Source organism: Pseudomonas sp. TYF_14 (assembly GCF_043105275.1).
GTDB lineage: Bacteria > Pseudomonadota > Gammaproteobacteria > Pseudomonadales > Pseudomonadaceae > Aquipseudomonas > Aquipseudomonas alloputida.
Genome location: NZ_JBICLK010000032.1, coordinates 170,407 through 280,789, shown reverse-complemented (window position 1 = coordinate 280,789; position 110,383 = coordinate 170,407). Strand labels below are relative to the sequence as shown.

The following is a 110,383-nucleotide window of genomic DNA, read 5'->3' as shown; positions in this document are numbered from 1 at the left end:
GTCGACACCCTCGACCGCCTGGCTGTGGACTATGTGCTTGACGGCGACGTACGCCTGCGCAAGGTCCAGGCCGAACTGGCCGCGGCCGAGCAGGCCCACGACGGCACCGCCCTGGCGCGCCTGCACAGTGAGCTGGAAAGCGCCGACGGCTATACCGCCGACGCCCGTGCGCGCAAGTTGCTGGCTGGGCTGGGCTTCACCAACGAACAGATGGACCGCCGTGTCGGCGATTTCTCTGGTGGCTGGCGGATGCGCCTGAACCTGGCCCAGGCACTGATGTGCCCGTCCGACCTGTTGCTGCTCGACGAGCCCACCAACCACCTCGACCTCGACGCGATCCTGTGGCTGGAAGACTGGCTCAAGGGCTACCCCGGCACGTTGTTGCTGATCTCCCACGACCGTGACTTCCTCGATGCCGTGGTCGACCATGTGCTGCACGTCGAGCAGCGCAAGCTCAACTTGTACAAAGGCGGCTACACCGCCTTTGAGCGCACCCGTGCCGAGCGCCTGGCGCAGCAGCAGCAGGCCTACGAGAAGCAGCAGGCGCAGCGCGCGCACATGGAGAAGTACATTGCCCGCTTCAAGGCGCAAGCCACCAAGGCCCGCCAGGCGCAAAGCCGGATCAAGGCCCTGGAGCGCATGGAAGAGCTGTCGGCAGCGCATGTCGATTCACCGTTCGACTTTGTCTTCCGTGAATCGCAGAAAATTTCCAGCCCGTTGCTGAGCCTTTCCGAAGGTCGCCTCGGTTATGGCGACAAGGCCATCCTCGACAAGGTCAAGCTGCAGCTGACCCCGGGTGCTCGTATTGGTCTGCTCGGGCCCAACGGCGCCGGCAAGTCGACCCTGATCAAGAACCTTGCAGGTGAGCTGGAGCCGTTGTCGGGCCGCCTGGTTCGTGGCGAGAACCTGGCGGTAGGCTACTTTGCCCAGCACCAGCTGGACTCGCTGGACGACAAGGCCAGCCCCCTGCTGCACTTGCAGCGCATCGCCCCTACCGAGCGTGAGCAGACGCTGCGCGACTTCCTTGGCGGCTTCGACTTCCATGGTGCCCGCTGCGACGAGCCGGTGGTTAACTTCTCCGGTGGCGAAAAGGCCCGCCTGGCACTCGCGCTGATTGCCTGGGAGCGGCCAAACCTGCTGCTGCTCGACGAACCGACCAACCACCTCGATCTGGAAATGCGTCTGGCGCTGACCATGGCCTTGCAGGAGTTTGCCGGTGCAGTGGTGGTGGTGTCCCACGACCGTCATTTGCTCAAGAGCACCACGGACGACTTCCTGCTGGTGGCCGACGGCAAGGTCGACACCTTCGACGGTGACCTGGAGGACTACAGCCGCTGGCTGGTCGAGTACCGCCAGCGCAGTGCGCCGGCCAGTACTGCACCGGCCAACCCGGACAAGACCGACAAGAAAGCCCAGCGCCAGGCTGCCGCAGCCTTGCGTCAGCAGTTGGCACCGCACAAGAAGGCTGCCGACAAGCTGGAAACCGAGCTCAACCAGGTGCACGCGCAATTGGCCGAGATCGAGACCGCGCTGGGTGATGGTGGCCTTTACGATGCGGCGCGCAAGGACGAGTTGCGCGACCTGCTGGCGCGGCAGACCAAGCTCAAGCAACGCGAAGGCGAGCTGGAAGAGGCCTGGATGGAAGCGCTGGAAACCCTTGAAAGCATGCAGGCCGAACTCGAGGCGTTGTCCTGATGGAGGAACTGCGTTCGCTGCTGCCAGGGCAATGGATGGACACCTTCTGGCTGGGTTTGCAGATCCTCTTGATCCTGGCAGCGGCGTTCATCCTGCAACGTATCGTCGCCCGCGGGCTGAGCCGCCTGGGCCAGCGTTACCCGTTACCGCCGGAGCTGCTGGTGCCCGTGCGCGGCGGCCTGCGCTGGCTGATCATGGGCAGCGCGCTGCTGTTCGTGCTGGAGCGCATGGGTGTTTCGGCAACCGTGTTGTGGACAGCACTTTCCGGCTTCGTAGCGGTAGCGGCGGTGGCCTTCTTCGCCATGTGGAGCGTGCTGTCCAACCTGTTGTGCGCGGTTTTGATCTTCACGGTCGGGCCGTTTCGCATCGGCGATGTGGTCGAGCTGGTCGACACCCTCGACAAGCCAGGCGTGAAAGGCCGGGTGATCGCTATCAACCTGCTGTTCACCACCCTGCTGGAAGTGCCCGAAGCGGGCGGGGCGCTGGTGCAGGTGCCCAATAGTCAGTTCTTCCAGAAGTCCGTGCGGCGCTGGCGCGGGGCCGAGGTACAGGCCCTGCACAAAGAAACAGCTGCCGAAGCGGACTGAGCCTGCACTGGCCACACAAATCCATCAGAAATCACTGGTTATTTTTTCGCCAAGACCTTAGCTTAACGTTTTGCAACAAATGTTCGAGCGAGGTGTGTGATGTCGATGGAAGTATGGTTAGGCTTTTTTGCCGCCTGCTGGGTGATCAGCCTTTCACCCGGTGCCGGGGCAATTGCCTCGATGTCCAGCGGCCTGCAATACGGCTTCTGGCGTGGTTACTGGAACGCCCTGGGCCTGCAGCTGGGCCTGATCATGCAGATCGCCATCATCGCCGCCGGCGTCGGTGCCGTCCTGGCTGCCTCGGCCACGGCGTTCCAGGTCATCAAGTGGTTTGGCGTCGGCTACCTTGTGTACCTGGCCTACAAGCAGTGGCGTGCCCTGCCGATGGACATGAGCGATGAATCAGGCGTGCGCCCGATCGGCAAGCCGCTGAGCCTGGTGTTCCGTGGTTTCCTGGTCAACATCAGCAACCCCAAGGCGCTGGTGTTCATGCTGGCGGTGCTGCCGCAGTTCCTCAATCCCCATGCGCCGCTGCTGCCGCAATATGTGGCGATCACCGTGACCATGGTCACGGTCGACCTGCTGGTGATGGCGGGATACACCGGGTTGGCTTCGCATGTGTTGCGCATGCTGCGCACGCCCAAACAGCAGAAGCGTTTGAACCGCACCTTTGCCGGGTTGTTCATTGGTGCAGCCACCTTCCTGGCGACCTTGCGCCGCGCGCCGGTCTGACAGACCGCATACAGGCCATTCGCGGGCAAACCCGCGATTGGCCCATCACTATTTCTGCTTGTCCACCAACCCCTTCAGCAGATCTATCGGCAGCGGGAAGACGATGGTCGAGCTCTTGTCCCCGGCAATCGTCCCCAGTGTCTGCATATAGCGCAACTGCATCGCCCCCGGTTCCTTGCTCAGCATTTGCGCGGCTTGCATCAGTTTCTCCGACGCCTGCAGTTCACCCTCGGCATGAATCACCTTGGCCCGACGTTCGCGCTCGGCCTCGGCCTGGCGGGCGATGGCGCGTACCATCGACTCGTTCAGGTCAACGTGCTTGATCTCGACGTTGGCCACCTTGATGCCCCAGGCATCCGTCTGCGCATCCAGTACCTGGCGGATGTCCAGGTTCAGTTGCTCGCGTTCTGCCAGCAGCTCATCCAGTTCGTGCTTGCCCAGCACCGCACGCAGGGTCGTCTGGGCCAGCTGGCTGGTCGCCACCAGAAAATCCTCGACCTGAATGATCGCTTTCTGCGGGTCGAGCACGCGAAAGTACAACACTGCGTTGACCTTGACCGAAACGTTGTCGCGGGTGATCACATCCTGCGGCGGTACATCCAGTACCACCGTACGCAGGTCGACCCGTACCATTTGCTGGATCACCGGGATCAACAGGATCAGCCCTGGCCCTTTGACCTGCCAGAAGCGCCCCAGCTGGAACACCACGCCCCGCTCGTATTCGCGCAGGATGCGAAACGCCGACAGCACCAGCATGGCCAGCACGATCAGCACAGCGCCGAAACCGACTTGCATGAACATGGTCATTCTCCTTGCGTCGCTGGGGCGGCGGCGCTCACTTCCAGCATCACGCCATGGCGCGCGGTCACCCGTACGTTCTGGCCAGTTTGCAGCGGCGTTGCGCACCGCGCTTGCCATGGCTCGCCCTGAGCCAGCACGACACCACAGAAGGGGTCGCTTGCCATCACCTGGGTGACGGTGACCAGGCTGCCGACCAGGCCGGCGTCGCCACTGACCAGCGCCCGTTGCCGGGCCTTGAGAGCCATGCCCAGCACGCCACCGATCAGGAGTGCCGAGAGCAGCGCCAAGGTGCCGATCAAGGCCAGGGGGATGCCGAAACCGGGGGCGTCGGTGTCGATCAGAATCAACGCGCCGACCACAAAGGCAACGATGCCGCCGAAGCCGACCACGCCGAAACTGGGCAAGAAGGCTTCGGCGATCATGAAGGTGATGCCAAGCAGGATCAGCGCCACCCCGGCAAAACTCACCGGCAACAGCTGCAGCGCATACAGCGCCAGCAGCAGGCAGATACCACCGACCACACCGCCCACCGCAGAACCTGGGTTCATGAATTCGAACAACAGGCCGTAAACGCCGATCATGATCAGGATCAGCGCTACGCTGGGGTTGGTGATGACCGCCAGAAACCGTGTGCGCCAGTCCGGCAGATGCTCGACCATGCTGGCGCCTGCGGTCTGCAACTGCCGTGGTTGGCCGGCCACCTGAAGCGTTTTGCCGTCGAGCTTGCGCAGCAGGTCAGGCAGGTCATCGGCCACCTGATCGATCACGTTCAGGCGCAAGGCCTCGCTGGCGGACAGGCTGACCGCCTCGCGCACTGCCTTCTCCGCCCAGTCGGCGTTGCGGCCGCGCATCTGCGCCAGGCCACGGATGTAGGCGGCGGCGTCGTTGACCTGTTTGCGTGCGAGGGTTTCATCGTCGCCGCTTTTGGCTTTGTCGTCACTGGGCGTGCCAGGCGCACCGCCGATCCGCACCGGCGTGGCAGCTCCCAGATTGGTTCCGGGCGCCATCGCCGCGACATGGCTGGCGTAGAGAATATAGGTGCCGGCGCTGGCGGCGCGGGCTCCGCTGGGGGCAACGTAGCTGGCGACCGGTACAGGGCTGGCGAGAATTGCCTTGATCATCTGGCGCATGGCGCTGTCCAGCCCGCCCGGGGTATCCATGCGGATAACCACCAGTTGCGCGCCTTGCGCCTGGGCCTGGCTGAGGCTGCGCACCAGGTAGTCGGCGCTGGCCGGGCCGATGGCGTCGTCGATGTTCAGCACCCACACCGCGCCGGGCGCTGCCTGGCCACCTGGCGTGATGCCAAGCAACAACAGCAGCAATAGCCAGCGCCAGCAGCGGGCGATCACCTGTCGTCACCTCATTTGCGCGTATTTCACAAGTTTAGCCCCGACCACCCGTACCCGGCCTAAAATTGAAAATTGGGGGGCGAAACCGGAGGTGCATCATGCGTATGGCAAAGACCCTGCAGGCCAGCCTGGACAAGGCCAACTGCGACTACGACATCATTCCCCACCCACATTCGGCCACCAGCCTGGAGTCGGCCCGTATGGCCGGCGTGCCCGCCGAACGGGTCGCCAAGGCGGTGATGGTCGATGACCGTCACGGCAACTACATCATGGCCGTGCTACCGGCCAACCGGCATCTGGACATGGACAAGGTGCGCATGTCCGGGGCCTGGCATCTGACCCGTGAAAGCGGTCTGCCGAGCCTGTTCAATGACTGCGAACGCGGTGCTGTGCCGGCCCTTGGCGATGCTTACCAGATAAAAATGCTGCTCGACCCGAGTCTTACCCGCCAAGGCGATGTCTACCTGGAGGCGGGTGACCACGATCACCTGATTCACATGAGCATGGAGCAGTACATGAAACTGGTGCCGCACGCCGAAGTGCGCGAGCTGTGCTGATGTTTTCAAACCAATGCCAGGCGGGCGTCGTGGACGGCTTGCCTGGCGCTCAGGAGGAACCATGGAAGCGCCGATCCATCCCTTTGCCGAACTGTTCAAGCAGCTGGGCTTACCCGACGATCCCACGAGTATCGATCAGTTCATCACCAGCCATTCCCCGCTGAAGAACGAAATCAAGCTGGTGGATGCGCCGTTCTGGAACGACTCTCAGCGGGCATTTCTCAAGGACAGCATCATTGAAGATTCCGATTGGGCCGTGCCCTTCGATCAACTCAACGAAGCGTTGCGCCGCCCCCGAAAATAAAGCGCCGAGCGGCACCTGACGAGTGATCGGCCGTTGCTATGCTCAGGAAAACAATAAGGGGATAGCGCGATGAAAGATCCCTACGCACCAGGTTTCTGGTGTTCCGTGACGATCCTGGGCACCCTGACGGCCAGTTACTTCTATGGCATCAGACAGACGCAACAGATGAACCAGGCCGTGCATTTCCTGTACGCCGCTGCCGCAGTCACTGTAGCGGTTGCACTGGTGGCGCTGACATGGATCGCCTGGCAGCAGCTGCGCCTGAACAAGCGCGAAGTGGTGCAGGGGCGAACGTTGCTGACCATCTGGAATACCAAGGTTGCGCTACGCCGCGTCGAGACGGTTTTCGACCGTTATTTCTGGGGCAGCTATTGGCATTCGGGGCGCACCTTCGAAGAGGTCATGGGCGAGCTCAGGGGCACTCCGCTGGAGCAGAGCCTGGATGCGCTGAAGCGCCAGTGCCGGGTGCTCGACCGCGAAATCCATGACCGCCATCACCACTGGCTGGCCAACGCTCGCGACCTGTCCAGCGTGGCCCAGGCGATGGCCCGCGAACGCTACCAGCTGGACCTCGGCGAGCCCACGCACAGCGGCCACGGCAATACGGCAGTGCTCAACCGTGACCTGGAAGTGCTGGTGTACACCTGGTCGGCGCGCTTGCGTAGCTTCGACCATCAGCTGGACGAGCTGGAGCGCGCCTACCATTGAGGCGCTTCATTCGCCGCGGATGTACTGCTCCATTTGCTTGATCAGGCTGGCCTGTTCGTCAATGGTTTCCTTGACCAGGTCGCCGATCGACAGCAGGCCGAGCAATCTGCCGTTGTCGACCACCGGCAGGTGACGCAGGTGCCGGTCGGTCATCAGGTTCATGCAGAAATCGAGCTTTTGCTTGGGCTCCACGGTGACCACCGGTGCGCTCATGATTTCGCGTACCGGCGTGGCGGCAGAAGAGCGGCCCTTGAGGACCAGCTTGCGCGCATAGTCCCGTTCACTGACGATACCCACCACCTGGCCACCCTCGACCACGGGCAGCGCACCGATGTTTTTCTCCGCCAGCAGCTTCAGGGCGTCGAGCACCGAGTCATCCGGGCCGATGGTGTACACGGTCTGGTGCTGGGACTTGGTCTTGAGGATTTGTTCGACGGTCTTCATACGGGCCTCTGCGGGGGAAAAAAGCACTGTCTCGGAGTAACTAAAGCATCCGGTACGGCGCTCTGCACGGCAATGCAGGAAACGGCATGGAGGCGATTGAAAAACGTCATGGCTGTTCGCTTGTAGCGGCCTTTTCGCGGCTAAAACCGCGAAGAGGCCGGTACTGCGCATCAAAGCTTCGGCATCTGCCCGATCCGCGCCACCATTTCGCTCACCACCTGCAAGTCCAGCATGAACTGCTCCACGGTCTTGAACTCGTTGTCGTTGTGCCCGGTGTACTTCACCTCCGGCATGGCCAGGCCAAATTGCACACCGTTGGGAAGATCGTGCACCGAAGTCGCGCCGGCCGAGGTACCGAACTCATGCTTCATACCCAGGTTCTCGGTGGCCACGGCGAGCAGGGCCTTGACCCATTCGCCTTCAGGGTTGCGGTACATCGGCTCGTCCAGGCTGAAGTCGAAGGCCACCGAGGTGTTGCTTTGCCGGGTCCATTTGCCCAGTTTGTCGGCCAGTTCGTCCTTGATCGTGGCGATCGGCTTCCCCTTGGGAATGCGCAGATTCACCGCCAGTTTCAAGCCTTTGTCATCCACCCCGACAAAAGTCAGCGAGGTGGTCAGCGGGCCCATGAACGGGTCCTTGAAGGCCACGCCGAGCTTGTTGCCCAGGTAGTCCAGGCCCCAGTTTTCGGCGGCGTAGCGGGCCGCGTCGGTAAAGTGATTGTGCTTGAGCGACACCTGCTGGCCGAGGCCATTGATGAAGTCGAGCATACGCGCCACCGGGTTGATACCGGATTCCGGCTCCGAAGAGTGTGCGGAAACACCGGTCACGGTGAGCAAGACTTGCTTGCCGTCGGCCTTGGCGTCGATGCTGAAGTCGCTTCCATGCTGCTTCACATATCTGGCACCGGCTTGCTGCAGGTGCTTGACCAGCTGTGCCGGGTTGTCAGAAATCAGGGTCGCAACCGAAGTTGTCGGGATCTGGTTGGTGGCCAGGCCACCGGTCAGGTTGACGATCTCGGCACCCTTGCCGCTGGCCGGGCGCTTGGTGAAGCTGGCCATGACCGTGCCGTAGCCTTTCTCGGCAATCACTACCGGGTAGCCGCCGTCGAGGGCCAGGTTGTAATCGGGCGTAGGGTTGCGCTCAAAGTAGTAGGGGATGGCATCACCGCTGGTTTCTTCGGTGGTGTCGATCAGCAGCTTGAACTGCCGGGCGAGCGGCAGGTTTTCGTCCTTGGCCACTTTCAGCGCGTACATCGCCACCACGATGCCGTTCTTGTCGTCCTCGGTGCCGCGGCCGTACATGCGGTCACCCACCAGGGTGACCTTGAACGGGTCCAGGCGCGTACCGTCGGCCAGCTTCCAGTTGTCCGGGTTGACCGGCACGACGTCAGCGTGGGCATGGATGCCGATCACTTCCTTCCCGCTGCCCAGCGAGATCTCGTACACCCGGTTGTCGATGTTGCGGAAGGCCAGGCCGAAGCGGTCGGCCAAGGCCTTGATCTTGTCGGCGATCTTGAGGAATTCAGGGTTTTCGTACTGCGGCGTACCCTCGACATTGAAGGTGGGGATGGCTACCAGTTCACGCAGGGTTTCGGTTGCGGCTTTGCCATACTTGATGCGGGTATACAGGCCGAGCAGGCGGTTGATCTCGTCTTGTTGCCCGGCGGCCAATGGCTTGTCGGCCAGGTAGGCGTCGACGGTTGCCTCAAGGTTGTCGGCCTTGCCCTGGTCGCTGTCTTTGAGCTTGCGGAGGAATTGCCTGAAGTCGCTTGGGTCGCTGCCGTCGAAGGCTTTGACGATAGCTGCGGACTGCTGCTGGGAGAGGTTGGCCTGGGCAGGCTGGGTGAACAGGCCGATGCTGGCCAGCAACAGGGTGGTGGCGGTGAGTTTTTTCAACTGCATGGTTGTGCGCATTCCTTCGCCAATCATTGTTATGGGTTACCCGTTCGGGAAACGGGAAGACGCCCACGCTAACACCAATGACCCGTGGTACGGGAGTACCAGAAAGGTGACATGTCGCACAAACGAAAAAGCCCCGGGCTCTGGCCCAGGGCTTTATTGATATGGCGCACTCGGCGGGATTCGAACCCACGACCCCTGCCTTCGGAGGGCAGTACTCTATCCAGCTGAGCTACGAGTGCAACGCGCACGCATGATACCCATCTGTGTCGTTGACGTCCATCGCCTTGATCTGTGGCCTTTTTCCTCTTTTTGCACAGGCGGCTTTTGCGGGCCACCGGCCGCGCAAATTTATCTATCCATATGCGATATCAATATTTCCCCCACCCTTCTTATGCCGTCTATCCTCTGGTCACAACTTGTTATAACGAGTCATCGATCAGCGAAGAGACCCCATGGCCGAACTGCTCCCCCTGTCCCCGGTACCGCTCTATACCCAGCTCAAGGAACTGCTACGCGAGCGCATCCTCGACGGTACTTATCCATCACATAGCCGCATGCCCTCGGAAAGCGAACTGGGCAAGGCCTTCGACGTCAGCCGCATCACCGTGCGCCAGGCGCTGGGCGACCTGCAAAAGGAAGGGCTGATCTTCAAGATCCACGGCAAAGGCACGTTCGTTGCCAAGCCCAAGGCGTTCCAGAACGTCAGTACCTTGCAGGGCTTGGGCGAGTCGATGACGCAGATGGGTTACGAAGTGATCAACCGCCTGCGCAGCTTTCGCCATGTGCCGGCCAACGCATTGGTTGCCGCCCGGCTGCAGGTCGAGGAGGGTAGCTTGGTCACCGAGATCCGCCGGGTGCGCCTGATCAACCGCGAGCCGGTGTCGCTGGAACTGACGTGGCTGCCCAAGGCCGTCGGCGAAAAACTGGAGAAGGCCGATCTGGTCACCCGCGACATCTTCCTGCTGTTGGAAAACGACTGCGGCATCGCTCTTGGCCACGCCGACCTGGCCATCGATGCGGTATTGGCCGACAGCGACCTGACCCAGGCCCTGGATGTTGAAGAAGGCTCGCCGATCATGCGCATCGAGCGCCTGACCCATGCTGCCGACGGCACGCCGCTGGACTTCGAACACCTTTACTACCGCGGCGATGCCTTCCAGTACCGCCTGCGCATTGATCGTCAGAAAGGGGGCAAGGCATGAGCATCCAGACCCAGGACTACGACATCATCATCATCGGTGGCGGTACGGCCGGGCCGATGGCGGCGATCAAGGCCAAGGAGCAGGACAAAAGCCTGCGCGTGCTGCTGCTGGACAAGGCCAATGTCAAGCGCAGCGGTGCCATTAGTATGGGCATGGACGGCTTGAACAACTCCATCATCCCCGGCCACGCCACCCCCGAGCAGTACACCAAGGAAATCACCGTGGCCAATGACGGCATCGTCAACCAGGCCACCGTGCATGCCTACGCAACCCACAGCTTTGAAACCATCGAGCAACTCGACCGCTGGGGCGTGAAGTTCGAGAAGGACGAGACCGGCGACTACGCGGTGAAGAAGGTTCACCACATGGGCGCGTACGTGCTGCCCATGCCCGAAGGCCACGACATCAAGAAGGTGTTGTACCGCCAGCTCAAGCGTGCCCGGGTGGAGATCAGCAACCGTCTGGTCTGCACCCGTGTGCTGCTCGATGGCGAAGGCGCCGCCGCGGGTGTGCTGGGCTTTGACTGCCGCAGCGGCGAGTTTCGGGTGGCGCGGGCCAAGGCGGTGATCCTTGCCTGCGGCGCCGCCGGGCGCCTGGGCCTGCCGTCTTCGGGCTATTTGATGGGCACCTACGAGAACCCGACGAACGCCGGTGATGGCTACGCCATGGCCTACCACGCAGGCGCCGAGCTGGCCAACCTCGAGTGCTTCCAGATCAACCCGCTGATCAAGGACTACAACGGCCCGGCCTGTGCCTACGTCACCGGCCCGCTGGGTGGGTACACCGCCAACAGCAAAGGCGAGCGCTTCATCGAGTGCGACTACTGGAGCGGCCAGATGATGTGGGAGTTCCACCAGGAGCTCGAAGGCGGCAATGGCCCGGTGTTCCTCAAACTGGACCACTTGGCCGAAGAGACCATCCAGAACATCGAAGAGATCCTGCACAGCAACGAGCGCCCCAGTCGTGGTCAGTTTCACGCCGGGCGTGGCACCGACTACCGCCAACACATGGTCGAGATGCATATCTCCGAGATCGGTTTCTGCTCCGGTCATTCGGCGTCGGGCGTGTGGGTCAATGAAAAGGCCGAGACCAGCGTCAAAGGGCTGTATGCCGCAGGCGACATGGCTGCGGTGCCGCACAACTACATGCTCGGCGCCTTTACCTATGGCTGGTTTGCCGGAGTGAACGCCGCCCATTACGTGGCCGGGCGCGAACTCGCCGAGGTCGATGCCGAGCAGGTCGAACGCGAACGGGCGCGGGTGTTTGCCCCGCTGCAGCGTGAGCATGGCCTGCCGCCAGCCCAGGTCGAGTACAAGCTCAGGCGCATGGTCAACGACTACCTGCAGCCGCCGAAGGTGACCAAGAAGATGGAAATCGGCCTGGCGCGCTTTGCCGAGATCGAGCGTGATCTGGAGCAGATGAAGGCCAACAACCCTCATGAGCTGATGCGTGCGATGGAAGTGTCGGTGATTCGCGATTGCGCCGAGATGGCGGCGCGGTCCTCGCTGTTCCGCGAGGAAAGCCGCTGGGGCCTGTACCACCACCGGGTGGACTTCCCTGAGCGCAACGATGGCGAGTGGTTCTGCCATTGCCACCTGAAAAAAGGCGAGAACGGTGAAATGACCAGCTTCAAGAAGGCTGTCGAACCCTACCTGATCGCCCTGGACGCCGATGAGCAGACCGCCTATGACCGGCTGCGAGTGAAGGCTGATGCAGCGTGAATGGGGCCATCAGCCTCTGCAAAAAACAGAACGAGGGCCACCGGCCCCAAGGACTCCGTGAAATGGCCTACCAGCCGCAAGAAATCTTCTTCCGCAGCAGCGCCCCGGTCACCATCGACGTAGACAAATGCATCGCCGAAAAAGGCTGCACCGTGTGCGTCGAGGTCTGCCCCATGGACCTGCTGGCGATCAACCCGGCTACGCAAAAGGCCTACATGGCTTTCGACGAATGCTGGTACTGCATGCCATGCGAGAAGGACTGCCCCACCGGTGCGGTGAAGGTCGACATTCCGTACCTGCTGCGCTGATTCGTCCCGCCATCCGGCGAACCACCGGACGCCCTCCTGCTGTGCCCCTCGTTTCCCACCACCCAAGCCGGGCGGCGGAGACGAAGCCAACTCTTATAACGATTCGAGGGGAAACACCCATGCGCCTTGTTGCAACCGTGGCCGGCCTCGCGCTGGCGCTCACTGGCCTGAACGCCAGCGCCGAAACCATACGCATCGCCATCGGCACCCAGGACACCACCATCAACTGCGCCACCGGTGGCCTGCTGATCCGTGAGCTGGGCCTGCTGGACAAGTACCTGCCGCACGACGGCAAGTACAAGGACGCCACCTACCAGGTCGAGTGGAAGAACTTCACCAGCGGTGCGCCGCTGACCAACGAAATGGTCGCCGGCAAGCTCGACTTCGGCGCCATGGCCGACTTCCCAGGGTCATTCAACGGCGTTGCCCATCTGGATGCCGGCAAGCGCAGCCTGTTCATCAGTGTGCTGTCGGGCAGCGTGCATGGCAGCGGCAACGGCATCGTCGTGCCCGCCGCCTCCAGCGTGCAGTCGCTGGCGGAGCTCAAGGGCAAGACCATTTCCGTGCCGTTCGCCTCCACTGCCCACGGCATGCTGTTGCGCGCCGTCGCCGCGCAGGGCTGGGACCCGCAGAAGGATGTGCGGATCATCGCCCAGGCGCCGGAAATCGCCGGCTCCGCCCTGCGCAGCAACCGCATCGAAGCCCACGCCGACTTCGTGCCGTTCGCCGAGTTATTCCCCAACCGTGGCTTCGCCCGCAAGATCTACGATGGCGCCCAGGCCAACGCACCGACCTTCCATGGTGCCTTGGTCGATGCCGACTACGCGAAGAAGTACCCGGAAGTGGTCACCGCCTACCTGCGCGCCAGCCTTGAAGCCGACCGCCTGATCGCTGCGCAGCCTGAGAAGTACAGCGAGTTGATCGAGAAGGTCACGGGTATCGAAGCCGAGGTCAATTACCTGTTCCACGGCCCGCTTGGCCTGCAGACCCGCGACCTGACCTGGAAGCCTGAATACCGCCAGGCAGTGGCTACATCCATCGATACGCTCAAGCTGCTGAAAAAGACCGACCGTGGCCTGGACACCGGCAAGTTCATCGACGACCAGTACATCCGTGCCGCCTTCAAAGAGGCAGGCCTTGACTACGACAAGGCGCTGAAAGACTACGACGTACTGCCACTCAAGGCCGATGACGCGCTGACCGGCCAACCGATCACCGACTTCAGCCGCCTGGCGCAGATCTGGGTGCGCGGTGAAGACAAGGTCCGCCACTACACTTCGCCGGAGGCCGCCCTTGGTGCCTTGGCCCAGCTGGAGCAGGAGGGCAAGGACATCCGCGCCATCTACGCCCAGGCCGCCGACAGTGGCATCAAATTGCTCGCCAACCAGGCCTGGTTCGTGCGCAACGGTAAAGGCGAACTGGCGGCATTCCTGCTCAAGGACCAGGCCGAGCAGTATGCCAAGGCCCATGGTGGCGAGGCGCTGGACTTCGTCAGCGCCAACCAGAAGCTGGTCGCCCAGCGCTGACCGGGAGGCACCGACATGACCCGCAACCTCAAGCGCTGGCCGGTGCGCCTGGCGTCGCTGCTGGCCTGCCTGCTGTTCTGGCAAGTGGCGGCAAACGTGAAAATGGACCTTGGTCTGCTGACGTTCACCTATGTCCCCACACCCAAGGCGGTGCTGGACGCTGCCTGGCAGTTGCTGACCTCCAGCACCCTGCTGGCGCACCTGGGCAGCAGCCTGGCGCGGGTATTTGCCGGTTATGCCACTGCGGCACTGGTTGGCGTGGCCCTGGGGTTGCTGATCGGCCGCTCGAAATGGGCTGAAGATACCCTGCTGCCGCCGCTGGAAGTGCTGCGGCCGATTCCGGCTGTGGCGTGGATCCCGCTGGCGATCCTGATGTTCCCGTCGTCGGAACTGTCGATGGTGTTCATCACCTTCACCGGCGCGTTGTTCCCCATCCTGCTCAACACCGTGCATGGCGTCGAGGCCGTCGACCCGCGCTTGGTGGCATCGGCGCGCAGCCTCGGTGCCGGGCGCTGGGCGATCCTGCGCGAGGTGGTATTGCCTGGAGCGTTGCCGAGCATCGTCACGGGCCTTGCCATCGGCATGGGTACGTCCTGGTTCTGCCTGGTCACTGCCGAGATGATTTCCGGGCAGTTCGGCATCGGCTACTACACCTGGGAGTCCTACACCTTGCAAAACTACCCGGACATCGTCGTCGGCATGCTGCTGATCGGCGTGCTGGGCATGGGCAGCAGCGCCCTGGTCAAGCGCCTGGGGGCGCTGGCCACGCCGTGGTACCGCACGCGGAGGGCCAGTTGATGAACCGTTATCAACAGGCGCCGGGGCGTATCGATGGTCGCGGCCTGTCGATTCGCCTGGGGCACGGCAGCGAAGCGTTCGAGGCGGTGCAGCGGCTGGACTTTGCCGTGGAGCCGGGCGAGTTCGTCTGCATCCTCGGCCCCTCCGGTTGTGGCAAGTCGACGTTGCTCGGCGCCCTGGCCGGCCACCTGGTGCCCAGCAGCGGCCAGCTGAACGTGGACGGCCAGCCCGTTGACGGGCCGTCACCGCAGCGTGGCATGGTGTTCCAGCACCACACCTTGCTGCCCTGGCGTAGCGTGCTCGACAACGTGGCCTTCGGCCTGAAGATGCAGGGCCTGGAGCGCACCGAACGTCACCGGCAGGCTCGCGAAATGCTGCAACTGGTGGGGCTGGCCGACTTTGCAGGGCGCTGGCCCAACCAGCTGTCCGGCGGTATGCAGCAGCGGGCCGAAATTGCCAGGGTGCTGATCAACCGCCCACGGCTCTTGCTGATGGACGAACCTTTCGGCGCGCTGGATGCGCAAACCCGCGCCCGTATGCAGGAGCTGTTGCTCGATATCTGGGCCAGTATCCGCACCACCGTGCTGTTCGTCACCCACGATATCGACGAAGCGCTGTTCCTCGCCGACCGCATCCTGGTGATGAGCCCGCGCCCCGGTCGCTTCATCGAAGACCTGCGCCTGGACTTTGCGCGCCCACGCCGCGCCAGCCTGCTGACCAGCCCTGAATTCACTCACCTTAAGCGTCACTGCCTGGCGTTGCTGCGCCACGAGGAAGGCCGCGAACTGCCGCGTCTGACTCCGCTGGGCCTGCCGGACTCTGACCACCCACCGCTACGGATCGCGCTATGACTGACCGAACGACCGACAACCCCGACATTCTTGCCCTGTTACCTCGCCTTGATGCCAGCGACGCTGGCGTGCGCCGCATCGCCCTGATCGAGCTGGCCGACCTGGAAGACCCGGATGGCTTGCCTTGGCTCACCGATGCCCTGCTGGCGGACGCCGCCGCCGAGGTGCGTGCCGAGGCCGCGCGCCTGCTTGAGGCCTGGGAAGAACCCGAAGTTGTGCAAGCCCTGTGCGCTGCGCTGGCCGATGCCGCCGAGCCTGTACGCCTGGCCGCTGCACAGAGCCTCAGCGAACTTAAAAGCCTTGAAGCCGGCCAGCTGATCCTGCCATGGGTCAAGCACGCCGATGCCTTCGTCCGCGCCAGTGCCCTACGTGCCTTGCGCGAGCTGCGCCTGGAGGATGCTGCCGACCCTGCGCTGCTGGCGCTGGCCGATGACGCCGCCGCCGTACGGCGTGAGGCAGTGGGCATTCTTGGCTGGCTCAAGCACCAGCCGGCGTTGCTGGCGCTGGCAGCGCTCGCCGAGACCGAGCCAGACACAGAGGTGCGCCGCGCGGCCATCGGCGCATTGGGCCTTGCCCGGGACAGCTCGGTGTTGCCTGCGTTGGTGGCGGCACTGACTGACCAGGCTTGGCAAGTGCGCGAGGAAGCCGCCACCACATTAGGCAAAGTTGGTCAGGACCAAGCAGGCCCGGCGCTGGTGGATGCCCTTGCCGATGACTTCTGGCAGGTACGCCTGCGGGCAGCGCGCTCACTGGGTCGGCTGCGCTATGCCGCTGCACTGGACGCGCTTGGCGGCTTGCTTGGCCATGGCATCGCCAACCTGCGCAAGGAGGCGGCGCTGGCGCTGGGCGAGCTGGGCCAGGCGCGTGCTTTGTCGGTGCTGCAGGCCGCCGAGGCCGACAGCGACCCCGAGGTGCGCAAGGCTGTGCGGATTGCCTTGGCGCAACTGCGCGGGGCTGCCTGATGAACGCCCCGCAAGCCATTCGCAACTTGCGCGGGCCAGGGCAACTGCTGCTGCAATGGGAAGACGGCGAGCACAGCCTCAGCCATACCCGTTTGCGGGGGGCTTGCCCTTGCTCACAATGCCGTGCGGCGCGCCTGTCCGGAGGGATCAGCCTGGTGCGCGACGATGTGCGCGTGGTGCAAATCGAGTCGCAAGGGTATGGCGTACAACTGGTGTTCAGCGATGGGCATGAGCGCGGGATCTACCCTTGGGCTTACTTGCGTGACCTGGTCAGCAAGTGAAGCTGATCCCTTCAGTTGCCGGAAGGGGTGCAGAAGCAGGACGACCGCCTAGCCAACGAACTGGCCGAGGGTAACCTGCTCTTTGGCGACACCCCGAGTGTGGGTACAGGGCGCAACTGGGCAACGTGCCACCGATTACGATGCCGATGACAACAGCATCATCGTTTCAGCACGGCATCAGGGCGTGCTGAGCTGATCGACCTCGCCAAGGCGTTCTGATTCATCCCCTCCGGGAGGGCCGTCGGTCCCCCCTTCACATTTCTTTCAGTTCATTCGTCTAACCTGTACTGGCCCTATCGCTGGCAAGCCAGCTCCCACAACACAAAAAAGTGAAATTTCCGCCAGGGTGTTCAACCTTTTGTTCTTTTTTTCGAACAGCCTATTGTCCAACACCCCAGCAGCCGCTTAGCATTCGTTTGAGATTTCAAACGCTCGATGCCCTGCCTTGGGCGCTTTTCAACAATCAACAATTCGGGAAGCCGACATGCAGCTCAAAGACGCTCAGTTGTTCCGCCAGCAAGCCTATATCAATGGTGAGTGGCTGGATGCGGACAACGGCCAGACCATCAAGGTGACCAACCCGGCCACCGGCGAAGTCATCGGTACCGTGCCGAAGATGGGTACCGCGGAAACCCGCCGCGCCATCGAAGCCGCCGACAAGGCCCTGCCGGCCTGGCGTGCCCTGACTGCGAAAGAGCGCTCGGCCAAGCTGCGTCGCTGGTTCGAACTGATGATCGAGAACCAGGACGACCTGGCTCGCCTGATGACCACCGAACAGGGCAAGCCGCTGGCCGAAGCCAAGGGCGAAATCGCCTACGCTGCCTCGTTCATCGAGTGGTTCGCCGAAGAAGCCAAGCGCATCTACGGTGACACCATCCCGGGCCACCAGCCAGACAAGCGCCTGATTGTCATCAAGCAGCCAATCGGCGTTACCGCGGCCATCACTCCGTGGAACTTCCCGGCCGCCATGATCACCCGTAAAGCCGGCCCGGCCCTGGCCGCTGGCTGCACCATGGTCCTCAAGCCGGCTTCGCAAACCCCATACTCCGCTCTGGCCCTGGTCGAGCTGGCCCACCGTGCCGGCATCCCGGCTGGCGTGCTGAGTGTGGTTACCGGCAGCGCCGGCGAAGTTGGCGGCGAACTGACCGGCAACTCCCTGGTACGCAAGCTGTCCTTCACCGGCTCGACCGAAATCGGTCGCCAGCTGATGGAAGAATGCGCCAAGGACATCAAGAAGGTTTCCCTGGAGCTGGGTGGCAACGCCCCGTTCATCGTGTTCGACGACGCCGACCTGGACAAGGCGGTCGAGGGCGCGATCATCTCCAAGTACCGTAACAACGGCCAGACCTGCGTCTGCGCCAACCGTATCTACGTGCAGGACGGCGTCTACGACGCGTTCGCCGAGAAGCTGGCCGCTGCAGTTGCCAAGCTGAAGATCGGTAACGGCCTGGAAGAAGGCACCACCACTGGCCCGCTGATCGATGGCAAGGCTGTCGCCAAGGTCCAGGAACACATCGAGGACGCCGTCAGCAAAGGCGCCAAAGTGCTGTCCGGTGGCAAGCTGATCGAAGGCAACTTCTTCGAGCCGACCATCCTGGTTGACGTACCGAAGACCGCTGCTGTCGCCAAGGAAGAGACGTTCGGCCCACTGGCGCCGCTGTTCCGCTTCAAAGACGAAGCCGAAGTCATCGCCATGTCCAACGACACCGAGTTCGGCCTGGCCTCGTACTTCTACGCCCGTGACATGAGCCGTGTGTTCCGTGTCGCCGAAGCCCTGGAATACGGCATGGTGGGTATCAACACCGGCCTGATCTCCAACGAAGTGGCGCCGTTCGGTGGTATCAAGGCTTCGGGCCTGGGCCGCGAAGGTTCCAAGTACGGTATCGAGGACTACCTCGAAATCAAATACCTGTGCATCAGCGTCTGATAGCACGGTAAAGGCTTTACCTCTGCCAGCGGGGCGCGAGAGCGACGTCTCGCTGGCCTTTTTTACATTGCAGTACCTGGTGGCCAGGGCGTTCACGACAGTCGATCAACGAATACTGTTCGCGAGCACTCCCAGCCGCCCCCGAATAAAAGCGCCATTCCTGTCGGCGCAATGAGGGCATTATGAGCAAAACCAACGAATCCTTGATGCAACGTCGTGTAGCTGCCGTCCCACGTGGCGTCGGCCAGATCCACCCGATCTTCGTCGACACCGCGAAGAACTCGACCGTGATCGACGTTGAAGGCCGCGAACTGATCGACTTCGCCGGCGGCATCGCAGTACTGAACACCGGCCACCTGCACCCGAAAGTAGTTGCAGCCGTGCAAGAGCAGCTGACCAAGGTCAGCCACACCTGCTTCCAGGTGCTGGCTTACGAGCCCTATGTAGAGCTGTGCGAAAAGATCAACAAGCTGGTCCCAGGCGACTTCGACAAGAAGACCCTGCTGGTCACCACCGGCTCCGAAGCCGTTGAAAACGCCGTCAAGATCGCCCGTGCTGCCACTGGCCGCGCTGGCGTCATCGCCTTCACCGGCGGTTATCACGGCCGTACCATGATGACCCTGGGCCTGACCGGCAAGGTCGTGCCGTACTCCGCTGGCATGGGCCTGATGCCAGGCGGCATCTTCCGCGCCCTGTTCCCGAGCGAACTGCACGGTATCAGCGTTGACGACGCCATCGCCTCGGTCGAGCGCATCTTCAAGAACGACGCCGAGCCGCGCGACATCGCCGCAATCATCCTCGAGCCAGTACAAGGCGAAGGCGGCTTCCTGCCAGCGCCGAAAGAGCTGATGAAGCGCCTGCGCGCCCTGTGCGACCAGCACGGCATCCTGCTGATCGCCGACGAAGTACAAACTGGCGCTGGCCGTACCGGCACCTTCTTCGCCATGGAACAGATGGGCGTTGCGCCTGACCTGACCACCTTCGCCAAATCCATCGCTGGCGGCTTCCCGCTGGCCGGTGTGTGCGGCAAGGCCGAATACATGGACGCCATCGCGCCTGGCGGCCTGGGCGGTACCTACGCCGGTTCGCCGATCGCTTGCGCCGCGGCCCTGGCCGTGATCGAAGTGTTCGAAGAAGAAAAACTGCTGGACCGCAGCAAGGCTGTGGGTGAGCGCCTGACCGCCGGCCTGCGCGAAATCCAGAAGAAGTACCCGATCATCGGCGACGTCCGTGGTCTGGGCTCGATGATTGCCGTCGAAGTCTTCGAGAAGGGCACTCACACCCCGAACGCTGCTGCTGTTGGCCAGGTTGTCGCCAAGGCTCGTGAAAAGGGTCTGATCCTGCTGTCTTGCGGCACCTACGGCAACGTCCTGCGTATCCTGGTTCCGCTGACCGCCGAAGACGCGCTGCTGGACAAAGGCCTGGCCATCATCGAAGAGTGCTTCGCTGAAATCGCCTGATGTGACGCGCTTCAGAAAAAACCCGCCTAGGCGGGTTTTTTTTATGCCCAGATAAGCCGTGTGGCGCTATGGTTATCGGAGGACTGGCTTTGGAAGCTGCGACGGACTGTGTGTCAGGTTATTCAGGAGTAGTTGGCGATGAGCGCTGCAGCCCCCACCCCACCAAGCGTACTGATTGTCGAAGGCGATCCTTGGGTACGGGACATGCTCAGCGAGATGCTGCTCAGCGTGCGCTGTGACGCCCGCCTGCAGGTATGCGCGGACGGCTCGCAGGCGCTCAGTGCCTTGTCCAGCAAGCCTGACCTGATCATCGCCGCCCGTGAGCTGGCCGGTGTCGACGGCCTCGACCTGCTGCGCAAGGTGCGCGCCAAAGGGCCAGGGGTGCCGTTCATTCTCATGAGTAACCGCAATGACAGCGCCAGTGTGCGCGAAGCGCTGCCCCTGCACCCCACGGCGTACCTGAGCAAGCCGCTGAACCTGGATAACCTGCGCAAGCGCCTGCAAGAGTTGCTGCTGGCCGTTGGCGAGGAGATCGCCTGCCCGGTACCGGCGTTGCAGGCGGGGGCCACCCTGTCAGCCTACCTTGAGCAGCGTCGCGCTACCGCCGATGGTGGGCCGCTGCTGGCCGATGTGCAGGTTGCGATCAATCGAGCGCTGAACCCCCAGGGCCTGAACCTCAGGGTGCTCGAAGAGGAAGTGCGTAACGATCCGCAAGTTACGGCGGTGCTGATCGCTGCCGCCAATAGTGCGGCATTGCACCGTGAAGCCCCGGTGCAGACGTTGCTGCAGGCCCTGAACAAGCTTGGCAGTACCCAAAGCATGAACCTGATCCTGGGCATGACCCTCAAGCGCAGCGCACGCCTCAGTGACCCACTGTTGGCAGAGCACGCAGCCCGTTACTGGGACCTGTCACTGCACACTGCCGAATATGGCCGCACCTTGGCGCGCATGCTCGAACTGGACGAGGGACGATGTTATTGCGCAGGCTTGCTGCATTGCCTGGGCGACCTGGCGGTGTTGCGCTGCCTGCAAGAGTGGCGTTTGGCCGGGGGGGATCTGGACGAGCGCAATGTGCAGCAATCGCTGGAAGAGTTTGGTGCGGCGTTCGGCTCGGCGCTGCGTACTCGCTGGCGTTTGCCGTTGGCACTGCGCGAGTTGATCGCTGCGATCTACCAGTTGGGCGGTGGCGTTTACTCGCGGGAGATCCTGGCCATGAACCTGGCTGGGCAGTTGTCGCGGTTGCCGGCTGAGCAGGGGCTGGAGAAGGTGGCCAGCGGCAAGACGGCGCGGCTGCTCAAGCTTGGCCTGCCGGAGCTGAGGCGGTTGCGCAAGGTGGAGAATCCGGAAGTAAAGCCGCAGGAAGAACCGCCGGTGGCTGGGGCCGAGGTTTCCAACTGAGATTCGGGGGCCGCATTGCGGTCCTTCGCGGGCTTGCCCGCTCCCACAGGCCCTCGAATACCGGCCAAAGCCAGTGCCCGTGCCGCCTGATCAGCCGCGGACTATCTGGTTCTTGCCCTGCCGCTTGGCCTGGTACATTGCCGCATCGGCCCGCGCATACAGGCTGTCCAGCGCCACATCCTCATCGGTCAGCCCGGTCAACCCCTGGCTCACCGTCACCCCGTACGTCTGCTGGCCATGGCTGAAGCTCAAGTGCTGTATCTGCCGTTGCAAGCGCTCGGCAATCTGCTCCGCGATTTGGGCGGTACAGCCGGGAAACACCGCCGCAAATTCTTCGCCGCCAATTCGTCCGAACAGGTCGCCCCGGCGTAGCACGGCCTTGCCGCTGTCGGCGATGTGTTGCAGCACCTGGTCGCCTTCCTGGTGGCCATAGCTGTCATTGATGCGTTTGAAGTCGTCGATATCCAGCAGCAGGAAAGCCAGCGGTGTACCGTCCTCGCGTGCACTGTCGAAGGCTTGCTGAGCACATTCGAAAAAGTGCCTGCGGTTACTGCTCTGGGTCAGCACGTCGGTGGTGGCCAGGCGCTGCAGTTCGCCTTCAAGCTGCTTCTTCTCGGTGATGTCTTCGGCGATACCGACAATGATTACCCGGTCGCCATCGTGCTGCTGGTTGATGTAGCACTTGTCGCTCAGCCAGCGCAGTTGCCCGTCGGCATTGAGGATGCGGTACTCGCGGTCTTCCACCGCGCCCTTGAGCAGTACCTGGGCCAGGCTACGTTCGGCGAACTCGAGGTCGTCGGGGTAGATGCTGTCACGCCATTCGTTGTAGTCAGCCAGCACCAGGCTGACCGGGCGGCCGAAGATGCGCTCGTAGGCTGGGCTCACGTACAGCACCTGACGGGTTTCCCAGTCGAAGGCCCAAAGCACTGCGTTGACGCTGTCGAGCAACGAGCTGAACAGCTGATCACGCTCACTCAGGCGGGCAACCTCACCTTGGGCGTGGAGCAACGCCAGTAAAGTCTGGGCAGCTTCGGGAGGAGGGGTGCCGGGGAAAATCGTTGGAATGTTCTTGGCCATGTGCACGGAGCAGGTCTCAACGTGAAAGCGTGCGGCCAACATCCGGCCCGCCACGCAGGCGATATTCCGGATTCGAGTGGAGAGGCGGGGACGAAGTTCCGAACGGCACGCCCCATTGCGGGGCGTGCCGATCAACGGCGGTCAGGCGCCGGTCGGGCGCAGCGAGTAAGTCTTGAGTTGTGCTGCGAAGTCGCGCAGTGCCTGGATGCCGCTGGTTTCGGCCTCGTGTACCCAGTCTTTCATGGCTGCCAGCATGTCGTGGCCGTTGGCACTGGTGCGCGCCCAGATCTGCTGCAGGGCCAGGCGCTTTTCGTAGATGGTTTTCAGTGCCTGGCTGTGTGCGAGCATGGACTCGATGCGCACGTGGTGGCGGTCTTCCAGCAGGCTGGTTTCGCGCGAGAGCAGCCGTTTGGCACGGCGGAAGCGGTGACGCACCGAGGCGTCGACACGGGCCAGTTCCTGTTTCACCAGCGGGCCGATCACCAGCTTGCGGTACTGGGCCATGATCTGGAAGCGGTTGTTGAGGATGGCCATGGCGGTGTCCATGTCCAGGCTGGCCTTGCCGGCCACCCGGTGGGCGATGGGCGCCACGCGCTGCACCTTGGCCAGACGCAGCAGGCAGAACAAGCGGATCCACGCCCAGCCCATGTCGAACTCCCAGCGTTTGACCGAGAGCTTGGCCGAGTTGGGGTAGGTGTGGTGGTTGTTGTGCAGTTCTTCACCGCCGATGACGATGCCCCAGGGCACCAGGTTGGTGGCGGCGTCGCGGCATTCGAAGTTGCGATAGCCCAGGGCATGGCCCAGGCCGTTGACCACCCCAGCGGCCCAGAACGGAATCCACATCATCTGCACCGCCCATATGGTGATGCCTATGGTGCCAAACAGCAGCAGGTCGATTACCGCCATCAGTGCGATACCGCCCAGTTTGTAACGCGAGTACAGGTTGCGCTCGATCCAGTCATCCGGGCAATTCTTGCCATAGATGCGCAGGGTTTCGGGGTTGCGCGCCTCTTCACGGTACAGCTCGGCACCTTTGCGCAGCACTGTGCCCAGGCCCTTGTACACCGGGCTGTGCGGGTCGTCGGGGGTTTCGCACTTGGCGTGGTGCTTGCGGTGGACGGCGGTCCACTCGCGGGTGTTCTGCGCCGTGGTCAGCCACAGCCAGAAGCGGAAGAAGTGCTTGAGCGCGCCGTTGAGCTCCAAGGCCCGGTGCGCGGAGTAGCGATGCAGGTAGACCGTGACGCTGACAATGGTCACGTGGGTCATCAACAGAGTGATGCCGACCAGTTGCCAGGCCGACAGGTCGAGCAGGCCGTTATACCACATAGGTGCAAATACCCTCGAAATGCAGGGGGAAGGGCTGATTATCCCTTGGCGGGGAAATAAAACCAGTCAACCGTTGAGATAGGAGGTCACGACATGTTTCAGCCTTTATAATGCCCACTCCTTTTTGATGGCCTTTCCCACCCGACATGTCTGTTTCCGTTCGCGACGCCTTGCGCATGGCTGCGCTGTATGTGGTGCTCTCGATCCTCTGGCTTGCGCTGGCGGAGGTGATGCTGCACAGCATGACTGACGATCCCTTGGCACTGACCGTGGGGCGGCAGATCAACGTGGTGGTCTGGGTGCTGCTCAGTGCCTTGCTGATCTATGTGTCGCGCGTGCGCCTGCTCAATTTCATCGGCCATGGCGCGCGTTTGCGTTGTGAAGACCGTGAACGGCTGCGCATGGCTGCCGCAGTGTTCGACAGTACCCTCGAAGGTGTGCTGGTGACCGACCGCCAAGGCCTGATCGTGCACGTCAATCGTGCCTTCATGCGCATCACCGGCTACCAGCAGGATGAGGTTATCGGCCAGCGCCCGAGCAAGTTCAAGTCGGGCCACCATGGCCTGGCCTTCTACCAGGAGGTTTTCGCCACCCTGGCCGAGAAGGGCGAGTGGAGCGGTGAAATCTGGAATCGGCGCAAAAGCGGCGAGATCTACCCGCAGTGGCAGACCATTTGCGCCATTCGTGATGACGAGGGTGAGCTCAGCCATTACGTGGCGGTGTTCAGTGACATCAGCGCCATCAAGCATTCGGAGCAGGAGCTTGCCTACCTGGCCCACCACGACCCGCTGACTGGCCTGCCCAACCGCCTGCTGTTTACCGACCGGGTGGAGCAGGCATTGGCGGCGGCGCAGGCCAACAAGCGCGGTTGCGCCTTGTTGCTGCTGGACCTGGATCACTTCCAGAGCATAAACGACGGCCTGGGCCATACCATTGGCGACCAATTGCTGAAGCTGGTGGGCGAGCGTCTGGGGGAGGTGTTGGGTAACGGTGTGACCCTGGCGCGCCTGGGCGGCGACGAATTCGGCGTGTTGGTCGAGAACTGCCAGCAGGTCGGCCAGGCGGGCAAGCTGGCGCAGTGCATCATCGAGCGTATGCGTGAGCCGTTTCAGTTCAACGGCAATCGTCTGTTCATCAGCGCCAGCGTCGGAATCAGCCTTTACCCCAGCGATGCCTTGGGTGCCGAGCAGTTGCTGCGCAATGCCGACTCGGCGTTGTACAAGGCCAAAAGCAACGGGCGGGCCTGCTATGCGCTGTACACCGAAGAGCTGACCGCCCACGCCCAGCATCGGGTCGAGACCGCCGCTGAATTGCGTCGGGCCCTGGAGCAGGATGAACTGCGGGTGTACTTCCAGCCGGTACACGACCTGGCATCAGGCCGACAGGTCGGGGTCGAGACGCTGGTGCGCTGGCAGCACCCCAGGCGCGGCCTGGTACCGCCGGGCGAGTTCATCCCGATTGCCGAACGCACCGGCCTGATTGCCGAGATCGATACCTGGGTGCTGCAACAGGCCTGTCGGCAAATGGTGCAGTGGCAGGCTCAAGGCCGGCAGCTGGCATTTGTGGGGGTGAACATCTCCAGTCGCCTGTTTGGCCAGCATGAGCTGTATCGGCAGGTAGCCGAAGTGCTGCACGACACCGGCCTCGCCCCGGCCTTGCTGGAGCTGGAAGTGACCGAAAGCGCGGTGATGGAAGACCCTGAGGTGGCGCTGGAGCAACTGCACCGCTTGCGCGAACTGGGGGTGACCCTGGCCATCGACGACTTTGGCACCGGGTATTCGTCACTGCTGCGGCTCAAGCGTTTGCCGGTGCAGAAGCTGAAAATCGACCAAGGGTTTGTGGCTGGGTTGCCAGTGGATGAAGACGACATCGCCATTGTGCGGGTGATCATCGCCTTGGCCCGTAGCATGGGGATGCAGGTGCATGCCGAGGGCATCGAGCAGGCGGAACAGGCCAGCTTCCTGCTGCAGGAGGAGTGCCAGTTGGGTCAAGGGTACTGGTTCGGGCGGCCAGTACCGGCTGAGGGTCTTCGCTGGGATTGAGAGCGGGCTGCAACGCAGCCCAGGATTTCAGCGCTTGTTCAAGCCCTTCGCCAGGCGGTCCCCGCCCAGCTGGATCAACGCCACTAACGCTACCAGCATGGCGATCACGGTCAGCATGATCTGGCTGTCGAAACGCTGGTAGCCATACCGATAGGCGATATCCCCCAGCCCGCCGGCACCAATCGCCCCGGCCATCGCCGACGAGTTGATCAAGGTCACCAAGGTAATGGTGAAGCCCCCGACGATCCCCGGCAGCGCCTCGGGCAACAGTACATGCCAGACGATGTGCCAGCGCCGGCAGCCCATGGCCTGTGCGGCTTCCACCAGACCATGGTCGACCTCACGCAGGCTGACCTCGGCAATCCGCGCAAAGAACGGTGTGGCGGCAATGGTCAGCGGCACCACGGCCGCCCACACACCATAAGTGGTACCCACCACCAGGCGGGTGAATGGAATCAGCGCCACCATCAGGATCAGAAAGGGAATCGAGCGGAACAGGTTGACGAAGGCGCCCAGCACCCGGTTCAGCAGCCGCGCCTCGAAGATCCCGCCCTTGTCGCTGGTCACCAGCAGCACCGCCATGGGTACACCCACCAGCAGGGCGATCAGTGACGAAACCCCAACCATCAGCAGCGTATCAAGCAAGCCTTCCAGCAGGCGATCAATCCACATGGCCCAATACCTCCACGTCCTCGGCCCAACGGCGGGCACGTTCCAGCAATTGATGGGTGTCGTGCGGCGAGTGTTGCACCGAGAGGATGAGTTGCCCCAAGGCACGTTCGCCGATGGTTTCCACGCCGCCCTGCAGCAGACGCACACGCCCGCCCAGGTCGTTGAAGAGGGCAGACAGCTCTGGCTCGCCAAGCACCGTCAGTTTCAGCACTACGGCGCTATTGCCGCTCGCCGGGCGGGCCTGGAGGCTGGCTTGCAGTGCGGCGGGTAGCTTGGCCTGCAAAGGGGCGAGCAGGGTGCGGGTAACCTCGTGACGAGGTGAACCAAACACCCGCCAGACCTCGCCCTGCTCGACCACTGCGCCGCGTTCCAGCACCACAACCCGGTGGCAGATGTCGCGAATCACCGCCATTTCGTGGGTGATCAGCACGATGGTCAGGCCCAGGCGCTGGTTGATATCGCGCAGCAGCGCCAGGATCGAGGCGGTGGTTTCCGGGTCCAACGCCGAGGTGGCCTCGTCGCACAGCAGGATCTCGGGGGTGTGCACCAGTGCCCGGGCAATGCCCACGCGCTGTTTCTGCCCGCCGGACAGTTGCGCCGGGTACACGTGATGTTTTTCCTGCAGGCCGACCAGTTCCAGCAACTCGCGCACCTTGCGCTGGCGTTCGGCTTTTGCCACGCCGGCGACTTTCAACGGCAACTCGACGTTCTGCCACACGGTCTTGGCCGACATCAGGTTGAAGTGCTGGAAGATCATGCCGATGCGCCGGCGCAGGGCCACAAGCTGGTCCTCATCGAAAGGCGCGATATCCACCTGGTCGATCAATACGCGGCCCTGGCTGGGTTGCTCCAGGCGGTTGATGGTGCGCAGCAGTGATGACTTACCGGCGCCGCTGCGGCCGATGATGCCGAAGATCTCGCCATGGCGGATGTTCAGGTCGATGCCTTGCAACGCCGGTTGCACCTGGCCCGGGTAGGTCTTGCCCAGGCCGATGAAGCGCACGTGGGCTTCATTGACCTCGGGGCGCAGGGCCTGTTCCCTGGCCATTGGCGGCAGTACTTGGGGTGTAGGCGCCCTGAGCGCGCTGGCCTGGCTCATGTCAGCCTTCCCAGCCGGCTTGGTAGAGCTTGCCGTGAGCTTTGTTCAACGCAGCGCGCACCACTGGCGAATGCTGGTAGATGTCGACGAACTTGGCCTGGCGTGGGTCGTCCTTGCTTGGCGGGCGAATGACGAACTGGATCACGTATTCCTTGTTTTCCAGCCCATCGAACAGCAACGCCGAGGTGGCATCGAAGGTGTTGGCCAGGCGGATGTAGGCCGGGTAACCCTGCACCAGGTCGGCGTCGTCGTAGGCGCGTACCAGTTGCACCGCCTCGACCTGAAGGATCTTCAGCTTTTTAGGGTTGGCGAGGATGTCAGCCTCGGTGGCCTTGTAGCCCACGCCGGGCTTCAGGGTGATCAACCCGGCCTTGGCCAGCAGCAGCAGGCCACGGCCGCTGTTGATCGGGTCGTTGGCGATGGCCACGCTGGCGCCTTCAGGCAGCTCGGCAAAGCTTTTGTACTTTTTCGAGTACAGGCCAACGTTGTTGATGATGCCCGGGGCGTAAGGCACAAGGTTGAAGCCTGCAGCAGCCTTGGCGTTTTCCAGGAACGGGATGTGCTGGAAGTAGTTCACGTCGATGTCGCCGCTGTTGAGGCTGACATTGGGCGCAATCCAGTCGCTGAACTCGATCAGCTTCACTTCCAGGCCTTGCTTGTGGGCTTCTTCCACCGCGGCTTCCAGCGGAATGGCAAAGGCCGAGGTGGTACCGATCTTCAACGGCTCGGCAGCAAGGGCACCGGCGCACAGGCCGAGGGTGATGGCAATGGCCGCGACGGGCCGGAACAGTTTCTCAAGCATGGTGCAGGGCTCCAGTCGGGGCAGGGGTAAAGCGGTAAGCCGAGCCAGGATGGTCGGCGGGTAAGTGCGGGTGGTCGGCCTGGAACAGTTTTTCGCGCAGGGTGCCTTCGGTGTAGGCCGTCTTGTAACGGCCACGCTGCTGAAGTTGCGGGATGACCAGCTCGATGAAGTCCTCGAAGCTCTCCGGAGTGACGGTGCGGGTCAGGTTGAAACCGTCCAGGCCGGTTTCATCGATCCACGCGATCAACTGCTCGGCCACCTGTTCAGGCCCGCCGACCAGGGTTACGTAGCGGCCGCCCAGGGCGTGCTGTTGCAACAGGCGCCGGCGAGTCCAGGCGTTGTCTTGCAACTGGCGCGTGGCTGACTGGATGGCGTTGCCCTGGCTGAAGGCAATGGGTTCGTCCAATTCATAGGCGGCGAAGTCGATGCCAGTGGACGCGGCGAAGTGCGCGACGCCCGCTTCGGCGCTGGCGTGGCGCAGGTACTCGGCATGTTTGGCCTGGGCCAGTTGCTCGGTGGCCGCAACGATCACCGTGATGCCCATGAACACCTTGACCGCCTGCGGGTCGCGGCCGGAGGCCTGGGCGGCCGCGCGAACCTTGTCGACCTGGGCGCGGGTGGCTGCCTTGTCCTGGCCACTGATGAACACGCATTCGGCATGGTTGCCGGCGAAGGCCAAGCCACGCGGCGAGCTGCCGGCCTGGAACAGCACCGGGGTGCGCTGCGGTGAGGGCTCGCACAGGTGGTAGCCTTCGACCTTGTAGAACTCGCCCTGGTGCTGAACCTTGCGCACCTTGTCGGGCGTGGCATAGACGCGATGCTCGCGGTCGGCGACCACTGCGTCATCGGCCCAGCTGCCTTCCAGCAGCTTGTACAACACCTGCAGGTATTCATCGGCCTGGTCGTAGCGGCGATCATGCTCCGGTTGCTGCGCCAGGCCCATGGCCCGGGCAGCGCTGTCGAGGTAGCCGGTGACAATGTTCCAGCCCACCCGGCCATTGCTCAGGTGGTCGAGTGTGGAAAGGCGCCGGGCGAACAGGTACGGCGCCTCGTAGGTGAGGTTGGCGGTAAGGCCAAAACCCAGGTGACGGGTGACCGCAGCCATGGCGGACACCAGCAGCAGCGGGTCGTTGACTGGCAGCTGGATCGACTCCTTGAGGGTGACGTCCAGTGACTGGCCGTAGATGTCGTAGGTGCCGACGATGTCGGCAATGAAAAGCCCGTCGAACAGGCCGCGCTCCAGCAGGCGTGCCAGGTTGGTCCAGTAGTCCAGAGTCTTGTACTGGGTCGAAGTGTCCCGTGGGTGGGTCCACAGACCGTGGTTGATGTGCCCGATGCAGTTCATGTTGAAGGCATTGAGCAGAATCTGCTTGGCCATCAGATGGTCCCCCGGCGTGGCGGGTTGGCATCGTTGAGGTAGTAGTTGCCGATGGCGTGGTACTTCCAGCGCACCGGATCATGCAGGGTGTGCACGCGAGCGTTGCGCCAGTGGCGGTCGAGGTTGTGTTCGGCCAATGTTGCCTGGCTGCCGCCCAGTTCGAACAGGGTGGTACCGGCGGTGAGGGAAATTTCGGTGCTGATGGCGCGTGCTTCGGCCACGGCAATGGAGGCGGCGGCCACGTTGTCGGCAGTGCTGTCGTTACGGGCGCGGTCGAGGTATTCGCCTGCGCGCTCCAGCAGGGCTTCGGCCGCGTGCAAGCGGATCGCCAGATGGCCGAAACTTTTCAGCGTCAGCGGGTCATCCGTGGCCTTGTCCAGGCCGGAGTCGACCCACGGACGGCTGCGGGTGCGCACGAAGTGCAGGGCGTCTTCATAGGCGGCGCGGGCAATGCCGGTGTCGATGGCGGCATGGAGGATCTGCGCCAGCGGGCCAACCGGGGTGGGGCGCTCGAAGGCGCTCTGGAACGGCACCACGTCCGCTGCGCTGACGTACACGTTATCGAACACCACCGAACCGCTGCCGGTGGTGCGCTGGCCGAAGCCGCTCCAGTCGTCGATCACCTGCAGCCCCTGGCTGTCGGCCGGGACGAACGCCAACTGTTGTATGCCTTGTTCATCCACGACCGAGGTTGGAATGCGCTGGGCATAGATGGCGCCTGTGGAATAGAACTTGCGCCCGTTGATGCGGAAACCGTCGCCGTCACGGCTCAGGCGGGTGGTGCGCTCGTGGGCGGTCTTGGTGCCCAGCTCAGCCAGGGCATTGCCGAAACGGCGGCCGGCCAGCACCTCGGCGTACAGGCGCTGTTGCTGTTCGGGGCTGCCGTTTACCCGCAGCACTTCCAGACTGTAGAAATGATTCTGCGGAATCTGCCCGAGCGAACCGTCGGCCTGCGCGATACGGGCGATGACCTTGGCCAGGGTGACGTTGGACACGCCGGCACCGCCGAAGGCTTTGGGCACGCTGATGGCCCACAGGCCGGAGCGGGTGAACAGCTCGAGTTCGGCGAGCGGCAGGCGGCGCTCGCGGTCGCGCAGGGCGCTGTCGCGGCGCAGTTGCTGGGCGATGTCTTCGGCGACGGCCAGGGCTTGGGCGTCGCTGGTGATGATAGCGATTGTCATGGAGTTCTCCGGGGGCCGCTTTGTGGCCCTTCGCGGGCAAGCCCGCGAAGGGCTGCGCAGCAGCCCCAAAGGCAGCAAATCAGATCCAGGAATGCCGTGCAGGCAGGGTGCCGTTAAGGTGGTAAGCGCCCACCGCGTGGTACTTCCAGCGCACCGGGTCGTGCAGGGTGTGCACCCGGGCATTTCTCCAGTGGCGGTCGAGGTTGAACTCGGCAAGGGTGGCGCGGCTGCCGGCCAGCTCGAACAGCTTTTCGCTGGCCTGCAGGGCAATCTCGGTGGTCAGCACCTTGGCCTCGGCCACCGCAATCGAGGCCCGTGCCGCGCTGGCTGCGTCGATAGGCGCAGCATTGACCTCGTCGAGTACCCGAGCAGCTTTGCGCAGCAGCGCTTCGGCGGCGTGCAGCTCGAGTTTCAGGCGGCCGATGTCGGCAATTACATAAGGGTCGTCACTGGCACGGTCGACGTTGGCTTCAATCCACGGCCGGGACTTTTCGCGCACGAACGTGATCGCATCATCGATAGCCGCTTCGGCGATGCCGGCGTCGATCGCCGCCTGGATCAGCTGCGAAGCGGCGCCCTGAATGTTGGGGATATCGCGCTGGCGCCAGTTGTCGATCACCAGTTCCGCGTCAACCGGCACCTGGTCCAGCAGCACGGTACCGCTGGCGGTGGTGCGCTGGCCGAACCCGGACCAGTCATCGACAATGCGCAACCCCGGGCTTCCCCGGCGCACGAATGCCAGGCGCTGGCGGCCTTCATCGTCTAGGGCTTTTACCGCCACCCAATGGGCGAACAAGGCACCGGTGGAGTAGAACTTCTCGCCACTTATGCGGAAGCTGTCGCCGGCGCGCGTGATTCGGGCCTTGAGGGTGAGGGTATCCCTGGTGCCACGTTCAGGCCCGGCATTGCCGATGCGCCAGCCGTCGAGCACGCTGCGGAAGATCAGCGCTTGCTGCGCCTCGCTGGCCGTCAGACGCAGCAGTTGCAGCATGCCGAACTGGTTCTGCGGGATCTGCCCCAGGGCGGGGTCGGCGGCGCTGATCAGGCGGAACACTTCTGCGACGGTTGCGAACGATACGTCGGGGCCACCGTAGGCCTTGGGTACGGTGATGCTGCCCAGACCGCTGCGGGTAAACAGTTCGATTTCGGCCCAGGGCAGTTTGCGTTGCTGGTCGCGTCGGGCAGCTTGCTCACGGGCAACCTCGGCCAGCTCGCGGGCCGCTTGCAGGGCTTCGGCGTCGTTGCGCAGTACCTTGGCCGGCAGCAGCGGGGGCGAGCTGTCGAGATCGCTATGGAATTGGGTGTTGGCTTGGCTGGGCATCAGTGCCGCTCCTTGGCTGCACTCAATGCCCTGGCGTTACGCACTGGGGTGATTGTGATCCTGACCATTCCTGACCTCACAAAATAGTTATGTCGCTACAGCTGATCGCGACAGACGTGTGCTGGTCCGGTGGTCCGGTATATATACCCTAATGATTTATAAAAATTTTATGAACTAACTTTTTGGAATATTTATAGAAGGGGGATTGGTTACAGAGGTGCCGGCCTCTTCGCGGGTAAACCCGCTCCTACACACATGCCTCAAGATCTGTGCACTGTAGGAGCGGGTTTACCCGCGAAGGGGCCGGAACAGGTTTACTCGGAGGCCGCAGTCCCGAGGAACTTGCGCAAGAACTGCCGCGTACGCTCTTCCTTCGGCGCTGCAAACAGGGCCTTGGCCTCGCCTTGCTCCACGATCACGCCTTTGTCGAAGAAGATCACCCGGTTCGCCACGTCCCGGGCAAAGCTCATCTCGTGGGTGACGATGATCATGGTGCGCTTTTCCTCGGCCAGGCCTCGGATGGTCGCCAACACTTCACCGACCAGCTCCGGGTCTAGCGCCGAGGTCGGTTCGTCGAACAGGATTACCTCTGGTTCCATGGCCAGGGCACGGGCGATGGCCACGCGTTGCTGCTGGCCGCCGGACAGGCGCCGTGGGTAGGCGTCTTCCTTGCCCGCCAGGCCGACTTTGGCCAGCAGGCGCCGGCCAAGCTCGATGGCCTGCTCGCGGGGCGTCTTCTTGACGATCACCGGCCCCTCGATCACGTTCTCCAGGGCGGTGCGGTGGGGGAACAGGTTGAAGTTCTGGAACACGAACCCGGCCTGCTGGCGCAGACGGCGAATCGCACTCTGCTGCCCGCCCAAAGGGCGGTTGGCATCGATACTGATGGCGCCGATCTGGATCTGCCCGGCATCGGGGGTTTCCAGCAGGTTGAGGCAGCGCAGGAAGGTGGTTTTGCCCGAGCCACTGGGGCCGATGATGGCCACCACTTCACCGGGCTGCACGGTCAGGTCGATACCGTTGAGCACGGTCTGGCCCTTGAACCGCTTGGTCAGGCCTTTGACTTCAATCATGCTCAATGCTCCTGGTCATGCTGGTTGACCCGCGCTTCCATGCGGTTCTGGAAGTGCGCAAGGATGCTGCACAGCACCCAGTAGATGACCGCGACCGCCACGTACATGGTGAACACTTCGAACGTGCGCGCGGTAATCAGCTGGGCTTGGCGGAACAGCTCGGGCACCTGGATGGTCGCCGCCAGGGCGGTGTCCTTTACCAGCGAGATGAAGCTGTTGCCCAGCGGTGGCAACGCGGTGCGCAAGGCCTGTGGCAGGATCGCCCGGCGCATGGCTTGCACGCGGGTCATGCCGATGCTGGCGGCTGCTTCCCACTGGCCCCGGTCGATCGAGGAAATGGCTGCGCGCAGGATCTCGCAGATATAGGCCGCCATGTTCAGCGACAGGCCGATCAGCGAAGCGGGGATCGGGTCGAGCTCGATGCCGATTTGCGGCATGCCGAAATAGATGACGAACAGCTGCACCAGCAGCGGCGTGCCGCGGAAGAACGACACGTAGACCCGCGCCAGCCAGTTCAGCGGCAGAATCTTCGACAGCCGCATCAGCGCCAGGGCAAAGCCCAGCACCAGACCGAAGAACATGCCGCCGACACTGAGCAGCACCGTATAACCCGCGCCCTTCAGCAGGAAGGGCGCGGAGTCGACAACGAGTTGCAGGCTTTCAGCGATCATTTGGTGACATCGGCACCGAAGTACTTCTCGGACAGCTTGGCCAGCGTGCCGTCAGCTTTTAGCTTGTCGATGGCCTTGTTGATGGCTGCCAACAGTTCCGGCTCACCTTTGCGCATGGCCACGCCGCTTTCCAGGCGCGAGAAGGCATCGCCGGCAAGTTGGGTGTCCTTGGCTTTCTGCGCGTATTCCAGCGCGGCCAGGCGGTCGATCAGGATGGCGTCGATGCGGCCGTTGCGCAGGTCAGCGAACTTGCTTGGGTCATCTTCATAGGTGCGCACATCGGCTTGCGGCACGTCCTTTTTCACCCACTGCTCGTAGTTGGTGCCAAGGCCTACGCCGACCTTTTTGCCGGCCAGGTCCTGTGCGCCCTTGATGTTCAGCTGCTCGGCTTTCTTCTTCAGGATCAGTGCCTGGATGCCGGAGACAGTGTAGGGCTCGGAGAAGTCGTACTTTTTCTTGCGCTCCTCGGAAATGGTCACCTGATTGACCACTACATCCAGGCGTTTGGATTCCAGCGCGGCGAGGATGCCGTCCCACTTGGTCGGCTGGATCTTGGCCTTGACCCCCAGCTCCTTGGCCAGCAGCTCGGACAGCTCCACTTCGAAGCCGGTCAGTTTGCCGTTTTCGTCCTGGAAGCTGAATGGCGGGTAGGTGCCCTCGAGGCCGACGTTGATGACGCCTTTTTCCTGGATGGTCTTCAATTGCTCGCCGGCGAAAGCCTGACTGAGCAGGCCGGCACCCAGCAGGAGGGCCAGGCTGGCGTTGAGTAGCGGTTTGGCGAATTTCGACATGGCAGAGCCCCGCGCTTGTTGTCTAGGTAGTGAGGTGGCGACTATAGGGTTGGCTGATTAGGCCGGGAAATACTAAAAAATCACTTTAATATTCCCTTTTTTGATTTTTGCCAGGTGCTGGCTGCTTTGAGGGTAGGCGACGATACCCACTCCGTCATCGCGGCTTATGCCTGACTTAGCGCAGGATGGAATAAAGCGTTGTTTTTTCCAAGCCTCGGATTTGCCGTAAAGTGGATTGCATGCAGGCAGGTTAGGCCCTTTCGCGGGCCTGGCAACAAAATCAGATGGCCTATACGGCAGGAGAACACCGTGAGCGAACAACCTTCATCCGCGCATTGGCAGTTGCAGAGCATTGTCACTGGCCTGCGCGGAGCCCGTGAGCAATGGCGCACCCGCAATGGCCGCAGTATTGGCGAGCAGGGCGGGCGTGAGCTGCCGTCGCGCGAAGCGATGCGGCAGATTCTGGAGCAACTGTGCGGGGCGCTGTTCCCCATGCGCCTGGGGCCAGTCGACCTGCGCGAAGAAAGTGAAGACTTCTACGTCGGCCATACCCTGGATGCCGCGCTGACCGCCTTGCTGGCCCAGGCTCGTCTTGAACTTCGCTACGCAGCACGGCAGAGCAAGGCTGAGCTGGCGGGCGTCGACGCCCGTGCGCTGAGCCTGATCCAGGGCTTTGCAGCTGCGCTGCCGGAACTGCGCGTTCTGCTCGACACCGATGTGCTGGCCGCCTACCACGGCGACCCGGCGGCACGCAGCGTCGATGAAGTGCTGCTGTGCTACCCGGGCATCCTGGCGATTATCCACCACCGGCTGGCGCACCACCTGTACAAGGCTGGGCTGCCGCTGCTGGCGCGCATCAGTTCGGAGCTGGCGCATTCGGCCACCGGTATCGACATTCACCCCGGGGCGCAGATCGGCCCGAGCTTCTTCATCGATCACGGTACGGGTGTGGTGATTGGTGAAACCGCGATCATCGGCGAGCGCGTGCGCATCTACCAGGCGGTGACCCTGGGCGCCAAGCGTTTCCCCAGCGATGAGTCGGGTACGCTGCATAAAGGCCTGCCACGCCACCCGATCGTCGAGGACGATGTGGTGATCTATGCCGGGGCCACGGTGCTGGGGCGTATTACCATCGGCAAGGGTTCGACCATTGGCGGTAATGTGTGGCTGACTCGCAGTGTGCCGGCTGAAAGCAACATTACTCAGGCCAACCTGCAGCTGGATTGCCAGGACAAGAACTGATCCCGCATTGCAATTTCCTGTGCTGGCCTCTTCGCGGGCAAGCCCGCTCCTACAAAGAACATACCAATGTAGGGGAGGGCTAACCCGCGAAAAGGCCGGAGCAGGACGACACCAATCAGCGCCCCAATTCGCATTGAAATCCGATCCATGTTTAACTTGAACGCTTGTTCAATGAAAAAACGCTGGTCCGCTGCCGGTGTTCAACAGGAGGATTCCTTTGCTGAACCCGTTCATTCCGAACCTCACGTCATTCGACGAGGTGCACGCCCTATGAGTGCACCAAACCCTTCCCTTGCCAATGGCAAGATCCGCATGAACCCCCCGGTGTTCTACTTTGCGGCGAGTTTCATCCTCATCTTTGGCCTGGTAGTCATCTCCAACCCGCAAGCCGCAGGTGACTGGTTGCTGGCAGCGCAGAACTGGGCGGCCAACACGGTCGGCTGGTACTACATGCTGGCGATGACGCTGTACCTGGTCTTCGTGGTGGTCACCGCCTTGTCTGGCTACGGCAAGATCAAACTCGGTGCCGACCACGACGAACCCGAGTTCAGCTACCTGTCGTGGGCCGGCATGCTGTTCGCCGCCGGCATCAGCATCACGCTGTTCTTCTTCTGTGTCTCCGAACCGCTGACCCACATGCTGCAACCGCCGCAAGGCGAAGCCGGCACGGTCGAGGCCGGGCGCCAGGCGATGCAGATCCTGTTCCTGCACTGGGGCCTGCATGGCTGGGGGGTGTTCGCCTTCGTCGGCATGGCATTGGCCTATTTCGCCTACCGGCACAACCTGCCGCTGGCCCTGCGTTCGGCGCTGTACCCGCTGATTGGCAAGCGCATCAACGGCCCGATCGGTTATGCGGTGGATGGCTTCGGCATCATCGCCACGGTGTTCGGCCTGGGCGCCGACATGGGCTTTGGGGTGCTGCATCTGAACGCCGGTCTGGACTACCTGTTCGGTATCAGCCACAGCCAGTGGGTGCAGGTGATCCTCATCACCCTGATGATGGGCGCGGCTGTGGCCGTAGCCGTGGCCGGGGTGGAGAAGGGGGTGCGGGTGATGAGCGACATCAACCTGTTCCTGGCCTGTGCGCTGCTGCTGTTCGTGCTGTTCGCCGGGCCTACCCAGCACCTGTTCAACACGCTGATCCAGAACCTGGGCGACTACCTGGGTGCGTTGCCGCGCAAGAGCTTCGACGTGTATGCCTATGGTGAAAACCGTGGCTGGCTGGGCGGCTGGACCGTGTTCTACTGGGCCTGGTGGATTGCCTGGGCGCCGTTCGTGGGCCTGTTCATCGCCCGCATCTCCCGTGGCCGTACCATCCGCGAGTTCGTCTTTGGCGTGCTGCTGATTCCGCTGGGCTTCACCCTGGCGTGGATGTCGATCTTCGGCAACAGCGCCCTGGACCAGGTGATCAACCACGGCATGACCGCACTGGGTCAGTCGGCGTTGGACAACCCATCGATGAGCCTGTACCTGCTGCTGGAAACCTACCCCTGGAGCAAGGCAGTGATCGCCACCACGGTGTTCATCAGCTTCGTGTTCTTCGTCACCTCGGCCGACTCGGGCACCGTGGTGCTGTCGACCTTGTCGGCCAAGGGCGGTGACGCTGATGAAGACGGGCCGAACTGGCTGCGTATCTTTTGGGGGGCGATGACTGCACTGATCACCAGTGCGCTGTTGTTCGCTGGCAGCATCGATTCGCTGAAGTCGGCAGTGGTGCTGACGTCGCTGCCGTTCTCGCTCATTCTGCTGTGCATGATGTGGGGGCTGCACAAGGCGTTCTACCTGGAGTCGCAGCGGCAGATCGCGCAGATGCACTCGCTGGCCCCGTTCGCCCAGTCACGTCGCGGTCGTGGCGGCTGGCGCCAGCGCCTGAGCCAGGCGGTGCACTTCCCGTCGCGTGATGAGGTGTACCGCTTCATGGATGATGTGGTGCGCCCGGCGATTGCCGATGTGCGTGAAGTGTTCGAGCAGAAAGGCCTGGTACTGATTACCCAGGACGACCCTAGCCATGACAACGTCAGCCTGAAGATTGGCCATGGCGAGGAACAGCCGTTCATTTACCAGGTGCAGATGCGTGGCTATTTCACACCATCGTTCGCCTTGGGGGGGCTGGGTACGCAGGAGTTGAAGAACCGCCGCTATTACCGGGCGGAGGTGCACCTGAGCGAAGGCAGCCAGAATTATGACCTGGTGGGCTACAGCAAGGAGCAGATCATCAACGACATCCTCGACCAGTATGAGCGGCACATGCAGTACCTGCACCTGGTCCGCTGACCAAGCTCTCCTGTCCTGGCCTCTTCGCGGGCTTGCCCGCTCCCACAGGCACGGCACCGGTTTCGAAACCTGTGTGTACCTGTGGGAGCGGGCAAGCCCGCGAAGAGGCCAGACAGGCAACCGCTAGAAAGGTGCATCCCCAAGGATGGTTGCCCGGTGCATCACCCGCCGGTTCGGCCAGTAATCATCCACCGCAAAATGCTGGGTTACGCGGTTGTCCCAGAACGCCACGTCATTCTCCTGCCAACGCCAGCGAATGCTGAACTCCGGTCGCGTCGCATGGGCGAACAGCAGCCTCAGCAGCGCATCGCTTTCCAGTTCGCTCAGTTCATTGATGCGTGTAGTGAACCCTTCATTGACGAACAACGCCTTGCGCCCGCTCACTGGATGCGTGCGCACCACCGGGTGCGACAGCGGCGGGTTGTTGCGCCGGGTAGCCTCCCAGCGCGCCAGGTCTTGCGGCGTGGTGCCAAAGCGCTCCAGCGGGAACGACTTGGTGAAGTCGTGGGTAGCGGTCAGCCCGTCCAGCATTTCACGCAGCGGCGCCGACAAGGCCTCGAAGGCCGCAATGCCGCTGGCCCAAAGGGTATCACCACCGTAAGCAGGCAATTGCTTGGCGCTGAGTACCGCGCCCAGTGCCGGGGTCGGCAAAAAGGTCACGTCGGTGTGCCACACGGCGTTGTCGCGCACATCGGTAACCGCCGTGTCGAGCACCAGCACCTGTGGGGTGTCTGGCACGTTGGGGTAAATCGGGTGGATGTGCAGGTCGCCGAAGCGTGCGGCAAAGCGCGCCTGCTGTTCCGGGTTGATCGGCTGGTCACGGAGGAACAGCACCTGGTGCTGGAGCAGTGCCTGTTCGATGGCATCGCGCTCTTCTGCGCTAATATCGCGGCTGATGTCCACGCCGCTGATCTGGGCGCCGAGTGCTGGGCTTAGGGGAGTGATGGTCAGGCTCATGTCGGTCTCTTCAATCGGGCGCCAGTGTGCTGGCGTGGACAATGGAGTTCAGTGAATCTGCCCATGCCAGGGCACCAGCTTGCGTTGCAGGGCACGCAGGCTCATTTCCAGAGCGAAGGCGATCAGGGCGATCAGCAGGATGCCCAGCACCACCACGTCAGTGACCAGAAACTGCGCCGCCGACTGCACCATGAAGCCCAGGCCGCTGGTGGCGGCGATCAGTTCGGCGGCCACCAGGGTCGACCAGCCGACCCCCAGGCCAATGCGGATGCCGGTAAGGATGTCAGGCAAAGCACTGGGCAAAATGACGTGGCGGATCAGTTGGGCCTTGGTTGCGCCCAGCGACTGCGCCGCCCGCAGCTTGGCCGGGTCTACCGTGCGCACACCGGTGGCTGTGGCAATGGCGATGGGGGCGAAGATTGCCAGGTAGATCAGCAGCACTTTCGACAGCTCGCCGATACCGCACCAGATGACGATCAGTGGCAGGTAGGCCAGCGGCGGGATGGGCCGGTAGAACTCGATCAGCGGGTCGAGAATGCCGCGGGCCACGCGGTTGTAGCCGATGGCGATGCCGACTGGTATTGCGGTCAGGGTCGCAGCCACCAGCGCCAGGCCGATGCGGCCCAGGCTTGCGCCCAGGTGCTGCCACAGGCTGGCATCCATGTAGCCTTGGGTCAGCAAGGTCCATGCCTTGGTCAGGATGTCGCCAGGCGAGGGCAGGAACAGGGGCTCTACCCAGCCGGCGGCCGTCACCAGCCACCAGACCAGTAGCAGGCTGGCCAGGGTCAGGGTGCTGATCCAGCGGGTGGACAGCGGGCGGCGTAGCGTGGCGGCTGGCCGGGTTTGGGCGTCGTGTTTGCCGGCGACCGGCAGGTCCAGGCTGCTCATGCGCGCTCCTGCAGGCTTTGGCGTTGGGAAAACACCCGCGCCAGCACATGCTCGCGGGTTTCGATGAAGGCTGGATCGGACTTGATGGCCCGGGCCGATTCGCCAGCGGCATAGCGCTGGCCGAAGTTCAGCTGCAGGCGTTCCACTACGCGTCCCGGGTTGGGCGCCAGCAGTACCAGTTCGCTGGCGAGGAACACCGCTTCTTCGATGTCGTGGGTAATCAGGAACACCGGCTTGGCGGTGCGTTGCCAAACTTGCAATAGCAGCTCTTGCATCTGCTCACGTGTGAAGGCATCGAGGGCACCGAACGGTTCATCCATCAGCAATACCCGAGGGTCAGCCGCCAGCGCCCGGGCAAGGCCCACGCGCTGCTTCTGGCCACCGGACAATTGCCAGATACGCCGTTCGCCGAAGCCATCGAGGTCGACCAGGGTGAGCATTTCGCAGGCCTTGGCCTCACGCTGGGCGCGGGGTACGCCGGCCAGTTCGAGGCCGAAGGCGACATTGCCCAGCACGTTCTGCCATGGCAGCAGGGCATCGTCCTGGAACACCACGCCGCGTTCTGCACCGGGGCCTTGCACCGGCACACCATCGAGCGTGATGTGACCGCCACTGGGGGCGACGAAGCCGGCGATAAGGTTGAGCAGTGAGGTCTTGCCGCTGCCGGAAGGCCCCAGGGCCACCAGCAGTTGGCGTGGCCCCAGGCTCAGGTTGATATCGGCCAGCACCGGGGTGCTGGCGCCTGGGTACTGTGCGCTGATGCGCTCCAGCTCGAGCAAGGCCATGACGGGCTCCGGATCAGTTTGGAAGGAACTTGGCGCTGACGTACGGTGAGTAGTCCGGCAGCACTGCTTCGACTTTGCCTTGCTGCTTGAGGAAGTTGGCGGTGTCCGTCAGCGCCTGGGTGGTCGGCGCGCCCAGGGCGTGGGCCTGGTCAGCGGCCAGCGGGTAGACGTTGCCCTCCAGCAGCACCGGGATGTCGCTGGCCTTGGCACCGGACAGCTTCACCAGCTTGTCTACGTTGCCCTTGTCGGCCAGCCAGGCTTTTGGGTCCTTGCGGTAGTCGGCGTAGGCATCGAGGGTGACTTTGGCAAAGGCCTTGACCACATCAGGGTGTTTCTCGGCGAAGTCCTTGCGCACGATCCAGGCATCGAAGGTAGGCGCGCCTTTCTGGGCCAGTTCACCGGAGGTAATCAGTACCTTGCCGTTTTCCTTGGCCACGCCCAGGGCCGGGTCCCACACGTAGGTCGCATCGATGTCGCCGCGCTTCCAGGCGGCAATGATGGCCGGCGGCGCCAGGTTGAGAATCTGTACCTTGGAAGGGTCGATATTCCAGCTTTTCAGTGCGGCCAGCAGGCTGTAATGGCCGGTGGATACGAACGGGACGGCGACCTTCTTGCCGATCAGGTCTTGCGGCGACTTGATGCTGTCACGGGCCACCAACGCTTCACCCGCGCCAATCTGGGTGGCGATGAGGAAGGTTTCAACCGGCAGCTTGCGGGTGGCGGCAGCGGCCAGCGGGCTGGAACCCAGGTAGCCGATCTGCACGTCGCCGCTGGCCACCGCAGTGATCACGTCTGCGCCGTTGTCGAACTTGCGCCAGTCGATGCTGGCCTTGCTGGCTTTTTCGTAGTCGCCATCGACCTGCGCCACTTTGGCCGGGTCGACAGTGGTCTGGTAGGCCACTGTCAGGTCGGCTGCCTGGGCCAACCAGCTGGTGCTGGCGAGGGTCAGGGCGGCGAACAGGCGCAGCGGAGCGTGCGGGATCATGGTTGAACCTCTCGTCAGGCAAGTCGTGTTGGATAACGAGAAGGCTAAATGATCTAAGAAAATTAAAATAAATAACTTTTTTGCATTAGCTTAGGAGCCAAACGCTTTAAAGCCATGACCCGTGACGAAGCCAGAGGTGCCTGCAAGACCCTATAGAACGATTTGGCATTAGGTTATGAGCAAACGTTTGCAAATAACCAAAAGGTATTAAAATCTTCTCTGCTACAACGGATGGCAGTAAAGGTTTCTAATATATTCCTTAAAAGTCTTATAAATTCATAAAACAGTCATTTTGGATTTATAGGATTGTCATTATCCTGTAGCGCAGGTGGCGTCTTAGACCAAAGTCGCGAAACGTTTAGAAACGATTGACTTAACGGTCACGCTTTGGGACTAAATCGCCCATCCCGGTGAGCGGGGCATCAGACCCCTCCGCCAGAGATACACAAAAATTAGAACGTAGAGGAGCAAAACATGTACAAGTCCAGCCTGGCTCTGGCCGTGGCACTGGGGGTTCTCGCCCAACAAGCAGGCGCTGCCGGTTTCGTTGAGGACAGCAAGCTGTCGCTCAGCTCGCGCACCATGTACTTCAACGATGACAACCGCGAAAGCGGTATTGACCAGAAAGAAAGTGGTCAGGGTTTCAAGCTCGACTACCTGTCTGGCTTCACTCAAGGCACCGTAGGCTTTGGTGTTGATGTTCAAGCGCTGTGGGGCATTCACCTGGATGGTGGCCGTGGTAGCCGTCCAGATGCCAACAACACGTTCTTCCCGAGTGACTCCGATGGTTCGGCAGTCCACGACTGGGCACGCATTGGTGGTAACGCCAAGGCTCGCTTCTCCAAAACCGAGGTCCACTACGGTAGCGCCCTGGCGCCTATGCTGCCGATCCTGGTCTCCAACGATGGTCGTCTGCTTCCGCAGACCTTCGAGGGTGGCACCCTCCAGTCGAAGGAAATCGACAACCTGACCATAAACGCGGGTCAACTGACCCACGCCATGGGTCGTGCTTCGAGCAACCGTACCGGTCTCTCCGTTTCCGGCGCCTTCCGCGACAGCAACAAGTTCCAGTTCGCCGGTGGTGATTACAAGCTCACCCCAGACCTGACCCTGCAGTACTACTACTCGAACCTGGAAGACTTCTACAAGCAGCACTTCCTGGGTGCGACCCACGTATTCAAGATTGCCGACAATCAGTCGTTCAAGACTGACCTGCGCTACTTCGACAGCAGCAGCGACGGCAAGAATGGCCAGACTGGCTATGCCTTCGACAACAACGGTGGCTACGCGAAGAACTCGGGCGAGGTCGACAACAAGACCTGGAGCGCCATGTTCACCTACACCCTGGGTGGCCACGCGTTGATGCTCGGTCACCAGCAAGTGGGTGATGATGGTGGTTTCGTCTGGCTGAACCAAGGTAGCGTCCGTAAAGACGGCTCCACTTCCTCTCTGGAAGGTAACGGCGGCGCGAGCTTCTACCTGTTCACCGATAGCATGATCAACCAGTTTGCCCGCGCCGGTGAGAATACGACCTTTGGTCAGTACTCCTATGACTTTGCGGCTCTGGGTGTTCCAGGCCTGAAGGCTTCGGTGTCCTACCTGCGTGGTGACGATGTTCGCAACAGGTCGGGTGACGGCAGCTACAACGAATGGGAGCGTGACGCACGCGTCGACTACACCCTTCAGGAAGGCACTCTCAAAGGCCTGGGCTTCAGCCTGCGTCAAGGTGTCTACCGTGGTAGCGGCGAAAGCGCCCTGGACAAAGACCAGACTCGCTTCATCGTGAACTACACTTACAATTTCCTGTAAGCGGTAGCCGAACAAGAAGCCTCGCCTGATGCGAGGCTTTTTTGTGCCTGCAGATTCATATGTATTTTGGTTATAAATAAATTGTTATTTATTCTTTTTGTTTTTAATCGATTGCAGGCACATTGAACCCATACGGTACAGAACCCAGCCCAGGAGCCGCAGCCCATGAGCCTCAAACTCGGCGATATCGCCCCCGATTTCGAACAGGATTCCAGCGAAGGCAAGATCCGCTTCCACGAGTGGCTGGGCAACAGCTGGGGGGTGTTGTTCTCCCACCCGGCCGACTTCACCCCGGTGTGCACCACCGAGTTGGGCCTGACCGCCAAGCTGAAGGACGAGTTTGCCAAGCGCGGGGTCAAGGCCATCGCCCTGTCGGTGGACCCGGTCGACTCGCATCACAAGTGGATCGATGACATCAACGAAACACAGAATACCGTGGTCAACTTCCCGATCATTGCTGACGCTGACCGCAAGGTGTCCGACCTTTACGACCTGATCCACCCGAACGCCAGCGACACCCTGACCGTGCGCTCGCTGTTCATCATCGACCCGAATAAAAAGGTGCGCCTGACCATTACCTACCCGGCCAGTACCGGGCGCAACTTCAACGAAATTCTGCGGGTGATCGACTCGCTGCAGCTGACCGACAACCACAAGGTCGCCACACCCGGTAACTGGCAGGACGGCGACGAAGTGGTGATCGTGCCTTCACTCAAAGATGAGGAGGAGATCAAGCAGCGCTTCCCCAAAGGTTACCGGGCGGTCAAACCCTATCTGCGCCTGACCCCTCAACCCAATCGTTAATGGATTCCTCGTTGCATTGCTCTTAGCCAAGCAGGGATTTTCGGGCCGTTTCGACGGCCCTTTTTTATGCCTGCAAAAAACCTGTGGGAGCGGGCGCGCCCGCGAAGAGGCCCTCGTGGATAAAGACGATAATGGAATAAACAAATGAAAAAATATGATTTCTAGATATATGTAGCAGCTGTTAATGTCACCTCCAACAGAACACAAGGAAGCGCAGCAATGCTGGTCGTCTCAATCGGTGGTAGCCCAAGTCTCCGTTCACGCTCCGGCGTGCTGCTCGAGCGTTCGCGCCAGTGGCTGCAGGATCGCGGCGTTGAAGTGGTGACGTTCCAGGTGCGTGACTTTCCCGCCGAAGACCTGCTGCATGCCCGTTTCGACAGCCCGCATGTGCAACACTTTCAACAGCTGGTGGCCCAGGCTGATGGCCTGATCGTCTCCACCCCGGTGTACAAGGCTTCGTTTTCCGGTGCCCTGAAAACCTTGCTTGACCTGCTGCCCGAGCGCGCCCTGGCCCACAAGATCGTGTTGCCCATCGCCACTGGCGGCAGCATCGCCCACATGCTGGCGGTGGATTACGCATTGAAGCCGGTGCTGTCGGCACTCAAGGCACAAGAGACCCTGCAAGGGATCTTTGCCGACGACAGCCAGGTGGCTTACGCAGAAGGCACAAAGCCCGCGCAGTTGGTACAGGCGCTGGAAGAACGCCTGCACGACTCGCTGGAAACCTTCCACGTTGCCCTGGCCCGTCGGCCGCGCCCCGTGGCCCCCGGCGTACTGAACGAACGTCTGATCAGCGCTCGCTGGAGCATCTGAACGGCTTTACCCGCGTCACCACCTTACTCGCCCGTTAACGAGGCAAGCAGGTGCAACCCGAACCCCATTCGCACAGGAGAGCGCCATGCGCACAGTCTTCTTGCGTCGTGGTCTGGTCGCCCTGTTTGCGGCGGCTGTGTCCTTCGGCGCCATTACCCAAGCCCAGGCCGAGAGCCTGCGTATCGGTTACCAGAAATACGGCACCTTGGTGCTGCTCAAGGCCAAGGGCACGCTGGAGAAGCGCCTGGCCGAGCAGGGTGTACAGGTGCAATGGACCGAATTCCCCGGCGGCCCGCAGCTGCTTGAAGGGCTGAACGTCGGTTCCATCGATTTTGGTGTCACCGGCGAGACCCCGCCTGTGTTCGCTCAGGCCGCCGGCGCCGACCTGCTCTACGTGGCCTACGAGCCGCCAGCGCCGCACAGCGAAGCTATCCTGGTGCCCAAGGGCTCGCCGATCCAGTCGGTGAAGGACCTCAAGGGTAAAAAGGTCGTCCTCAACAAAGGCTCCAACGTGCACTACCTGCTGGTCCGCGCCCTGGAAGACGCCGGCCTCAAGTACAGCGACATCCAGCCTGTCTACCTGCCGCCGGCCGACGCCCGCGCCGCCTTCGAGCGCGGCAGCGTGGATGCCTGGGTGATCTGGGACCCTTACCAGGCCGCCGCCGAGCAGCAGCTGCAAGCGCGCACCCTGCGTGACGGCAAGGGCCTGGTCGACAACCACCAGTTCTACCTCGCCACCCGCAACTATGCGACACAGCACCCAGCGGTGATCAACACCGTGATCGAGGAAGTGCGCGCCGTGGGTGAATGGTCCCAGGCCAACCCGCAGGAGGTGACCGACCAGGTTGCCCCGCTGCTCGGCCTGCCTGCCGGCATCACCCTGACCTCTGTCAAACGCCAAGGCTACGGCGCTGCGCCGCTGACCCCGGACGTGGTGGCCGCGCAGCAGAAGATCGCCGACACCTTCCAGGCGCTCAAGCTGATACCCAAGCCGCTGAGCATCAAGGACGTGATCTGGACACCCCCTGCCAAAGTCGCTAGCGCGCCTTGATTGACTGCCAGTGCCGGGGCGCCGCTCCGGCTAGAGCCACCCTTGAGGAGACGACTCCAATGAGCCTTAACATTTTCTGGTTCCTCCCCACCCACGGTGACGGCAAGTACCTGGGCACTTCCGAAGGCGCACGTGCGGTCGACCACGGTTACCTGCAGCAGATCGCGCAGGCTGCTGACCGCCTTGGTTTTGGTGGGGTGCTGATCCCGACCGGGCGTTCCTGCGAGGACTCCTGGCTGGTGGCCGCGTCGCTGATCCCCGTGACCCAGCGCCTGAAGTTCCTTGTAGCCCTGCGCCCGGGCATCATTTCGCCGACCGTGGCAGCACGCCAGGCGGCCACCCTCGATCGCTTGTCCAATGGCCGTGCGCTATTCAACCTGGTGACCGGTGGTGATCCGGACGAGCTGGCGGGTGATGGCCTGCACCTGAATCACCAGGAGCGCTACGAAGCTTCGGTCGAGTTCACCCGTATCTGGCGCAAGGTGCTGGAAGGCGAAAACGTCGATTACGACGGTAAGCACATCCAGGTAAAGGGCGCCAAGCTGCTCTACCCACCGATTCAGCAACCACGCCCACCGCTGTATTTCGGCGGCTCGTCCGAGGCCGCCCAGGACCTGGCGGCCGAACAGGTCGAGCTGTACCTGACCTGGGGCGAGCCACCGGCAGCCGTTGCCGAGAAGATCGCACAGGTGCGCGAAAAAGCGGCTGCTCAAGGGCGCGAAGTACGCTTCGGTATCCGCCTGCACGTGATCGTGCGGGAAACCAACGAAGAGGCTTGGGCCGCCGCCGAGCGCCTGATCTCGCACCTGGACGATGACACCATCTCCCGCGCCCAGGCCTCACTGGCGCGTTTCGACTCGGTGGGCCAGCAACGCATGGCCGCCCTGCACGGCGGCAACCGCGACAACCTGGAAGTCAGCCCCAACCTGTGGGCAGGTGTTGGCCTGGTACGGGGCGGCGCGGGTACCGCGCTGGTGGGCGACGGCCCTACCGTGGCAGCACGCGTCAAGGAATATGCCGACCTGGGCATCGATACCTTCATCTTCTCGGGTTATCCACACCTGGAAGAGTCTTACCGCGTGGCGGAGCTGCTGTTCCCGCACCTGGATGTGCAGCGCCCAGAGCAGCCGAAAGCCGGAGGTTATGTAAGCCCGTTCGGCGAGATGGTGGCCAACGACATCCTGCCCAAATCTGTGTCGCAGAGCTGAGGGCCTGGCCATGAGTCGTGCAACTTCCTCCAACCTGACCCAGCGCCTGGCGCCGTGGGCGCTGCCGGTGCTGCTGTTGGCAATATGGCAACTGGCCGTCAGCGCTGGCTGGCTGTCGACGCGTATCCTGCCGGCACCTAGCGCAGTGGTAAGCGCTGGCGTCGAGCTGGTGCGCAGCGGCGAAATCTGGACCCACCTGGCCATCAGCGGCTGGCGTGCAGGCCTGGGCTTTGTCATCGGCGGCAGCATCGGCCTGGTACTGGGCTTCATCACTGGCCTGTCGAACTGGGGCGAACGCCTGCTCGACAGCTCGGTACAGATGATCCGCAACGTGCCCCACCTCGCGCTGATCCCGTTGGTGATCCTGTGGTTCGGTATCGACGAATCGGCAAAGATCTTTCTGGTCGCGCTGGGCACGTTATTCCCGATCTACCTGAATACCTACCACGGCATCCGTAACGTCGACCCAGCGTTGGTGGAAATGGCGCGCAGTTACGGCTTGTCCGGCTTCGGCCTGTTCCGCCAGGTGATCCTGCCGGGGGCGCTGCCTTCGATCCTGGTGGGTGTGCGTTTCGCCCTTGGCTTCATGTGGCTGACCCTGATTGTTGCCGAAACCATTTCGGCCAACGCCGGCATCGGTTACCTGGCAATGAATGCTCGCGAATTTCTTCAGACCGACGTGGTAGTGCTGGCCATCGTCCTGTATGCCGTGCTCGGCAAGATTGCCGACCTTGCGGCCCGAGGCCTGGAGCGCGTGTGGTTGCGCTGGCACCCGGCCTATCAAGTTGCCAGGAAGGAGGGCGCATGACCGTGCTCAAGGAACAGCCACCACGCCTGCTGCGTGGCACCCCGCTGGCCTCCAAGGGCCTGCGCAAGACTTTTGGTCAACGCGAAGTTCTGAAGGGTATCGACCTGCACATTCCGGCCGGCCAGTTCGTGGCCATTGTCGGCCGCAGCGGCTGCGGCAAGAGCACTTTGCTGCGGCTGCTGGCCGGGCTGGACCAGCCCACCGCCGGGCAGCTGCTGGCCGGTGCCGCGCCGCTGGAGGAGGCCCGTGAAGAAACCCGCTTGATGTTCCAGGACGCGCGGCTGCTGCCGTGGAAGAAGGTGATCGACAACGTTGGCCTTGGGCTGTCTGGCGACTGGCGCCCGCGTGCGCTGGAGGCCTTGGATGCGGTTGGCCTGGCCGACCGCGCCAACGAATGGCCGGCAGCGCTCTCGGGAGGCCAGAAGCAGCGCGTGGCTTTGGCCCGAGCCTTGATTCACCAGCCCCGCCTGCTGCTGCTGGACGAGCCGCTGGGGGCGCTGGATGCGTTGACCCGTATCGAGATGCAGCAACTGATCGAACGCCTGTGGCGTCAGCACGGCTTCACTGTACTGCTGGTCACCCACGACGTCAGCGAGGCGGTTGCCGTGGCTGACCGGGTGATCCTGATCGAGGACGGCGAGGTCGGGCTCGACCTCACTGTTGACCTGGCACGGCCCCGGGCGCGTGGTTCGCACCGTCTGGCCGCGCTGGAAAGCGAAGTGCTCAACCGTGTTCTGTCCACCCCGGGCACTGCGCCCGAGCCGGATCCTGTAGCCCCTCTGCCCACGCAACTGCGCTGGGCGCATTGAATCCCAGAAGCCAAAAGGAAACAAACCATGACTATCAAAGCCATCAACGTTCGCAACCAGTTCAAAGGTACTGTGAAAGAAATCCTCGAAGGCCCGGTACTGTCGGAAATCGACGTGCAGACGGCTTCGGGTATCGTCACTTCGGTGATTACCACCCGTTCCGTGCGGGAGCTGGAGTTGCAGGTGGGCAGTGAAGTGATTGCCTTTGTGAAGTCGACCGAAGTGTCTATCGCCAAGCTGTGATGCGGCGGGTCGATATTGGGGCTGCTTTGCAGCCCTTCGCCGGCACGCCCGCTCCCACAGGTACTCGCAAGCTCCAGGGTGCGCGCGGGCTCTGTGGGAGCGGGCTTGCCCGCGAAGGGCCGCCAAGCGGCCCCAGATTTCTCAGCTGGAACGCTTGGCCAGAAACGGCGGCAGATACAACCCCAGATACGCTTCGAACACCCGCTTGCCTTCCTCGGCCATGCGCGGGGTGATCGCCTCGTGCAGCTGCACCGACCGTGCATACACCCGGTCGCTCAACTCCATGGCCAGGGCAAACACATCCACATCCGGTGGCATCACCGGCAGGTGAAAATGCTGGTCGAACAACTTGTGCATCAAGTCGCCCAGTTCCATGTCGTGCTGCCGGTCGGCCTGCACTACCTCGCTCAGGCCATGCTGCGCCAGGATCAACTGCCGCGCCGCCGCATCCTCGTGATAGATATCAAGCATGCGTTGTTCGATCAGCCGTGACAGTTCGTGCCAGGTGCTGAACGCGCTGCTGTCGATCGGAGCGCTCAGGGCTTCGCGAAATGCCCGGTGCACATCTGCAGTAAGTGCCTCCAGCAAGGCCGGCACGCTGGCGAAAAAGTGATACACCGACGAAGGCGGAATCTGCGCCCGCTCGGCCACGCTGTAGATAGAAAGTGCTGCCACCCCTTGTTCGGCCAACAGCTCACGCGCAGCCGCCAGGATCGCCTCGATCCTGGCCTGGCTGCTGGCGCGTGGTTTGCGCGGGGTGGTGGTGCGGTTCATCAACTGCTGATTGCCAGGATGCTGGCCTGGTAGGCGCCGACGAACAGGTCGAAGTCACCGACTTCGTTTTGCTCCAGCTCGGACTGCCTGGCGAGCGACTCGCGGGCCAGCGTCTCGAATGCTTGCTGCTTTTCGTTGCTCAGCGGTTGCTCGCGGAAAGTCTCGGCGTGCACACGGCTCTGGCGCAGCGAGAACTGGACGAAGCTCTCGTCATGCTCGGTCATGCGTGCCAGCACCTGGGCCGACGGGGTCAGCGAGGTGTCGTCGACCTTGGCCTGCTGCGCATCCAGGGCCTTGGCGTGCTCATCAGAGCCTTGCGCCTGGTCGAGCAGATTGGCCAATTGGCGGATACGCCCGATCAGCTCGCTGGCCCAGTCTTTCAGGCTGATCGGCTGGCCATTGCGGTGCAACTCCAGGCCCGGACGACGGCCTTCCTTGACCACGGTCAGGAAGTTGCTGGTGCACTGGCCGCACTCACCGTTGTCCAGTTGCGGGCTTTCTTCCAGCGCGCAGAACAGCAGGAATGCGTCGAGGAAGCGCGCCTCGGTCAGGTCGATACCGACCGGCAGGAACGGGTTGATGTCCAGGCAGCGCACTTCCACATACTGCACACCCCGCGAGGTCAGGGCCTGGATCGGCCGCTCGCCGGTGTAGGTAACACGCTTGGGGCGGATGTTCGAGTAGTACTCGTTTTCGATCTGCAGAATGTTGGTGTTCAGCTGAACCCACTCGCCATCCACATGCGTGCCGATTTCAACGTAAGGCGGGTAGGGCGTGCCCACGGCCTTGCGCAGGCTGTCGGTGTAGCTGGCCAGGTTGTTGTAGCAGGGCGTAAGGCCGGCCTGGGCGTTGCTCTGGTAACCCAGGTCGCTCATGCGCAGGCTGGTGGCATAAGGCAGGAACAGGGTTTCGGCATCCAGCTCTTCGAGCTGGTGCGGGCGGCCACGCAGGAAGCCTTTGTCCAGGGCCGGCGAGGCGCCGAACAGGTACATCAGCAGCCAGCTGTAGCGGCGGAAGTTACGAATCAGCGCGATGTAGGCCGACGACTGGTAGTCGCGGTCATTTTCCGTACTGCCTTCGGCTTCGCGCAGCAGTGGCCAAAGCGCTTCGGGCAGCGAGAAATTGTAATGAATACCGGCGATGCACTGCATGGTGCGGCCGTAACGCAGGGCCAGGCCCTTGCGGTAGACGTGTTTGAGCTTGCCGATGTTCGAGCTGCCGTACTCGGCGATCGGGATATCCTCCTCGGCCGGCAGCGTGCACGGCATCGACGGGCTCCACAGGTATTCGTCGCCCAGCTTGCTGTAGACGAAACGGTGGGTCTCTTCGAGGCTTTCGAGCACCTTGGCCGGGTCGGCCAGCGCTGGGGTGATGAACTCCAGCAGCGACTCGGAATAATCGGTGGTGATCTGCTCGTTGGTCAGCGCCGATCCCAGTGCTTCCGGATGCGGGGTCTGGGCCAGGCGACCTTCATCGGTCACGCGCAGGCATTCGCGCTCAATACCGTGCAGGCACTGCTTGAGCAGGGGGAGATTGGCGCCGAGCAGGCTCAGGCGGCGGTTGAGGAGTTCGCTCAAGATGTATTCCTTCACGCGTCAGTCGCCCCAATATGGGGGTAGAGATAACGGTCTACAAGGGTAGGAAGAAAGGAACTGGCGTTGTCGCCTGGTTTACGCGGTTCCAGCAGTGCCAGCGCACTGCTGAAAATACCGCAGATACTGCTTGGTGAGCTAGAGAACCGCGAAGGTTCCTTGCGCTTTGGCCACCAGCTTGTCGCCCTGAACTACGTCGGCGTCGACCACCAGGGTGCGCCGCCCGGCGTGCAGCACACGGGCGGTGCACAGCACTTCGCCGTCGCTGACGGCACGCATGTAGTTGATCTTGCACTCGATGGTGACGCTTTGCTGGTCAAAGCCATGGCTGGCCGAGCAAGCCAGGCCCATGGCGATGTCCACCAGGCTGAAGATCGCCCCGCCGTGCAGCTTCTGGCCACGGTTGCGCAACTGTGGCTCGAGCGCCAGGGCTACCTCGGCAACACCGCTGTCCAGGTGTTGCAGGCGGCAGCCCAGCAGCTGGCTGAAGGCGCTTTCGACGTATTCGCGAGGTACGTCCATTACTTCTTCTTCAGTTGCTTGGCGTTGGCGAACAGGGCGGCCATGGCGTTGTTGGCCGGGGCTGCGGTGGCGGTTTCGCGCTGACGCGGTGCCTGCTGCTGGCGATTGCCGCCATTGCCACGATTACCACCGCGGTTGCCTTCGACCTTCTCGCCCGGGGTGTCGCTCATGCGCATGGACAGGCCGACGCGTTTGCGCGGGATGTCCACTTCCATGACCTTGACCTTGACCACATCGCCGGCCTTGACCGCCTCACGCGGGTCTTTGACGAACTTCTCCGACAGCGCCGAGATATGCACCAGGCCGTCCTGATGCACGCCGATGTCGACGAAGGCACCGAAGTTGGTAACGTTGGTCACCACGCCTTCGAGGATCATGCCCGGTTCCAGGTCCTTGAGGTCTTCGACGCCGTCCTGGAAGGTGGCGGTCTTGAACTCCGGACGCGGGTCGCGGCCTGGCTTGTCCAGCTCTTGCAGGATGTCGGTAACGGTTGGCAGGCCGAAGGTTTCGTCGGTGAACTTTTTCGGGTCCAGGCGCTTGAGGAAGCTGCTGTCACCAATCAGCGAGCGGATGTCGCGGTCGGTATCGGCAGCAATGCGCTGCACCAGTGGATAGGCCTCAGGGTGCACCGCAGAGGCGTCCAGCGGGTTGTCGCCGTTCATCACGCGCAGGAAGCCGGCGGCCTGCTCGAAGGTTTTCTCACCCAGGCGGCTGACCTTTTTCAACGCTGCCCGGGTGGCAAACGGACCATTGGCATCGCGGTGGGCGACGATGTTCTGTGCCAGGGTGGCATTGAGGCCGGAGATGCGCGTCAGCAGCGCCACCGAAGCGGTGTTCACGTCCACGCCCACGGCGTTCACACAGTCCTCGACTACCGCGTCCAGGCCACGTGCCAGTTTCAGTTGGGACACGTCGTGCTGGTACTGGCCGACACCGATGGATTTCGGATCGATCTTCACCAGTTCGGCCAGCGGATCCTGCAGGCGTCGGGCGATCGACACGGCGCCGCGGATCGACACGTCCAGGTCCGGGAACTCGCGGGCGGCCAATTCCGATGCCGAGTACACCGAAGCGCCGGCTTCGGAAACCATGATCTTGGTGATTTTCAGGGCGGGATATTTCTTGACCAACTCGGTCACCAGCTTGTCGCTTTCGCGGCTGGCGGTACCGTTGCCAATGGCGATCAGCTCCACCGAGTGTTTGGCGCACAGTGCGGCCATGATGGAAATGGTGCGGTCCCAGTCGTTCTTCGGCGCGTGCGGGTAGACCGTGGTGTGGTCCAGCAGTTTGCCGGTTGCGTCGACCACGGCGATCTTGCAGCCGGTGCGCAGGCCCGGGTCGAAGCCCAGGGTGGCGCGGGGGCCGGCCGGGGCGGCCAGCAGCAGGTCATGCAGGTTGTGGGCGAACACATTGATCGCCTCGCCTTCGGCACTGTCGCGCAGCTCGCCGAACAGGTCGGTTTCCAGGTGGGTGTACAGCTTGACCTTCCAGGTCCAGCGCACCACTTCACCCAGCCACTTGTCGGCCGGCCGGCTGCGGTTCTCGATGCCGACGTGGTTGCCGATCATCAGCTCGCATGGGTGCAGGGTGCCGGGCAGTTCTTCGCCGACCTTCAGCGAGACGCTCAACACGCCTTCGTTGCGCCCGCGGAAGATCGCCAGGGCACGGTGCGATGGCGCAGTACGCAGCAGCTCGTCATGAGCGAAGTAGTCGCGGAACTTGGCGCCTTCTTCTTCCTTGCCGGCCACGACGCGGGCGCTGAGCACGGCTTCCTGCTTGAGGTAGCTGCGCAGCTTGTCGAGCAGGGCGGCGTCTTCGGCAAAGCGCTCCATCAGGATGTACTTGGCGCCTTCCAGCGCGGCCTTGACGTCGGCCACGCCCTTTTCGGCGTTGACGAAGCGTGCGGCTTCGCTTTCCGGGGCCAGGGTCGGGTCGTTGAACAGGCCATCGGCCAGTTCGCCAAGGCCGGCTTCCAGGGCGATCTGGCCCTTGGTGCGGCGCTTCTGCTTGTACGGCAGGTACAGGTCTTCGAGGCGGGTCTTGGTGTCGGCCAGCTTGATCTCGCGGGCCAGTTCCGGGGTCAGCTTGCCCTGTTCCTCGATGCTGGAAAGGATGCTGGCGCGGCGCTCGTCGAGTTCGCGCAGGTAGCGCAGGCGCTCTTCCAGGTGGCGCAACTGAGTGTCGTCAAGGCTACCGGTCACTTCCTTGCGATAGCGGGCGATGAAGGGCACGGTCGAGCCTTCGTCCAACAGGCTCACGGCCGCCTCGACCTGCTGCGGGCGTACGCCCAGTTCCTCGGCGATACGGCTGTTGATGCTGTCCATGTAAACCACCTGACATTTGTGAATACGGGGGTCGCCTGTGGGCTTTTTGCCCGGCGGCGCTGGATGAAAGCCGCGCATTATACCCATCGCAAACGGCTTGCGGTGATGGCGCCCGGCCAGCCGGAACTGGCGCCGGGGGAAAAATCTGCTAACAATGCTCACGCAACGTGCAGCAATGGCTACGCCATAATGCGCGGCGATATCAGAGGAGTTATTCATGACCGGCACGCCAAACACCGCTGAAGGTGACAAGATTCTCATCGTCGACGACGATCCGGGGCTTAGCAGCCTGCTGGAACGTTTCTTCACCAGCAAGGGCTACCGTGCCCGTGCGGTGCCCAACACCGAGCAAATGGATCGCCTGCTGCAGCGCGAGGTGTTCAACCTGGTGGTGCTCGACCTGATGCTGCCAGGCGAGGATGGCCTGTCCGCCTGCAAGCGCCTGCGCCAGCAGAACAACCAGATCCCGATCATCATGCTGACCGCCAAGGGCGACGAGCTCAGCCGCATCAAGGGCCTGGAGCTGGGCGCCGACGACTACCTGGGCAAGCCGTTCAACCCGGACGAACTGATGGCCCGGGTCAAGGCGGTGCTGCGTCGTCAGGCGCCGAGCGTGCCGGGTGCGCCGGGCAGCGAGGACGAGTCGGTCACCTTCGGCGACTATGAGCTGTCGCTGGCCACCCGCGAGCTCAAGCGTGGCAACGAAGTGCACATGCTCACCACCGGCGAGTTCGCTGTGCTCAAGGCTCTGGTGATGCACGCCCGCGAGCCGTTGACCCGCGACAAGCTGATGAACCTGGCGCGCGGCCGCGAATGGGATGCGCTGGAGCGCTCCATCGATGTGCAGATCTCACGCCTGCGTCGCATGATCGAGCCGGACCCGTCCAAGCCGCGTTACATCCAGACCGTCTGGGGCGTGGGCTACGTGTTCGTACCGGACGGAAACGCCGGAAAATGATGCCTGGACGTCGATGAAAACACCGCTCTGGTTTCCGCAAAGTTTCTTCGCCCGCACCCTGTGGCTGGTGTTGATCGTCGTTCTGTTCTCCAAGGCGCTGACCCTGGTCTACCTGCTGATGAACGAGGACGTGCTGGTCGACCGTCAGTACAGCCATGGTGTGGCGCTGACCTTGCGCGCCTATTGGGCCGCCGACGAAGAAAACCGCGACAAGATCGCCGAGGCGGCAGGTCTTATCCGGGTGACCGGCTCGGGTGTGCCCGAAGGCGAGCAGCATTGGCCCTACAGTGAGATCTACCAACGGCAGATGCAGGCCGAGCTGGGTGACGACACCGAAGTGCGGCTGCGCATCCATGCACCGCCCGCGTTGTGGGTCAATGCGCCAAGCCTGGGGCCGGGTTGGCTGAAAGTGCCGCTGTACCCGCACCCATTGCGTGGGCAGAAGATCTGGAACGTGCTGGGCTGGTTCCTGGCCATTGGCTTGTTGTCCACCGCCTCGGCGTGGATTTTTGTACGTCAGCTCAACCAGCCGCTCAAACGCTTGGTGTTCGCCGCCCGCCAGCTTGGCCAGGGGCGCAGTGTGCGCCTGCCGATCAGCGATACCCCCAGCGAGATGACCGAGGTGTACAAGGCGTTCAACCAGATGGCCGAGGATGTCGAGCAGGCCGGGCGCGAGCGTGAGTTGATGCTGGCCGGGGTTTCCCACGACTTGCGCACGCCTCTGACGCGCCTGCGTCTGTCGCTGTCCTTGCTGAACAGCGACAACGAGCTGAGCGATGACATGGTTCGCGATATCGAGGACATGGACGCGATTCTCGATCAGTTCCTGGCCTTCATCCGCGATGGCCGTGACGAGCCGGTGGAAGAGGTCGACCTTGCTGACCTGGTGCGTGAGGTGGTGGCTCCGTACAACCAGCCGGAAGAGCGTGTGCGCCTGTGCCTGGAGCCGATTCCACCGTTCCCGCTGCGCCGGGTTTCGCTCAAGCGCATGCTGGGCAACCTGATCGGCAACGCCCTGCACCATGCTGGCAAGGGGGTCGAGGTGGCTGCCTATGTGTCAGGTGACGAGAGTGCGCCGTATGTGGTGCTCAGTGTGCTGGACCGGGGCACCGGTATTGACGAGTCGGAGCTGGAAACCATCTTCAACCCGTTCATTCGCGGTGATCGGGCACGGGGCGGCAAGGGCACCGGGCTGGGGCTGGCGATCGTCAAGCGGATTGCTGCGCAACATGGCGGGAACGTGGAGTTGCGTAACCGGTCTGGCGGCGGGATCGAGGCGCGGGTCAGGTTGCCGCTGGGGCTGCTGCTGCCGCGTAATGCTGTGTGAGGCTCACTGGCCTCTTCACGGCTAAAGCCGCACCTACAGGGATTGCGCAGTACCTGTGGCAGCGGCTTGGCCGCGAAGCGGCGGGTAGAGGCTTGAATCAGCCTTTGCCCTTGGTCCGGGTCTGATTGGGCCCGCCATTCTTCTCCAGGTGCTCGATGATCATCCCGGCGACGTTCTTGCCGGTGGTGACCTCGATGCCCTCCAGCCCTGGCGACGAGTTTACCTCCATCACCAAAGGCCCGTGGTTGGAGCGCAGGATATCCACACCCGCCACGCTCAACCCCATCACCTTGGCCGCCCGGATGGCGGTGATGCGCTCTTCTGGGGTGATTTTTATCAGGCTGGCGACGCCACCCCGGTGCAGGTTGGAGCGGAACTCGCCCGGTTTGGCCTGACGCTTCATCGAGGCAATTACTTTGTCGCCTACCACGAAGCATCGGATATCTGCGCCACCGGCCTCCTTGATGTACTCCTGCACCATGATGTTCTGCTTGAGGCCCATGAACGCTTCGATCACCGACTCGGCCGCCTGGGGCGTTTCGCACAGCACCACGCCAATGCCCTGGGTGCCTTCCAGTACCTTGATCACCAGCGGGGCACCGTTGACCATCTGGATCAGGTCGGGGATGTCGTCCGGCGAGTGGGCGAAACCGGTGATCGGCAGGCCTATGCCGCGCCGCGACAACAGCTGCAACGAGCGCAGCTTGTCGCGCGAGCGGGCAATGGCTACCGACTCGTTGAGCGGGTATACGCCCATCATTTCGAATTGGCGCAGCACCGCGCAGCCATAGAACGTAACCGAAGCACCTATGCGCGGGATCACGGCATCGAAGCCTTCCAGCGGCTTGCCGCGGTAGTGGATCTGCGGCTTGTGGCTGGCAATGTTCATGTAGGCCCGCAGGGTATCGATCACCACCATTTCGTGGCCACGCTGGGTACCGGCTTCGACCAGGCGGCGGGTGGAATACAGACGCGGATTGCGCGACAGCACAGCGATCTTCATGCAGCACCTGTGACAGGGGAAAGGGTGGCCGGGAAGGCCGGTTTATCTTGTACGTATTTCAGGCCTGGGTTCACCACCAGCTGGCCGTGTATCAGGGCCTTGGAGCCAAGCAACAGGCGGTAGCGCATGTTCTTGCGGCAGGCCAGGGTGAACTCCACCTCCCACACACCATCACCCAGCGCCAGTGACGTGCGGATGACGTAGCGGGTCTGGGCGTGGCCGTTGGAGCTCTTGATGGTTTTCATCGTCACCAACGGTGCCTCGCAGCGGCGGTGGCGCAACTGCACCACCGAGCCCAGGTGCGCAGTGAAGCGAACCCAGGGCTGGCCGTCGCGCTCGAAGGGTTCCACTTCGGTGGCATGCAGGCTCGACGTGCTGGCACCGGTGTCGATCTTGGCGCGCAGCCCGGCCACGCCGAGGTCAGGCAGGGCGACCCACTCGCGCAGGCCGATCACAGTCAAATGGTCAAATGTCTTCACGAAGCGCACCCTGCGAATGAGGTGGTGAACTTTAAGCACGGCGGGGACTTTTTGCATCCGTATGTGAAGGTAGTACAGTTCGATGAAAGACAGAATCCGAGGTAACGGGATGGCACAAAAAGCCGAAGACGACGACAAGGTTCGCCTGGACAAATGGCTGTGGGCGGCGCGCTTCTACAAGACGCGAGCGCTGGCCAAGGCGGCGATCGAGAGTGGCAAGGTGCATTGCCGGGGCGAGCGATGCAAGCCGGGCAAGGAACCGCGGGTGGGCGACGAGTTCGTGCTGCGTACCGGCTTCGATGAGCGCACGGTGGTGGTGAAGGCGCTGTCGGTGGTGCGTCGTGGTGCCCCAGAGGCGCAGGCGTTGTACGAGGAAACCGAAGAAAGTGTGCGTCGCCGTGAACAGGCGGCTGAAATGCGTAAGGCCGGGGCCATGGGCGTGACCACCGATGGCCGGCCGACCAAGAAGCAGCGGCGGCAGATTCACCAGCTGCATGGAAGTTACGATTGAATGGGGCTGCTGCGCAGCCCCAAAAAATCTAGCGCAACACCGCCATTCGTCCGACCAACGGTAACGTGGACAGCAGCTTGAACAACGGCGCTGTCCAGCGCATCAACGCCTCGCTGCCTTTGGCCGCCAGCGGCGTGTAGTAGCTCCAGCCCAGCGCCAGTACGGCCATCAGCAAGCCGCCGATGTAGTCGTCCTGCCCCCAATGGGCACCGGCCACCAGGCGCGGCAGCATGAACAGCGCTGCGAGGCCCCAGACCATCAGGTATTGCGCAAGGCCGCGGCTGAACACGCTCATGAACAGCGCCCAGATCAGCAGCACCGAGGCGTGATCACCCGGGAAACTCTTGCTGGAGCGGTCCTTGAGTTCCCAGGCAGCCTCCAGGTTCGGGTAATAGTCACTCAGGTGCACGACGTCGTCGAAGATCATCGAGGGACTCTTGTGTTGCCACCCGGCTGCATCCACCCACTTGGAAAACAGCGCGCGAATCACCACTAAGAGGAGTAGCGTGACCAGAAAGCCGAAGAATGCCTGGCGAACCTGAGCAGCCTTGAACACCCAGTCACCACGAATGAGCACTGCCAGCAGGATCAGGCCGACGACGATGTCGAACGGGCGTAGGCTGCCGATGGTCCAGATGTAGCGCCAGGTGGTGCTATCGGCCAGCGGCGCGTTCAGGCTGCGGAACAGCCACTCGTCGAAAGTCAGGCACAGGATCTGGCCAAAAGGCCATAACCAGAAACACAGTAGAGCGATGGGAAGCAGCGTAGAGGCTGCCAATGGCCCCCAGGACCACCTTGCTTGGAACAGTGGTCGATTGTCCATAAAATACCTCTATTGCAAACAGGAATCGGAGCGCCTTGTAAGCGCTCTGTCACGGGTTCTCGCCGGTTTTCGACAACCCTTGTAACCATTTTGTCATCATTTTTTAGATAGCCGAAACCTATGAGCGATTTGCCTGATACCGATTTCACCCAACGTTTCATCTTCGACGAGCGCGATGTGCGCGGCGAGTGGGTGTCTCTCGATGACAGCTACGCCGCGGTGTTGGCGCGTCATGAGTACCCCCAGCCGGTCCAGGTGCTGCTCGGCGAGTTGATGGCCGCCACCGCCTTGCTGGTGGGTGCAATGAAGTTCGATGGCCTGCTGATTCTGCAGGCGCGTTCGGCCGGGCCGATTCCGCTGCTGATGGTGGAATGTTCCAGTGAGCGCGAGATTCGTGGCATGGCCCGCTACGAAGCGGACCAGATTCCGGCTGGTGCCACCCTGTCGCAGCTGATGCCCGACGGCCACCTGACCCTGACCATCGACCCGGTCAAGGGCCAGCGCTACCAGGGGACCGTCGACCTCGATGGCGCCAACCTGTCTGAATGTTTCACCAACTACTTCGTCCAGTCGCAGCAGCTCAATACCCGTTTCTGGCTCAATGCCCAAGGCGGCAAGGCCCGTGGGCTATTGCTGCAGCAACTGCCACGTGATCGCCAGCCGGATGATGAAGAGCGCGAAGACAGCTGGCAGCATGTGGTCGCCCTGGCCAAGACACTCAAGCCTGAAGAGTGGACAGAGGGCAACGAAACACTGCTGCACCGCCTGTATCACGAAGACGCCGTGCGCCTGTTCGATATCCAGCCACTGCGCTTCAATTGCAGCTGTTCGCGGGAACGCTCCGGCAATGCGCTGGTCAGTCTGGGCGAGCACGACGCCAAGGCGCTGGTGGACGAATGTGGCGGGACGGTAGAGATCGATTGCCAGTTCTGCAACGAGCGCTACTTCTTCGATGCCAGCGATGTGGCGCAATTGTTTGCGGGTGGCGGTACTGACGTGGCCTCAGAAACTCGTCACTGAAACGTTAAATCACAGGATAATCTCCTGTCGAATTGCGCAAAAGCGCAGTTCTGACAGGAGGGGCCTACTTTTTTTGGGCGTTTCTGGCATAATCCGGCCACTTTTTTCGCTGTAGTAGTTTTTTCAAGACAACTACAAAACGTTTGGAGCACTCGGCCTCGGGCCGGATGGGGTATCTCATGACGCAAGCCAACAACACCGTGTACACCGACCTGAGCGTCGATGAGCTGGTAAAAGAAGCGCTGCAACGCGGTGAAGGCGTACTAGCCGATACTGGCGCACTGGTCGTGGAGACTGGTCACCGTACCGGCCGTTCGCCGGCTGACCGTTTCATCGTCGAAGAACCTTCCACCCAGGACGCCATTTCCTGGGGCCCGATCAACCGCAAGTTCCCGGCCGACAAGTTCGATGCCCTGTGGGCTCGCGTCGAGGCGTTCAACAACGCCCAGGATCACTTCGTTTCCTATGTTCACGTAGGGGCCGCAGCCGAGCACTACCTGCCGGTGAAGATGACCACCCAGACTGCCTGGCAGAACCTGTTCGGTCGTTGCCTGTTCATCAACCCGGAGCAGTTCAACCCGGCTGGCCGCGACCAATGGCAGATCCTCAACGTCGCCAACTTCGTGTGCGAGCCTGAGCGTGACGGCACCAACTCCGACGGTTGCGTGATCATCAACTTCGCTCAGAAGAAAGTGCTGATCGCTGGCATGCGCTACGCCGGCGAAATGAAGAAAGCCATGTTCTCGGTGCAGAACTTCCTGCTGCCGGCTGCCGATGTACTGCCTATGCACTGCGCGGCCAACATCGGCGAAGAAGGCGATGTGACCTTGTTCTTCGGCCTGTCCGGCACTGGCAAGACTACCCTTTCGGCTGACGAAAGCCGTTACCTGATCGGTGACGACGAGCACGGTTGGGGCGAAGGCGTTGTCTTCAACATGGAAGGCGGCTGCTACGCCAAGTGCATCGACCTGTCCGAGAAGAACGAGCCGGTCATCTGGAAAGCCATCAAGCACGGCGCAGTACTGGAAAACGTCGTTCTCGACGCCAACAAGCACGCCGACTACACCGATGTCAGCCTGACTCAGAACAGCCGTGCGGCCTACCCGCTGGAGCACGTTGCCAAGCGTTCGGAAGCGAACCTGGGCGGCGAGCCTAACGCAGTGATCTTCCTCACCTGCGACCTGACAGGTGTTCTGCCTCCGGTTTCGATCCTGAACAACGAGCAGGCGGCCTACCACTTCCTGTCCGGCTACACCGCGCTGGTCGGTTCCACTGAAATGGGTTCTGGCGGCGGCATCAAGTCGACCTTCTCCACCTGCTTCGGCGCACCGTTCTTCCCGCGTCCGGCTGGCGAGTACGCCGAGCTGCTGATCAAGCGTATCAACGGCTTCAACTCCAAGGTCTACCTGGTCAACACCGGCTGGACCGGTGGTGGCTACGGCGTTGGCAAGCGCTTCAGCATCCCCACCACCCGTGCCGTGATCGCTGCAATCCAGAGCGGCGCACTGGTCGGTGCCGAAACCGAGCACCTGGACATCATCAACCTGGACGTGCCGAAGGCCGTTCCGGGCGTTGAAACCGAACTGCTCAACCCGCGCACCAACTGGGCTGACAAAGCGGCCTACGACGAGGCTGCCAAAGGTCTGGCCAAGCTGTTCATCGAAAACTTCAAGAAGTTCGAAGTTTCCGACGCCATCAAGGCCGCTGGCCCGCAGCTGTAAGCCGAGCTCAGCCGCAACGAGAAAGCCGCCCCCAGGGGCGGCTTTTTTGTGGGTTAGGGCTTGCCCGCGAAGGGGCCCGCATAGGCAGCGAAAGTCTGGTTTTTCTGTTTCACTGTCAGCATCCATTGCGAAGACAAGAGCCAGCCAGATGACCGAAGCCCCTCAGCGCACTGCCTTCTCCCACTTCCACCCGATCCTTACCCGCCCCCAGGACAACGACCTGAACGGCCACATCGCCGGTGCAACGGTGCACGGTTTTTTCGAAACCGCGATCCAGGCGTTTCTCGTCGAGCAGGCTGAACTGGACCTGCGGCACGGTGAACTGGCCGCCTTCGTGGTCAGTTCTGCTGCGGATTTCTACGCGCTACCGGGCTTCCCGGACTTGTTGGAAGTGGGGTTGGGAGTGACGCGTCTGGCGGGCAGCACGGTAGAGTACCGGCTGGCGCTGTACCGTCCGGGCGAATCGGACGCATGCGCGGCAGGCACGGTGGTGCAGGTGTTCATCGAGCGCGCCAGTGGCCGGCCTGTGGCGTTGCCAGAGGCGCTGCAGGTGATCCTGTCCGGCCTCGTGCTGGAGCGGCAGGCATAAAAAAGCCCCGCTGGCAGGGGCGGGGCTTTTGTTGCCGGGGGCAGGGCCCTCAGGCGTTAGTCGCGCCAGTGGCGCTTGTGCTTGCGGTGGCCATAATGGTGACCACGGTCCCAGTGACGACGGTCGTCGTCGTAGCCGCGACGATAGCGGCGGCCATCGCGGTAATCGTCTTTGTCGGCCTCTTTGCCCAGGTAGTTACCCAGCGCACCACCGGCACCACCGCCGGCTGCCGCGCCAATGTAGCTACCCGTGGTGCCGCCCACGGAGCGACCGACCACGTTACCACCTGCAGCGCCCAGCGCGCCGCCGATAGCGGCCTCACCACGCTGGCGTTTGTCTGCGCCCAGGGCGCCACCTGCTGCACCGCCCAGACCGGCACCAATGGCGCCGCCGGTGCTGCCACCGATGGAGTTGCCCACGACAGAGCCCAGTACCCCACCCAATGCGCCGCCAATGCCGGCCTCGGTGGTGCCGCCTGCCATGGCAACGCCGCTGAGCAAGCTGAAAGACAACAACAGAATCGAGGAGTACTTCTTCATCAAGAGAGCCTCATAGGGATGACGAGGCGAATTTGAGGCTAAGAGGCGTGGCTGGCAACGGAAATCCGACGAGTAACACGAGTTGTACACAATTCTCTAACTTGCTGTATTTACTATGAAACTTTATCGTTTTCAGGCTGTCTGAGACCTTTATGACAAAGCCCTGAGCCGCCACGGAACAGGGCTTTTTTCGTTTTTAAAGGATACGCCCGTCCTCGCGCGCACGCTCCAGCTTGATGGCAATGAACTTCGATGTCGGCGTATGGCTACCCACGCCAATGCTCTCCAGCGGCACCAGCGGGTTCACCTCCGGGTAATATGCCGCCGCCTGCCCGGCAGGTATGTCGAAGGCCAGCAGGGTAAAGCCTTGCACCCGGCGCACATGTTCATCCCCCCACAGCGAAACGATGTCGACCTTCTGCCCCGGCTGGAAGCCCAGGCGGATGATGTCGGCTTCGTTGGCGAACAGCACCTCGCGCTGGCCACGCACGCCGCGGTAGCGGTCGTCCAGGCCGTAGATAGTGGTGTTGTACTGATCGTGCGAGCGCATCGATTGCATGATCAAGTCTGGCAACTGGCCGCTGGCGCGTACGCGTTCGTCAAGCAGCGTGTCGGGCAGCAGGTTGGCCTTGAAGTTGGCGCGGCCGGTGCTGGTCGCCCATTCGCGGCTGGCCGCGCTGTTGCCCAGATAGAAGCCGCCCGGATTACGCAGGCGCTGGTTAAAGCCGCTGAAACCGGGAATGGTGTCGCCGATCAGGTCGCGGATGCGGTCGTAGTCGGCCACCAGCCAGTGCCAGTCTACCGGTTGTTTGCCCAGCGTGGCGGCAGCGATGCCGGCGATCACCGCAGGCTCCGAGCGCATTTGCGTCGACAGCGGCTTGAGCTGGCCGTTGGAGGCATGGACCATGCTGAACGAGTCTTCCACCGTGACTGCCTGCGGCCCGTCGGCCTGCAGGTCGATGTCGGTGCGGCCCAGGCATGGCAGGATCAGTGCCTGCTTGCCATGGACCAGGTGGCTACGGTTGAGCTTGGTGCTGATGTGCACGGTCAGCTCGCAGTTGCGCAGCGCCTGGGCGGTACGCTCGGTGTCGGGTGTGGCTTGGGCGAAGTTGCCGCCCAAGCCGATGAAAACCTTGGCCCGGCCATCGAGCATCGCATGAATGGCTTCGACGGTGTTATGGCCATTGCGCCGCGGCACAGGGAAGCCAAAGCGCTTTTCGATGGCATCCAGCAGCGCCTCTGGCGGGCGCTCGTTGATGCCCATGGTGCGGTCACCCTGCACGTTGCTGTGGCCACGCACCGGGCACAGGCCGGCGCCGGGCACGCCGATGTTGCCACGCAGCATCTGCAGGTTGACGATTTCCTGAATGGTCGGCACCGAATGACGGTGTTGGGTGATGCCCATCGCCCAGCACATGATCACACGCTTGCCCTGGCAGTACATGCGCGCGGCCAGTTCGATATCGGCCAAGGTCAGGCCGGACTGTGCCTGGATGTGCGACCACGGCGTGGCGTCCACCACGGCCAGGTACTCATCGACGCCATGGCCATGTTCGGCGATAAAGGCGTGGTCGAACACGGCCGGTTCGCCGTTGGCCTGGGCTTCGCGTTCCCATTGCAGGACGAACTTGGCCATGCCGCGCAGCATCGCCATGTCGCCACCCAGGGCCGGGCGGAAGAAGGCGGTGTTGGTCGGGCGGTCACTGTTGGTCAGCATTTCCAGTGGGTTCTGGGGGTGCTGGAAGCGCTCCAGACCACGCTCCTTGAGCGGGTTGATGCACACCACCTGGGCGCCACGCTTTACCGCATCACGCAGTGGGTCGAGCATGCGCGGGTGATTGGTGCCGGGGTTCTGGCCCCAGACAAAAATGGCGTCGGCGTGCTCGAAGTCGTCGAAGGTGACTGTACCTTTGCCGACCCCGACGCTTTGCCCCAACGCCACGCCGCTGGCCTCATGGCACATGTTCGAGCAGTCAGGGAAGTTGTTGGTGCCGTAGGCGCGCACGAACAGTTGGTACAGGTACGCCGCTTCGTTGCTGGCACGTCCCGAGGTATAGAATTCGGCCTGGTCAGGGTTGGCCAGCTTGTTCAGTTCGCGGGCGATCAGGGCGAAGGCGGCATCCCAGCTGATCGGCAGGTAACGGTCGCTGGGTGCGTCGTAGACCATCGGTTCGGTCAGGCGCCCTTGGTACTCCAGCCAGTAGTCGCTCTGCTGCAGCAGCGAGGTGACGCTGTAACGGGCGAAGAAGGCTGCATCGACACGGCGCTTGGTAGCTTCCCAGTTCACCGCCTTGGCGCCGTTCTCGCAGAACTTGACCATGCCGCTTTCCGGGGAGTCCCCCCAGGCGCAGCCGGGGCAGTCGAAACCGCCGTTCTGGTTGGTCTTGAGCAGGGCGCGAATGTTCTTCAGCGCATTATCGCTGCCGACCCAGGCCTTGGCCACGCTACGCAGTGCGCCCCAACCGCCGGCGGGGCCGTGGTAGGGCTTGTAGCGAGGGGGGGAGGCTGGGGTGTTGTCCGGAAGTTGTTGGTACGAGGTCACGACTGTTACGACTCCGCCGCTGGGCTGTAGACCCGCGGTGCGCTGTGCTTGGGCAAGTGGATAAGGTTGAGGTTGTGCTTGCGCGCCCATTGCAGGGCAAGGCCGGTGGGCGCCGACAGGCTGACCAGGGTCTGGATGCCGGCACGCAGTACTTTCTGGATCAGCTCGAGGCTGCAGCGGCTGGTGACGATGGCCAGGCCACCCTGGGTGTCGATGCGTTGTCGCAGCAGGGCGCCGATCAGTTTGTCGAGGGCGTTGTGCCGGCCGATGTCTTCGCGGCCAAGCAGCAGTTCGCCTTGGCGGTCCATGAACAATGCTGCATGCACGGCACCGCAATGCTGGCCCAGTGGCTGGAAGGCGTCGATGCGCTCGCGCAGGCCGACCAGCCACTGGGCCGGGGGCAGGGGCGCACCCGGCAACACGGCCAGATCCGGCAGTGCCTGCTCCAGTGCCTCGACCCCACACAGGCCGCAACCACTGGTGCCGGCCAGTTGGCGGCGCTGGTTTTTCAGGTTCCAGAACGCCCGGCTGGAGATTTCCAGGTCGGCGTACAGTGCCGAGCCGCTGCCGGAGAGCTTGAGGTCGTAGATTTCTGCGGTGCCTTCGACAATGCCGCTGCCGACGCTGAAACCGACGGCGAAGTCTTCCAGATCGGTAGGGCTGACCAGCATCACTGCCTGGTTGAGGCCGTTATAGACAATGGCCAGGGCCACTTCCTCGGCCAGCGGGGTGCTGTCGCGTTTGGCGTCGCTGAGCTGGACGTAGTCGTAGGTGTTGCTGGCGGCGGGCATGGACAAGGGCGATGAGGCCGCGCAGACCGGAGGCTTGCTGTTCATCGGGGCGCTGAATACCGGCGGCTTTCTGATAGCACAAGCCTAGGCGCGTGGGCCGGCGGCGTCTAATCGCTAGGGTCTATGCCTTGATAGACCGCGTCGATTGGTCGCGCAGGGCGGAAGTGGTAAAGCTGACCTAGACTCCTGTGTCCAAGGTTTCGTCAACAAGGAGAGCGCAATGAGCCTGTTCAGTTTCGTGAAGGAAGCCGGCGAGAAGTTGATCGACCTGCTGACCCCTGGCAACGCCAATGCCGAGGAGCAGCTAAAGAAACACGTGGAAGCTGTTGGCCTGGGCAACCCCAACATCACCGCCACTGTAGAAGGAGACAAGATCATCCTAAAGGGTGAAGTGGCCAGCCAGGAAGAGAAGGAGAAGATCATCCTGGCGGCGGGCAACATCAGCGGCGTGGCCAGTGTCGAGGACCAGATCACCGTGACCGGGCCGGTAGTCCAGGCGGCAAGGTTCGTCACAGTGAAATCGGGCGACACACTTTCAGCCATTGCCATGGTCGTGTATGGCAATGCCAATCAGTACAACAAGATTTTCGAGGCCAACAAGCCGATGCTCAAACACCCGGACAAGATCTATCCGGGGCAGGTGCTGCGTATTCCTGACTGATCGCTGAAGTCTGTACAGGCCTCTTCGCGGGCGCGCCCGCGAATGGGGCCTTACAGGCCTACCAGTAACTCCCGGTAATCCTCGACCGCCGCAAACTCTTCAGTATCCCGCGGCCCTGCTTTGCTATCCGGCTGGCGCACCGCCAGCAAGTGCCCCACACCAAACCGCCGTGCACTGCGCAGAATCGCCAGCGTGTCATCGATGAACAGGCTGCGTTCCGGTTCGAAGCCGATATCCGCCTGCAGGGCATCCCAAAACTGCGGGCTTTCCTTCGCGTAGCCATAGTCGTGCGAGCTGATCAGCCGCTCGAAGTATGGTGCCAGCTCCACCCGCTCCAGCTTCAGAGACAGCGAGTCACGGTGGGCATTGGTGATCATCACGACACGCTTGCCAGCCTGGCGAATCGCCGCCAGGAAGGTATCGGCATCCGGGCGCAGGGCAATCAGGTCGGCAATTTCCCGCTTCAGCTCGCGAATGGGCAGGCGTAGCTCGCGGCTCCAGAAGTCCAGGCAGTACCAGTTCAATGTGCCGGCATTGCGTTCGAACAGCGGTTGGAGCTCCATTTCGGCCATGGCCCGGCTTACACCGTGCAGCTCGGCATAGCGCTGGGGCAGGTGGTCCAGCCAGAAGCGGTTGTCGTAATGCAGGTCGAGCAGGGTGCCATCCATGTCCAGCAGGACGGTATCGATGGCAGACCAGGGAAGAACAGGCATGGGAAACTCTCGATCAGTCGGCAAGCCACGGTATAGTAACCCGTTCACGCCAAGGAGCCGCCCCATGCGCCAGAAACCCACCGTACTCAGCCGCGAAATTGTCGCCAGTAGCCGCCTGTTCCGCGTCGAAGCCGTACAGCTGCGCTTCAGCAATGGTGCCGAGCGCACCTATGAGCGCCTGGTGGGCCGGGGTAACGGCTACGGCGCGGTGATGATCGTGGCCATGCTCGATGCCGAGCACGCCGTGCTGGTGGAGGAATACTGCGGTGGCACCGATGAATACGAGCTGTCGTTGCCCAAGGGCCTGATCGAGCCGGGCGAAGACGTGCTGGCGGCAGCCGACCGGGAGCTCAAGGAAGAAGCCGGTTTTGGCGCACGCCAGCTGGAGCACCTGACGGAACTGTCGTTGTCGCCGGGCTACATGAGCCAGAAGATTCAGGTGGTGCTGGCCAGCGACCTGTACGAAGAGCGCCTGGAAGGCGACGAGCCTGAGCCGATGCGGGTCGACAAGGTCAACCTGCGTGAGTTGTCGGCCTTGGCCATGCATCCGCAGTTCACCGAGGGCCGCGCCCTGGCGGCGCTGTACCTGGCCCGTGACCTGCTGATTCAGCGGGGGTTGCTGGAGCTATGAACGACCTGCAACTGATGCACGAAGTGGTCAAGCTGGCGCTGACGGCAGGCGAGGCGATCCTGCCATTCTGGCGCGCCGATGTCGCGGTAACCAACAAGGCCGACGATTCGCCGGTTACCGCCGCCGACCTAGCCGCGCACCGGGTAATCGCCGATGGTCTGCTGGCGCTGGCGCCGCAGATTCCGGTGCTGTCCGAAGAGGACTGCAATATTGCGCTGGCCGAGCGGCAAAGCTGGAGCCGCTGGTGGCTGGTCGATCCGCTGGATGGCACCAAGGAGTTCATTGCCGGCAGTGAAGAGTTCACGGTCAACATCGCCCTGATCGAGAACGGCGACGTGGTGTTTGGTGTGGTGTCGATGCCGACCAATGGACGCTGCTACTTCGGTGGGCGCGGGATGGGGGCCTGGCGTGCAGATGCCGGCGAGGCAGCCCAACCGATCCAGGTACGCAACGCCCCGCCGGAGGGCGAGCGTTTTACCGTGGTTGCCAGCCGTCGGCACTCCAGCGCGGAACAGGAAGCCCTGTTGTCCGGGCTTGGTGCTGCCGTGGGAGAGCTGGAGCTGGCCAATATCGGCAGCTCGTTGAAGTTCTGCCTGTTGGCCGAGGGCAGCGCCGATTGTTATCCGCGCCTGGCGCCGACTTCGCAGTGGGACACTGCTGCGGCGCAGGGTGTGGTGGAGGGGGCCGGTGGCGAAGTGATCGGGCTGGATGGCTTGCCGTTCCGGTATCCGCCGCGCGAGTCGCTGCTCAATCCGCATTTCCTGGCATTGCCTGCCAATGCTGCATGGCGCCAGGCCTTCCTGAACCTGATTTGACGGAGTCTCACCCTACCCTGTGGGAGCGGGCGAGCCCGCGAAGCAGGCACCGCGGTGCGGGGCACCGGCTTCGCCGGTGTTCGCGGGCCTGCCCGCTCCCACAGGTTTTGCGCCAGCCTTTGGGTTTTGTGCAGCGCAGTTGCTTTCAGCGGCTGCTGGGCTAGCGGTGCAGAACGTACTGGCCGCTGAACCTCACCGCCGGCTCGTCACTGCCGTCATTGCTCACCGTGGTCTCCAACGTCAACCGTGCCCGCCCACGCCGCTGGTACAGGGTCAGGAACCGCTCCCAGGTTTTCTCGTCTGGCGCGGAACAACGCGCCACCGCCGTGCCGGTCACTGGCAACGGGTAGCTGATCTGCCCTTCCTGGATGACGATATGCCCGTCATCGATCCCCAGTTCACGCAGGCGCAGGTGCAGCCAGCCCCAACCCACCAGCACTGCTGCGCAGTACAGGCTGCCGCCGAACATGGTGCTTTTGTGGTTGACGTTGGCCGCCAGCGGCAGTTGCAGGCGCAGGGTGTGCTGCTGCCAATCGATCACTTCCAGGCCCATTTCGCGGGTCAGGGGGATGTCGCTGTGCAGTACAGACTGCAGGTACTGGCTATCGGTGCTCATTAACGGTTGTCCTCTTGATCGTCATGCCCGCCGCTGCCGCCGTCGAAGTTCAAGCCATGCTTGCGCAGCTTGTCGTGCAAGGTTTTGCGGGGGATACCCAGTGCTTCGGCCAGGCTCCGCATGGAGCCGTGTGGCTGGGCCAGTTCGGCGGCGATCAGCGAACGTTCGAATTGCTCGACCTGTTCGCTGAGGTTGCCGCTGAGCATGGGCGCTGCCGGGGCTGCTGCCGAGGGTGCCTGGCCATCCAGTGCCAGCTCCAGGCCAAGGGCGAAACGCTCGGCGGCGTTCTGTAGCTCGCGGACGTTGCCTGGCCAGTCATGACGCAGCAGCAGGGCGCGTTGCGCGGGTTGCAGCGCATGCGGCGACAGGCCATGACGTTGGCTGGCAGCATCGGCGAAATGCTGGAACAACACCAATATGTCGTCGCCGCGTTCACGCAGTGGCGGAATACGCAGCGGCGCCACGTTCAGGCGGTAATACAGGTCTGCGCGGAAACGCCCTTGGTCGGCAGACTGACGCAGGTCTTCCTTGGTTGCGGCTATGATGCGGATGTCCAGCGGGATCAACTGGTTGCCGCCCAGGCGTTCGACCACTCGCTCCTGCAGCATGCGCAGCAACTTCACCTGTACATCCAGGCTCATGCTCTCGATTTCGTCGAGGAACAGCGTGCCGCCGTTGGCAAATTCGAACTTGCCGATACGGCGTTTCTGCGCGCCGGTGAACGCACCGGGCTCGTGGCCGAACAGTTCGCTTTCGACCACCGATTCGGCCAGCGCGCCGGCGTTGATCGCCACGAACGGCCCTTCGCTGCGGCTGGACAGGTCGTGCAGCGCGCGGGCCACCACCTCTTTGCCGGCGCCGGTTTCGCCCAGAATCAACACGTCGGCGCGGGTGCCGGCCAAAGCGCCGATCTGCTCGCGCAGGCGCAGCATGGCCGGTGAATGGCCGACCAGGCGGGTTGCCAGTTGCTGGCGGTCGCTCAGTGCCAGACGCAGGCTACGGTTGTCCAGCACCAGCCGGCGCAAAGCCAGGGCGCGGCGCACGCTGTCGAGCAGGGCGTCTGTGGCAAAGGGTTTTTCCAGGAAGTCATAAGCCCCGGCGCGCATCGCCTGCACCGCCAGCGGCACATCGCCATGGCCGGTAATCAGCAGCACCGGCAGTTCGCTGTCGCGGCCGTGCAGTTGTTCCAGCAACTGCAGGCCATCGATGCCCGGCATGCGGATGTCGCTGACCACCACGCCGGGCCAGTCGGCCTCGATACGCTCGGCCAGGCCTTGGGCTTCGGCCAGCGCGACTACCTTGAGCCCGGCCAGGTCCAGGGTCTGGCTCAAGGCTTGGCGCAGGTGGGGGTCATCGTCCACCAGGATGACCTGGGCTCGGCTGTCGATCAGTGTCTCGGTGGTCATGCCGAGGGGTCCTCCGAATTGGGCAAAGTAGCGCCAGATGCGGCCACCCGCAGCTGGAGAGTCAGCATTGCGCCACCTTCCGGGTGGTTGGCCAGCAGCAGTTCACCGCCCAGGGCGCGCATCAGGCTTTCACAGATGGCCAGCCCCAGGCCCAGGCCCTGGGTGCGGGTCTTGGTGGTGAAGAACGGCTCCTTGGCGTGCTCCAGGGCCTGGCGGCTGAAGCCGGGGCCGTTGTCACGGATGTACAGGTAGACGCAGTCATCACGCTGCTCGGCACTTAGCCACAGGCGGCGCGGGTTGGCTTTTTCGGTCAGGGCGTCGAGGGCATTGGCCAGCAGGTTGCCTAGCACTTGGCGCAGGCGGGTTTCGCCGGCCTGAACCCACAAGGTGGCTTCCGGCAGGTCGCGGATCAGCTCTACGGCCATCGCCCGGCGGCGCTTGGCCAGCAGCGCCAGGGCATCGTCCAGAGCCGGCTGCAGGGCCACGCTCTCCGGGGCATGACGGTCACGACGGGCGAAGGCACGCAGGTGGGCAATGATCGAGGCCATGCGCCCGGTCAGCTCGCCGATCAGCTTGAGGTTGCCGCGGGCGTCTTCGGTACGTTGGTGGTCGAGCAGGATCTCGGCGTTTTCTGCGTAGCTGCGGATGGCGGCCAGGGGCTGGTTCAACTCATGGCTGATACTGGCCGACATGGTGCCGAGCACCGACAGCTTGCCGGCCTGCACCAGTTCGTCCTGTGCGCGCACTGCCTCCTGCTGAGCGTTTTCGCGCTCCAGCACGGCATTTTTCAGGCGGGTGTTCAGGCCTTCAAGGTCGGCGGTACGTTCGGCCACGCGCTTTTCCAGTTCCTGGCGGCCACGGGCTTCGAAGTCGATGCGGTCGATGTAATGGCGCCGCCGTTGCATCACCAGGCCTGCCAGCAACATCAGTACCAGCAGCGTACCGGCACCGATGGCCATTACCGTCTGCACCGAGCGATCAACCAGCGTGCGCGGGGCGAGGATGCTGACTTGCCAACCAGTTTCCTTGATGTCGCGGGTCTGGGTGATCCAGGCCTGCGGGTTGAGAACCAGCGGCTGTGGGGCCTGGGTCGGATAGGGCTGGATGGCGATGATGGCCTGGCGCTCGGCGTCGGTCAGCGTGCGGGTAGCACGGAAGCGCCAGTCGGGCCGCGAAGTCAGGATGACCACGCCATTGTGATCGGTCAGCAACAGCTGCTCGGGCGTACGGCCCCACAGGGTTTCGGTGTGGTCGAGATCGACTTTGACCACCAGCACGCCGACGATCCGCTCGCGGTCGCGCACGGCCGCGGCAAAGAAGTAGCCGCGCTTGGCCGAGGTGGTGCCCTGGCCGAAGAAGCGGCCAAGGTGGCCGGCCATGGCTTCGTTGAAGTAAGGGCGGAAGGCGAAGTTTCGGCCGACGAAGCTGTCGTGCTTGTCCCAGTTCGAGGCGGCCAAGGTGTTGCCGCTGACGTCCATCAGGTACATCACCTCGGCACCGGTCTTCTGCACGATGTCCTTGAGCAGGCGGTTGGCGTTGGTCACCGCTTCCAGGCGGAAAGGGTCGGCCAGCACGCCACGCAGCGCTGGCAAGTCGCCGAGAATTTGCGGCAAGGTCTCGTAGCGGTGCAGGGTGCCGAGCAGGTTGGCGACATACAGGTCGAGAGTCTGGCGGTTCTGCGAGGCCAGTTCTTCCTGGTAATAGCGTTCGGCCAAGTGATGCAGGGGCCATAGTAATGGGGCCAAGATCAGCGCCAGCAGGGCCAGGCTGCGCCAGCGGGGACGGCGTGGGGGCGTGGGCTTTGCAATCATCAGGTAAATGCGCCAGAAAAGTCTGACGCAATTATGCGCTAGTTAAGGCAGCACTTCCGCCTCTGCCAATGGCAGGCCCACCTTGTCCTTGTCCGATAACAGCGGTGGCTGCTGCAGCCCCCAGTCGATGGCCAGTTGCGGGTCGTCCCAGCGGATACAGCGGTCGGCGCCAGGGTTGTAGTAGTCGGTGGTCTTGTAGAGGAACTCTGCCGATTCACTCATCACCGCAAAACCGTGGGCGAAGCCAGGCGGAATCCACAGCTGGCGATGGTTGTCGGCTGACAGGTGCACCGCGACCCATTTACCGAATGTTGGCGAGCTTTTGCGCACGTCCACGGCGATATCGCGGATTTCCCCGTGCACCACGCGCACCAGCTTGCCCTGGGTGTTTGCCACCTGGTAGTGCAGCCCACGGAGCACGCCCTTGATGGAGCGCGAGTGGTTGTCCTGGACGAACGTCACGTTCACGCCGGTTTGCTCTGAGAACTCACGGGCGTTGAATGCCTCGAAGAAAAAACCACGGCTGTCAGCGAACACCTTCGGCTCGATGATCAGTACTTCAGGGATTGCTGTAGGGATGATGTTCATAGCGGCTCGCTGGCCCGTCGTTCAAGTATTGACCCTAGTCGGCCTTGCCGGAAATTTCCGCGCGTAGCTGTAACAGGATGCATAAGGTGTGGCTATGGTAGACAGCAGGCCGTTCCTTTCACCAGACCAGCGCTGATAGGTGTCGATTGTTATCGATTTAAATTCGCCGAATGGCGCGGAATTCTTCGATTTTCAGGCTTCAAATATCGATATATATCGGTTATAAATTGACAAACGCCCCAGCATACCCGGCTCAGGGCCATCACAGAGGTCACCCATGAAAACCCTCAACTCCACGCCCCGTGCCGATGGTTTCCACATGCCCGCCGAGTGGGCCCCACAAACTCAGGTATGGATGGTCTGGCCGGAGCGCCCGGACAACTGGCGTCTGGGCGGCAAGCCGGCGCAGGCTGCCCACGTAACCCTGGCCAAGGCCATTGCCCGTTTCGAACCTGTCACCGTCGCGGTCTCCGCCGGCCAGTACGAGAACGCCCGGCGCCAACTCGACCAGCCGAACATTCGTGTGGTTGAAATCAGCAACGACGATGCCTGGGTGCGTGACACCGGCCCTACCTTCGTCATCAACGACCATGGCGAAGTGCGCGGTGTAGATTGGGGCTTCAACGCCTGGGGCGGCTTCGATGGCGGCCTGTACGCACCCTGGAACCGCGACGAGGAACTGGCCGCCAAGGTGCTGGAAATGGAGCGCTGCCAGCGCTACCAGACCGAAGGCTTTGTGCTGGAAGGTGGTTCGATCCACGTAGACGGTGAAGGCACCGTGATCACCACTGAGGAATGCCTGCTCAACCGCAACCGCAACCCGCACCTGAGCCGCGAGCAGATTGAAGCGGTGCTGCGCGATCACTTGGCGGTCGACACCGTGGTATGGCTGCCCGATGGCCTGTACAACGACGAAACTGACGGTCACGTCGACAACTTCTGCTGTTACGTGCGCCCGGGTGAAGTGTTACTGGCCTGGACCGATGATTCCAACGACCCCAACTATGCGCGCTGCCACGCGGCCATGGATGTGCTGAAGAACACCCGCGACGCCAAGGGCCGCGAGTTCATCGTGCACAAGATGCCGATCCCGGGCCCGCTGTTTGCCACTGCCGAAGAGTGCGCCGGTGTCGACCAGGTCGCCGGCAGCCAGGAGCGTGACCCGTCGGTGCGCCTGGCGGGTTCGTACGTGAACTTCCTGATCGTCAACGGTGGCATCATTGCCCCAAGCTTCGACGACCCGGCAGATGCTGAAGCCAGAGCGATCCTGGCAAGGATCTTCCCCGACCATGAGGTGGTGATGATCCCGGGCCGCGAGCTGCTCTTGGGTGGCGGCAACATTCACTGCCTGACCCAACAGCAGCCGGCGCCGGTCAAGCGCTGAGCCCGTAATGAATGAGAGGCCCGTCATGTGACGGGCCTCTTTTTTGCGCGGGCGACGCCCGGAGGCCGAGCTGGCATACGTTTTGTATTGTTTTTCAAGCAGATAGCGAGATGGCACGGTCAGGCCGCGCCTCTGATCTGTAACAATACCTACGTAAATTAGCCGCTCACGGGCCAGGGAGTACGTGTGGACATGAACGCAGCAAGTGAGTCGGCTTTGCGCCCATCGGCAGTTGATCGCCAATCGCTCAGGCTTTTGGCGAAGCGGTTGAAACACCATGGAAGCATCAGGGTCAGGACGACCGACCCACGACGTCTGCTTGCCGGGCGATACCCCCAAGGGTTGATCAGCGAAGCAGAGATGCAGGCGCTGATGGCGGTGTGGCACTGATCGGATCGGTATTACTTGTACCGGCCTCTTCGCGGGCATGCTCGCGAAGAGGCAGGTACAGGCAACTTAAAATCAGAAACTGTAGCTACCCGTCACCACAAGGCTACGCGGATCGCCCACCTGGATCTGCGCCGCACTGGTCGCCGAGCTGTAGTAGGTCTTGTCAGCAATGTTGCTCAATGCCGCCCGCACATCCCAGTCATGGGTCCGATACCCCGCCAGTGCATCCCAACGGCCATACCCTGGTAATACCGTGGTGTTCTGGTTGTCCGCATAACGCTCGCCCACCAGTGTCAGCCCGGTTTCGGCGTACCACCCCAATTCTGGCTTCCAGGTCACGAACAGGCTGCCATTGCGCTTGGCCACGTCATTGATGCGGTTGCCTTCCTGGCCGTTATTGTCCTTGACGATGATCGCATCCTGCAGGCCAATGCCGCCGCGTACATACCAGTTGCCGACGATGTTGCCGGTGGCAGTCAGCTCGATGCCGCGTGAACGCTGCATGCCGCTGAGCAAGATGATGTTCGGGTCGTTTGGGTCGCGGGTGCGGCGGTTGTAAAGTTCCAGCTCGTAGATGGCCAGGGTGGTGGTCAGGCGCTGATCCAACCAGTCGCTCTTTACGCCTATTTCTTTCTGCCGGGTCTCTTCCGGGTCGGTTTTATTGGTGTTGCCCTGTGCCCCTGGGGTGATGCCGATCAAGCCGCCACCCACCGGTGAGAAAGTCTTGCTCCACGAGGCGTAGAACGAATGGTCGCGCCATGGCGTGTAGACCACGCCCAGGCGTGGGCTGGTGCTGTTGCTGTCCTGCGGTTCGCGCAAGCCATCCTTGTTGGTGGTTTCCACTTCGAACTGGTCAAAGCGTACGCCGGCGAGAACCTGCCACTGATCGTTCAGGCGAATCTGGTCCTGCAGATAGACCCCGCGGCTGTCGACCACGGTGTGGTTGTAGCTCGATACCGCCAACGTACCATTGTGTGGCTGGCTGGGTTTGCCCAGGCCTGGCAGGCTCTGGCTGCCGGCGCTGTATAGCAGCGGATCGCGCCGCTGGTTGCCGAACTCCAGGCCCAGCAGCAGCTTGTGTTCAAGGCCCAAGGTGTCGAAGTCGCCCTCGGCCTCCAGGTTGTTGAACAGGTTGCGGGTGTTCAGGTCCTGCTGCCAGCGTTGGCGGGTCAAGGTATTGGTGCCGGCGTTGTAGCCCGTGACATAGGTGTTGTCGAACTCGCTGTCGAGTTTGAACAGGCCCAGGGTGTGGCGCAGCTGCCAGGTTTCGTTCAGCTGGTAGTTCAGACGCGAGCGCAGCGACTGGGCGCGGTCGTCAATGTAGTCGCGATGGTCGCCGTAGGTGGCGCTGCGGCTGACGTCTGCCGGGCGGCCGTTGACACTCGGGATGCCGCGGTCTGGTGTGCGGTTGTAGCGGCTGTATTCATACTGCACCAGCCAGTTCAGGTCGGGGGTGATCTGCCAGCTGATCGACGGGGCGAACAGTTGGCGGCTGCCGTCGATACCCTCGCGAAAGCTGTTGTTGTCCTGGTTGCCCATGTTCAGGCGCAGGCTGACCGTGTCGCTGGGGTCGGCGCTGAGGTCGGCATACAGGCTGCGCAGGTCTTCGCTGCCGGCCTGCGCTTCGATGGTCGAGCGGCGACCCGGCTCCGGTGCCTTGCTGACCCTGTTGACGATGCCGCCCTGGCTGCCACGGCCATACAGTACCGCTGCAGGCCCCTTCAGCACTTCGACCCGCTCGATGTTGTGCAGGTCGCGGATGTACTGGCTGTCGTCGCGGATACCGTCCAGGTAGAAGTCGTTGCTGGCCTCGAAGCCGCGGATGCGTACGCTGTCAAAACGGGTGTCGGCGCCGCTGCTGACGTTGGGGATACCCTCCAGCGCCTTGCCCAGCGTGTTGCTGCCGTAATCCAGCACATTGGCGGTTTTCACCGTATCGATGGCCTGCGGCACATAACGCACGGGCGTCGAGGTGCGGGTTGCGGTGCTCACCTCCTTGACCCGCGGGTTGTCCTTCTCGCGTTCGCTGTCGGCGGTAACCGACGACTCCGGCAGTGTGGTGGCGGCGGCACTGGCCAGGCTGGCGCTGAACAGCAGCGACAGGCCGAGCGTCAGGGGTGAAAGACGGCAGGGTACAAGCATGGGCACATCCGGGACGGGCAGTTGAAAATAAAGTGCGAATGGTAATGCTTGTTATTTGCTCTTGCTTGGGTATTTGTAAAGGCTTGTCTTTACATATGTGTCCGTTTGTAACAGCCTCTGCGGCCACGCTCTGCCTGCTCCCAGGAAATTGTCCGTTCGATCAAATGGCAATTTCCTACACAAGATAAATTGCCCGCTGATAGCGCAAACCTGCATGGAAATGCACCAGACAGGCCGGTAATTTCGGTTATATCAACCTGCATTTCACGACTTTTTGACATTTGTAATCGCACACGGCTAGGATTCGGCCAACGCCTGCTGGCCATGGTATTGGCCAAGCTGCTGCCAAGGGCCGCCGTGAAATTACCGGTCGGCCCACCCGGCTGGATCCGCATAGCGTCGAACCTACGAAGGGGCGTTGGTTCCTGGCGTCATATTGCAGCGCGTTTTTGATTAAGAAATAAGGAAAACAACATGTTGAAAACCAGGATCAGCCTGGTCGCCCTGGCGATGATCGCCGCGACCCAGGCTCAGGCCAATGACCAGGCTGACAGCAAGGGCTTCATCGAGGACAGTCACGCCAACGTCCTTCTGCGCAACGCCTACATCAACCGTGACAAGAAGCATGGCACCGACGACCAGATCGAATGGGGCCAGGCGTTCATCGCCAACTTCTCCTCCGGTTTCACCCAAGGCACCGTTGGCGTCGGTGTAGACGCATTCGGCCTGTACGCCGTGCGCCTGGATGGCGGCAAAGGCCACAATGGTGGTGGCGGCGTCGACTTCTTCAAGCCGCACGAAACCACCAATGCCGAAGGCAACGCCAGCTCGCCGCACAACCTGGCGCGTGGTGGTGCTGCTGTGAAGTTCCGCATTTCCAACACCGTGCTGAAGTACGGTGACCAGATGCCAGCACTGCCAGTGCTGCAGTACGACGATGCACGTCTGCTGCCAGAAAGCTTCACCGGCACCCTGATCACCTCCAAAGAGATCCAGGGCCTGGAACTGAACGCCGGCCGCTTCACCCAGGAAGCGCGCAAGAGCGCCGAGCGCCGTGATGGTGGTGGCCTGAAGTCGATCAACGTCCTCGGTGGCAGCTACAAGTTCACCGACAACTTCACCGCTTCGCTGTACACCGCCGACAACGAAGACGTGATGAAGAAGCACTACCTGGGCTTGAACTACGTCTTCCCGATCGCCAGCGACCAGTCCCTGACCCTGGACTTCAACGGCTACAAGTCGGACATCAACAACAAGTACGTAAAAGCCGCAGGCCTGAACGGCGACTCCAACACCATCTGGAGCCTTGCAGCCACCTACGCGTACGGTGCGCACTCGTTCACCCTCGCTCACCAGCGCAGCACCGGCAGCACGGGCTACAACTACGGCTTCTACCAGAACGCCGGCGGCGTGGGTGACGGTGGTTCCACCATCTACCTGGCCAACTCGTACTGGTCCGACTTCAACGCCGAAGACGAGCGCTCCTGGCAACTGGGCTACGGCCTGGACTTCGGTGCCTACGGCATTCCGGGCCTGACCTACAAGCTGGCTTACGTGGTGGGTGACAACATCAACACCCGCAACGTCGCCAACCCGCAAGGCTTCGGCGAAGGTAAAGAGCGCGAGATCTTCAACCAGATCCGTTACGTGGTGCAGGACGGCCCGGCCAAGGACCTGTCGATCAAGCTGCGTAGCTCGTTCTTGCGTACCAACAACGCCGTGCAGCAGAACGGTTACAACGACGACGGCAACGAAGTCCGCGTATTCGTCGAGTACCCGATCAGCATCTTCTGATTCTGATCTGATGTATCGAACAGCCCCGGCCTATGCCGGGGCTGTTTCTTTTCGGCGAACGGTTACTGTTTGAGCCGGCGCTGGGCTTACGGTCTCCGGTGCAAAGCTGTCGCTACGCGCCATCCGCCACATCCGCGCATAAAACTCGCTTTCGATCGAGCCACTGAGTAACTCACCTGGTTTGAGGAATGTGTGCAAGTCTGAAAACAACCCGATTTCGCTGGGGCTGACGCGCCGTGCCAGGTGTTTGGGCTTGAGCTCCGAAGGGTGCTCCAGGCCTGCGGCAGCCAGCATCTCGGCCAGTGCGTGCAGTGTGTTGCGGTGGAAGCTGGCTACCCGCTCGGCCTTGTCTGGCACCACCAGAGCGCGCTGGCGCAGAGGGTCTTGGGTCGCCACGCCGGTCGGGCACTTGTTGGTGTGGCAGCTCTGCGACTGAATGCAGCCAATGGCAAACATGAAACCGCGTGCCGAATTGACCCAGTCAGCGCCGATGGCCAATACGCTGGCAATGTCGAAGGCGCTGACGATCTTGCCCGCCGCGCCAATGCGGATGCTGGAGCGCAGGTTCAGGCCGACCAACGTGTTGTGCACGAACATCAGGCCTTCGCGCATCGGCACGCCCATGTTGTCGCTGAACTCGCGAGGTGCCGCGCCGGTGCCGCCTTCCTTGCCGTCGACAACGATGAAGTCAGGGGTGATGCCGGTGGCGAGCATGGCCTTGGCAATGCCCATGAATTCCCAAGGGTGGCCCAGGCAGAACTTGAAGCCAACGGGCTTGCCACCCGAAAGCTCGCGCAGGCCGGCTACGAACTGCAGCAGCTCGACCGGTGTGCGGAAGGCGCTGTGCGCCGCGGGCGAAATGCAGTCCTCGCCTGCGCGTACGCCACGGGTCTCGGCAATTTCGGGGCTGACCTTGTGCCCCGGTAAAATGCCGCCGTGGCCAGGCTTGGCGCCCTGGCTGAGCTTGATCTCGATCATCTTCACCTGTGCCGAGCGGGCCTGTTCGGCGAAGCGCTGTGGATCGAAACGACCGTCCTCGGTGCGGCAGCCGAAGTAGCCGCTGCCAATTTCCCAGATCAGATCGCCGCCGTGTTCACGGTGGTACGGGCTGATGCTGCCTTCGCCAGTGTCATGGGCAAACCGGCCCATGCGCGCGCCGCGGTTGAGCGCGGCGATGGCGTTGGCGCTGAGGGCGCCGAAACTCATCGCCGAGATGTTGAAGATCGAGGCCGAGTAGGGCATTCGGCATTGCGGCCCGCCGATGGCAATGCGGAACGACGCAGGGTCTGGCGTGGCCACCGGTAGCATGGAATGGCTGATGAATTCGAAACCAGGTTTGTAGGCGTCGTTGAGCGTGCCGAACGCTTTCTCGGCGCTTTCGTTCTTGGCGCGGGCGTAGACCAGCGAGCGTTGCGAGCGGGAGAACGGCAGCTTGTCGTCGTCACCTTCGATCAGGTACTGGCGGATTTCCGGGCGGATGGTTTCGATCAGGTAACGGATATTGCCCAGGATCGGGTAGTTGCGTCGCACCGCATGGTGGCTTTGGCGCAGGTCATTCAGACCGACCAGGCTGAGCAGCGCGGTGATCAGCGTTACCGGCCACAGCCAGGCATGTTGGGCCAGCAGGGGCAGGCTGGCGAAAGTGAAGACAAGGCAGAGTACGAGGCAGGCGTAGCGGCTGGGAAGAGAGTGTTTCATGGGTCCATCGCAGGCAGGATGACCGGGCCTAGGATAGGCAAACGCAGGGGACGGAAAACCTGGGTAATCGGTAAAAGACTGTTACCTGATTGCGAATTCCCAGGCCTGCGCAGTCCTATGGTGTGGGGCTGCTCCCACAGAAGATCGCGTTAGCCAGGCAGCAGTATGCTGACCCGCAATCCACCGCTCTCACGGTTCGACAATATCAGCTCACCCCCATGGCTGGCGGCGATCCGCTGGGCAATGCTCAGCCCCAGCCCATATCCGCCGGATGCCTGGTTACGCGATCCCTCACCGCGCACGAACGGGTCGGTGATGGTCGGCAGCAGCGCTGGCGAAATGCCTGGTCCACGGTCGTCGATGTGGATGAACACTCCTGTGGTGGTCCGCTCCAGCGTGACAGAAACATCCTTGGCATAACGCAACGCATTGACCAACAAGTTCTGCAGGCAGCGCTGCAGCAGCAGGGCATCCCCCCGCAGGCTGTTCACCCGGCCGTGCACCGGCAGTGGTTCCTGGTCAGTCGCCAGGTCCGCACACTGGCGCGTCACCAGCCGGTCCAGGTCCACCTGCTGCAAATTCTGCTGCTCTCCGGCACGCAGGTAATCCAGAACCTGACCGATCATATTGTCCATCTGCGTGATGTTCTGCCGCAGGCGCTGACGGTGTTCGTCATCGGGTAAGCGCTCCAGTCGCAGGCGCATGCGGGTCAGTGGGGTGCGCAGGTCATGAGACACGGCGGCCAGGAAGTAGGCCTTGTCGTTGACCATGGCAATCAGCCGCTGCTGCATCGCGTTGAATGCCTGCGCCGCCTGGCGCACTTCCTCCGGGCCATCCAGTGCCAGGGGAGGCTGCTCGAGGTTGCTGCCCAGGCCGCGTGCGGCATCGGCCAGGCGCCGCAACGGGCGCAGGCACAGGCGCACGGCAACCAGGCACACCAGCAACACCGCGACGATGCGCAGCGCATACACCCGCAGCAGGTAATCGCTGATCAGCACCCAGGCCGACTCGCCGCTCCAGCCCTGCAGTTCCTGGCCCGCAACGGTCAGCCAGTGGCCATCGGCCAGCGGCACCGCGAACTGGATATGCGCCTGGGCCGTGCGCAGGCCGAACAGGCTGCGCCAGACGATCGGCTGGCCCAGTTCGTCGGTGAGTTGCACGTTCATCAGGCGCACGTCCTGGGCATGCCCCAGCTCGTACTTCAGGGCCTGCTGCAACAACAGCTCGACCCGCCTGTGCCCGCGGCGCTCGTCATGCTCTTGCGCAGGCAGGCTTTCGACGCAGTGAAGCTGGTAGTGGGCTGGCGCCTGCAGCGTACCGCCGTGGCAGTCGGCCTGGGCAATCAGGGGGGCGCTGCGTGCAGCAACCAGTCGCACGGGCACCTCTAGCGCCTGAGCGAAACGCACATCGAACCAGATGCTGCTCGACATCAACTGGATCACCAGCGTGCCACTGACCATGATCAGCAGCAGTTGACCAAACAAGGTGCGGGGCCATAGCCGGTGAAACCAGCGCATGTCAGGCACCGGCCGCGAGGGGGGCGAGACTCAGCAGGTAGCCTTCGTTGCGGATGGTCAGGATTTGCGCGGTGCCCGCCGGCGCCCGGCGCAGCTGCTGGCGCAGGCGGCTGACACACATGTCCACCGAACGGTCGTCGGGCAGGTGATCGCGGCCGAACGCGCTGCGGGTCAGTTGGTCACGGGAGACCACTCGGTTGTTGGCTTCCAGCAGTTCGCGCAGCACGCGGTAGTCGGAGCGCGGCAGGGTCAGGGTCTCGCCATCCGGGCGGGTGAGCAGGCGCTTGACGTGTTCCAGGCGAAAGCCTGCGAACAGCTGGGCGTCCACCATAGGTTCTTCGGCAGAGGTGCCCAGGCGTTGCGGACGACGCAGTACGGCTTTGATCCGGGCGATCAGTTCGCGTGGTTCGAAGGGCTTGGCCAGATAGTCGTCGGCGCCTACTTCCAGGCCGATGATGCGGTCCAGCGTGCCGCCCTTGGCTGACAGCATGATCACTGCCAACCCAGGTGTGGCCTGCAACTGCCTGCACAGGCTAAGGCCGTCCTCACCCGGCAGCATCAGGTCGAGCACCACCAGCTCCACTTTGTGCCGGGCCAGCTGGTCACGCATCTGTTGACCGTCTGCTGCCGCCAGCACGTTGTAGCCGGCATCGGTCAGGTAATCACAAAGAAGTTCGCGGATCTCGTCGTCATCATCGACAACCAGCAGGGTCGTGCTCATGCAGAAAAACACCTGTTAGGTGAGGGCCGGCGGCGCTCGTTACGTTCAATTACATCCCCGTACATGTCGGGTCTGGAGCCCGGAGGGCTGATCCCTAGAATCCTAACAAAAAATCATCTGCAAATACGAAGCCTTCCCAAATGAATCCCCAAAGCATCACGCCAGTGTTCATCCCCTTCAGTCAAAGTGGCAATTGCCTCAAGCCGCTGGCCTTCTGCGTCGCCGTCGCCATCAGCGGTGGTGCAGTGGCTGCCGACGGCAAACCCCTTGAACTCGACGCCACACAGATCGAAGACAGTGCATTACTGCCTGCCGACGATGCCGGCCAGTTGGGCTACACGGTCGAGAGCACCCGCAGCTCCACTGGCCTGGCACTGACGCCACGGCAGACACCGCAATCGGTTACCACCATCACCCGCCAGCAGATGGATGACCGCGACATCCACACCATCGAGCAGGCATTGGAAACCGCCCCAGGCGTAACGGCCAACAAGTCCGAGGTGGGTGGGCGCACCGACTACCGCGCGCGTGGATACTCGATCAGCAACTGGAAGGTCGATGGCCTGCAGACCCAGGGCGGCTCCGATTTCAGTGGCAGCGGCAATGCGCTGAACATGGACCTGTACGAACGCATCGACATCGTGCGCGGCGCCAACGGCCTGCTGGGCGGCACCGGCGACCCCTCGGCCACCGTCAACCTGATCCGCAAGGCACCGACCAAAACCTTCGGCGGCAGCGCTTATGCCACTTATGGCAGCTGGGACAAGCGTCGTCTGGGTGCTGACTTGAACCTGCCGCTGTCCGAAGATGGCCGCCTGCGTTCGCGCTTCGTGATGTCCCAGCAGGATGCCAACTCGTTCCGCGACAACCAGTCCGAACGTTCCCGCGCCGCGTTGGCCAATTTCGAGTTCGACCTGGACGACGCCACTACCTTGGGCGCCGGTTACCAGTATGAATACAACAAGGTCGTGGGTGGCGGCTGGGGCGCGAACATCCCGATCTGGTACCGCGACGGCAGCAAGACCGACTTGCCGCGCAGCACCAACGTGGTGCCCAGCTGGAGCTTTGGCGAGTACACCACCCGCACTGCGTTCGGTTCGCTCGAGCACCGCTTCGACAACGACTGGACCCTGGACCTGAAAGCCGCCCAGGCCACCACCGAAGCCCTGAACCATCGCGGCCTTGCCAAGGTGAATTCGGCCGGGCGCGGCAGCTACGGCGGCTATTGGGACCAGGACGGCAGCGGCGCAGTACTGAATGGTTTGCACAGCTCCAGCGACACCACCCAGCAGTCGGCGCAGATCGACCTGTCTGGCCCGTTCCAGCTGTTCGGCCGCACCCACCAGGCGATGGTCGGCTACAACGACAGCCGCACCGTCGGCTGGTCGCCCCAGTACACCTGCACCATGGTCGGCGACGGCATGACCAGCGCGCCTGCACTGGGTTGCCAGTTCCGCGCCAACAACGGCTTCCCGGTGACCGACTGGCACAATGGCGTGGATGACGACTACGACCTCATCGCCTCGCGCACCGGCCTTCACAGCAAGACCACCACCCGTCTGCAGGGCATGTACGCCGCCACCCGCCTGAGCATCACCGACCCGTTGTCGGTGATCGTTGGCGTGCGCACCAGCAACTATTCCTCGGTCACCCGCAGCGTGGCCGGCGAGCGCAGCAGCCAGGAAGAAAACGGCATCGTCACCCCTTACCTGGGCGCGGTGTATGACCTCAATGTCAACTACTCGGTATACGCCAGCTACACCGATATCTTCACGCCGCAAACGTCTGAAACCAGCAGCGGCAGCAAGGTCGAGCCGATTCGTGGGCAAAGCTACGAGACAGGTATCAAGGGTGAGTGGTTCGATGGCCGCCTGAACGCCTCGGCGGCGTACTTCCGCACCAAGCAGGAAAACAAGGCCGTGTTGGACGGCGACCTGACCACCCCGACTGGCGGCAGCGCCTACAAGGCCGGCTCCGGGCAGGAAACCGATGGTATCGACCTGGAAGTCGCAGGCGCCCTGACCCCCAACTGGAACGTCTACGCCGGTTACACCTACCTGCACTTTCGCCGCGTCGACAGCGACGGCCGCAGCGACCCGTCGCACTTGTTCAAGGCCTCCACCACCTACCGCCTGAGCGGCCCGCTCGACCGCCTGACCCTGGGCGCCGGCGTGACTGCGCAGACCAACATCCGCGCCATCTCCAGCCCTGCTGGCCAGCCTACTAACGGTGTGAGCAATGGTGCCACTGACGTGAACTGGTCCGGTTATGCCATCTGGAATGCCATGGCCAAGTACCAGCTGACCGACGACACCAGCGTCAGCCTCCACGCCAACAACCTGTTCGACAAGCACTACTACAGCCAGTACGGGTTCTATGCCGGGGCGATTTATGGCGACCCGCGTAACCTGTCGTTGACGGTAAGCACCGCGTTCTGATCAAGCCCTTCCACAAGGCCTGGCGCTGTACCTGTAGGAGCGGGTTCACCCGCGAACACCGGCGCAGCCGGTGCCTGCAACCGCACCGCCAGCTTCGCGGGCATGCCCGCTCCCACAGAACCAGCGCTGGGCCGCCAAGCGGCCCTTTCTTACTTGGGCTCTGCCGCTTGCCCTGGATCAACCGGCTTCTCCAACTGGCCCTCGAAGCTATCCCAATCCTCGCCAAACAGCTCCACCGGATGCATGGTCCGGTCTGCGCCATTGCCCCAGGCTAGCGCTTTGGCAGGGCAGTACAGGTCGCAACCCCAGCAGATACGCTCGGGGTGGCGAGGGTTTGTGGGGAATCTCTTGGCCATGCTCATCCTCCCTCAGGGCTGCCTGTTCTGAACGTAAACCCCTCGCCCAGCCCGCCGTTTGACCGCCATCAATCCATTGGCGATCAACTGAGGTGAATGTCTTACAATCTAGCGAGCCTCGCCTTGGCGGGGTATCGCAGGGTCGATGATGCACATTGCTGTATCGCAAAAGGAGTTGCTTTGGTGCCCCATTCAACCGGTAAGCGCGGCGTGAGTTACGATCCGTCGCAACGGCGGCAGCGCAGGGACATTCCATCCATCGTGCGTCGGGTGACGCTGGGCGTTGTGGTCGTCTGGTTGGTACTTGTGGCAAGCCTGGGCGGGTGGATAGTGCAGCGCCTTACAGCAGAAGAACTCGACAACCTGGCGGCAGGCACCGAATACGAGGCTCAGATTACGGGGCGTGTGGTAGACCGCCTGTTCACCGAGATGGCCAGCGTGGCCAACATGGTGGCCCGTCAAAGCGAGGTGATCCAACTCGCTGCCCGATATCGCCATGATCCGCCCGGTTTCGCGGCACTCACGCGTGAGGAGCGCGCTTCGAAGTTCACCCGTGACCCGCTGGTGCGAAGCGTGGGTGATTTCATGGATAGATTGGCCAGTGATCTTCACTATGCCCGTATCTACATGAACAACCTCTCAGACGATACGGTGACGGCCAGCAACTGGGCGGAGTCATTCAGCATCGTTGGCCAGATCTATACGGGCAGGGCCTACCTCCTCGACGCATTGCGCACTGGCAGTGGTGAAATGTTCGGCATTGCCCGCCTGAACAAAACCCCCTCCTATTTCGTAGCCAGCCGCATCGACGATGCTGACGGCAAGCCACTCGGCTCTGTCACGGTCAAGTTCGATGCCCCGGACATCGCCCTTTACCTGACAGGGCGTCACATTGCCTTGATTGTGAACCGTCAGGGCCGTGTGACCACCGCTTCCAGCGAACCCTTCATGCTGCGTAACGTGGCGGCACTGCTCCCGCCCGATATTCGCAGGCCTCTGGATGGCGACGAAGAGCCGGGCGAGCCCATGGATATCCGCGCTGTGGCAGCCGCGGCTCAGGCCAATCAATGGCTCATTGACGGGCACCCTTATCTGGTGCATCGCCAGCCCCTGAACGACGCGCAATATCAGCTGCTGACGCTGGCAAAGCTTGATCACCTGCAGCCGATGCGTCAGCAGTACTACTGGACCGGCGCCTCTGTGGCAGCGCTCGGGTTGATCTTGATCTTGCTCTCCAGCCGTGTGGCCGGGCAGATGCTATTGCGCCGCCAGGAAGAACGCTATGCAGCCAACTATGACGCGCTGACCGGGTTGAAGAACCGGCGTGCGATCCTGGCTGCCTTGCATCGGCATTTCGCGTTGGCGAAGCGAACGGGGCAGGGGGTGCTGGTGGCATTTATCGACCTCGACGAATTCAAGGCGATCAACGACACCTACGGGCACGAGGTGGGGGACAAGTTCCTGATCGAAGGCAGCCGGCGCTTGCAGGGCGGGTTGCGGGCAACGGATGAACTTGGGCGCTGGGGTGGTGACGAGTTCGTTGTGATCGGCTTGACCGCTTCGATCCATCCGGGCGAAATGGCCAAAACTGCCGCAGCGATGCGCAGACGGCTGGTGCCGCTGCTGATTGGTAGCTACGAGTTTGACGACTGCCGGTTCGATTACGCGGGTGCGAGTTTTGGAATTACCAGTGTTGATCCCGCTGCGACTTCGCTGCAGGCCGCGCTTAAAGCGGCGGATCAGTTGATGTATGCCGATAAAGAGGTGCGGCGGGGGTTGCGGAGGGTTTGAGAGGGGGGAGGGCGGGCATAACGGCACTGAAAACAAAAAAGCTCATCTTTCGGTGAGCATTTTTGATACTGCGTATGGTGGCACCAGGAGTCGAAAAGGCGCACAATACTTTGAATGTAAAGAAATAAACTTTATCTTCTGAAGTAGAATATCCCAGTTTGTACCCTTAATTTCGGGGCGTACCATCCCTACTATTCAGGCTTGGGGTGCTGCAAATTTTACGCGTACTCAAGATCTTTTATAGGGTGTTATTGATTTTTGGTGATGATTGTAATCGCTTCTTTTGCAAACTTGTTATGTGGTTCGGCCTGTAGTAAAAAATTTAACTTTCCGATTAGCGACTCAATATAGAAAGGGTTTCTGATTTTCATTTTAGAAGTGTGGGAGTTGAATCCATATTTCGATATGTAATGTAGCTCTAGTTTGAGTTGTCGCTTGAACTTTCTAGGCGCTTTTAGCTCTGTGCCGGTTACAGATAAACCAGTGACTATTCGTTGGTTTGCGCCAAGTTGAAGCCTGGTTTTCTCTTGGTTCACGAGTAAGCCGAAGGAAGTGACTATTGACTCGACTATGTCTATTATTTTGTGCGGAATATAATTTCCGGAAAAGGTCAGGTCGTCGGCGTAGCGGGTGTAATTTAAGTTAAATTCTTCCGATAGTTTTGATAGTCGCTGGTCTAGCGAGATCAATAAAATATTAGTCAAATAAGGGCTTGTTGATGCGCCTTGGACTAAGCCGCCAGACTCGCAGCACAATGCTGCAAGATAAAATGATACATTTTTGGCGTAGCCGAGTTTTGAAAAAAAATTGATAACCCAGTTGATTTTTATAGACGGGAAAAAGTCTTTCAAGTCCATTTTCAATAAGCATCTGTTATTGAGATGGCATGAGGCGTTTGAAAATATTGATCTATTGGGGATGTAACCATGTGCAGCTTCATGGACTGACTGATTTAAAAGAATATTCTTGTAGATCCAGTCTTGGCACATTAGCAGTGATGGGTATGGAGCCTTGATGGTTCTTGAACCGCCAGATTTCTTCTTTATTTTAAATGTGTGATAAAAAGAACTCGGGGCGTTAACCATTTTCCGCAATTGGCATTGATCAACGCCAATAAGTTTGGAAAGGTGCTCAAATTCAAAAATCACAGGCGCGCCATTAGCGCTGAGCTCGTTTATGTATGGCTCGTATTCGCGAATAATGTCAGCGGAAAGGCCTCGGCTTCTAAAGTGCTCTTTCCATTCTAGACTTAAAGAATTCATAAAAACCTACAGAGGCTACCTTCTATACGTTCAGCATGGACGATAATATCCATCTCAAATTTCGCGCAGCGAAATTTTAGATGGATTTATCTGCGGTTAAAACGCGAAGCGTTTTATTAGCATCGTAACCCCCAGCACGCTTCACCGCTGGGGGTTACGATCCTAGGTTATCGGGAACCTTAACCGGGGAGCGACTACACTCCATCGTACTAGCCTCTGTAGGTGAGTAGGATCATACTCGTTCTTTTCGAACATTGAAAGATCTGCGGCACAACAAATCTAGGTTTGGTATGTAAAAAGCACCGTCAGCCAAGCGGTCACCCAGATACTTGGCTGGTACTTCCCGCCACGATTTTTTGATGGCGTTTACTCTCGATAGTTGTAACCTAACTAATTCTTCACCCTCGCCCGATAGACGTGCGACTCCATCTTCCTCGATGATTGATTTGCTCTGGACTAAAATCATATATCTTTGAAGAAAATGGTTGAACGGTAATCGGCTGCGTCGATAGATTGTAAATACTTCAAGCTTTCCGCTGGAAGACAGTAATATTTGTAGTATTTTTAGGTCGCTGGCTGGTAGACGAGGTAAGCGTGGCTTTTTACTCAATTACGCGTCTCCCATTGCTCTGATTAATAGCGTGCGTCTTTCGCTTCCATCTGTCTTAAATGGCCACCAAAAGATTGGGAATACACTGTTTGGAGTATTCGATTCTTCTCGGCAATATGTTGCTTGAGCACCATTGTAGCCTAAACTTGGCATTTCTCTATCGTTGTACATCTTGGATAGTATTGATTCCATTGCTTGCATCATTTCACGATAGAGTTGTGCCTGAGGGGCATCGTAGTAGTCGTCAATACCTTTTTTTAAAGTTCGTTGGGCAGTAACGTTGATGCCTTCGTCAGTGATGTTTTTTAATCCTTGCTGGGTGGAGGTTAATGCTTTTACTCTAATGGAATAGTCAGTTATTGATGCGTGTTTGAACTGTCTTTGAATTTCAGTCACTCGTCCAATAACTGTCTTTCCGGACCCAATAAAGTCGTCGACAAGAATAATGTTTTTATGTCCAGACTCTTTATATGTTTTGAGTGCGTGCGAAAATCGGTTTACTACTTTGTGATCTCTCCAGCCCTGAGATTCCATCTCAGGCTTCAGGTGATATATAACCTCCTGAGAGCTATCAGCATTGGAGTCCGCGGACATTGCTACAATTTGAGTGTCTGACGAAGTGATTCCGGGCTCTGTTGCTAGCTCTAGGGCTAAGTCTTTGATGTTTAATCTGTGAATCTTGGAATCGATGTATGTGAATCTATCAAGCATCTCAAAAATCAAAGTTCTTGATTGCTCGCACGGGCATTCTTCAAACAATACTGAATGAAGCTGCGCGGCTTTGCTCGCCAACCAAGGCTGCTTGTGTGTTAGCCCTAGAAGTAACTCAAAACTTTCTTTTTTCATCTCTAACTGAAGCTCACACGATAGTTCAGTTTCTTTTCTCTCTCGATACTAGCACAAGGACATTACTCGCCGCAAGTATCATTATTCTGAGACGAATTAAGTATTCCATTTGTCATAAATGCTTTGCTGTGCGAGCTACTTTTTGGGTTTTTTTGTTTAGTTGCCTTTTAGTGTTAAATTGAAGTGTCGTTATTTGTGAGGTGGCGAATGCCACCCAATAAAAGTTTGAAGAAAAGGAAAAATATTTATTGGGCTGACTGTGCGCTTTGGACAGTGTCAGGCTCCGCTCAGGGATTAAAGCCCCATGACGTTTGTAGGCGACGGGCGAGTAGCCCTGCATTCCGATGCGTGTATGTGGCCAAATTTGCAGACATGGTCGTCGTGTTGCATTCGTTCGTAAAAACGACCAACAGGTCCGACCGGCACGCGATGCAGGTCGCCGAAGAGCGGATGAAGGAGTTGAAGCAAGAACTGAGAAAAATGGGATACAGGGTTTAGCTGCCAGGCGTTTGAGTGATCACGATCTGGGGCGGTGAACCGGCATCGTTCGAGGGCAGAGTCAGGGTTGTGCGAAAGCCGAGCTTGTCCAGCATGTCCAACATAGCGTCCAAGGTGAATTTCTCGATCTTGCCGTTTGCAAGCTCGGATATGCGGGATTGGGTCACGTTCAACTTGGCCGCGGCATCATGCTGCTTGAGGCCCATTTTTTTGATGCAGTCAGTGATGAAAATGGACAAGTCCATTTTCAAGGCCATTTTGCTGGCGGTATCTGCGTCGTGGGTGGCGTGGAAAGGGCTTTCGTGGAATTGAAGCGCCATTGGCTTGCCTCGGCAGAAATATCTAAAATTTACGATAAATCGTAGTGAGGATTGGTTGGCGAGTCAAAGCGTTTGTGTTGGAGGGTGTGTCTGTTTTTGAGCTGGGCTGTGATCAGAGAATTGCATCTGCTTGGGGGGGGGTGGGGCTGCTGCGCAGCCCATCGCAGGCAAGCCAGCTCCTACACCGATCGTGGTGGCTTCAGGGCATCTGTAAGGCAGGGGATTGGGGGCTGCGGGGGGAAAACAAAAAAGGCCCACCTTTCGGTGAGCCTTTTTTGATACTGCGTATGGTGCCGGCACCAGGAATCGAACCCGGGACCTACTGATTACAAGTCAGTTGCTCTACCATCTGAGCTATACCGGCAATGGGGCGTCATTATAGCGATCGTTTGGCGCCTGTAAACCACTTCCTTGCGAATGTTCGCAAAAGACCTAAGTCACCGGCCCAAAAGAAGAATTTTCCTACCAGCCGCGGTGCATGGTGGTGACGCTAGGCTCGCTTTTACCCGGGTTGAAAAACAGCTTGTCATTGTCGCAGCCGCGCTTGCGGCATGGGGCTTCTGTGCGCAGGGGCAGGCCGTTGTCGCCGCCCAGCTGCATGCCGGGGTGGTTCCAGCCCAGGTTGCTGTTGGGTTGGGGCGGGGTGCCGCCGGCACAGCCGGTCAGGGCCAGGGCGAAGGTCAGCAGGGCGAGGGGGTTGGCTCGGGTCACGATGCTCAGGTCCGGTGGTCCATTGTCGGTTCTGGCGCAACGCCAGAAGGTCGCGGGGCTGGCGGGCAGCGCGCGACGTCACTTTTTAATGATTTGGGGGGCGGATGATACACCGTTGCGGGGGTGGAGCATTAGCCTTGTGTTGTCTGGTATGGCCTCTTCGCGGGTGAACCCGCTCCTACACGGGGGCGGGTAAGCCGGGTTATCTGTGTAAGGGAATTCTGAACCATGGGGTCAAAAGCTTCAGGGTTTGGATGCTTCGGAAGTATCCTACGCGCGCCGCCGAAGTAACGCTGTTGCCGGGGAAGTGGCTCACGGATACCGTTTTCGGGTCGCTCTGGCGACTGGGTGTGAGAACCCGACTTGAATAAGCGTTACCCGCCATGGTGGTCGTACGTGGGCAGACCTCGGTCTGGCCGGGCTTCCTTATTCACTCGGTTTCTCACCCTGCGTACGGCTGCCGCCCCAAATCCGTGAGAAAGATTTTTGGCAGTCTCCTTCCGTGAATAAGGATTTGCCATGAAAAAAGATGTTTCTGAGCCAATCACAACCGCAGGCGTGGAAACCTTCCTCGCAGCCGGTAACCCATCCCTCAATCTCCTGCGGGTAGAGCCCGGCGTTCCCGTCGACGCGGCCTACGAGCATGTCTCGATCCTGATGGGCTACATCAAGCACCTGGTGCGCGAGGGGGATATGGAGGACGACCATAAATTCCTGGGTGCAGCCGATTACCTGTGCGACATGGCCAAGGCGCTGATGAACGATATCGAGATCGCCAAGGGCAAGGCGCATTAGGCATTGACGCGGTCATTTGTGGGAGCGGCCTTGCGTCGCGAAAGGGCCGCAAAGCGGCCCCCGTTTTCGGCACAATCTCTGAAATCGCCGGGGCTGCTTTGCAGCCCTTTCGCGACGCAAGGCCGCTCCCACTAACCACAAGAAATGTTTATGCACAAGTGGCATCGGCGACCTGAGCGAAAGGCATGCCGGATCGCTACGCCGCTGGTCTTTGCGCAAACGCCTGTTTTTACTGGGCTGCAGCCGCAAGCAGGAATAAGCCAAGCGCTTGAAATAGCGCTTGGATCCAACAGGTAATCACAAGCTTGTTCACAGACTTATCCACAGGTTGTGCTGCGGCTAACCGTCGCGTTCCGCAAGAATGAGCAGGTTGCGCGGGGTCAGTGGGTAATCGCAAAACAGGCCCAGGCGCACGTCATAGCCTTGTTCTTCGAGGAACAGGGCGCGATCGAGTACCAGCCACAGCTCCAGTGGCCGACGGAACAGGTTGCGTACGCGCTCCAGGTTCCGAACCTCGGCCAGGCGTTGCCAGCCTGCAGCTTCCAGCATTGCCCAGTCCGGGTCGCCGCTCACTGGCAATTGCTTCAGTTCAGCCAGGTCGCGGCAGTATTGCTCGAAGGGCTTCTCCAGCCAGGCCACCGGCAGGGAAGGCGTCGGCAGGTACTCATCGCTCTGGCGCTGCTGGCGTTGCAGCAGGTCGAAGCCCAGGCGCCGGGCCATCGAGGTGTCGCGCTGGCGCCGCACGCGGGCGCCGGCAGTGACGGTTTCGCTCAAGGGCAGGCCCAGGTCGTCCAGCGACAGCTGCAGGCTCGACGCCTGCGCGGCTGTGGATAACGCCTGGTATTGCTGCGCGGCGATGCGGTTGTAGCAGCAGGGGGCTATGGCCAGTTGCCGGCAACCTTGCTGGCTGGCCAGTTGCAGCAGGCGTACATGCAGATCGCCACAGGCATGCAGGGCAACCACGCTTTTATCGTCAGCCAGGTGGCGCGCGCTGTCGCTGGCCATCACATCCTGGTGCACATGCTGCGCCGGCAAGTGGTGGTGCGTGCTCAGGACCTGGCCGGCGGCGACCAGTTCGGCATCGTATTCCAGGCAGGTCAGGTGTTGGCCGGGTTGCAGCAGGCGGCGGCCCAGGTGGCCTTTGCCAGAACACCAGTCCAGCCAGTGGCGGGGCTGCTCGCGGAAGGCCAGGTGGCTGGCGAAGGCTTCGATCTGCTGCCATTTGCGGCCGGGGACGGCGACGTCCAGGCGGTGGGCGGCAGGCGGTAGATTGGTTTGCGCAAGGCTGCCGAGCGTGGCGAGCTGTCGGGCTTGTTCGGCCAGTTGCGGGAATGGGGCAGGCAAGCGGTCAGTGGCGCTGTCGGCTTCGGCGTCTGCCAGGGAACATTGGCGCAGATGGGCGGCAAGCTCTGGGTGGGTGGTTTCCCAAGGCAGTTGCAGGGTGGTGAAGGGGCAGGGTTTCCACAGCTGTTGATGCTCGATCAGGAACTGGTCGAGGGCCTGGAAGCGGGTGCTTAGGTGGTGGCTGTGGAGGTGGTTGGGCATGGGTAGATGTGTGTTGGTTTTTAGGGCCTCTTCGCGGGCACGCCCGCTCCCACAGGTATAGTGCACAGGCTAAGCACTGTGCAGTAATTGTGGGAGCGGGCGTGCCCGCGAAGAAGGCCAGGAGATGTCAGCGCCCCTGGCAGGCATCCACGCGCAGCCAGCGCTCCAGCAGCTTGAAGCCCTGCACCAGAAAGAAGGAGATCACCAGGTAGAACACGCCTGCGGCAAAGAAGATTTCCACCGGCAGGTAGGTGCGGGCGATGATGGTACGGGCCATGCCGGTCAGTTCCAGCAGGGTCACGGTACTGGCCAGGGCACTGGCCTTGAGCATCAGGATCACTTCGTTGCTGTACGCCGGCAGGCCGATGCGCGCAGCGCGTGGCAGCATGATGTAGAACAGCGTTTTGCCACGCGACATGCCCAGCGCCCGTGCCGCTTCAATCTCACCTTTAGGGATCGCCTGCAGCGCGCCACGCAGAATCTCGGCGATGTACGCAGCGGTGTGCAGGGTCATGGTCAGCACCGTGCACCAGAACGGATCGCGCAGGTACGGCCACAGCGAACTGGAGCGCACTGCATCGAACTGCGCCAGGCCGTAATAGACCAGGAACAACTGCACCAGCAGCGGCGTGCCACGGAAGAAGAAGATGTAGCTGAACGGCACCGCGCGCACGTACCAGTGGCGCGAGGAACGGGCGATGCCCAGCGGGATGGCCAGGATCAACCCGGCAACCACGGCAATGGCCACCAGCTCCAGGGTCAGGACCGCACCCTCGGCCAGGCGTGGCAGCCATTTGAAGATGACTTCCCAATTCATTATTCAGCCCTCGCAAAGCCGCGAGCGGCGCGTTTTTCCATGAAATGCATACCGGTCATGGCAAGCACGGTCAGGCCCAGGTAGATGCAGGCCGCGACCATGTAGAAGGTGAACGGCTCTTTGGTCACGGTCACGCCAATTTGCGAATGACGCATGATTTCTTCAAGGCCGATTACCGATACCAGGGCGGTGTCCTTCATCAGGATCATGAACAGGTTGCCAAGGCCGGGCAGGGCGATGCGCCACATCTGCGGCAGGATGATCCGCGAGAGGATGCGGCCCTTGGACAAGCCCAGCGCCAGGCCAGCTTCGCGGTGGCCTTTGGGGATCGCCAGGATAGCGCCACGGAACACTTCGGTGGCGTAGGCGCCAAAGCACAGGCCCAGGGCGATCACGCCCGCGGCGAAGGCGCTTAGCTCAAGGCCGGGCATGTTCAGGGCTTCGCCGAGGCTGTTCATGAGCCCGACGGTGCCGAAATAGATAAGCAGTACCCACAGCAGTTCGGGCACGCCGCGAACCAGGGTCGAGTAGAAGCCGCCAAGCCATTGCAGCGGCTTGAACGGGGAGGTCTTGGCCAGGGCGCCGAGCAGGCCCAGGACCAGCCCCAGCAGCAAGGCGCAAAGCGCCAGTTTTACGGTCATCAGGGTGCCGGCCATCATGGCCGGACCGAATCCGTGCAGGTCGATATTCATGGGCAGGTCATATTAGGGACTGGCGCGCCGCCAGGGCGCGCCGGTCAGGGCGGATCATTCGATGCTGAACGGGAAGTACTTGTCGTTGATTTTCTTGTACGTACCGTCGGCTTTGATTTCTGCCAGGGCTTTGTTCAGGTCGTCGCGCAGCTTGGTGTCACCTTTGCGCACGGCAATGCCGATCTTGTCGCTGTCCATCACCGGCTCGCCCTTGAACTCGAAGTTCGAGCCGTCTTTGCTTTTCAGCCACTCGTACTGCACGTACTTGTCGGCCAGGATGCCGTCGATACGACCGGAAACCAGGTCGAGGTAGGCGTTTTCCTGGGTGTCGTACAGCTTGATGTCGACGCCCTTGAAGTTGTCTTCAAGGTAGGTGCCGGCCAAAGTTGCGCGCTGGGTACCGATGACCTTGCCTTTCAGCGACTCTTTGTCAGTCTTGAAGTCGACGTTTTTCGGCGCGATGAACTGCAGCTTGTTGGAGTAGTACGGATCGGTGAAGTCCACAGCCTGCTTGCGTTCGTCGGTGATCGACAGCGACGACACCAGGAAGTCGAACTTCTTGGCGTTCAGGGCCGGGATGATGCCGTCCCAGTCGGAGGTAACGACCGAGCACTCGACTTTCATCTTGGCGCACAGGGCGTCGCCAATGTCTTTGTCGAAGCCGACCACGTTACCGCTGGCATCCTTGTTGTTGAACGGTGGGTAGGCGGCTTCGATGCCCATGCGCAGTTTTTCTGCGGCCATGGCGTTTGCCGACATCACCAGCGTGGCAGCAGCTGCCAGGAGAAACTTCTTGTAGGTGTGCATGTATTGCTCCGTTAGCGGTGGCTGGACATGAATTGCTTGCAACGCGCCGAGGTCGGGTTTTCGAAGACCTGCTGCGGCGATCCCTGCTCTTCGACCAGGCCCTGGTGCAGGAAGACGACTTCACTGGACACATGGCGGGCAAAGCTCATCTCGTGCGTCACCAGCAGCATGGTACGGCCTTCTTCGGCCAATGCGCGGATAACGTTAAGCACTTCCTGGACCATTTCCGGATCGAGCGCCGAAGTGGGCTCGTCGAACAGGATGACCTTGGGCTTCATGGCCAGGGTACGGGCAATGGCGGCGCGCTGTTGCTGGCCACCGGAAAGCTGGGCGGGGTAGCTGTGGCGTTTGTCGTAGATGCCGACCTTGTTCAGCAGCGCTTCGGCGGCTTCGATGGCCTCGGCCTTGCTTTGGCCGAGCACGCGGCGTGGCGCCTCGATGATGTTGTCGAGGATCGACATGTGCGGCCACAGGTTGAAATTCTGGAAGACAAAGCCGATTTCGCTGCGCAGGCGATTGATCTGGCGGTTGTCGGCTGCGATCAGGTCGCCATTCTTGGCGGCCTTGAGCTTGAGGGCTTCGCCGGCGACCAGGATTTCGCCCTGGTGCGGGTTCTCGAGCAGGTTGATGCAGCGCAGCAGGGTGGACTTACCGGAGCCGGACGACCCCAGGATGGAGATCACGTCACCGTCGCGAGCGGTCAGCGAAATGCCCTTTAGAATTTCCTGCTCGCCGTAGCGTTTGTGCAAATTGCGGATTTCCAGCGCGGGCGTGGCCTGAGCCATGTGCGGTCCTCATGTGTTCGGGTGCGTTCCCAGCTGTTGGCGGCCTTCCTGGCGTGCGCCAAGCTAGCATAGCGGCATTATGACGGCCAACAGGGTCGCCGGGGACTGGGGGCGCTGGTGGGGCAGTTTGTCGCATCGCTACAGCGTAACGTCGCGCAGATGTCCGCGAAGGTGTCGCCCAGCACCAGAGCCTTGATGAAAAAAGGCGCGATGGTGCCAGCTTTGGCCGGCTCATGGAAGCTGTTTTGACCCATTGGAGGGGTAAACCCGACCTTTTGCCAGTGCTAACGGGTTCACCCACGAATGCCATGTTGATATCACAAGGTTGTACCCATGGGTTGCACTTTTTGGCATTGCAGTGGTGCACAGGTGTTACCGAGGAGCACCTTTGGTGCATTTGTAAGTGGGTATTTCAGTAATCCGCTGATTTGAGGTCCTTTCGGTCATGCAATGGCCGAAAGCCCTCCAGGCCGCATCCTAAAAGGCCTGCAGAATTTTCTGACGAGTGCATTCGTCATATGGCGCGCTTATTGCCAGTTGGAAACCGCCGATTGCAGCGACGCCTAGGTCATCCCCTGGCGCGCTCTGTACCCGCAGTCGGCGTGGTCCACTCCTTACAAAGGTAGTTTCAATGAGCGGTAACAATTCCAATGACCTCGCTCAGGGGCTCAAACAACGGCATGTGACCATGCTGTCCATCGCTGGCGTCATCGGTGCCGGCCTGTTCGTAGGCTCCGGCCACGCCATCGCAGCGGCCGGCCCTGCCGTGCTGCTGGCTTACGCTGCCGCCGGTACGCTGGTCGTGCTGGTGATGCGTATGTTGGGTGAAATGGCAGTCGCCTCGCCTGACACCGGTTCGTTCTCTACGTATGCCGACCGCGCCATCGGGCGCTGGGCCGGTTTCACCATTGGCTGGCTGTACTGGTGGTTCTGGGTGCTGGTGATTCCGCTGGAGGCCAACGCCGCCGCAGCCATTCTGCATGCCTGGTTCCCGGCGGTTGACCTGTGGGCGTTCTCCCTCGTCATTACCTTGGCACTGACACTTACCAACCTGTGCAGTGTGAAGAACTACGGTGAGTTCGAGTTCTGGTTTGCCCTGCTCAAAGTGCTGGCGATCATCGGCTTCATCGCCGTGGGCTGTGCTGCTTTGTTCGGCTTTGTACCGAGCAGCCAGGTGAGCGGTGCCAGCCACCTGTTCGATACCCAGGGCTTCATGCCCAACGGCCTGGGCGCGGTGCTGGCAGCCATGCTGACCACCATGTTCTCGTTCATGGGTACCGAAATTGTCACCATCGCCGCTGCCGAGTCGAAGGACCCAGGCAAGCAGATCAGCCGTGCCACCAACTCGGTAATCTGGCGTATCTGCCTGTTCTACCTGGTGTCGATCTTCCTGGTCGTGGCCCTGGTGCCGTGGAACGACCCGGCCCTGGCCGAGACGGGCTCCTACCAGACCGTGCTGAGCCGTATCGGTGTGCCGAATGCCAAGCTGATCGTCGACATTGTCGTGCTGATTGCCGTGACCAGCTGCCTGAACTCGGCGCTGTACACTTCTTCGCGCATGTTGTTCTCGCTGAGCAAGCGTGGCGACGCCCCGGCCATCGCCCAGCGCACCACCAAGGCGGCGACCCCGCACGTGGCGGTACTGCTGTCCACCGCAGCGGCATTCCTTTGCGTGTTCGCCAACTTCGTGGCACCGGCCCAGGTGTTCGAGTTCCTGCTGGCCAGCTCTGGCGCCATCGCGCTGCTGGTGTACCTGGTGATTGCCGTTTCGCAGCTGCGCATGCGCGCCCAGCGTGAAGCCCGCGGCGAGAAGATCACCTTCAAGATGTGGCTGTTCCCGGGCCTGACCTGGGCGACCATTGCCTTCATCGTTGCCATTCTGGTGGTCATGGCGCTGCGTGAGGATCACCGTGCGGAGATCATTGCGACTGCGCTGCTGAGTATTGGTGTGGTGGCGGCTGGCTTGCTGGTGCACCGCAAGCGCGAGGCTGCCGGGCGGGCGGCGCTGGACAGCTGATCGGCGCTGGCTGAAATGAGAAGGCCGCGCCCTGTGAAGGGTGCGGCCTTTTTTTGTGGCCTGTGATGGCCCTTTCGCGGGCAAGCCCGCAGGTTCACCACAGGCCCGTAGGAGCGGGTTATATGGCCCTGTCAGCCGAACTGCTTCTGCTGTTGCTGCTGCTTGGCCACCAGTTCGGAAGCGGCGATATAGGCGTCCTGGAACTCATCACTCTCCAGCCAGGCCATGGTGGTCTCTTCGTCAGCGCCATCCAGCCATTTGCGGTAGGCGTTGAACACCAGCACGATGTAGTCGGTGGCGTGTTCTTCCTTGTGCCCCTTGAGCACCAGGGCGAGCAGCGGGTCCACCAGGAACACCGAGATCATTGGCACCAGGCCGCCTTCCTGGGCTTCCTTCATCTTGTTGAACATCGCGTCGTAGCTGCCCGACTCCATGGCCTTGTTGTACACCTGCTCGACGCTGGCGCTGTCGCCGGCACTGGCCTTGACCGCTTGGCCGCTGCGTACCATGCGGTTCTGCTTGGCCTTGCTGGCGGCGCGCTTGGCGCGTTTCTGTTGCTTGGTAGGGGTGGCCATGGGGAAATCCTTGGGTGAGTCTGAAAGTGCGCGTATTGAAGCGCAATTGCCCGATAAACCCAAGCGGCGCGCCTGGGCGCTGCAGCTTGAGATGTCTGTGGGATACATATCCAGATTATTCGGACCGTGGGCCCTGCGTAGCTTCTCTCCTGCTGCCAGCCATGTTGGCTGGCAGCCTGTCACTGCGCCAATTCGGCGTCCGTGAGTGATGCGCACGTTTGCGCTACAAAGGAGGAGTCATGAAGCACTTTTATCTGGTCACCCTGTACGGCTACACGGACGATGGCAGGGTTTACTATCCAACCGGTTTCGCCGGTTGCGACGAGCAAAGGATTACGAAGGCTGACATCGCCGCCATTATCGAAAAAGGCAAGCAACACGGCCACCTTCAGTTGCACAGCATCTCCTACATGGGGCACATGACCGAGGACGCATTCAATCATCTTCGTTCCATGTCGGACGAGTAAGGTCTGGCCCGCAGTCTGCTTATGGCTGCGGGTTTCTCGATTGCATGGCGAGCCTTCAGGTTGCGTTGTGAGGTCTCGTGTTCTTCGACGCCGCCTGAAGTTAAAAATCACAGGCAACAAAAAACCCGCACTAGGCGGGTTTCTTGTTGTCGCTTCGGGTAACTTTGCAACCACCAGAAGCTTGAAGGTGGTGCCCAGAGACGGAGTCGAACCGCCGACACGAGGATTTTCAATCCTCTGCTCTACCGACTGAGCTATCTGGGCGACGAGGTGAATTAAATAGATTTCCGGACCGCTCGTCAACGACTTTTTGAAAAAATTTTAAATTAATTCCGTCGCTTACGATTTTTGGGGTCATTCGGCCGGTGGAACGTAGCCTTCGGCCTGGGCGTATTCTTCGCCGGCGAAAAACTTGTCCATCTCAGCCTGGAGGAATTTGCGGTCCTCGGCGTTCATCATGTTCAGGCGCTTCTCGTTGATCAGCATGGTCTGGTGCTTCTGCCAGTCGGCCCAGGCTTTCTGCGAGATGTGTTCGAAGATGTCCTGGCCCTTGGCACCGGGATAGGGCGGGCGTTCCAGGCCTGGCAGTTCTTCTTGGTATTTGCGGCACATCACGGTGCGGGTCATCGGGCGTCTCCTGCGATCAGTTCGTCGGCCGCGCGTTCAAGCAGCTTTTTCACCGGGGCGGCGAGGCCCAGGCGCGGCGGGGTGGCGAGGTTATACCAGAGCCAGTCGGCCTCGGCCACGTGCTCGCCGACCGGGTCGACGTGCACGAGCCATGGCTCGATCGCCAGCTGGAAGTGGCTGAAGGTATGGGTCAGGCCGTCCATGGCGTGGCGGCCAGCCAGGCGCAGGCCGTGCTGGTAGGCCAGGTCGTCGAGCTGGGCGATGTCGTCCAGCTCCGGGAGGCTCCACAAACCACCCCACAGGCCGCTGGAAGGGCGGCGGTAAAGCAGGATGGCGCCTTCGTGGTTGGCCAACAGTGGCATCAATGTGCGCCGTTGCGGCAGCGCCTTGCGCGGTTTGGGCTCGGGGTAGCGGGTTTCTTCGCCGTGCAGGTGCGCTTCGCAGCCGCGCTGCAACGGGCAGATCAGGCAACTGGGCTTGCTGCGCGTACACAGCGTGGCGCCCATGTCCATCATCGCCTGGGTGTAGTGGTTGGCGCGTTGTTGCGGGGTAAAGCGCTCGGCGGTGGCCCATAGCTGGTTGGCAACCTTGGGTTCGCCAGGGTAGCCGGCCTGGGCGGTGTAGCGTGCCAGCACGCGCTTGACGTTGCCGTCGAGGATCGGTGCGCGGATGCCCATGCTGATGCTGGCGATGGCGCCGGCAGTGGAGCGGCCAATGCCGGGCAGCTCGGTAAGCTGCTCGACACTGCGCGGGAATTCGCCGCCATGTTGCTCGACGACGACCTTGGCGGCCTTTTGCAGGTTGCGTGCGCGGGTGTAGTAGCCAAGGCCCGTCCACAGGTGCAGCACTTCGTCCTCCGGTGCCTCGGCCAGGGCTTGCACCGTTGGCAGGGCCTGCATGAAGCGGTCGAAGTAATTGAGCACGGTGCTGACCTGGGTCTGCTGCAACATGATTTCCGACACCCACACCCGGTACGGCGTGATGCCCTGTTGCCAGGGCAGGTCGTGCCGGCCGTGCTCGTCATACCAGTCCAGCACTGCGCTGGAGAACTGCTCGGGGCTCATCGGTTGAACAGCCCCTTGAGCGCGTCTTTCAGTTCCGGGCTCACTTTGTCTCCAAGTTTTTCGTCAAGTTTTTCATCGATCTTGTCTTTCAGGCGGTTGCCGGCCAGCTTGGCGGCAACCTTGCCCAGGCCGTTCTGGTCGAGGCGGCAGGCCTTTGCGCCGAGTTCCAGCGGGCCACGGCAGCGCAGGGGGACTTCAACACCCACATAACGTTCGTTGACCTGGCAGGCCGGGTCCGGCATGGCACGCTGGTCGCCTTCGACGACTATGCCGATGTTGTAGTCCATGCCCAGCACGCGCAGGTCGAGGTCACCATGGCCATTGACGGTCAGGCCCGGGATGCGCGCCTTGAGGTCCGGGTTGCTGGCGACGCCATTGCGTACCACCAGGCTGCCGCGCAGCTCCTGGAAGGGGGTGTCCTTGCCGCGTGGTTCGCTGCTCAGCGTCTTGCGATTGAGCGTGGCGATGGCCTGGCACAGCTGCTGTTCCAGGTTGGCATTGACCAGCACGCCATCGTTGATGGCGAAGTTTGCGCTGCCGTTCAGGGTGTCGACCAGTGCTTTCTGGCTGTTACCGGTGGCTGTCAGATCACTGGTCAGGGTCAGCAGGCCCTTGACCGGCGGCGTCTGTTCCTTGCCTTCGGTCTTGATGAAGTGTTCCACCGGCACCCGCTGGATATTGGTGTTCACACCCAGCTGTGGCACGGCAGGGCGCACGTCGACCGTGCCCTTGGCTTCGAAGGTGCCGTTGTACAGCTCTCCGCGCAGGGTTTGCAGGGTCAGCAGGCCGCCTTGGCCAACGGCCTTGAGCTGGGCGCTCTCGATCGGCAGCTTGTCCAGGGTCAACGAGCCGAAGGCCAGGTCGGCCTGCAGGTCGAGGGCGCGCAGACGGTCGACCGGCAGCAGCTTGTCGTCGCTCCATGCCACTTGTGTTGGGGCGCTGGGCAGTGGTGTGGTGCCGGCACCGGCTACGGCGCTGGCCTCTTGTTGCTTGACCTCGGCCTGGCGCGCAGCGGTGGTGCCCTTGGCTTCTTCGCTCTTGGCCGGCAGGTAGCGGTCGGCGTCGAAGGTGTCGCCCTTAAGCTGCAGGCGCAGGGCTTGTTTGGCGAAATCTTCGACGGCCACGCGGCCGCTGAAGGTGCTGTCGTCCAGCTTCACTGCCAGGTCTTCCAGGGCCAGGCTGCTGGGTGTGCCCAGCAGGCGAGTCACCAGCTCCAGCTTGGCGAAGGCGGCCGGGTCGTTGGTGGCCGGCAGCGGGTGGCCAATGCTTTCAAGGAAGGCGCGCAGGTTGAACTGGGCGATGGACAGGCCGCCGCTCAGCTGGGGTGCCTTGTCCAGATCACGCAGGTTCAGCTCACCGAGGGCGCGCAGTTGGTTGGCCGAGACTTTCAGGCCGTTCCATGAGGCGACATTGGCGGCCAGGTCGACCAGCAGTTGGCCTTGGGCGGCGAAGGTCACGGTCTTGCCGCCGGTAGGCTCACCCGAGGTCTCGCCCGACAGGCGCATGTCTTCGAAGTTGTAGCGCTTGAGCTTGCGGTCGAAGCGCAATTCGCCGGCCAGCTCGGTACGGGCCTTGATGCTCGGCTGGCTGGCGCTGATGAAGGCGCTGGCCTTGAGCGCAATGTTTGCGCCTTCGTGGATCGGGCCGGTGCTCAGCTGGATGCTTTCGGCGCTGTAGCTGTGGCCGGTCTTGGCATCGGTGTACTGCACGCGGGCGTTGTTCACGGTCAGGCTGTCGATGTCCAGCTTGATGGCGCGGTCGTTGCTGTTGGTGGTCGCAGGCGTCTGCTCGGCAGGTGCCTGTGCGGATGCATCGGTGCTTGCGCCATTCTGCGCGGGCAGCGGTTTGCCGATGTCCTCCCAGTTGCCATGGCCCTGTTCGTCACGCGCCAGGGTCAGGTTCAGGCCCTCGACACGTACGTCGCTCATTTGCACTTCGCGGCGCAGCAGCGGCAGCACACGAACCGAAAGGCCAAGCATCTGCAGGTCGGCGAACGGTTCCTTGGGTTTGTTCAAGGTGGCGATGCTGGCTTCGTGCAGCTCCAGGCCCAGCCACGGGAACAGGCTCCAGCCGATGTCACCGTTGAGGGTCAGTTCGACGTGCGCCTTGTCGCGTGCCAGCTGGCGAATCTCGTCTTTGTAGTCGTTGGGATCAAAGAGGTGGGTCAGGGCGAAGCCCAGCGCCACGATGATCAGCAGTAACCCGAGAAGCCCCAGTCCCAGGATTTTGCCGAACGCTTTCATGGGCGAGTCCTTTTAGTCCGTTAGTGAGTTCAGGCGGCAGAGTATAACGCTGTCGCGGTTACCCCCGCTTGTACGACTAGAGATGTAGGAAATTCCTACGCCTGTATCAGAGAGTATGGCTTTCGACAGCCTAATATTGAGCTTTTGCCGGGAACATGACCGTTTCAGTCAGGCGAAAATGAACGATGGCAGATTGCTTTCATGCTGCTTGATGCTGCTACCCTTGCGCCGCTTTGCGAGCACCCTCCCTATAACAAGGATCAGATTCATGACCAGTACCGTCGCGACGGGAACCTTGGCCAGTGAGCCAGGCTTCCTGTCGAAGGAACGCATAATCGCCCGCCCGGGCTTCAACCGCTGGCTGGTCCCACCAGCTGCCCTGGCCATTCACCTGTGCATCGGTATGGCCTACGGCTTCTCGGTATTCTGGCTGCCTTTGTCGCAAGCCCTGGGGATCACCGCCCCCGTCGCCTGTGCGGCAGACATGGGCTTCATGGCCCGGATGTTCAGCGCCGAATGCGACTGGCCAATCTCGATGCTGAGCTGGATCTATACCCTGTTCTTCGTCTTCCTCGGCTGCTCGGCGGCGGTGCTGGGCGGCTGGCTGGAGCACGCCGGCCCGCGCAAGGCTGGCTTGGTGTCGGCCTTGTGCTGGTGCGGTGGCATGCTGCTTTCGGCGATAGGTGTGAAAACCCATCAGCTGTGGCTGATGTGGCTTGGCTCGGGCGTGATTGGCGGTATCGGTCTGGGCCTGGGCTACATCTCACCCGTGTCGACCTTGATCAAGTGGTTCCCGGACAAACGCGGCATGGCCACCGGTATGGCGATCATGGGCTTCGGCGGCGGGGCCATGGTCGGGGCGCCGCTGGCCACCGCGCTTATGGGGCATTTTGGCAATGAGCACGAGGTTGGCGTATGGCAGAGTTTTGTCGCCATGGCGGCGATCTACTTCGTGTTCATGACCGCTGGCGCCCTGGCGTATCGCGTACCACCGACCGGCTGGAAGCCTGAAGGCTGGGCTGCGCCGTTGAAGAATGCCGGTAACGCCATGGTCACCGACCGTCATGTGCACGTCAGTGTGGCCTGGAAGACCCCGCAGTTCGCGCTTATCTGGCTGGTGCTGTGCCTGAACGTGTCGGCGGGCATCGGCATTTTGGGCATGGCTTCACCGCTGCTGCAGGAAGTGTTCGCCGGTAAATTACTGGGCAACGAACTGACCTTCAGCCAGCTGAGCACTGCGCAGCTGGCGCAGATTGCCGCGATCGCCGCCGGCTTTACCGGCCTGCTGAGCCTGTTCAACATTGGCGGCCGGTTCTTCTGGGCATCGTTCTCCGACTACATCGGCCGCAAGAACACCTACTTTGCCTTCTTCGCCTTGGGCGTGGGCTTGTACAGCCTGGTGCCGAACATGGGGCACCTGGGCAACGTGGCGCTTTTCGTGGCAGCGTTCTGCATCATCCTATCGATGTATGGCGGTGGTTTTGCAACGGTGCCGGCCTACCTGGCCGACCTGTTCGGCACGCAGATGGTGGGTGCCATCCATGGCCGCCTGCTGACCGCCTGGGCGGCAGCGGGGGTGCTGGGGCCGGTGCTGATCACCTACCTGCGCGAGTATCAACTGGCAGCGGGCGTGGAGCGGGCGGCGGCTTATGACATGACCTTGTACATCCTCGCGGGTCTGCTGGTGCTGGGCTTTATCTGCAACATGCTGGTGCGCCCAGTGGCCGACAAGCACTTCATGAGTGATGCCGAACTGGCGGCCGAGCGGGCGTTGAGCCATGACAAGGGCGCCGATGGGGCGCGGTCGCTGGAGTGGAAAGCGGCGCCAGGCAGCCTGCCACTGGTGCTGCTGGCCTGGGCGGTGGTGGTCGTGCCGATGGCCTGGGGTGTGTGGGTGACACTGCAGAAGACTGCTGTCCTGTTCCATTGATGTAACTGCATGGGTGCGCTTTGCGCCCCTTTCGCGACGCAAGGCCGCTCCCACAGGGACCGCGTACGCTTCAGGGTTGCGCGGTCCCTTTGGGAGCGGCCTTGTGTCGCGATGGGCTGCAAAGCAGCCCCCATTACGCAGTTGTATAGACCTGTAGCAGCATCCAGCCCGCGTAAAACCTGGCTTTGCCATATGTCATCCGCGTTTCAAGCTGGCGCGTTCTGGGCCTATAATGAAACCCTTTTCGCCCAATGATTTTGCGGAGCTGGTGATGGTTGAACGTAAGGCTTCCGTCGAGCGCAATACCCTGGAAACCCAGGTCAAGTGCTCGATCAACCTCGATGGCAGTGGCAAGGCCCGATTCGATATCGGTGTGCCCTTCCTTGAACACATGCTGGACCAGATCGCCCGCCATGGGTTGATCGATCTGGATATCGAGTGCAAGGGTGATACGCATATCGACGATCACCATACCGTCGAAGACGTCGGCATCACCCTGGGCATGGCATTCGCCCAAGCCATCGGTGACAAGAAAGGTATCTTCCGCTATGGCCACGCCTACGTGCCGCTGGACGAAGCGCTGTCACGCGTGGTCATCGACTTCTCTGGCCGCCCAGGCCTGCAGATGCACGTACCGTATACCCGTGCCAGCGTTGGCGGCTTCGATGTCGACCTGTTCCAGGAGTTTTTCCAGGGCTTCGTCAACCACGCCCTGGTAACCCTGCATATCGACAACCTGCGTGGCCACAACACCCACCACCAGATCGAAACCGTATTCAAGGCTTTCGGCCGCGCTCTGCGCATGGCCATCACCCTCGACGAGCGTATGGCCGGGCAGATGCCTTCCACCAAAGGGTGCCTGTAAATGCAAACGGTAGCCGTAATCGACTATGGCATGGGTAACCTGCACTCGGTGGCCAAGGCGCTTGAGCACGTAGGTGCCGGTAAAGTGCTGGTTACCAGCGATGCCTCAGTGATCCGCGAGGCCGACCGTGTGGTGTTCCCGGGCGTGGGCGCGATTCGCGACTGCATGGCCGAGATCCGCCGCCTGGGCTTCGACAGCCTGGTGCGCGAAGTCAGCCAGGACCGCCCGTTCCTCGGCATCTGCGTCGGTATGCAGGCGCTGCTCGAGCACAGTGAGGAAAACGCCGGCGTCGACTGCATTGGCCTGTTCCCTGGCCAGGTGCGCTTTTTCGGCAAAGACCTGCAAGAAGAGGGCGAGCACCTGAAGGTGCCGCACATGGGCTGGAACGAAGTCAGCCAGACCATCGACCACCCGCTGTGGCACGACATCCCTGATCGCGCACGTTTCTACTTCGTGCACAGCTACTACATCAATGCCGGCAAACCGGGCCAGGTGGTGGGTCGCGGTCACTATGGCGTCGATTTCGCCGCAGCGCTGGCCGACGGTTCGCGTTTTGCCGTGCAGTTCCACCCGGAGAAGAGCCATACCCATGGCCTGCAGCTGCTGCAGAACTTCATCGCCTGGGACGGGCGCTGGTAAATGAGCAGGTCGAAGACCAAGGCCCCGACCATCACCTTGGCCCCCGAGCAGGAGCGCGAAGCGCTCGACACCTTGAAGCGTTTTCTCGAAGACCGCTTCGAGCTGCAGTTGGGGTCGTTCGAGGTGGCCGAGGTCCTCGAGCTGTTCAGCAAAGAGATTGCACCCCATTACTACAACAGGGCGATTGCCGATGTTCAGCTGCACCTCAAGGAGCGGTTCGAGAGCATCGAAAGCGACCTGTGGGCACTCGAGAAGCCCTGAAACCCAACAAATAGACAGGTTCCCAAGATGCTGATTATCCCCGCTATCGATCTGAAGGACGGTGCTTGCGTGCGCCTGCGCCAGGGCCGCATGGAAGACTCTACGGTATTTTCCGACGACCCGGTGAGCATGGCCGCCAAGTGGGTCGAGGGTGGCTGCCGCCGCCTGCACCTGGTCGACCTCAACGGCGCCTTCGAAGGCCAGCCGGTCAATGGTGAAGTGGTTACCGCCATCGCCAAGCGCTACCCGAACCTGCCGATCCAGATCGGCGGCGGTATCCGTTCGCTGGAAACCATCGAACACTACGTCAAGGCTGGCGTCAGCTACGTGATCATCGGCACCAAGGCCGTCAAGCAGCCCGAGTTCGTCGCTGAAGCGTGCAAAGCCTTCCCGGGCAAGGTCATCGTCGGCCTGGACGCCAAGGACGGTTTCGTCGCCACCGACGGTTGGGCCGAAGTGAGCTCGGTGCAGGTCATCGACCTGGCCAAGCGTTTCGAGGCCGATGGCGTCTCGGCGATCGTCTACACCGACATTGCCAAGGACGGCATGATGCAGGGCTGCAACGTGCCCTTCACCAAGGCACTGGCTGAAGCCACCCGTATCCCGGTGATCGCCTCGGGCGGCATTCACAACCTGGGTGACATCAAGGCCCTGCTGGACGCCAAGGCCCCGGGCATCATCGGCGCCATCACCGGCCGTGCCATCTACGAAGGCACCCTGGATGTCGCTGAGGCCCAGGCCTTCTGTGACAACTACCAAGGCTGAGGACTGAACCATGGCACTGGCCAAGCGCATTATCCCTTGCCTGGACGTGGACAACGGCCGGGTGGTCAAGGGCGTCAAGTTCGAGAACATCCGTGATGCCGGCGACCCGGTGGAAATCGCCCGTCGCTACGACGAGCAAGGTGCCGACGAAATCACCTTTCTCGACATCACCGCCAGCGTCGATGGGCGCGACACCACGCTACATACCGTCGAGCGCATGGCCAGCCAGGTGTTCATCCCGCTGACGGTTGGTGGTGGCGTGCGGACCGTGCAGGACATCCGCAACCTGCTCAACGCCGGTGCCGACAAGGTCTCGATCAACACCGCCGCGGTGTTCAACCCAGAGTTTGTCGGTGAGGCGGCGGACCGTTTCGGTTCGCAGTGCATCGTTGTCGCCATCGATGCCAAGAAAGTGTCCGGGCCAGGTGAAGCGCCGCGCTGGGAGATTTTCACTCACGGCGGGCGCAAGCCGACCGGGCTGGATGCAGTCGAGTGGGCGAAGAAGATGGAAGGCCTGGGCGCTGGCGAGATCCTGCTGACCAGCATGGACCAGGACGGCATGAAGAACGGCTTCGACCTGGGCGTTACCCGGGCTATCAGTGATGCGCTGGGGATTCCGGTGATTGCCTCGGGG

The 110,383-nt window shown here is 61.8% G+C and carries 104 protein-coding genes, 3 tRNA genes and 1 pseudogene (2 of these 108 running past the window's edge); 53 read left to right on the top strand and 55 right to left on the bottom strand.

What is annotated here, in order from left to right:
* The 3 genes from ACF8O8_RS10380 to ACF8O8_RS10370 form a co-directional block, all read left to right on the top strand.
* On the top strand, nt 1-1,695 hold the 3' portion of the coding sequence (locus ACF8O8_RS10380) for an ATP-binding cassette domain-containing protein (RefSeq protein ID WP_010951580.1). It extends 216 nt beyond the left edge of the window; only the last 1,695 of its 1,911 coding nucleotides appear in the window; its start codon lies off the left edge, out of view; it ends in the stop codon at nt 1,693-1,695.
* Nucleotides 1,695-2,282 carry a mechanosensitive ion channel family protein gene (locus tag ACF8O8_RS10375; RefSeq protein ID WP_010951581.1) on the top strand — a complete coding sequence of 196 codons (588 nt, stop codon included), beginning with the start codon at nt 1,695-1,697 and terminating at the stop codon, nt 2,280-2,282. Before ACF8O8_RS10380 ends, ACF8O8_RS10375 begins: the two co-directional genes overlap by 1 nt.
* 99 nt (nt 2,283-2,381) lie before the next feature.
* Nucleotides 2,382-3,014: a LysE family transporter gene (locus ACF8O8_RS10370; RefSeq protein ID WP_010951582.1), complete on the top strand. Its 633-nt coding sequence runs from the start codon at nt 2,382-2,384 to the stop codon at nt 3,012-3,014.
* Nucleotides 3,015-3,062: 48 nt separating this feature from the next.
* Here ACF8O8_RS10370 and ACF8O8_RS10365 read toward each other — a convergent pair whose 3' ends face one another.
* Both ACF8O8_RS10365 and ACF8O8_RS10360 read right to left on the bottom strand, forming a co-directional pair.
* Complete coding sequence (locus tag ACF8O8_RS10365) at nt 3,063-3,815, bottom strand: slipin family protein (protein ID WP_392509635.1); 753 nt, start codon at nt 3,813-3,815, stop codon at nt 3,063-3,065.
* 2 nt (nt 3,816-3,817) lie between these two features.
* On the bottom strand, nt 3,818-5,164 hold the full coding sequence (locus ACF8O8_RS10360; protein WP_392509634.1) for a nodulation protein NfeD: 1,347 nt from the start codon (nt 5,162-5,164) through the stop codon (nt 3,818-3,820).
* Between the two features lie 98 nt (nt 5,165-5,262).
* Between ACF8O8_RS10360 and ACF8O8_RS10355 the strand changes: the two genes are divergently transcribed.
* The 3 genes from ACF8O8_RS10355 (at nt 5,263) to ACF8O8_RS10345 (ending at nt 6,733) form a co-directional block, all read left to right on the top strand.
* Nucleotides 5,263-5,721: an aminoacyl-tRNA deacylase gene (locus ACF8O8_RS10355; protein WP_049588045.1), complete on the top strand. Its 459-nt coding sequence runs from the start codon at nt 5,263-5,265 to the stop codon at nt 5,719-5,721.
* Between the two features lie 61 nt (nt 5,722-5,782).
* Complete coding sequence (locus ACF8O8_RS10350; RefSeq protein WP_020190423.1) at nt 5,783-6,025, top strand: DUF2789 domain-containing protein; 243 nt, start codon at nt 5,783-5,785, stop codon at nt 6,023-6,025.
* Nucleotides 6,026-6,094: 69 nt separating this feature from the next.
* The gene (locus ACF8O8_RS10345; protein ID WP_003255871.1) at nt 6,095-6,733 is read left to right on the top strand and encodes a hypothetical protein; all 639 of its coding nucleotides are present in this window, start codon (nt 6,095-6,097) and stop codon (nt 6,731-6,733) included.
* A gap of 6 nt (nt 6,734-6,739) precedes the next feature.
* Here ACF8O8_RS10345 and ACF8O8_RS10340 read toward each other — a convergent pair whose 3' ends face one another.
* From ACF8O8_RS10340 to ACF8O8_RS10330, 3 genes are all read right to left on the bottom strand, one after another.
* Nucleotides 6,740-7,177, bottom strand: coding sequence for a CBS domain-containing protein (locus ACF8O8_RS10340; RefSeq protein ID WP_010951586.1), 438 nt, complete (start codon nt 7,175-7,177; stop codon nt 6,740-6,742).
* 170 nt (nt 7,178-7,347) lie between these two features.
* Complete coding sequence (locus tag ACF8O8_RS10335) at nt 7,348-9,078, bottom strand: dipeptidase (protein ID WP_392509633.1); 1,731 nt, start codon at nt 9,076-9,078, stop codon at nt 7,348-7,350.
* Between the two features lie 162 nt (nt 9,079-9,240).
* A tRNA-Arg gene (locus ACF8O8_RS10330) sits at nt 9,241-9,317 on the bottom strand.
* Between the two features lie 213 nt (nt 9,318-9,530).
* On the opposite strand from ACF8O8_RS10330, the gene ACF8O8_RS10325 reads away from it, so the two are divergent.
* From ACF8O8_RS10325 to ACF8O8_RS10270, 12 genes and pseudogenes are all read left to right on the top strand, one after another.
* Entirely contained in the window at nt 9,531-10,280 is a 750-nt protein-coding gene (locus ACF8O8_RS10325; RefSeq protein WP_010951588.1) for a GntR family transcriptional regulator, read from the top strand.
* Complete coding sequence (locus ACF8O8_RS10320; RefSeq protein ID WP_392509632.1) at nt 10,277-12,001, top strand: fumarate reductase/succinate dehydrogenase flavoprotein subunit; 1,725 nt, start codon at nt 10,277-10,279, stop codon at nt 11,999-12,001. Before ACF8O8_RS10325 ends, ACF8O8_RS10320 begins: the two co-directional genes overlap by 4 nt.
* A 62-nt stretch (nt 12,002-12,063) precedes the next feature.
* Entirely contained in the window at nt 12,064-12,309 is a 246-nt protein-coding gene (locus ACF8O8_RS10315; protein WP_010951590.1) for a ferredoxin family protein, read from the top strand.
* Between the two features lie 119 nt (nt 12,310-12,428).
* Nucleotides 12,429-13,835 carry an ABC transporter substrate-binding protein gene (locus tag ACF8O8_RS10310; RefSeq protein WP_010951591.1) on the top strand — a complete coding sequence of 469 codons (1,407 nt, stop codon included), beginning with the start codon at nt 12,429-12,431 and terminating at the stop codon, nt 13,833-13,835.
* A gap of 15 nt (nt 13,836-13,850) precedes the next feature.
* Nucleotides 13,851-14,633 (top strand): ABC transporter permease, encoded by a 783-nt coding sequence (locus ACF8O8_RS10305; RefSeq protein WP_010951592.1) that lies wholly within the window; start codon nt 13,851-13,853, stop codon nt 14,631-14,633.
* Entirely contained in the window at nt 14,633-15,484 is an 852-nt protein-coding gene (locus ACF8O8_RS10300) for an ABC transporter ATP-binding protein (RefSeq protein WP_350298388.1), read from the top strand. The genes ACF8O8_RS10305 and ACF8O8_RS10300 overlap by 1 nt, the downstream gene beginning before the upstream one ends.
* The gene (locus tag ACF8O8_RS10295) at nt 15,481-16,446 is read left to right on the top strand and encodes a HEAT repeat domain-containing protein (RefSeq protein WP_060489670.1); all 966 of its coding nucleotides are present in this window, start codon (nt 15,481-15,483) and stop codon (nt 16,444-16,446) included. The genes ACF8O8_RS10300 and ACF8O8_RS10295 overlap by 4 nt, the downstream gene beginning before the upstream one ends.
* On the top strand, nt 16,446-16,727 hold the full coding sequence (locus ACF8O8_RS10290; RefSeq protein WP_010951595.1) for a gamma-butyrobetaine hydroxylase-like domain-containing protein: 282 nt from the start codon (nt 16,446-16,448) through the stop codon (nt 16,725-16,727). The genes ACF8O8_RS10295 and ACF8O8_RS10290 overlap by 1 nt, the downstream gene beginning before the upstream one ends.
* A 6-nt stretch (nt 16,728-16,733) precedes the next feature.
* Nucleotides 16,734-16,914: pseudogene (locus tag ACF8O8_RS10285) on the top strand (aryl-sulfate sulfotransferase); the annotation flags it as partial.
* Nucleotides 16,915-17,211: 297 nt separating this feature from the next.
* A complete protein-coding gene (gene gabD, locus ACF8O8_RS10280) occupies nt 17,212-18,654 on the top strand; it encodes an NADP-dependent succinate-semialdehyde dehydrogenase (RefSeq protein WP_010951596.1) in 1,443 nt (480 codons plus the stop codon).
* Between the two features lie 182 nt (nt 18,655-18,836).
* Nucleotides 18,837-20,114: a 4-aminobutyrate--2-oxoglutarate transaminase gene (gene gabT / locus ACF8O8_RS10275; protein WP_003255866.1), complete on the top strand. Its 1,278-nt coding sequence runs from the start codon at nt 18,837-18,839 to the stop codon at nt 20,112-20,114.
* Between the two features lie 138 nt (nt 20,115-20,252).
* Nucleotides 20,253-21,512 carry an HDOD domain-containing protein gene (locus tag ACF8O8_RS10270; protein ID WP_392509631.1) on the top strand — a complete coding sequence of 420 codons (1,260 nt, stop codon included), beginning with the start codon at nt 20,253-20,255 and terminating at the stop codon, nt 21,510-21,512.
* A 90-nt stretch (nt 21,513-21,602) separates the two neighbouring features.
* Here the strand turns inward: ACF8O8_RS10270 and ACF8O8_RS10265 are convergent, their stop codons facing one another.
* On the bottom strand, nt 21,603-22,631 hold the full coding sequence (locus tag ACF8O8_RS10265; protein WP_392509630.1) for a GGDEF domain-containing protein: 1,029 nt from the start codon (nt 22,629-22,631) through the stop codon (nt 21,603-21,605).
* 99 nt (nt 22,632-22,730) lie between these two features.
* Nucleotides 22,731-23,915 carry a delta-9 fatty acid desaturase DesA gene (gene desA / locus ACF8O8_RS10260; RefSeq protein ID WP_010951599.1) on the bottom strand — a complete coding sequence of 395 codons (1,185 nt, stop codon included), beginning with the start codon at nt 23,913-23,915 and terminating at the stop codon, nt 22,731-22,733.
* Nucleotides 23,916-24,061: 146 nt separating this feature from the next.
* On the opposite strand from desA, the gene dibA reads away from it, so the two are divergent.
* Nucleotides 24,062-25,957 (top strand): phosphodiesterase DibA, encoded by a 1,896-nt coding sequence (gene dibA, locus ACF8O8_RS10255; RefSeq protein ID WP_392509629.1) that lies wholly within the window; start codon nt 24,062-24,064, stop codon nt 25,955-25,957.
* Between the two features lie 27 nt (nt 25,958-25,984).
* Here the strand turns inward: dibA and ACF8O8_RS10250 are convergent, their stop codons facing one another.
* From ACF8O8_RS10250 to tcyJ, 9 genes are all read right to left on the bottom strand, one after another.
* Nucleotides 25,985-26,629: a methionine ABC transporter permease gene (locus ACF8O8_RS10250; protein ID WP_010951601.1), complete on the bottom strand. Its 645-nt coding sequence runs from the start codon at nt 26,627-26,629 to the stop codon at nt 25,985-25,987.
* A complete protein-coding gene (locus tag ACF8O8_RS10245) occupies nt 26,619-27,728 on the bottom strand; it encodes a methionine ABC transporter ATP-binding protein (RefSeq protein WP_392509628.1) in 1,110 nt (369 codons plus the stop codon). Before ACF8O8_RS10245 ends, ACF8O8_RS10250 begins: the two co-directional genes overlap by 11 nt.
* Before the next feature lies 1 nt (nt 27,729).
* On the bottom strand, nt 27,730-28,530 hold the full coding sequence (locus ACF8O8_RS10240) for a MetQ/NlpA family ABC transporter substrate-binding protein (protein WP_392509627.1): 801 nt from the start codon (nt 28,528-28,530) through the stop codon (nt 27,730-27,732).
* Nucleotides 28,523-29,908 carry an LLM class flavin-dependent oxidoreductase gene (locus ACF8O8_RS10235; protein ID WP_392509626.1) on the bottom strand — a complete coding sequence of 462 codons (1,386 nt, stop codon included), beginning with the start codon at nt 29,906-29,908 and terminating at the stop codon, nt 28,523-28,525. Before ACF8O8_RS10235 ends, ACF8O8_RS10240 begins: the two co-directional genes overlap by 8 nt.
* Nucleotides 29,908-31,089, bottom strand: a complete 1,182-nt coding sequence (locus ACF8O8_RS10230; protein WP_350298385.1) for an SfnB family sulfur acquisition oxidoreductase — start codon at nt 31,087-31,089, stop codon at nt 29,908-29,910. Before ACF8O8_RS10230 ends, ACF8O8_RS10235 begins: the two co-directional genes overlap by 1 nt.
* A 79-nt stretch (nt 31,090-31,168) precedes the next feature.
* The gene (locus ACF8O8_RS10225; RefSeq protein ID WP_392509625.1) at nt 31,169-32,410 is read right to left on the bottom strand and encodes an SfnB family sulfur acquisition oxidoreductase; all 1,242 of its coding nucleotides are present in this window, start codon (nt 32,408-32,410) and stop codon (nt 31,169-31,171) included.
* Nucleotides 32,411-32,724: 314 nt separating this feature from the next.
* On the bottom strand, nt 32,725-33,483 hold the full coding sequence (tcyN, locus tag ACF8O8_RS10220) for an L-cystine ABC transporter ATP-binding protein TcyN (protein WP_010951607.1): 759 nt from the start codon (nt 33,481-33,483) through the stop codon (nt 32,725-32,727).
* Nucleotides 33,484-33,485: 2 nt separating this feature from the next.
* Entirely contained in the window at nt 33,486-34,154 is a 669-nt protein-coding gene (tcyL, locus tag ACF8O8_RS10215) for a cystine ABC transporter permease (protein ID WP_003255849.1), read from the bottom strand.
* Nucleotides 34,151-34,945, bottom strand: coding sequence for a cystine ABC transporter substrate-binding protein (tcyJ, locus tag ACF8O8_RS10210; RefSeq protein ID WP_014589324.1), 795 nt, complete (start codon nt 34,943-34,945; stop codon nt 34,151-34,153). The genes tcyL and tcyJ overlap by 4 nt, the downstream gene beginning before the upstream one ends.
* 309 nt (nt 34,946-35,254) lie before the next feature.
* Between tcyJ and epsC the strand changes: the two genes are divergently transcribed.
* Together epsC and betT are read left to right on the top strand one after the other, a co-directional pair.
* The gene (gene epsC / locus ACF8O8_RS10205) at nt 35,255-36,187 is read left to right on the top strand and encodes a serine O-acetyltransferase EpsC (RefSeq protein ID WP_003255846.1); all 933 of its coding nucleotides are present in this window, start codon (nt 35,255-35,257) and stop codon (nt 36,185-36,187) included.
* A 312-nt stretch (nt 36,188-36,499) separates the two neighbouring features.
* A complete protein-coding gene (gene betT, locus ACF8O8_RS10200; protein WP_010951610.1) occupies nt 36,500-38,461 on the top strand; it encodes a choline transporter BetT in 1,962 nt (653 codons plus the stop codon).
* 123 nt (nt 38,462-38,584) lie between these two features.
* On the opposite strand, the gene tauD is transcribed toward betT, so the two are convergent.
* The 4 genes from tauD to tauA are packed head-to-tail and all read right to left on the bottom strand — an operon-like array spanning nt 38,585 to nt 42,076.
* Nucleotides 38,585-39,418: a taurine dioxygenase gene (tauD, locus tag ACF8O8_RS10195; protein WP_392509624.1), complete on the bottom strand. Its 834-nt coding sequence runs from the start codon at nt 39,416-39,418 to the stop codon at nt 38,585-38,587.
* 48 nt (nt 39,419-39,466) lie between these two features.
* Nucleotides 39,467-40,306, bottom strand: a complete 840-nt coding sequence (gene tauC, locus ACF8O8_RS10190; RefSeq protein WP_392509623.1) for a taurine ABC transporter permease TauC — start codon at nt 40,304-40,306, stop codon at nt 39,467-39,469.
* Entirely contained in the window at nt 40,303-41,091 is a 789-nt protein-coding gene (gene tauB, locus ACF8O8_RS10185) for a taurine ABC transporter ATP-binding subunit (RefSeq protein WP_392509622.1), read from the bottom strand. The genes tauC and tauB overlap by 4 nt, the downstream gene beginning before the upstream one ends.
* Before the next feature lie 13 nt (nt 41,092-41,104).
* Nucleotides 41,105-42,076, bottom strand: coding sequence for a taurine ABC transporter substrate-binding protein (gene tauA, locus ACF8O8_RS10180; protein ID WP_020191047.1), 972 nt, complete (start codon nt 42,074-42,076; stop codon nt 41,105-41,107).
* Between the two features lie 474 nt (nt 42,077-42,550).
* Here tauA and ACF8O8_RS10175 point away from each other — a divergent pair, with 474 nt between their 5' ends.
* The 8 genes from ACF8O8_RS10175 (at nt 42,551) to ACF8O8_RS10140 (ending at nt 49,621) form a co-directional block, all read left to right on the top strand.
* Entirely contained in the window at nt 42,551-43,885 is a 1,335-nt protein-coding gene (locus ACF8O8_RS10175; protein WP_392509621.1) for an OprD family porin, read from the top strand.
* Nucleotides 43,886-44,050: 165 nt separating this feature from the next.
* Complete coding sequence (locus tag ACF8O8_RS10170; RefSeq protein ID WP_003255836.1) at nt 44,051-44,689, top strand: peroxiredoxin; 639 nt, start codon at nt 44,051-44,053, stop codon at nt 44,687-44,689.
* Between the two features lie 219 nt (nt 44,690-44,908).
* Nucleotides 44,909-45,502 (top strand): NADPH-dependent FMN reductase, encoded by a 594-nt coding sequence (gene ssuE / locus ACF8O8_RS10165; protein WP_003255835.1) that lies wholly within the window; start codon nt 44,909-44,911, stop codon nt 45,500-45,502.
* A gap of 85 nt (nt 45,503-45,587) precedes the next feature.
* On the top strand, nt 45,588-46,553 hold the full coding sequence (locus ACF8O8_RS10160) for a sulfonate ABC transporter substrate-binding protein (protein WP_004576375.1): 966 nt from the start codon (nt 45,588-45,590) through the stop codon (nt 46,551-46,553).
* A 59-nt stretch (nt 46,554-46,612) separates the two neighbouring features.
* Nucleotides 46,613-47,761 carry an FMNH2-dependent alkanesulfonate monooxygenase gene (gene ssuD, locus ACF8O8_RS10155; RefSeq protein ID WP_003255833.1) on the top strand — a complete coding sequence of 383 codons (1,149 nt, stop codon included), beginning with the start codon at nt 46,613-46,615 and terminating at the stop codon, nt 47,759-47,761.
* Nucleotides 47,762-47,771: 10 nt separating this feature from the next.
* The gene (gene ssuC, locus ACF8O8_RS10150; RefSeq protein WP_010951616.1) at nt 47,772-48,569 is read left to right on the top strand and encodes an aliphatic sulfonate ABC transporter permease SsuC; all 798 of its coding nucleotides are present in this window, start codon (nt 47,772-47,774) and stop codon (nt 48,567-48,569) included.
* Nucleotides 48,566-49,378 (top strand): aliphatic sulfonates ABC transporter ATP-binding protein, encoded by an 813-nt coding sequence (gene ssuB, locus ACF8O8_RS10145; RefSeq protein ID WP_010951617.1) that lies wholly within the window; start codon nt 48,566-48,568, stop codon nt 49,376-49,378. The genes ssuC and ssuB overlap by 4 nt, the downstream gene beginning before the upstream one ends.
* Before the next feature lie 27 nt (nt 49,379-49,405).
* Nucleotides 49,406-49,621, top strand: a complete 216-nt coding sequence (locus ACF8O8_RS10140) for a molybdopterin-binding protein (RefSeq protein WP_003255829.1) — start codon at nt 49,406-49,408, stop codon at nt 49,619-49,621.
* Nucleotides 49,622-49,762: 141 nt separating this feature from the next.
* On the opposite strand, the gene ACF8O8_RS10135 is transcribed toward ACF8O8_RS10140, so the two are convergent.
* The 4 genes from ACF8O8_RS10135 to ACF8O8_RS10120 form a co-directional block, all read right to left on the bottom strand.
* On the bottom strand, nt 49,763-50,395 hold the full coding sequence (locus ACF8O8_RS10135; protein WP_010951618.1) for a TetR/AcrR family transcriptional regulator: 633 nt from the start codon (nt 50,393-50,395) through the stop codon (nt 49,763-49,765).
* Nucleotides 50,395-51,987 carry a glutamate--cysteine ligase gene (gshA, locus tag ACF8O8_RS10130; RefSeq protein ID WP_350298383.1) on the bottom strand — a complete coding sequence of 531 codons (1,593 nt, stop codon included), beginning with the start codon at nt 51,985-51,987 and terminating at the stop codon, nt 50,395-50,397. The genes ACF8O8_RS10135 and gshA overlap by 1 nt, the downstream gene beginning before the upstream one ends.
* A gap of 138 nt (nt 51,988-52,125) precedes the next feature.
* Complete coding sequence (locus ACF8O8_RS10125) at nt 52,126-52,509, bottom strand: PaaI family thioesterase (protein WP_010951620.1); 384 nt, start codon at nt 52,507-52,509, stop codon at nt 52,126-52,128.
* Entirely contained in the window at nt 52,509-54,833 is a 2,325-nt protein-coding gene (locus tag ACF8O8_RS10120; protein WP_049588059.1) for a Tex family protein, read from the bottom strand. Before ACF8O8_RS10120 ends, ACF8O8_RS10125 begins: the two co-directional genes overlap by 1 nt.
* 217 nt (nt 54,834-55,050) lie before the next feature.
* Here ACF8O8_RS10120 and ompR point away from each other — a divergent pair, with 217 nt between their 5' ends.
* The gene (ompR, locus tag ACF8O8_RS10115) at nt 55,051-55,791 is read left to right on the top strand and encodes a two-component system response regulator OmpR (RefSeq protein WP_003255821.1); all 741 of its coding nucleotides are present in this window, start codon (nt 55,051-55,053) and stop codon (nt 55,789-55,791) included.
* A 13-nt stretch (nt 55,792-55,804) separates the two neighbouring features.
* Entirely contained in the window at nt 55,805-57,118 is a 1,314-nt protein-coding gene (locus tag ACF8O8_RS10110) for an ATP-binding protein (protein WP_003255819.1), read from the top strand.
* 97 nt (nt 57,119-57,215) lie between these two features.
* Here ACF8O8_RS10110 and rimK read toward each other — a convergent pair whose 3' ends face one another.
* Nucleotides 57,216-58,121, bottom strand: coding sequence for a 30S ribosomal protein S6--L-glutamate ligase (gene rimK, locus ACF8O8_RS10105; protein ID WP_003255817.1), 906 nt, complete (start codon nt 58,119-58,121; stop codon nt 57,216-57,218).
* The gene (locus tag ACF8O8_RS10100; protein ID WP_004576370.1) at nt 58,118-58,600 is read right to left on the bottom strand and encodes an ATP-dependent zinc protease; all 483 of its coding nucleotides are present in this window, start codon (nt 58,598-58,600) and stop codon (nt 58,118-58,120) included. The genes rimK and ACF8O8_RS10100 overlap by 4 nt, the downstream gene beginning before the upstream one ends.
* A gap of 109 nt (nt 58,601-58,709) precedes the next feature.
* On the opposite strand from ACF8O8_RS10100, the gene ACF8O8_RS10095 reads away from it, so the two are divergent.
* The gene (locus tag ACF8O8_RS10095; protein WP_003255812.1) at nt 58,710-59,111 is read left to right on the top strand and encodes an RNA-binding S4 domain-containing protein; all 402 of its coding nucleotides are present in this window, start codon (nt 58,710-58,712) and stop codon (nt 59,109-59,111) included.
* 28 nt (nt 59,112-59,139) lie between these two features.
* Here ACF8O8_RS10095 and ACF8O8_RS10090 read toward each other — a convergent pair whose 3' ends face one another.
* Nucleotides 59,140-59,934 (bottom strand): phosphatase PAP2 family protein, encoded by a 795-nt coding sequence (locus ACF8O8_RS10090; RefSeq protein ID WP_010951623.1) that lies wholly within the window; start codon nt 59,932-59,934, stop codon nt 59,140-59,142.
* 120 nt (nt 59,935-60,054) lie between these two features.
* Here ACF8O8_RS10090 and hslO point away from each other — a divergent pair, with 120 nt between their 5' ends.
* The 3 genes from hslO (at nt 60,055) to ACF8O8_RS10075 (ending at nt 63,264) form a co-directional block, all read left to right on the top strand.
* Entirely contained in the window at nt 60,055-60,954 is a 900-nt protein-coding gene (gene hslO / locus ACF8O8_RS10085; protein WP_010951624.1) for an Hsp33 family molecular chaperone HslO, read from the top strand.
* A 179-nt stretch (nt 60,955-61,133) separates the two neighbouring features.
* Entirely contained in the window at nt 61,134-62,675 is a 1,542-nt protein-coding gene (locus tag ACF8O8_RS10080) for a phosphoenolpyruvate carboxykinase (RefSeq protein WP_003255806.1), read from the top strand.
* 148 nt (nt 62,676-62,823) lie between these two features.
* Nucleotides 62,824-63,264, top strand: a complete 441-nt coding sequence (locus tag ACF8O8_RS10075; RefSeq protein ID WP_010951625.1) for a thioesterase family protein — start codon at nt 62,824-62,826, stop codon at nt 63,262-63,264.
* 56 nt (nt 63,265-63,320) lie between these two features.
* Here the strand turns inward: ACF8O8_RS10075 and ACF8O8_RS10070 are convergent, their stop codons facing one another.
* From ACF8O8_RS10070 to fdhD, 3 genes are all read right to left on the bottom strand, one after another.
* Nucleotides 63,321-63,803: a glycine zipper domain-containing protein gene (locus ACF8O8_RS10070; RefSeq protein ID WP_010951626.1), complete on the bottom strand. Its 483-nt coding sequence runs from the start codon at nt 63,801-63,803 to the stop codon at nt 63,321-63,323.
* A gap of 196 nt (nt 63,804-63,999) precedes the next feature.
* Nucleotides 64,000-66,345, bottom strand: a complete 2,346-nt coding sequence (locus tag ACF8O8_RS10065) for an FdhF/YdeP family oxidoreductase (protein ID WP_010951627.1) — start codon at nt 66,343-66,345, stop codon at nt 64,000-64,002.
* 5 nt (nt 66,346-66,350) lie between these two features.
* Nucleotides 66,351-67,181, bottom strand: coding sequence for a formate dehydrogenase accessory sulfurtransferase FdhD (fdhD, locus tag ACF8O8_RS10060; protein WP_010951628.1), 831 nt, complete (start codon nt 67,179-67,181; stop codon nt 66,351-66,353).
* Between the two features lie 175 nt (nt 67,182-67,356).
* Between fdhD and lysM the strand changes: the two genes are divergently transcribed.
* Complete coding sequence (gene lysM / locus ACF8O8_RS10055; RefSeq protein WP_010951629.1) at nt 67,357-67,797, top strand: peptidoglycan-binding protein LysM; 441 nt, start codon at nt 67,357-67,359, stop codon at nt 67,795-67,797.
* Between the two features lie 50 nt (nt 67,798-67,847).
* Here the strand turns inward: lysM and yrfG are convergent, their stop codons facing one another.
* Nucleotides 67,848-68,510 carry a GMP/IMP nucleotidase gene (gene yrfG / locus ACF8O8_RS10050; protein ID WP_010951630.1) on the bottom strand — a complete coding sequence of 221 codons (663 nt, stop codon included), beginning with the start codon at nt 68,508-68,510 and terminating at the stop codon, nt 67,848-67,850.
* A gap of 64 nt (nt 68,511-68,574) precedes the next feature.
* On the opposite strand from yrfG, the gene nudE reads away from it, so the two are divergent.
* Both nudE and cysQ read left to right on the top strand, forming a co-directional pair.
* Entirely contained in the window at nt 68,575-69,141 is a 567-nt protein-coding gene (gene nudE, locus ACF8O8_RS10045; RefSeq protein WP_003255794.1) for an ADP compounds hydrolase NudE, read from the top strand.
* On the top strand, nt 69,138-69,956 hold the full coding sequence (cysQ, locus tag ACF8O8_RS10040; protein ID WP_392509620.1) for a 3'(2'),5'-bisphosphate nucleotidase CysQ: 819 nt from the start codon (nt 69,138-69,140) through the stop codon (nt 69,954-69,956). Before nudE ends, cysQ begins: the two co-directional genes overlap by 4 nt.
* 160 nt (nt 69,957-70,116) lie before the next feature.
* Here cysQ and ACF8O8_RS10035 read toward each other — a convergent pair whose 3' ends face one another.
* The 4 genes from ACF8O8_RS10035 to rfbC are packed head-to-tail and all read right to left on the bottom strand — an operon-like array spanning nt 70,117 to nt 74,377.
* Entirely contained in the window at nt 70,117-70,572 is a 456-nt protein-coding gene (locus ACF8O8_RS10035; protein ID WP_392509619.1) for a YiiD C-terminal domain-containing protein, read from the bottom strand.
* On the bottom strand, nt 70,572-71,978 hold the full coding sequence (locus ACF8O8_RS10030; RefSeq protein WP_010951633.1) for a sigma-54 dependent transcriptional regulator: 1,407 nt from the start codon (nt 71,976-71,978) through the stop codon (nt 70,572-70,574). The genes ACF8O8_RS10035 and ACF8O8_RS10030 overlap by 1 nt, the downstream gene beginning before the upstream one ends.
* The gene (locus ACF8O8_RS10025) at nt 71,975-73,789 is read right to left on the bottom strand and encodes an ATP-binding protein (protein WP_010951634.1); all 1,815 of its coding nucleotides are present in this window, start codon (nt 73,787-73,789) and stop codon (nt 71,975-71,977) included. Before ACF8O8_RS10025 ends, ACF8O8_RS10030 begins: the two co-directional genes overlap by 4 nt.
* Before the next feature lie 42 nt (nt 73,790-73,831).
* Nucleotides 73,832-74,377, bottom strand: a complete 546-nt coding sequence (gene rfbC, locus ACF8O8_RS10020) for a dTDP-4-dehydrorhamnose 3,5-epimerase (RefSeq protein WP_010951635.1) — start codon at nt 74,375-74,377, stop codon at nt 73,832-73,834.
* Nucleotides 74,378-74,654: 277 nt separating this feature from the next.
* Here rfbC and aguA point away from each other — a divergent pair, with 277 nt between their 5' ends.
* Both aguA and ACF8O8_RS10010 read left to right on the top strand, forming a co-directional pair.
* A complete protein-coding gene (aguA, locus tag ACF8O8_RS10015) occupies nt 74,655-75,761 on the top strand; it encodes an agmatine deiminase (protein WP_010951636.1) in 1,107 nt (368 codons plus the stop codon).
* A 192-nt stretch (nt 75,762-75,953) separates the two neighbouring features.
* A complete protein-coding gene (locus ACF8O8_RS10010; protein ID WP_011953221.1) occupies nt 75,954-76,151 on the top strand; it encodes a hypothetical protein in 198 nt (65 codons plus the stop codon).
* A gap of 72 nt (nt 76,152-76,223) precedes the next feature.
* Here ACF8O8_RS10010 and ACF8O8_RS10005 read toward each other — a convergent pair whose 3' ends face one another.
* Complete coding sequence (locus ACF8O8_RS10005) at nt 76,224-78,293, bottom strand: TonB-dependent receptor (RefSeq protein WP_392509618.1); 2,070 nt, start codon at nt 78,291-78,293, stop codon at nt 76,224-76,226.
* Between the two features lie 474 nt (nt 78,294-78,767).
* On the opposite strand from ACF8O8_RS10005, the gene ACF8O8_RS10000 reads away from it, so the two are divergent.
* On the top strand, nt 78,768-80,087 hold the full coding sequence (locus ACF8O8_RS10000) for an OprD family porin (protein ID WP_003255784.1): 1,320 nt from the start codon (nt 78,768-78,770) through the stop codon (nt 80,085-80,087).
* Nucleotides 80,088-80,117: 30 nt separating this feature from the next.
* Here ACF8O8_RS10000 and ACF8O8_RS09995 read toward each other — a convergent pair whose 3' ends face one another.
* From ACF8O8_RS09995 to ACF8O8_RS09985, 3 genes are all read right to left on the bottom strand, one after another.
* Nucleotides 80,118-81,785 carry an FMN-binding glutamate synthase family protein gene (locus tag ACF8O8_RS09995; protein ID WP_010951638.1) on the bottom strand — a complete coding sequence of 556 codons (1,668 nt, stop codon included), beginning with the start codon at nt 81,783-81,785 and terminating at the stop codon, nt 80,118-80,120.
* A 149-nt stretch (nt 81,786-81,934) separates the two neighbouring features.
* Complete coding sequence (locus ACF8O8_RS09990; RefSeq protein WP_392509617.1) at nt 81,935-83,302, bottom strand: ATP-binding protein; 1,368 nt, start codon at nt 83,300-83,302, stop codon at nt 81,935-81,937.
* A 1-nt stretch (nt 83,303) separates the two neighbouring features.
* Nucleotides 83,304-84,023 (bottom strand): response regulator, encoded by a 720-nt coding sequence (locus tag ACF8O8_RS09985; protein ID WP_392509616.1) that lies wholly within the window; start codon nt 84,021-84,023, stop codon nt 83,304-83,306.
* 140 nt (nt 84,024-84,163) lie between these two features.
* Here ACF8O8_RS09985 and ACF8O8_RS09980 point away from each other — a divergent pair, with 140 nt between their 5' ends.
* On the top strand, nt 84,164-86,461 hold the full coding sequence (locus ACF8O8_RS09980) for a TonB-dependent siderophore receptor (RefSeq protein WP_392509615.1): 2,298 nt from the start codon (nt 84,164-84,166) through the stop codon (nt 86,459-86,461).
* Nucleotides 86,462-86,610: 149 nt separating this feature from the next.
* Here the strand turns inward: ACF8O8_RS09980 and ACF8O8_RS09975 are convergent, their stop codons facing one another.
* On the bottom strand, nt 86,611-86,817 hold the full coding sequence (locus tag ACF8O8_RS09975; protein WP_392509614.1) for a DUF3079 domain-containing protein: 207 nt from the start codon (nt 86,815-86,817) through the stop codon (nt 86,611-86,613).
* Between the two features lie 183 nt (nt 86,818-87,000).
* Between ACF8O8_RS09975 and ACF8O8_RS09970 the strand changes: the two genes are divergently transcribed.
* Nucleotides 87,001-88,608, top strand: coding sequence for a diguanylate cyclase (locus ACF8O8_RS09970; RefSeq protein WP_392509613.1), 1,608 nt, complete (start codon nt 87,001-87,003; stop codon nt 88,606-88,608).
* Nucleotides 88,609-88,856: 248 nt separating this feature from the next.
* Here the strand turns inward: ACF8O8_RS09970 and ACF8O8_RS09965 are convergent, their stop codons facing one another.
* Nucleotides 88,857-89,870, bottom strand: coding sequence for a reverse transcriptase family protein (locus tag ACF8O8_RS09965; RefSeq protein WP_392509612.1), 1,014 nt, complete (start codon nt 89,868-89,870; stop codon nt 88,857-88,859).
* Between the two features lie 610 nt (nt 89,871-90,480).
* Nucleotides 90,481-91,326 carry a hypothetical protein gene (locus ACF8O8_RS09960; RefSeq protein ID WP_392509611.1) on the bottom strand — a complete coding sequence of 282 codons (846 nt, stop codon included), beginning with the start codon at nt 91,324-91,326 and terminating at the stop codon, nt 90,481-90,483.
* A gap of 207 nt (nt 91,327-91,533) precedes the next feature.
* Here ACF8O8_RS09960 and ACF8O8_RS09955 point away from each other — a divergent pair, with 207 nt between their 5' ends.
* Entirely contained in the window at nt 91,534-91,824 is a 291-nt protein-coding gene (locus ACF8O8_RS09955) for a type II toxin-antitoxin system RelE/ParE family toxin (RefSeq protein ID WP_392509610.1), read from the top strand.
* Here ACF8O8_RS09955 and ACF8O8_RS09950 read toward each other — a convergent pair.
* The 3 genes from ACF8O8_RS09950 to ACF8O8_RS09940 all read right to left on the bottom strand — a co-directional run bounded on the left by ACF8O8_RS09950 (nt 91,821) and on the right by ACF8O8_RS09940 (nt 92,855).
* Complete coding sequence (locus ACF8O8_RS09950) at nt 91,821-92,144, bottom strand: helix-turn-helix domain-containing protein (RefSeq protein ID WP_392509609.1); 324 nt, start codon at nt 92,142-92,144, stop codon at nt 91,821-91,823. The two genes, ACF8O8_RS09955 and ACF8O8_RS09950, sit on opposite strands and share 4 nt — an antisense overlap.
* Before the next feature lie 288 nt (nt 92,145-92,432).
* A tRNA-Thr gene (locus tag ACF8O8_RS09945) sits at nt 92,433-92,508 on the bottom strand.
* Between the two features lie 98 nt (nt 92,509-92,606).
* The gene (locus tag ACF8O8_RS09940) at nt 92,607-92,855 is read right to left on the bottom strand and encodes a hypothetical protein (protein ID WP_121782743.1); all 249 of its coding nucleotides are present in this window, start codon (nt 92,853-92,855) and stop codon (nt 92,607-92,609) included.
* Between the two features lie 519 nt (nt 92,856-93,374).
* Between ACF8O8_RS09940 and ACF8O8_RS09935 the strand changes: the two genes are divergently transcribed.
* A complete protein-coding gene (locus ACF8O8_RS09935) occupies nt 93,375-93,650 on the top strand; it encodes a DUF3077 domain-containing protein (protein WP_019439071.1) in 276 nt (91 codons plus the stop codon).
* A gap of 339 nt (nt 93,651-93,989) precedes the next feature.
* On the opposite strand, the gene ACF8O8_RS09930 is transcribed toward ACF8O8_RS09935, so the two are convergent.
* From ACF8O8_RS09930 to ACF8O8_RS09910, 5 genes are all read right to left on the bottom strand, one after another.
* Nucleotides 93,990-95,195 (bottom strand): adenovirus L4-33K/L4-22K family protein, encoded by a 1,206-nt coding sequence (locus ACF8O8_RS09930; protein ID WP_392509608.1) that lies wholly within the window; start codon nt 95,193-95,195, stop codon nt 93,990-93,992.
* 127 nt (nt 95,196-95,322) lie between these two features.
* A complete protein-coding gene (locus ACF8O8_RS09925) occupies nt 95,323-96,012 on the bottom strand; it encodes an ABC transporter permease (protein WP_392509607.1) in 690 nt (229 codons plus the stop codon).
* Complete coding sequence (locus ACF8O8_RS09920; protein ID WP_010951650.1) at nt 96,012-96,704, bottom strand: ABC transporter permease; 693 nt, start codon at nt 96,702-96,704, stop codon at nt 96,012-96,014. Before ACF8O8_RS09920 ends, ACF8O8_RS09925 begins: the two co-directional genes overlap by 1 nt.
* Nucleotides 96,705-96,758: 54 nt before the next feature.
* Nucleotides 96,759-97,511 carry an ABC transporter substrate-binding protein gene (locus ACF8O8_RS09915; protein ID WP_020190015.1) on the bottom strand — a complete coding sequence of 251 codons (753 nt, stop codon included), beginning with the start codon at nt 97,509-97,511 and terminating at the stop codon, nt 96,759-96,761.
* A gap of 11 nt (nt 97,512-97,522) precedes the next feature.
* Nucleotides 97,523-98,296, bottom strand: coding sequence for an ABC transporter ATP-binding protein (locus ACF8O8_RS09910; protein WP_003255746.1), 774 nt, complete (start codon nt 98,294-98,296; stop codon nt 97,523-97,525).
* A 631-nt stretch (nt 98,297-98,927) separates the two neighbouring features.
* On the opposite strand from ACF8O8_RS09910, the gene gabP reads away from it, so the two are divergent.
* Complete coding sequence (gabP, locus tag ACF8O8_RS09905; RefSeq protein WP_020190016.1) at nt 98,928-100,313, top strand: GABA permease; 1,386 nt, start codon at nt 98,928-98,930, stop codon at nt 100,311-100,313.
* 131 nt (nt 100,314-100,444) lie between these two features.
* Here the strand turns inward: gabP and ACF8O8_RS09900 are convergent, their stop codons facing one another.
* Nucleotides 100,445-100,888 carry a hypothetical protein gene (locus tag ACF8O8_RS09900; protein WP_014589364.1) on the bottom strand — a complete coding sequence of 148 codons (444 nt, stop codon included), beginning with the start codon at nt 100,886-100,888 and terminating at the stop codon, nt 100,445-100,447.
* 239 nt (nt 100,889-101,127) lie between these two features.
* Between ACF8O8_RS09900 and ACF8O8_RS09895 the strand changes: the two genes are divergently transcribed.
* Nucleotides 101,128-101,355, top strand: a complete 228-nt coding sequence (locus ACF8O8_RS09895) for a hypothetical protein (protein WP_019439077.1) — start codon at nt 101,128-101,130, stop codon at nt 101,353-101,355.
* Between the two features lie 188 nt (nt 101,356-101,543).
* Here the strand turns inward: ACF8O8_RS09895 and ACF8O8_RS09890 are convergent.
* From ACF8O8_RS09890 to ACF8O8_RS09875, 4 genes are all read right to left on the bottom strand, one after another.
* Nucleotides 101,544-101,619 (bottom strand) — tRNA-Phe (locus tag ACF8O8_RS09890).
* Nucleotides 101,620-101,709: 90 nt separating this feature from the next.
* Nucleotides 101,710-101,982 carry an oxidative damage protection protein gene (locus tag ACF8O8_RS09885; RefSeq protein WP_003255742.1) on the bottom strand — a complete coding sequence of 91 codons (273 nt, stop codon included), beginning with the start codon at nt 101,980-101,982 and terminating at the stop codon, nt 101,710-101,712.
* Entirely contained in the window at nt 101,979-103,046 is a 1,068-nt protein-coding gene (gene mutY, locus ACF8O8_RS09880; protein WP_010951654.1) for an A/G-specific adenine glycosylase, read from the bottom strand. The genes ACF8O8_RS09885 and mutY overlap by 4 nt, the downstream gene beginning before the upstream one ends.
* Nucleotides 103,043-105,289: an AsmA family protein gene (locus tag ACF8O8_RS09875; protein ID WP_392509606.1), complete on the bottom strand. Its 2,247-nt coding sequence runs from the start codon at nt 105,287-105,289 to the stop codon at nt 103,043-103,045. Before ACF8O8_RS09875 ends, mutY begins: the two co-directional genes overlap by 4 nt.
* Nucleotides 105,290-105,557: 268 nt before the next feature.
* On the opposite strand from ACF8O8_RS09875, the gene ACF8O8_RS09870 reads away from it, so the two are divergent.
* The 6 genes from ACF8O8_RS09870 to hisF all read left to right on the top strand — a co-directional run.
* A complete protein-coding gene (locus ACF8O8_RS09870) occupies nt 105,558-107,219 on the top strand; it encodes an OFA family MFS transporter (protein ID WP_392509605.1) in 1,662 nt (553 codons plus the stop codon).
* A gap of 271 nt (nt 107,220-107,490) precedes the next feature.
* Nucleotides 107,491-108,084, top strand: coding sequence for an imidazoleglycerol-phosphate dehydratase HisB (gene hisB / locus ACF8O8_RS09865; protein ID WP_003255736.1), 594 nt, complete (start codon nt 107,491-107,493; stop codon nt 108,082-108,084).
* Nucleotides 108,085-108,723 (top strand): imidazole glycerol phosphate synthase subunit HisH, encoded by a 639-nt coding sequence (gene hisH, locus ACF8O8_RS09860; RefSeq protein WP_010951658.1) that lies wholly within the window; start codon nt 108,085-108,087, stop codon nt 108,721-108,723.
* Complete coding sequence (locus tag ACF8O8_RS09855) at nt 108,724-108,984, top strand: DUF2164 domain-containing protein (protein ID WP_003255734.1); 261 nt, start codon at nt 108,724-108,726, stop codon at nt 108,982-108,984.
* Nucleotides 108,985-109,011: 27 nt separating this feature from the next.
* A complete protein-coding gene (gene hisA, locus ACF8O8_RS09850) occupies nt 109,012-109,749 on the top strand; it encodes a 1-(5-phosphoribosyl)-5-[(5-phosphoribosylamino)methylideneamino]imidazole-4-carboxamide isomerase (protein ID WP_003255731.1) in 738 nt (245 codons plus the stop codon).
* A gap of 10 nt (nt 109,750-109,759) precedes the next feature.
* A protein-coding gene (gene hisF / locus ACF8O8_RS09845) for an imidazole glycerol phosphate synthase subunit HisF (RefSeq protein ID WP_003255729.1) crosses the window boundary here: on the top strand, nt 109,760-110,383 show its 5' portion. The gene runs 147 nt beyond the window's last position; only the first 624 of its 771 coding nucleotides appear in the window; it begins with the start codon at nt 109,760-109,762; the stop codon falls past the right edge of the window.

Excerpts from the sequence above, each read along its gene's own strand:
- ACF8O8_RS10375 (WP_010951581.1), top strand. The coding sequence starts at position 1,695 with ATGGAGGAACTGCGTTCGCTGCTGCCAGGGCAATGGATGGACACCTTC.
- ACF8O8_RS10370 (WP_010951582.1), top strand. The coding sequence starts at position 2,382 with ATGTCGATGGAAGTATGGTTAGGCTTTTTTGCCGCCTGCTGGGTGATC.
- ACF8O8_RS10365 (WP_392509635.1), bottom strand. The coding sequence starts at position 3,815 with ATGTTCATGCAAGTCGGTTTCGGCGCTGTGCTGATCGTGCTGGCCATG.
- ACF8O8_RS10355 (WP_049588045.1), top strand. The coding sequence starts at position 5,263 with ATGCGTATGGCAAAGACCCTGCAGGCCAGCCTGGACAAGGCCAACTGC.
- ACF8O8_RS10350 (WP_020190423.1), top strand. The coding sequence starts at position 5,783 with ATGGAAGCGCCGATCCATCCCTTTGCCGAACTGTTCAAGCAGCTGGGC.
- ACF8O8_RS10345 (WP_003255871.1), top strand. The coding sequence starts at position 6,095 with ATGAAAGATCCCTACGCACCAGGTTTCTGGTGTTCCGTGACGATCCTG.
- ACF8O8_RS10340 (WP_010951586.1), bottom strand. The coding sequence starts at position 7,177 with ATGAAGACCGTCGAACAAATCCTCAAGACCAAGTCCCAGCACCAGACC.
- ACF8O8_RS10335 (WP_392509633.1), bottom strand. The coding sequence starts at position 9,078 with ATGCAGTTGAAAAAACTCACCGCCACCACCCTGTTGCTGGCCAGCATC.
- ACF8O8_RS10325 (WP_010951588.1), top strand. The coding sequence starts at position 9,531 with ATGGCCGAACTGCTCCCCCTGTCCCCGGTACCGCTCTATACCCAGCTC.
- ACF8O8_RS10320 (WP_392509632.1), top strand. The coding sequence starts at position 10,277 with ATGAGCATCCAGACCCAGGACTACGACATCATCATCATCGGTGGCGGT.
- ACF8O8_RS10315 (WP_010951590.1), top strand. The coding sequence starts at position 12,064 with ATGGCCTACCAGCCGCAAGAAATCTTCTTCCGCAGCAGCGCCCCGGTC.
- ACF8O8_RS10310 (WP_010951591.1), top strand. The coding sequence starts at position 12,429 with ATGCGCCTTGTTGCAACCGTGGCCGGCCTCGCGCTGGCGCTCACTGGC.
- ACF8O8_RS10305 (WP_010951592.1), top strand. The coding sequence starts at position 13,851 with ATGACCCGCAACCTCAAGCGCTGGCCGGTGCGCCTGGCGTCGCTGCTG.
- ACF8O8_RS10300 (WP_350298388.1), top strand. The coding sequence starts at position 14,633 with ATGAACCGTTATCAACAGGCGCCGGGGCGTATCGATGGTCGCGGCCTG.
- ACF8O8_RS10295 (WP_060489670.1), top strand. The coding sequence starts at position 15,481 with ATGACTGACCGAACGACCGACAACCCCGACATTCTTGCCCTGTTACCT.
- ACF8O8_RS10290 (WP_010951595.1), top strand. The coding sequence starts at position 16,446 with ATGAACGCCCCGCAAGCCATTCGCAACTTGCGCGGGCCAGGGCAACTG.
- gabD (WP_010951596.1), top strand. The coding sequence starts at position 17,212 with ATGCAGCTCAAAGACGCTCAGTTGTTCCGCCAGCAAGCCTATATCAAT.
- gabT (WP_003255866.1), top strand. The coding sequence starts at position 18,837 with ATGAGCAAAACCAACGAATCCTTGATGCAACGTCGTGTAGCTGCCGTC.
- ACF8O8_RS10270 (WP_392509631.1), top strand. The coding sequence starts at position 20,253 with ATGAGCGCTGCAGCCCCCACCCCACCAAGCGTACTGATTGTCGAAGGC.
- ACF8O8_RS10265 (WP_392509630.1), bottom strand. The coding sequence starts at position 22,631 with ATGTTGGCCGCACGCTTTCACGTTGAGACCTGCTCCGTGCACATGGCC.
- desA (WP_010951599.1), bottom strand. The coding sequence starts at position 23,915 with ATGTGGTATAACGGCCTGCTCGACCTGTCGGCCTGGCAACTGGTCGGC.
- dibA (WP_392509629.1), top strand. The coding sequence starts at position 24,062 with ATGTCTGTTTCCGTTCGCGACGCCTTGCGCATGGCTGCGCTGTATGTG.
- ACF8O8_RS10250 (WP_010951601.1), bottom strand. The coding sequence starts at position 26,629 with ATGTGGATTGATCGCCTGCTGGAAGGCTTGCTTGATACGCTGCTGATG.
- ACF8O8_RS10245 (WP_392509628.1), bottom strand. The coding sequence starts at position 27,728 with ATGAGCCAGGCCAGCGCGCTCAGGGCGCCTACACCCCAAGTACTGCCG.
- ACF8O8_RS10240 (WP_392509627.1), bottom strand. The coding sequence starts at position 28,530 with ATGCTTGAGAAACTGTTCCGGCCCGTCGCGGCCATTGCCATCACCCTC.
- ACF8O8_RS10235 (WP_392509626.1), bottom strand. The coding sequence starts at position 29,908 with ATGGCCAAGCAGATTCTGCTCAATGCCTTCAACATGAACTGCATCGGG.
- ACF8O8_RS10230 (WP_350298385.1), bottom strand. The coding sequence starts at position 31,089 with ATGACAATCGCTATCATCACCAGCGACGCCCAAGCCCTGGCCGTCGCC.
- ACF8O8_RS10225 (WP_392509625.1), bottom strand. The coding sequence starts at position 32,410 with ATGCCCAGCCAAGCCAACACCCAATTCCATAGCGATCTCGACAGCTCG.
- tcyN (WP_010951607.1), bottom strand. The coding sequence starts at position 33,483 with ATGATTGAAGTCAAAGGCCTGACCAAGCGGTTCAAGGGCCAGACCGTG.
- tcyL (WP_003255849.1), bottom strand. The coding sequence starts at position 34,154 with ATGATCGCTGAAAGCCTGCAACTCGTTGTCGACTCCGCGCCCTTCCTG.
- tcyJ (WP_014589324.1), bottom strand. The coding sequence starts at position 34,945 with ATGTCGAAATTCGCCAAACCGCTACTCAACGCCAGCCTGGCCCTCCTG.
- betT (WP_010951610.1), top strand. The coding sequence starts at position 36,500 with ATGAACCCCCCGGTGTTCTACTTTGCGGCGAGTTTCATCCTCATCTTT.
- tauD (WP_392509624.1), bottom strand. The coding sequence starts at position 39,418 with ATGAGCCTGACCATCACTCCCCTAAGCCCAGCACTCGGCGCCCAGATC.
- tauC (WP_392509623.1), bottom strand. The coding sequence starts at position 40,306 with ATGAGCAGCCTGGACCTGCCGGTCGCCGGCAAACACGACGCCCAAACC.
- tauB (WP_392509622.1), bottom strand. The coding sequence starts at position 41,091 with ATGGCCTTGCTCGAGCTGGAGCGCATCAGCGCACAGTACCCAGGCGCC.
- tauA (WP_020191047.1), bottom strand. The coding sequence starts at position 42,076 with ATGATCCCGCACGCTCCGCTGCGCCTGTTCGCCGCCCTGACCCTCGCC.
- ACF8O8_RS10175 (WP_392509621.1), top strand. The coding sequence starts at position 42,551 with ATGTACAAGTCCAGCCTGGCTCTGGCCGTGGCACTGGGGGTTCTCGCC.
- ACF8O8_RS10170 (WP_003255836.1), top strand. The coding sequence starts at position 44,051 with ATGAGCCTCAAACTCGGCGATATCGCCCCCGATTTCGAACAGGATTCC.
- ssuE (WP_003255835.1), top strand. The coding sequence starts at position 44,909 with ATGCTGGTCGTCTCAATCGGTGGTAGCCCAAGTCTCCGTTCACGCTCC.
- ACF8O8_RS10160 (WP_004576375.1), top strand. The coding sequence starts at position 45,588 with ATGCGCACAGTCTTCTTGCGTCGTGGTCTGGTCGCCCTGTTTGCGGCG.
- ssuD (WP_003255833.1), top strand. The coding sequence starts at position 46,613 with ATGAGCCTTAACATTTTCTGGTTCCTCCCCACCCACGGTGACGGCAAG.
- ssuC (WP_010951616.1), top strand. The coding sequence starts at position 47,772 with ATGAGTCGTGCAACTTCCTCCAACCTGACCCAGCGCCTGGCGCCGTGG.
- ssuB (WP_010951617.1), top strand. The coding sequence starts at position 48,566 with ATGACCGTGCTCAAGGAACAGCCACCACGCCTGCTGCGTGGCACCCCG.
- ACF8O8_RS10140 (WP_003255829.1), top strand. The coding sequence starts at position 49,406 with ATGACTATCAAAGCCATCAACGTTCGCAACCAGTTCAAAGGTACTGTG.
- ACF8O8_RS10135 (WP_010951618.1), bottom strand. The coding sequence starts at position 50,395 with ATGAACCGCACCACCACCCCGCGCAAACCACGCGCCAGCAGCCAGGCC.
- ACF8O8_RS10125 (WP_010951620.1), bottom strand. The coding sequence starts at position 52,509 with ATGGACGTACCTCGCGAATACGTCGAAAGCGCCTTCAGCCAGCTGCTG.
- ACF8O8_RS10120 (WP_049588059.1), bottom strand. The coding sequence starts at position 54,833 with ATGGACAGCATCAACAGCCGTATCGCCGAGGAACTGGGCGTACGCCCG.
- ompR (WP_003255821.1), top strand. The coding sequence starts at position 55,051 with ATGACCGGCACGCCAAACACCGCTGAAGGTGACAAGATTCTCATCGTC.
- ACF8O8_RS10110 (WP_003255819.1), top strand. The coding sequence starts at position 55,805 with ATGAAAACACCGCTCTGGTTTCCGCAAAGTTTCTTCGCCCGCACCCTG.
- rimK (WP_003255817.1), bottom strand. The coding sequence starts at position 58,121 with ATGAAGATCGCTGTGCTGTCGCGCAATCCGCGTCTGTATTCCACCCGC.
- ACF8O8_RS10095 (WP_003255812.1), top strand. The coding sequence starts at position 58,710 with ATGGCACAAAAAGCCGAAGACGACGACAAGGTTCGCCTGGACAAATGG.
- ACF8O8_RS10090 (WP_010951623.1), bottom strand. The coding sequence starts at position 59,934 with ATGGACAATCGACCACTGTTCCAAGCAAGGTGGTCCTGGGGGCCATTG.
- hslO (WP_010951624.1), top strand. The coding sequence starts at position 60,055 with ATGAGCGATTTGCCTGATACCGATTTCACCCAACGTTTCATCTTCGAC.
- ACF8O8_RS10080 (WP_003255806.1), top strand. The coding sequence starts at position 61,134 with ATGACGCAAGCCAACAACACCGTGTACACCGACCTGAGCGTCGATGAG.
- ACF8O8_RS10075 (WP_010951625.1), top strand. The coding sequence starts at position 62,824 with ATGACCGAAGCCCCTCAGCGCACTGCCTTCTCCCACTTCCACCCGATC.
- ACF8O8_RS10070 (WP_010951626.1), bottom strand. The coding sequence starts at position 63,803 with ATGAAGAAGTACTCCTCGATTCTGTTGTTGTCTTTCAGCTTGCTCAGC.
- fdhD (WP_010951628.1), bottom strand. The coding sequence starts at position 67,181 with ATGAACAGCAAGCCTCCGGTCTGCGCGGCCTCATCGCCCTTGTCCATG.
- lysM (WP_010951629.1), top strand. The coding sequence starts at position 67,357 with ATGAGCCTGTTCAGTTTCGTGAAGGAAGCCGGCGAGAAGTTGATCGAC.
- yrfG (WP_010951630.1), bottom strand. The coding sequence starts at position 68,510 with ATGCCTGTTCTTCCCTGGTCTGCCATCGATACCGTCCTGCTGGACATG.
- nudE (WP_003255794.1), top strand. The coding sequence starts at position 68,575 with ATGCGCCAGAAACCCACCGTACTCAGCCGCGAAATTGTCGCCAGTAGC.
- cysQ (WP_392509620.1), top strand. The coding sequence starts at position 69,138 with ATGAACGACCTGCAACTGATGCACGAAGTGGTCAAGCTGGCGCTGACG.
- ACF8O8_RS10035 (WP_392509619.1), bottom strand. The coding sequence starts at position 70,572 with ATGAGCACCGATAGCCAGTACCTGCAGTCTGTACTGCACAGCGACATC.
- ACF8O8_RS10030 (WP_010951633.1), bottom strand. The coding sequence starts at position 71,978 with ATGACCACCGAGACACTGATCGACAGCCGAGCCCAGGTCATCCTGGTG.
- ACF8O8_RS10025 (WP_010951634.1), bottom strand. The coding sequence starts at position 73,789 with ATGATTGCAAAGCCCACGCCCCCACGCCGTCCCCGCTGGCGCAGCCTG.
- rfbC (WP_010951635.1), bottom strand. The coding sequence starts at position 74,377 with ATGAACATCATCCCTACAGCAATCCCTGAAGTACTGATCATCGAGCCG.
- aguA (WP_010951636.1), top strand. The coding sequence starts at position 74,655 with ATGAAAACCCTCAACTCCACGCCCCGTGCCGATGGTTTCCACATGCCC.
- ACF8O8_RS10010 (WP_011953221.1), top strand. The coding sequence starts at position 75,954 with ATGAACGCAGCAAGTGAGTCGGCTTTGCGCCCATCGGCAGTTGATCGC.
- ACF8O8_RS10005 (WP_392509618.1), bottom strand. The coding sequence starts at position 78,293 with ATGCTTGTACCCTGCCGTCTTTCACCCCTGACGCTCGGCCTGTCGCTG.
- ACF8O8_RS10000 (WP_003255784.1), top strand. The coding sequence starts at position 78,768 with ATGTTGAAAACCAGGATCAGCCTGGTCGCCCTGGCGATGATCGCCGCG.
- ACF8O8_RS09995 (WP_010951638.1), bottom strand. The coding sequence starts at position 81,785 with ATGAAACACTCTCTTCCCAGCCGCTACGCCTGCCTCGTACTCTGCCTT.
- ACF8O8_RS09990 (WP_392509617.1), bottom strand. The coding sequence starts at position 83,302 with ATGCGCTGGTTTCACCGGCTATGGCCCCGCACCTTGTTTGGTCAACTG.
- ACF8O8_RS09985 (WP_392509616.1), bottom strand. The coding sequence starts at position 84,023 with ATGAGCACGACCCTGCTGGTTGTCGATGATGACGACGAGATCCGCGAA.
- ACF8O8_RS09980 (WP_392509615.1), top strand. The coding sequence starts at position 84,164 with ATGAATCCCCAAAGCATCACGCCAGTGTTCATCCCCTTCAGTCAAAGT.
- ACF8O8_RS09975 (WP_392509614.1), bottom strand. The coding sequence starts at position 86,817 with ATGGCCAAGAGATTCCCCACAAACCCTCGCCACCCCGAGCGTATCTGC.
- ACF8O8_RS09965 (WP_392509612.1), bottom strand. The coding sequence starts at position 89,870 with ATGAATTCTTTAAGTCTAGAATGGAAAGAGCACTTTAGAAGCCGAGGC.
- ACF8O8_RS09960 (WP_392509611.1), bottom strand. The coding sequence starts at position 91,326 with ATGAAAAAAGAAAGTTTTGAGTTACTTCTAGGGCTAACACACAAGCAG.
- ACF8O8_RS09955 (WP_392509610.1), top strand. The coding sequence starts at position 91,534 with ATGCCACCCAATAAAAGTTTGAAGAAAAGGAAAAATATTTATTGGGCT.
- ACF8O8_RS09950 (WP_392509609.1), bottom strand. The coding sequence starts at position 92,144 with ATGGCGCTTCAATTCCACGAAAGCCCTTTCCACGCCACCCACGACGCA.
- ACF8O8_RS09935 (WP_019439071.1), top strand. The coding sequence starts at position 93,375 with ATGAAAAAAGATGTTTCTGAGCCAATCACAACCGCAGGCGTGGAAACC.
- ACF8O8_RS09930 (WP_392509608.1), bottom strand. The coding sequence starts at position 95,195 with ATGCCCAACCACCTCCACAGCCACCACCTAAGCACCCGCTTCCAGGCC.
- ACF8O8_RS09925 (WP_392509607.1), bottom strand. The coding sequence starts at position 96,012 with ATGAATTGGGAAGTCATCTTCAAATGGCTGCCACGCCTGGCCGAGGGT.
- ACF8O8_RS09920 (WP_010951650.1), bottom strand. The coding sequence starts at position 96,704 with ATGAATATCGACCTGCACGGATTCGGTCCGGCCATGATGGCCGGCACC.
- ACF8O8_RS09915 (WP_020190015.1), bottom strand. The coding sequence starts at position 97,511 with ATGCACACCTACAAGAAGTTTCTCCTGGCAGCTGCTGCCACGCTGGTG.
- ACF8O8_RS09910 (WP_003255746.1), bottom strand. The coding sequence starts at position 98,296 with ATGGCTCAGGCCACGCCCGCGCTGGAAATCCGCAATTTGCACAAACGC.
- gabP (WP_020190016.1), top strand. The coding sequence starts at position 98,928 with ATGAGCGGTAACAATTCCAATGACCTCGCTCAGGGGCTCAAACAACGG.
- ACF8O8_RS09900 (WP_014589364.1), bottom strand. The coding sequence starts at position 100,888 with ATGGCCACCCCTACCAAGCAACAGAAACGCGCCAAGCGCGCCGCCAGC.
- ACF8O8_RS09895 (WP_019439077.1), top strand. The coding sequence starts at position 101,128 with ATGAAGCACTTTTATCTGGTCACCCTGTACGGCTACACGGACGATGGC.
- ACF8O8_RS09885 (WP_003255742.1), bottom strand. The coding sequence starts at position 101,982 with ATGACCCGCACCGTGATGTGCCGCAAATACCAAGAAGAACTGCCAGGC.
- mutY (WP_010951654.1), bottom strand. The coding sequence starts at position 103,046 with ATGAGCCCCGAGCAGTTCTCCAGCGCAGTGCTGGACTGGTATGACGAG.
- ACF8O8_RS09875 (WP_392509606.1), bottom strand. The coding sequence starts at position 105,289 with ATGAAAGCGTTCGGCAAAATCCTGGGACTGGGGCTTCTCGGGTTACTG.
- ACF8O8_RS09870 (WP_392509605.1), top strand. The coding sequence starts at position 105,558 with ATGACCAGTACCGTCGCGACGGGAACCTTGGCCAGTGAGCCAGGCTTC.
- hisB (WP_003255736.1), top strand. The coding sequence starts at position 107,491 with ATGGTTGAACGTAAGGCTTCCGTCGAGCGCAATACCCTGGAAACCCAG.
- hisH (WP_010951658.1), top strand. The coding sequence starts at position 108,085 with ATGCAAACGGTAGCCGTAATCGACTATGGCATGGGTAACCTGCACTCG.
- ACF8O8_RS09855 (WP_003255734.1), top strand. The coding sequence starts at position 108,724 with ATGAGCAGGTCGAAGACCAAGGCCCCGACCATCACCTTGGCCCCCGAG.
- hisA (WP_003255731.1), top strand. The coding sequence starts at position 109,012 with ATGCTGATTATCCCCGCTATCGATCTGAAGGACGGTGCTTGCGTGCGC.